Source organism: Pantoea phyllosphaerae (assembly GCF_051025595.1).
Taxonomy (GTDB): Bacteria; Pseudomonadota; Gammaproteobacteria; order Enterobacterales; family Enterobacteriaceae; genus Pantoea.
The window spans coordinates 57,116-148,708 of record NZ_JBPFDE010000012.1; the positions used below are offsets into that span (position 1 = coordinate 57,116).

Consider the following 91,593-nt stretch of genomic DNA (forward strand, 5'->3'; position numbering starts at 1 on the left):
GCGATGCGCACCGCCACGCTTAACGCCCTGAGCGGCCGTCAGAGCGTCGATGCCGCCCTGAAAGATGCCCAGGCGCGCCTGAATAAGTAATGCCTCTCCTTAAGCCGGTTCGCGCCGGCTTACCACTGGCTGTTAAGGAACACCGAATCATGTCAGGAAAACCGAAAACAGGCCGCGCGGCCCTGCTGCTGAAGCGCGTTCTCGTCGGGATCTGCTGTCTGCTGGTCGGCTACCTTCTGGTGCTGATGTATGCGCAGGGCGAATATCTCTTTGCGCTGCTGACGCTGATTGTCAGCGCGGCGGGCATCTGGATCTACGCTAACCGGCGCGCCTATGCCTGGCGCTACGTCTATCCTGGTCTCGCCGGGATGGCGCTGTTTGTGCTCTTTCCGCTCGCCTGTACCGTGGCGATCGCCTTTACCAACTACAGCAGCACCAACCAGCTGTCCCAGGCGCGCGCGCAGCAGGTGTTGCTGAGCCGTCAGTATCAGGACGGCGCAGGCATGAACTTCGCGCTTTATCCGGCGGGCGATCGCTGGCAGCTGGTGCTCTCCGCCGACAGTGAGAGCTACGTCTCGCCGCCGTTCGCGTTCGGGGGCGAACAGCAGCTCAGCCTGACCCGCGCCGCGCCGCCGTCAGGCCAGCGGGCCACGCTGAAAGTGGTCACCGGCAACCGCCAGGCGCTCGGTCAACTTCGCGCCCGGCTGCCGGACGGTCGCGAGCTGGTGATGAGCTCGCTGCGGCAGTTCTCCGGCACCCGGCCGCTCTATCAGCTCACCGCCGACCAGCGGCTGAAAAATCAGCAGAGCGGCGAGATCTACCAGGCGAACGATCGAACCGGCTTCTTCCAGCAGGTCAACGCTGACGGCAGCTGGGGCAGCGAGCAGCTCAGCCCGGGCTTTACGGTCGGCGCAGGCTGGAAGAACTTTGTGCGCGTCTTCACCGACGAAGGCATTCAGAAGCCCTTCCTGGCGATTTTCGGCTGGACGCTGATCTTCTCGCTGCTGACCGTAGTGCTGACCGTTGCTGTCGGCATGGTGCTCGCCTGTCTGGTGCAGTGGGAGGCGCTGAAGGGCAAAGCGATTTATCGCGTGATGCTGATCCTGCCCTATGCCGTGCCGGCCTTTATTTCGATACTGATTTTCAAAGGGCTGTTTAACCAGAGCTTCGGCGAGATCAACGTGCTGCTCAACGCGCTGTTCGGCCTTAAGCCCGCCTGGTTTAGCGACCCGCTGCTGGCGCGCGCCATGCTGGTTATCGTCAATACCTGGCTCGGCTATCCCTATATGATGATCCTCTGCATGGGGCTGCTGAAGGCGATTCCGGACGATCTTTATGAGGCCTCGGCGATGGATGGCGCAGGGCCGATGCAGAACTTCTTTTTGATTACCCTGCCGCTGCTGCTGAAGCCGCTGATGCCGCTGATGATCGCCAGCTTCGCCTTTAACTTTAACAACTTCGTGCTGGTGCAGCTGCTGACCAACGGCGGCCCCGATCGCCTCGGCACCACCACGCCGGCGGGCTATACCGACCTGCTGGTGAACTATACGTGGCGCATCGCCTTCGAGGGCGGCGGCGGACAGGACTTTGGTCTGGCGGCGGCAATCGCCACCCTGATCTTCCTGCTGGTGGGCGCGCTGGCGGTGATTAACCTGAAAGCCGTGCGGATGACGTTCGACTAAGGAGGCGTTATGGCTATGGTACAACCTAAATCGCAGAAGCTGCGTCTGCTGCTGACCCATCTGCTGCTGCTGGCGTTTATCGCCGCGATTCTTTTCCCGCTGCTGATGGTGGTGGCGATCTCGCTGCGCGCGGGCAACTTTGCCACCGGCAGCCTGATCCCGGAGCAGATCTCCTGGGAGCACTGGCGGCTGGCGCTGGGCTTCAGCGTGACCCATGCCGATGGCCGCGTCACGCCGCCGCCCTTCCCGGTGCTGCTGTGGCTGTGGAACTCGGTGAAGATTGCCGGCATCAGCGCGCTCGGCATAGTGGCGCTTTCCACCACCTGCGCCTATGCTTTTGCTCGCATGCGCTTCGCCGGACGCGCCAGCCTGTTGAAAGGGATGCTGATTTTTCAGATGTTCCCGGCTGTGCTTTCGCTGGTGGCGCTTTATGCTTTATTCGATCGGCTGGGGCAGTATCTGCCTTTCCTGGGGCTGAATACGCATGGCGGCGTGATTTTCGCCTACCTGGGCGGTATCGCGCTGCACGTCTGGACGATTAAAGGTTATTTCGAAACCATCGACGGCTCGCTGGAAGAGGCGGCCGCGCTGGATGGCGCGACGCCGTGGCAGGCGTTCCGACTGGTGCTCTTGCCGCTTTCGGTGCCGATCCTGGCGGTGGTGTTTATTCTGGCGTTTATCGCCGCGGTAACGGAAGTGCCGGTCGCTTCGCTGCTGCTGCGGGACGTCAACAGCTATACCCTGGCGGTGGGAATGCAGCAGTATCTCAACCCGCAGAACTATCTGTGGGGCGACTTTGCCGCCGCTGCCGTGCTCTCCGCCATCCCGATCACGCTGGTGTTCCTGCTGGCGCAGCGCTGGCTGGTCAGCGGCCTGACGGCGGGCGGCGTTAAGGGCTAATCTCTTCATCATTGCAGTGCCACTGCTTCCTCAATACTAACCATAATTGAGGGTTTTTGGCGGCCTTCGGGCCGCCGTTTTTATTGCTGATGGCGCACGCATCGGGACGTCTCATCGCCGACGCTGTGAAGTAAAGCGGCTTTAAGCATAAAAGTGAGCGGGATAGCGATGAATGCTCCGGAAAGACCCAAAAGCATCTGCCAGAATATCAGCGCGACCATCTGCATCGTCAGTGAGATATTCAACCTGCGCCCCACCAGCAAGGGTTCGAGGATGCATCCCAGCGCAACGCTGATTAGCGTAAGCAGTATGCCGAGCGTCAGCGTTTTCGCTGGGCCAAAAACGATCAGGCTGTAAATCAGCGGGGGGATGGTGGCGAGAATCGATCCAAGAACGGGGATATAATTCATGACAAAGGTTAATCCTGCCCACTCAAGCGTGTAGTTAAAGCCGCTTATTTGAAACAGTCCCCATACCAGCAGGCTATTCACAATCCCCATCAGCGTTCGAATGCCCATATAGTGCGTGACCGTATGGAGGCTGAGGACAAGAGCACGAAAGCGGTGATGAGGTTGCCTCTGCTGGCAGGTGAGCCACTTCTCCAGCGCCGGGGCGTCGCAAAGCATAAACAGCAGCACCAAAAATAACGTGACCGCGTAACTTAGCAGGCCGGAAATTTGTGATGCCAGGCGGGTGATCATCTCGACTAAACGTGGGTAGTCGATCAGCGACAGCAGATTGTCCGGATTCACCTGTATCCCACGATCCTGAAACCAGCGGCAAATCTCCTGCAGCTGATGATTGAGGAGTTGAGGGAGGTGACGACTGAGCTGCAGTGTTTCCGGCACCAGAGCAACCACCTTCATGAGCACCAACATAAACAGCCCCGTCAGCGCCGACAGGATCAGCGCCACTGCCATCACTCTGGGGAGCCCCATGCGCTGGATCAGCTTCACCAGCGGCTCCAGCATGATGGCGATAAAAAATGACAGCAGCAGCTGGGAGAGAACAGGCGCAGTGAGCCAGACAGCCACGATAAATGAGGGGATGACCAGCAGCAGGCCGGCCCAGTCTCGCCTGAAGGCCCCCTGGGCCGAATGAGGCTTAATCACAATGCTGGCCTCCGGTCGCGCGCTTGTTACTGCCCGTATGTAACGCGTCATAAAGCACGGGCAGCATCAGCAGGATAAGAAAAATGGCGCATCCCAGTCCAAACATAATCACCACCGCCATGCTCTGAAAGAATCTGTCGCGCAGCAGAGGGGCCAGGCCAAATACCGTGGTGAACGCCGTCATCACCACCGGAAAACGCGCGACCGCCGAGTCGATGATGGCCGTACGTTTATTTTTCGTTTCCCGCTGACGATTAATCTCCTCGACCAGAACAATGCCGTTTCGAATCATCATCCCGCTCAGGCTCAGCAGGCCAATCAGCGCCATAAAGCCAAAGGGGATGCCGGTTAGCAGAAAACCGAGGGTGACGCCGATAAGGGCCAGCGGGATGGTTAACCAGATAGCCAGTGCATTCCTGACGGAATTAAACATCAGCACCGTAATAATAAACATGGCCAGAAAACCCAGCGGTAAAGCCTTATAGAGCTGCGCTTTGGCCTGCGAAGCGCTCTCGTCGTCGGCGCCCCATGAAAGACGGTAGCCTTGAGGCAAAGGAATAGCCTCAATTTGGGGGCGGATCTGCCTGACGACTTCCGCGGCGGTTTTTCCGCTGGCCAGATCGGGGTCGGCCATCACGGAGAGCGTTCTGATTCGATCGCTGCGCGTAATAACGGCATCGTCCCATTCAAGCATGGTCTTATCGATAAGGTTACTCAGCGGTATATATTGCTGACGCGCCTGGCTCCAGACCAGCATATTATTCAGATGTTCAATATCGAGCCGTTCATTTTCTGGCGTACGAAGCACAACGGGAAGCGCCTGCGTCCCCTCTCGCCAGATCCCGATGGGGATGCCTGAAAAATTCATCCGCAGCGCGTTGTCCAGGTCTTGTTTATTGACGCCCAGCGCCCGCGCGCGCTGCAAATCGATATGTGGTCGAATCACTTTGCCGGGCTCCTGCCAGCTATTACGGATACCCGAGGCAACAGCGGAAGTGCGCAGGATATGCTCGGCCTGCTGGGCTAACTGGCGCAAAACAGAGGGAGAAGGCCCCTGAAAGCGAATTTCGACGGCGCTGTCGCTGGAGGGACCAAACATAATGCGTCTTACATTGACGTTAACGCCAGGATGACTGTGGCTAAGCGTTTCGCGCAGATGGCGGCTCAGTATATTAGCCTGCTCGACAGAAAAGGTGCTCACCATAATTTGAGCATAATTCGGCGATCGACGTTGCGGATTGTAAGTCAGGATAAAACGTAATCCCCCCTGGCCGGTGGTTATCAGCGTGTTATTCACGCCAGTCTGCTGCCGAATTTGCTCTTCAATATGTTTAGCAATCCGTACCGTTTTTTCTGGGTCGCTGTCATTAGGCAGCCATAGATCCACCAGAAAAACCGGCGTCGTAGAGGGGGGAAAAAAACTTTGCCTTACCCAGCTGAAGCCAACCGCTGAGGTGAGCAGTAAGACGGTCGCCACCCCGAGCGTGAGGGTTTTATGGTCCAGCATCCACTCAAGCATCCGGCGATAATATCGTAATATGCTGCCCTCGGCGGGTTTGCTCAGCGCGAGGGTCTCCAGGCTCTCTTTTTCTGATGTCAGCCATTTAATAAAGACTGGCGTCAACGTCAGCGATGTTAACCAGCTGAGCAGCAGAGAGATCAGCAGTACGAAAAACAGTGAACGGCAATACTCTCCGGTCGAGTTTTGCGACAGGCCTACTGGGGCAAAAGCAAGAATAGCGATAATCGTGGCGCCCAGCAGCGGAAGCGCTGAACGCCTGACGTTCCATAAGGTAGCCTGCATAACGGTCTTGTTCAGGCTGCGCCCCGTGCGGATACCCACCACCATTTCAATCGCATTGTCCGCCAGCACGCTGAGGACGATGATCATGGCCCCCAGGGAAACGCGCTGCAATTCCAGACCGGCTAAATTCATGATTAGCAGCGTGCCCAGTACGTTAAGGGTGAGCGAAAGCGCAATCACAATACCGTTCCGCAGCCCCATGATCATCATCAGCGTAGCGACCACAATCACGACGGCCATCAGGAAGTTGATGATGAAGCCTTTCACGGCGTGTTTGACGGCAGCGGACTGATCGTAAAACGGTGTCAGGGTCATTCCGGCAGGCGCGTGGGCCGACAGCCTGTGCATCTCGTCGTTAATCGCCTCGCCCACCTTGACGACATTGACGTCAGGCGCAAAGGCGACGCCCAGCGCGATGGCCGGATGGCCGTTTGAGAAATAGCGATTTTCCGGCTCACTGGTTTCTGCACGAGTCAGCCGGGCAATATCGCCCAGGTAAAGGCTGTGCGAGCTGCCGTGAGACGTCAGAAGAAGATGGTTAAGATCGTCCAGCGTTTGCAGGGCGCCGGTTGGCCGGACAGGCAGTCGCTCCCCCCCTGTCCTGACGCTGTCCGTATTGGTCAGGGCGTTCCGGTCACTGAACAGATTTGCCAGACGCGCCGGGGTCAGCCCGTAGGCAGAAAGCGCAGCAGAGGCGATATCGATATTGACCACTTCTGTAACGTCCCCCGCCATGACAACGTTACTGACGCCGGGGATCCGCATCAATTCTCTGCGTAAATATTCGGCGTAATCACCGAGCTCTCTGAGCGTATAGTGTTCCCCGGAAAGTGAAAAATAGTAGCCATACACATCACCAAAATCATCTCTGACAACCGGCGCTGAGGCCTCGGCAGGCAATCGCCGGGCAGTATCCTGAACGCGGTTGCGCAGCTCATCCCAGATCTGCGGTAGCTGTGAAGAGTGATATTCAGGACGCAGCGTGACGGTAATTTGAGAAAGGCCTGCGTCAGAAACCGAGCGGATTTTATCCACGCTGGGCAGCCGCTGGATAGCATCCTCCAGCGGGCGCGTAACGTTTTCTTCTACCTGCGTGGCGCTGGCACCCGGATAGGCAGTGACCACCAGCGCTGTCTTTATGGTAAAGGCGGGATCTTCCAGACGCGGAATATGCAGAAAAGCCAGCGTGCCGCCTACTGACAGCAACAGGATTACCAGCCAGACCCGAATAGCGTCACTCATGAATTTTTGCAGTATCAGCATTACAGGCCGGGCTCCCGCTGCCATAATCTTACCCGCTGATGTGGCGTCAGCGATGCCACTCCCGCCGTCACGACTTTTTCCCCGACCTGCAAACCCTGGGTAATTTCGATGCCCGCATCCGTCATCTGTCCCAGCACGACATGGCGAGGTTCAACAACGTAACCGCCATCACGCTGCTCAACGACCCAGACCTCTGCTTCATCTGAACGATTTCCTTCCGGACTAAATAACGCACTGCCCGGGATACGAATCGACACGGGGCCAGCAGTTATGCGGTAGAGGGCCGGCGGCAGTCTGACCGCGCCGCTTAGCCCCGCTGCATCTGTCCATTGAGCAGGACGCGGCAGGGTTAATGTCATCTGCCAGGTCAGGCTGCCACGATCGCTGTTGGTGGCATGTTCTTTGTACCAGGCTGGGAAGCTTTTTCCCGGTAACGCATTGAGTTCAACCTGAAAGGGCTGGTGGAGATTTTTGAGATCGAGGGCTTTAATGACGCGTTCTGGCATGCTGAAAATAACATCCAGGGAATCTGTTCGGTTCATTGTCACCACGGGCTGGCCTGCCTGAACAAGGGTGTGATTTTTCGCATGAACTTTTGCTATGACACCCTCAAAAGGCGCTTTAAGCTGCAAATCGCTTACGGCTTCCTGTGCCAGTTTTAGTGCCGCCAGCGCGGTATCCCTTTGCTGACGATGCAGATCCAGCTCAGCCTGAGAAATCAGGTGGCGGCGGGCAAGTTCCGCATAGCGCGCAAACTGACGCTGGGCGACATCGCTGGCGCTGGCGCGCTTATGCAGCAATAACCGCGCTTCCGTGTCGTTCAGAGAGGCGATAACGTCACCTTTTCTCACCCGGCTTCCCTCACGTGGCAGGATCGATTTCAATACGCCGTTTTGTTTAAAAGCGAGATCGGTGACATCGCTGGCAATGATATGTGCCGGAAAGCGTCGATTCGGCAGTAACAGATCGTTTTCAACGGTTATTGTTTTGACGACTACAGGTAAATCGGGGCCTGAACGGGTTTCACGATCGCAGCCGCTCAGGCAACACATCGCCAAAAGGAAAGGTAAATAACGGAAAATCATATTATCTCTCTGTTAATCGCCAGCGATAGCTATCGAATCTTCCTGTCCTGCATGGGTTATGTTCTCTTCCGGGAGACCGTTGCGCGTGGTCCGGGGTCATCCAATGCAATAAGACAGGGTGAGAATTTCAATATTACGTGCGCGTGCAAGGCTTTCGAAAATAGCCGTTCGCGCGGGTGGGGGGTCAGGATTAGCCGCTGCGTAGCGGTTTACCTTTCCTGACAGGGTATATTTTCTCAGTCCAAATGGATGGTAGGGTAATAAGTCGATGCCTTTAAAGCTGCTTTTATTACCGGTAATGTCAGCAATGGTTTTTATTATTTTTTCGGCTTCTTCCTGGCTGTCATTGATATGTGGAATAACCGGGATGCGTATTTTTACCGGAATACGCTGCTCCAGTAACCGGCGCAGGTTTGCCAGGATGACTTTATTACTGACGCCGGTATAGCGTTGATGCAGTCTGTCGCTGGCGAATTTGATATCGAACAATACCAGGCGACTGACCTCACAGCTATGCCATAGCAGCGGCCAGGGGACAAAACCTGAGGTTTCAACTGCGCTGTGAATGCCCTCCTCCTGCGCGCGCAACAGCAGCGCGCGGGAGAATTCAGGCTGCAAGGCCATTTCTCCTCCGCTGAGCGTCATGCCTCCTCCTGAGCTGCGATAGTAGAGCACATCGGCCAGTACCTGACGCATCACCGTATCCACGCTCATCTGGCTGCCAACATGGCGAATGGCCGCAGCCGGGCAGCGATCGCCGGCTGGCCATGATTCGCAGGCGGCTGACCAGGGCGAAGGGTCTGGCATGCGCCCCGGACAACACTGGGTACAGGCTATTGATAGTCGCTGGCAGCGCTCCCGATCAAAAAAGACCTCCGGCTGGGGGTGCCAGCTTTCTGGGTTGGCGCACCAGTCACAGGCCATATGGCAGCCCTTGAGAAACACCACGGTGCGAACGCCGGGTCCATCATGCAGTGAGAAACGCTGAATGTTGAACACTGCGCCAGTGACCGGACGGGATTCAGAATTCACGCAACTGGGTACGGCTGATAATTTCATCCTGAACCTCACGGCTGAGTTCGACAAAAAAGGCGCTGTAGCCAGCTACCCGGATCATCAGGTTGCGATGCGCATCCGGATTGGCTTGTGCATCCAGCAACGTTTGGTTGTCGATATAGCTGAACTGCATCTGTGCATTGCCCAGCAGGCTGGCACTTCTTAACAGCGTAATCAGCCCCTGCTCGCCTTCCGGCGTATCAAGCATGCCGAGCATCAGCTTAAAGTTATGCACCATGCCAATTTCCATCTCCTCGACGTTAATGCGCCCGACGGAATTAATAATGGCGGTAGGGCCGGCATAATCGGTTTGCTGAGAAGGGCTGATGCCATCCGCCAGCGGTGTGCCTGCCAGACGACCACTCGGCAGAGCGCCTGTGGTTAAACCAAACGGCGTGTTATTCGAAATAGAGAGGGTGCCATGGGTAAAAGGGCCGTAGAGCATACGGTACTGCCGGTGTTCCTTTTCAATAAAGCGAATCAGGTCGCGGGCGATGAGATCGACCTCTTCTATGTCGTTACCAAATTTCGCGACATTCAGGCAGGCGGCGCGCAGCGCTTCATGACCGACAAAATTATGCTGTAGCGCACAAGCCATCTCTTGCGGCGAAACCTGTTTCTGACCGTAGACCAGCTCACGCATCACCATCATGGCGTTGACATAATCCGCCATGCCGGTCCAGATGAGCCCCGGACCGTTATTCAGCATCGCCCCTCCCTGCATCACCTCTTTTCCGCTCTCCATGCATCCTTCAATCAGGCAAGAGATAAGAGGCTTGGGCGCCTGCTCCTTGTGCAACACTTGTAGGATCAGCGTGGCCTGAGCCGCGCGCTGGACAATATGACTGAGCTGCTGTCGGACGGCCGCTTCAAAGGCAGCATAGGTATCGAGCGTGGCGATATCGCCGGTAGCGGGCCCCATCTGAGCGCCGCTGGCGGATTTGCCGTTTCTCAGGGCCAGCTCAATAGCGGCAGTAAAGGTGGTGTAGCCTACGGAGGTCCACTGGTAGATCCGCCCGGCGCGCTGCGGCTCTACGCAGCCCATCAGGCAGTAATCGCGGGCATCTTCGTAGTCGAAGCCTTTACGCAGCATCATTTTGATATGGGCGTCATCAAAGTGGCAGGCGGGAAAGCCGATCCCGGCACGGATCACCGCCACAATCTTGCGCATGAATGCCTGTGGAGACTGATTATGAATGCGTACAGCCAGACTCGGCTGATAGAGTTTCAGCTTACGTGAGCAGTCCATTATCATCAGCGTCAGGGGCTGAGTCGCATCGCCTCCTTCGCGTTTCAGTCCGCCCACGACCACATTCACGAAAGGTTGATAACCGGCAAAATACATCGCGGTCGACGCGCTGCAAAGCCACATGCATTCGGACATTTTTATCATCCAGCAGCAGAGAAGTTCTTCCGCTTTTTCCAGAGTGAGCGCGCCTGTGCGTAAATCAGCCTCAAGTAGCGGCCAGAGATACTGGTCAGCGCGGCCAAGCGACATCCCGGTCTGATTCTCTTCCAGCATGAACAGTGAATGCGTTATCCAGATAGCCTGCAATGCTTCATGGAAAGTGGCGGGCGGATGCTCAGGGACACGACGGCAGATGGCTGCCAACTCTTCAAGCTCTGCACGGCGCTGGGGAGAGCGGGTCTGGCGCGCCAGCTCGTCGGCATAATCCGCATAGCGGTGGGCGTACTCCACTACGCCCGTGCAGGTTTCAATCGTGGCCTGATAAAAATGGCGTTTTTCGCGCTCTTCAGGATGGGCGGCAGAGAGGCCATCCAGCGCCTGCCGGGCTTCTGCCCGAATGCCCGCGAACCCTTTCTGAAGCAGAATAATGTCATAGCCGGGACAGCTGTCGCCCCCGCCGTTCTGGGTTTTTATCGACAGATCGCAAATCGCTTCATCCGTGCTCCATTCCCATAACCCTGCGTGGCGCAGCTGTGTTTCCGCCATTTCATCCAGCGAACGCCCCTGCCAGAAGGGGAAAATCTCATCCCGCAGCTCACGCTTCACCTCCTCGCTGATCTGGTAAGGATCCTGAGCACGCGTGGACACCGTATCGAGTTCGTCGGCTACCCAGCGCCAGGCGATTTCCGGCGAAATTTCCCCGCCGCGCGCGCCGCCCGCAGGATGGCTGATGATCAGTTCATCATCTTCAATGACTAATTTTGCTGTCTGACAGGCCCGGCGAAAAGCCATTGCGCGTAAGAGTATTTTAGGCATGCCGGGGTGCTGACGATATATTTCAGTTACGGCACGCGCGCGCGTTGAGGAAATAAACGGACGTGCTTTAAAATATTTTTCCCGAAGGCGTTCTATGCGTGGCGGCAGATGGTTATCTGTGATTTTTTCCATAACCTCTCTCTTTTGAGTGCCACAAAGCGCGATGCGGCAAAGGCCGGGATCATTTTTTATGTGGCGCAATTGTTCCCGATAAATAGCAATCCATAGTGAATTGTTAAAATTAAAGGCGGACTGGTTTTATGCATTGCCTGTTGACGAGGAATACTGTTTCCTGATGACCACGTTGTATATCAGTGCGCTTTCCCTGTCATATAACCAGGGTCACCGTCGGTTACATATTATAAATAATAAAGAGTAAATAGTTATTAAACGCTGACTACCCGTGTCAGCACCTGCTATATTAATTAACACCTCGATTTTACACCTCTCCAAAAAAAGCAGGTGCTATAGCAAGTTGGCCAATATTTTTTAATTTATTTAGTGAGAATGAGCGTTGCGTCTGAGCATGACGCTTTTCTTCTTTCTAACTGAAAATACTCAAACCTGTTGCATGGAGGTCATATCCGCATCAGAAATGCCCTCATCAGACACAGATATAATCTGCTGAAAGCCATCGGGCTTTATAATTATATGGAAGTCCAACGATCCTGTACCTGACGTCATAGCTGATTATCAGGTCCTCATTGATTCAGTGTGGGTCATGCGCGAAGGGCGATACGGAAACCTGTCGATCGGTTAACCGGCCCATCGTAACTTCATATAATAAGACTTATACAAACTCAGCGACATCCCCTCCTAAACCCGCTATCATGCGGATCCGGCCCGGATCCTGAGCGAAAGCGCTGTTTACCCTTCGCCTTCTTATCCAAAACGATACCCGGACATAAAAAACGGTACCCTGCGCTACCTTAAAATGACAACGCTACGCAAAATCTGCAGCAGTTCACCCCTGCTTTCTTCTCAGAATTCACGTAGCGCGATCTCAAGCTGAATTGCGGTTAAATTGAACAGATATGGATGGATTAATCACCTCACACGCCCTGCTGCCGCTTTCTCAGTCAGATGACGACCTGGCGCAACGCCTGCGCGAGTTCGTTCAGGATAAAGATGCGTTTGCGCCCAATACCTGGCGCCAGCTGATGAGCGTGATGCGCGTCTGCCACCGCTGGGCATCGGCCAACAATCGCGTGCTGCTGCCGATGTCGCCTGAAGATCTGCGTGACTACCTGAGCTATTTGCAATCCATCGGGCGCGCCTCCTCGACCATCGGCACGCATCAGTCGCTGATTACGATGTTACACCGTAACGCTGGTTTGGTGCCGCCATCGACCTCACCGCTGGTATCGCGTGCGGTTAAAAAGATTAACCGCGTGGCGGTGGTCTCCGGCGAGCGAACCGGTCAGGCGGTGCCGTTCAGGTTAAGCGATTTGCAAAAGGTTGAGGCGGCCTGGGCAGATAACCAGAACCTGCGGAATCTGCGCGATCTCGCCTTTCTGCATGTGGCTTACAGCACACTGATGCGTATCAGCGAGGTGGCGCGCTTTCGCGTGGGTGATGTGATGCGCGCAGAAGATGGGCGCATTATTCTCGAAGGCTCCTGGACCAAAACCATTCTCGATACCGGCAGCCTGGTGAAAGCGTTGGGAGCGAAGTCGTCAGCGGTGCTGACAAAGTGGATTGTGGCATCGGGACTGGTAAACGAACCGGATGCTTTTCTCTTTGCGCCGGTGCATCGCTCAGGGAAAGTGATGGTCGTGACCGACGCCCCCATGAGCACGCCCGCGCTGAAAACTATTTTCACCCGCGCGTGGGAAGCTGCCGGTCATACCAACACCATGAAGCCGAATAAAAATCGCTATCGCCGCTGGAGCGGTCACAGTGCGCGCGTGGGCGCCGCGCAGGATCTGGCGCGCAAAGGCTATTCTGTGCCGCAAATCATGCAGGAAGGGACCTGGAAAAAACCGGAAACCCTGATGCGCTATATCCGCTATGTGGAAGCGCACAAGGGCGCAATGGTGGATCTGATGGAAAACAGTGAAGAGTAAGCCGCTAAGTTATCCACAGAAAAAGTGGACAGCCTGTGTGAAACTCCGGGAAAAGATGCGGCGAACTGCGCAGTATTGCCGGGGACAGGAGAATTTTAGCGCTGAATTAACGCGCAAATACATCAGGTTATCCACCTTTTGATTAGCCATGCGTTAATTTCATAACTGCAGGTGTGCGCTTAAACCACTTTGACCGTTTTTTTTCAAAATGGTTCAGGTGAATTCGCTTGAAATCGCTGATACAAGCTTTTTCTCAATTTCAGGCTTCTCTGTAGCGCAGCGCATTAATCACTTCAGTCAGCGCCGGCATCATTTGACGGCGGCTGGCGTAGTAGAGATGGTATCCCGGAAAAAGCGGCCACCACGCCTGCAGAACCGGCACTAATTCCCCCCTTTCAATATGCAGCTGCGCGCGATCCAGCGGAACGTAAGCGAGTCCCAGCCCATCCAGCGCCGCCTGCAGCATCAGCCCGGTGGTGTTAAAAACGGTTTGTCCCTGCACCCGCACCGATAACGCTTTGCCCGCTTTTTCGAAGTCCCAGGCGTAAATCCCGCCGTGCGTCGGGAGCCGCAGATTGATGCACTGATGCATCGTTAGCTCAGCTGGCGTTTCCGGCGCCGTTTTATCCTGCAGATAATCCGGCGAGGCGACCACCGCCATATAGAAGTCAGGGCCGATCCTGACGGCGATCATATCCTTATCGACCACGTTGCCGACGCGCACCCCGGCATCAAACTGCTGCGCCACGATATCGGTCAGCGCATAGTCCACGCTTAATTCGATCTGAATCTCAGGATAGCGCTTGAGCAGCGGCCGCAGGCGCGGCCAGAGCACGGTTTCGATGGCGTGATCGTGCGCGGTTATGCGCACGGTGCCTGCCGGTTTATCACCCAGCGCGCGCAGCGAGGCGAGTTCGCTGTCGAGCTCGCGCAGCATTGGCAGCAGCCTGTTGTAGAGTTGCGCGCCGGCTTCGGTAAGGGAGACGCTGCGCGTGGTGCGCGTCAGCAGTCTGACCCCGAGGCGCGCCTCCAGCGCCGTAATCGCATGGCTCAATCCAGAGCGCGACATGCCGAGCTGCGCGGCCGCCCGGGTAAAGTTTTTCTCACGCGCCACAAGATGAAAGGCGCGCAGGTCGTTGAGGTTTTCAGGCATCATTGTTGAATATGCTGCACATACGTATTCACATTTGACCATCTTATCAAACAATCCTCCTGATCCTACACTGAACTCACTCACCCTCAGCGGGGCCAGCATCTGACGCTGCCTCCTGTACCGCGAACCGGAGCCGTATGAAGAGCATTGCCTGTGCTGCGATGTTCCTCGCGCTGGCCTGTTCAGCTGCTGACTTAAAGGAGAAAAGCGCTGTGATTACCATCATGCAAAGTGGAGAAAAACCCTCGGTACCGGGATCTCCTGACTATTTTACCGGAACGGTGCGCATTGATTCGCCATTCCAGGGAAGCGTTCCGGCACGCGTGGGCGGCGCGACCGTGACCTTTGAGCCTGCCGCCCGCACGGCGTGGCATACCCATCCCCTCGGCCAGACGCTCATCGTCACCGCAGGGCGCGGCCTTATTCAGGAATGGGGCGGCCCGGCGCGCGAGATCAGGCCTGGCGATATCGTCTGGATCCCGGCAGGCGTGAAGCACTGGCATGGCGCTGCGCCGCAGAACAGCATGTCGCATATCGCCATTGCCGAGGCGCAGGAAGACAAGGTGGTTGACTGGATGGAGCATGTCAGCGACGAGCAGTATGCGTCCCGTGATAAATCGTGACGGCATAACGGCCAGGCGGCACATGACCAGCCTGCTGGCGCTCTGCGCCGCGCTGGCTTGCTTCAGCAGCGCCGCTGAAGATGCCTCTACTTTTACTTCGATAAGGAACAGAACTATGCTGACTCAGCAGCAACATCCTCTTACCGCTTCACAGAAGCAGACGGCTGCGATTGCCGCCAGCGCTGCGACGGGCGACATCCCTGCACTGAACGCTGCGCTGCAGCAGGGGCTGGATGCCGGTCTCACCCTCAGCGACTGTCGTGAGATCCTGGTCCAGCTTTACGCCTATGCCGGGTTTCCCCGCAGCCTGAATGCGCTGACTGAGCTGATGAAAGTGGTTGAGGCGCGTCGCGAGCAGGGCATAAAGGATGCGGAAGGTCACCCGCCAGGGCCGTTGCCGAAGCCAGAAGAGATGATGAGGGTCGGCACGCAGAACCAGACCACGCTTGCTGGCGGCCCGGTCAAAGGCGCGCTTTTCGATTTCGCACCGGCTATTGATCGCTATCTGAAAGTCCATCTTTTCGGCGATGTTTTCAGTCGTGATAACCTCGACTGGAAAAGCCGCGAGCTGGCGACCGTCGGCGCGCTGGCAGCTATGACCGGTGTCGAGTCCCAGCTAAAAGCGCACCTGAACATCAGCCGGAACGTAGGGCTGACGGATGCGCAGCTGGCCGAACTGGTGCCGCTGTTTGAGAGCCGAGGCGAGCCAGACACGGCGCAACGGCTGCAGCGTGCGCTGGCGTCAGGAAGCGCGCGTTAACGGAATGCACCTGCGCTTCGGCGCAGGTGTTCACGGCGGGTCTATCCTGAACAGCTGGCGCATGGCTCTGGCGCCTTCAGTCGTCACATTCACTTCACGGTAGCCGGGTACGCGAACCAGCCAGCCTTTCTGCAAAAATCGCGTCATCAGCGCATGGCCGGCGTCGCCTCCCAGATGAAAACGCCTTTCGCTCCAGTCGAGACAGGCACAGCAGGCTTTGCGCCTGGACTCAGGATGCAGAATCGCGCCAAGGGCATCAAACTGCGCTTTTCCCACGGCGGTCAGAGATGAACCCTCAGGCTCCAGCCACTTTTCCTGCAGCATAAACCCGTAAATCTTCACCGCCAGCTCGCCCGCCAGGTGATCGTAACAGGTGCGCGCATAGCGCAGATGGCCAGGGGTACGCGACGGCGATACAGCGCGGGGCCGCATGGAGACGCCCATCAGGTTCTCCAGCAGGCCGGCAATGTGATGCCCGGCCAGGCTGTAGTAGCGGTGACGTCCCTGCGTCAGGCAGACGATCAGCCCGCTGCTGAGAAGGCGCGCAAGATGTCCGCTGGTCGTCGAAGCGGCAACCGAGGCAACCGCACCCAGCTCCGTGGCCGTCCAGGCCCGGCCATCCATCAGCGCGCAGAGGATGGCGACCCGCGAAGGATCGGACATGGCAGAGGCAACAAGCGACATCGATTTTTCGAGGCTATGCTCCGTCTGCTGGTTCTCTTCAGTCAGCAACTGACGCATGCGACACGATTTCCCATTTTTTGGTCACTTCCGCCGCCCGCTGATTATCATCCGTCAGGAGGATTAGCCGGTTGCGGTGATCGCTGTATTGCACCTGAATATTGATGCCGCTGCGACCCAGAGCATCCGCGATTTCGCCGAGCTCGCCGGGGCGCGCCTGAGGCAGCTTTCTTATCAAAGGTCGAGAGACCGCTTTGACGTGATATCCCGCGGCCATCAGCACCTGCCGCGCCTTTTCGCCATCTTCGACGAAGAAATGCGCATGGCCGACCTCCGACGAGGTAAAAACGCCGCCTCCTTCCAGTCCAACGCCGCTATGCCCCAGCGTTTTACTCAGTAAGCCAAGGACGCCCGGCCTGTTTTCCAGAACGATGTAGATATCATACATGCGAATGGGTTTCCTTATCTGAAGCGTAATCGCGCAGCACGCGCGCGACGCGTATTCTGTAAAAGGCAAAAACGGATTCCCTGCCCTCTTTTTGCGCGGCCTGATGCATCAGGTTCCGCTTCCAGCCTGCTACGGCCTCTTCATCTTCCCACCAGGAAAGCGAAAGAATTTTGCCTGCGGTACTCAGGCTCTGAAAACGCTCAATAGAAATAAACCCTGGCGCGTCGGCTAACAAAGGCTTGAGCTGCGCGGCAAGTTGCAGGTAGCGATCCTGCGCGGCAGGCAGGGCATCGGCTTCAAAAATAACGGCGATCATATGCTGGCTCCGAGGTTGAATACGTCGCTCAGCTTAAGCTCGCCAGAAACCGGATACTTCGGCGCCCGCCGAAATATGCCTGATTAACGCGCCATCGTTAAAAGTAAATGCTTCCTTGCGGGCGATGCATGCGCGGGCGGGTTCAGGTCGTAAACCAGCCGTCGGGATATTGCTCGCAGATGAATGCCACAAAGGCGCCCACTTTAGGGCTTTGCAGGCGGCGAGAGGTGTGCAGCACCCATAGCTCTGTGGTACTGCCCGCCTCTCCCCAGGCGATCAGCGCGCCTGTGTCCAGCAGGCCGCTGACAATCGACTGCGGCAGCATCGCTGCGCCAGCGCCCGCCATAACGGCGTCGCGCACGGCCAGCAGGGAGGAGAACTGCGCCACCGGCTGCGGGATAAAGCAGCGCTGCCCGTTTTCCAGCGACCAGATCTCGCCCTCCCGGTGTGTGGGCATCACTACCGCAGCGACAGGAAGCGGGCGGCTGCAGTCCCCCGGCGGCATCTCAAACCCGGGCGCGGCAACCAGCATCAGCTTGTCCCTGGCAAAGCACCTGCCTACCAGCGTGCTGTCCGGGGGCGGATTAATGCGGATGGCCACGTCGAAGTGCTCCTCAACCAGATTGCTGAGCCTGTCCTCTGCGACGGACTCAATCCGGACGTCGGGATAACGCGCGCGGAATCGGGCCGCGAGCTGGCCCAGCGCCACCTGTGAAAACAGCAGCGGCGCGGCGATACGCAGGCATCCTCTGGGTTGGATCGCGCCCTCCTGCGCCATAACGACAGCTTCGCTGATTTCGCGCATCGCCCCGGCTGTTCTGGCCAGCAGAAGTTTGCCTGCCTCGGTAATCTCAAGCCGACGGTTGCCGCGCTCCATAAGGCGGACGCCAAGCGCCTCTTCAAGATCGGCCAGCCGTCGCGACAGCGTCGCCTTCGGCCGCCCGCTGGCGCGACTGGCGGCGCCTAATCCGCCCGAGGCGGCAATAAGGTGAAAATCTGCTAGGGCGTTAAGGTCCATATCATGTCTCATTTATGGAACAAATGGTCTCGAGAATAGCGTCTTACGCCATTAAACAAAACAGCTTAGTCTCTGTTTACACCCATCTGACATCACGGAGTAAACATCATGACTATTCTCGTTACCGGCGCCACCGGCCGTGTCGTCGCCCAGCTTATCAGCCGCGGAGCCGCTGTTCGCGTACTGACGCGCCACCCTGAGGCTGCCGGCTTTGGGCCAGCCGTCGAGGTGGTTAAAGGCGAGCTGCTCGATCTTGACGCCCTGCGCGCCGCCTTCTCTGGCGTTAGCACGCTTTTTCTGCTGAACGCCGTAACGGCCGATGAGTTTACTCAGGCCATCATTACCCTGAACGTCGCCCGCGAATGCGGTGTTGATCGGGTCGTCTACCTTTCAGTGTTCGAGGCGGATAAAGCGGTGAACGTTCCGCACTTCGCCGTGAAGTTTGGCGCGGAGCAGATGCTCGCGGCGATGGATTTTAGCGCCACTATCCTGCGGCCGACCTATTACATCGATAACGACGCGATGGTCAAAGAGGTCATCTTCCACCACGGCGTTTACCCGATGCCGATCGGCCACGTCGGGCTGGCGATGGTGGATGTGCGCGATATTGCCGAGGTGGCCGCGATCGAACTGATACGACGCGACCGGGCGCCCGGCAAACTGCCCGTCGACACCATCAATATCGTCGGGCCCGATACCCTTACCGGACCTCAGGCCGCTGCGGTATGGGCCGAAACGCTCGGGCGACCGGTTAACTATGGCGGCGACGATCCCGCCGCTTTTGAAGCGAACATGGGGGGATTTATGCCGAAATGGATGGCCTATGAAATGCGTCTGATGGCCGAGCGCTACGTCAGCGACGGCATGATCCCGCAGGCTGGCGATCGCGAGCGGCTGGTGGCGCTGCTGGGCCGTCCGCTGCATGCCTACCGCGACTTTGCCGCGGCGCTGGCAGGCTAAAGGTCAGAGGCCGTCGGGCGGAGAGGGCTCGCCCGATGCTTCCTGCTCAGCGTCGTGAATCAGCCTGAGCAGGTGCGATACCGTTCTGGCCGTGCTGCTGCGTCGCCAGGCAAAGGCGATATCCGTGTAAAGCGTGTTGTTCTCGATCTCGCAAAACACAATCTGCGGATTATTGACGCAGCACACAGAGGCCGGCACCAGCGCGATGCCGCAGTTCGCGCCCACCATGCCGAGAGAGGCGGCAATCTGCGGCGCCTGCTGAAAACGCGCCGAGGAAAAGCCCGCGCGCAGGCAGGTGCTGACGATAAGCTCATACAGGCTTGGGGAGACGTCGCGCGGGAAGATAATCAGCGTTTCGTCTGCCAGCTGCGACAGCGCCACGCTTCGCTGATGGCCAAGTGCGTGGCCAGCGGGCAAGGCAACGAGCATTCTCTCGGTGGCAATCACCTTCAGATTGAAGGCCTTGCTGCTTTCGCAGGGCAGGCGAATAAAGGCCGCGTCGAGCAGTCCTTCCTGTAAATCCTGCATCAGCAGCGCCATGTTCTCCTCCCGCGTGCTCAGGGTAATGGCGGGGTAGCGCGCCTTGAAGCGGCGGATCAGATCGAATACCGGCTGGCCAAACGCCACCGAGCTGGCGAAGCCCAGCGACATCTGTCCGCTGATCCCCCGCGCCACGCCGCGCGCCTTCTCCAGCGCATTGTCGGCCTGCTGCACAATCTGTATCGCATCCGGCAGAAACGCACTGCCCGCCTCCGTCAGCTCAACCCCTCGCGTTAAACGCTTCAGCAACGGTGTGCCGATCTCATGTTCCAGACGCTGGATTTGCTGACTCAGCGGCGGCTGAGAAATGCCCAGCATTTCCGCTGCGCGGGTAAAGTGCAGCGTTTCGGCCACAGCAACGAAATAACGTAGATGCCGAAGTTCCATATCAAAAACGTCTCAAAGTTAACAGGTTTTGCTATTGGATTCTGCAAGCCAACTGGCCCACCATGATATTAACAAAGCTTAACTATAGGTTTGTGAGGCACGCTATGTATAATATTGTATCTGATTGTTCATGTGAGGATCAGCTCAAGGATACCCTTGGCAAACTTGCGGAAAAATCACCAGAAAAATTTATCTATCAGACGTCGTTAATGAGCGCGCTGCTCAATGGCGTTTATGACGGTTCGACCACGGTTTCCGCGCTGTTGCGCAAAGGCGATTTTGGTCTGGGCACCTTTAATCAGCTCGACGGCGAGCTGATCGCGTTTGACAGCCAGGTGTATCAGCTTCGTTCCGACGGCAGCGCCCGCCCGGCCCGGCCCGAGCAGAAGACGCCCTTTGCGGTAATGACCTTTTTCAAACCTGAATACCAGCACCGCTTCGCTGAAGCCGCCACGCGTGACGACGTGCACGGCGTGATCGACAGCAAAATCACCTCAGATAATCAGTTCTGCGCGCTGCGCATCAGCGGCCGCTTTCGTGCTGTACAGACGCGCACCGTGCCCTGTCAGTGCCGCCCCTATCGCACTATGCCTGAAGTGTTAGGCAATCAGCCCACCTTCGACTTTCGCGAGGCGGAGGGCGAGCTGATCGGCTTCCGCACCCCGCAGTATATGCAGGGCATTAACGTCGCAGGCTACCACGAGCATTTTATTACCGGCGATCGCCAGGGCGGCGGACACATCCTCGATTACGTGCTGGAGAGCGGTCAGCTGACGTTCGGCGCCATCAGTCAGCTGGTGATCGACCTGCCGCAGGACCGCGATTTTCTGCAGGCGGATCTGAACCCGCAGGATCTGGATGAGGCCATTCGGGCTGTCGAAAGCTAACAACAGAGGTGATGATGAAAACGCTAACAAGCAACGTGCTCTGGAACAGCGGCGCCGATCTCGTGGTGGCGCAGCTTGAAGCGCAGGGCGTCAACCATGTGTTCGGCATTCCCGGCGCCAAAATCGACAAGGTGTTCGATTCGCTGGTGGATTCGCCGATTCAGCTGATCCCGGTGCGGCATGAGGCGAATGCCGCCTTTATGGCGGCCGCGGTCGGCAGGCTGACCGGCAATGCCGGCGTGGCGCTGGTCACCTCGGGGCCGGGCTGCTCGAACCTCGTGACTGGCATGGCCACCGCTACCAGCGAAGGGGATCCGGTGGTGGCGATTGGCGGCGCGGTAAAGCGTTCTGACAGCGCCAAGCAGGTTCACCAGAGCATGGACACCGTGTCGATGTTTCGTCCGGTGACGAAATTCGCCGTTGAGGTCACCGACGCCTCTGCGCTGGCTGAATGCGTCTCCAACGCCTTTCGCCACGCTGAGAACGGCCGCGGCGGCGGCGCCTTTATCAGCCTGCCGCAGGATATCGTCGATCAGCCGGTATCGGGCACGCCACTGCAGCACAAGGGACGCGTCACGCTGGGCGCCGCGCCCGATTCACTGGTAGAGGCGGTCAGCCGCGAAATCGCGCGGGCCAAAAATCCGGTGATCCTGCTGGGCCTGATGGCGAGCCAGCCAGAGAACAGCGAGGCGATCCATGCGCTGCTGACCAAAAGCCGCATTCCTGTCACCAGCACTTACCAGGCCGCCGGTGCGGTGCGCCAGGAGCACTTTTCGCGCTTCGCGGGACGTATCGGCCTCTTTAACAACCAGGCGGGCGATCGCCTGCTGCAGCAGGCCGATTTGATTATCACCATCGGCTACAGCCCGGTTGAGTATGAGCCCGCGATGTGGAACAGCGGAAAAGCGATGCTGGTGCATATCGATGTGCTGCCGGCGGAGGCTGACAATCGCTACCTGCCTGATGCCGAGCTGGTAGGCGATATTGCGCAGACCGTACGTAAAATCGCCGCGCGTATCGACTCGCCGCTGCAGCTCAGCGAGGCCGCTGCCGCCATTCTGAAGGATCGTCGCCAGCAGCGGCAGCTGCTGGCGATGCAGGGCGCCAGCCTGGATCAGTTTGCGCTGCATCCGCTGCGCATCGTGCGCGCGATGCAGGACATCATCAAGGGGTCAGTTTGGATATCGAAAATTATTGTACGTTAAGGAGATTTTTTGTACCTCTGAGCTATGGCAAAGCTTGACCACTTTGACAGGCAGCTTTAAGCGAGGAGCGGACATATTGGTTTTCTTCGCACAAAGGATAAGAGGTGGCATTTACCCAAAATGTTTAGATGATTTAGCAAATATTAAGAATTAGAGGTGGGCGGATAATGATTAATTTCTCCGCTTATCCACCTATATTCCGTTAACAATTCAAAAACAGGGATAAAGATTCAACCAATTGCATAGATGGTTTAATGCGCTGCGGTTTTCGATAAAAGATTTAGAATTAAAACGCCGCAGATAATCAAGAACATTCCCAATAAAGCCCAAATATCCAATTTTTGTCCGAATACGAGCCAGCCCAGTATAGATACAGTAACGATACCAAGTCCAGACCAGACTGCATAGGCAATACCAAGTGGTATGGACTTTAAAGTAATCGATAAACAATAAAATGCAATGGCATATCCGACAACCACCACGACAGAAGGCACCAGTTTAGTAAATCCTTCACTAAGTTTCAGGCTTGTTGTTGCTACAACCTCACCTATAACAGCGATTAATAGAATAATCCACGTATTCATAATATACCTCAACTATTAAAATAAGGATTTTGATAATAAACTAAATTAATAAAATGTGTAGTCTTGTATTTTGTATTTATTGGTGAGCAGCCCTAAGCCATTTTTAATGGCAAAAAATATGATGCTGCCGATGATAATCAAGATGTTATCTTTATTAATGTTATCCAGAGACAGGACAATGTCCGCTCTTGGCACACAGCGGACTTTACTTACATAGATGATGCGTCAGGCTGCTAGTCACAGGCTAACTATTACGCTATGACTGCAAATAAACATTGTTATTTCAGCTTTTCAGTTTTATGAAGCGCTTGTATCCGGCAAACCTGTGAAGCACTGTAGCCCGTAGCATCAGCCGTTTCCTGGATACTCAGTTTCTTTACCTGTCTATAGTACAGGACTTTCTGATGTCGCTCTCGATCGGCCTGTTTACCCCGGTATCTCCCCAGCGTATGTGCCCGTTCAATCCCCTGCTTTTGTCGTTGGCGGCGACTGAGCCAGTCCTTATGCGACATTGCTGCCATCAGGTCGATGAGCATATTATTGATGGCGGTTATCACGGCGCGGGTGATTGGGTCAGCCAGTGAAGGGTCCTTATCTGACAGTGCCTGCCATGAGGTGGGCACATCCAGGCTGACAATCCGCAGCTCGTGTTGCTCGATCTGCTTTTTCAGCGTCATCCAGTCGCTGTTACTCAAACGGGTCAGGCGGTCTATCTGCTCGACCAGCAAAATATCATTGCGGTGACTGTCCATCAGTAAGCGCCCCAGTTCCGGGCGGTCGAGTTTTGTCCCGCTGATGTTCTCCCGGTAGTAACTGGCTATTTTATGTCCCCGCTCTTCAACAAACTGCTCCAGCATCTCTTTTGCCCGATCGGCGAACTGATCTTCCGTCGATGCCCTTAAATAAGCTCTGATGAACATTTTTTCACCGCATTATCGCATTTAAGTTATTGCATTTATTCTATCGCATATAGGTTATGTCATTCATCGTATGCCGTCACGTTTTGGTCGTGGCATTAGGGTGTAGCCTTATGCGATATGCATTTTTGTTAAAAATACCGCACCGAATAATTTATGAGGGAAACGATATGGCAAGGAGGCAGATTCTTTCTCTGTCGGAAAGAGAATCATTACTGGCATTACCGGACGATGAGTTAACGCTGACACGAATGGCGTATTTTAGTGAGCATGATCTGGCGCTTATCAGTGCTCACCGTAAACCCGCCAGCCGTTTTGGTTTTGCCGTCCTTCTTTGCTATCTGAAAAATGTCGGCTTTGCACCGGACAAAAAAATCCCACCCTCTGATGCGCTGCTGAAGCATATCGCCAGCAGGCTAAAACTTCCCGGGGATCTCTGGCCTGCTTACCTTTCCGGCAGGAAAACCACGCGACGCGAACATTTAACCGAACTGTACCGCTATCTTGGCGTAAAAGCGTTCACCGGCAAAATACAGCAGGACTGTATTACACACCTGCTGCCGATGGCGACGCGCACTGATAAAGGTGTTCTCCTGGCCGAAGAACTGCTGCTCTGGATCCGGAAGAACAACGTGATAATCCCCGCGATTGATGTCGTGGAGCGTACCTGTGCGCAGGCCATGGCTGGCGGCGACAAAATCGTATTTCAGACCCTGAATGCCCCGTTAACTCCGGAGCACAGGGATGCCCTGGATCGTTTACTTGAGTCCTCAGATAATCAGTCCTCCAGACTGACATGGCTTCTGCAACCGCCGGGTAAAATCAATGGTAAGAACGTGCTGCAACACCTTGATCGGCTCAGTAGCATTGAATCGCTGGCATTACCGGAAGGTATAGATCGTACCATTCACCAGAACCGGTTGCTGAAGCTGGCGCGGGAAGGCCGAAAGATGAGTAGCCGGGATTTGACACGATTTTCAGCAGCCCGGCGTCATGCAATCCTGGTGTGCGTGCTGGAAGAAGCCAGAGCCACACTGACAGATGAAGTGATTGAGCTGCATGAACGCATGCTGAACAGCCTGTTCAGCAAAGCCAAAAGAACCCAGGCTGAGCGTCTTCAACAGACCGGAAAGCTGATCCAGTCAAAACTGAGGCAGTACATCGATGTCGGCCAGGCACTGTCTGATGCCCGTGATTCAGGTGGCGATCCATGGCTCGCAATAGAAAACATACTGCCATGGCCTCAATTTGTCGCAAGTCTGGAGGAAACTCGCCATCTCGCCAGGAAAAATAATTTTGATCCGCTACATATTATTACTGAGAAATACAGCACATTACGGAAATATGCCCCGCGCATGTTGTCCTCTTTACAGTTAGTCGCCACCCCGGCAGCACAACCTCTGGCTGATGCGCTGGTTGTGATCAAGGATATGTACCGAAAGCAGTCACGTAAAGTTCCGGCGACAGCGCCGCTTAAGTTTGTCCCTGTAAGCTGGCGCAAAGTGGTGATTACACCTGCGGGTATTGACCGGCATTACTATGAATTTTGTGCGCTCAGCGAGCTTAAGGGTGCATTGCGCTCCGGGGACATCTGGGTTAAAGGCTCACGCCGCTACAAAAACTTTGATGATTACCTCATTCCCGAAAAGGACTTTGACAAACTCACTCCGGCGCTGCCCCTGCCCGTATCTGCTGATTATCATGAGTACATTACCAGCCGTATGACCCTGCTTCAGTCCAGACTTGAAGAGGTCAATGCCATGGCTGCCCTTGGTGAGCTGCCCGATGTGGAAATATCTGACAGGGGAGTAAAAGTCTCTCCGCTGGATAACTGCGTACCGGTGCAGATTTCACCGCTGGCAGAGCTGGTTTACAGCATGCTACCGCGCCCTAAAATCACGGAAATTCTCGATGAGGTAAACAGCTGGACGACGTTTACCCGACATTTTTCGCATATAAAAAATGACATCACCCGTCCCGATACCCGCCTGCTCCTCACCACCATTCTTGCGGATGGCATCAATCTTGGTCTGACCAAAATGGCAGAAGCCTGCCCAGGTAGCACCAAATCATCACTCGAAGATATTCAGGCATGGTACATCCGCGACGAAACCTATTCAGCCGCTCTTGCTGAGCTGGTTAATGCACAGGGGAAAAGACCACTGGCGTCATTCTGGGGAGACGGGACAACGTCATCATCAGATGGACAGAATTTCAGAACAGGCAGTTCAGGCCGCTACGCAGGGCAGGTTAACCCGAAATATGGGCAGGAGCCTGGGCGTCAGTTTTATACCCATATTTCGGATCAATACAGCCCGTTTTACACCTGCATAATCAGTCGGGTCAGGGATTCAACCCATGTCCTCGATGGCTTGCTGTATCACGAAAGCGACCTGGAAATCAGGGAGCATTACACCGATACCGCGGGTTTCACCGATCATGTCTTTGCCCTGATGCATCTGCTGGGATTTGCGTTCTGTCCGCGAATCAGGGATCTCCACGACAAGAAGCTGTTTATCAAAGGGAAAGCGGACCAGTACCCGGCGCTTCAGTCACTGATATCAACGACCAGTCTGAATCTGAAAGATATTGAACTTCACTGGCGTGAAGTGCTGCGTCTGGCAACCTCGATAAAGCAGGGAACCGTGACGGCATCCCTGATGCTGAAAAAACTGGCCAGCTATCCCAAACAAAATGGCCTGGCAAAGGCGCTGAGAGAAATTGGCCGCATTGAGCGGACGCTGTTTATGCTCGACTGGTTCCGCGATCCGGTACTTCGTCGGCGGGTCCAGGCGGGACTGAATAAAGGAGAAGCCCGTAACGCGCTGGCACGCGCGGTATTCCTGCACCGTCTGGGTGAAATCAGGGATCGTAAACCGGAAAATCAGAGCTACCGCGCCAGTGGACTGACGCTGCTGACAGCGGCTATCTCGCTGTGGAATACCGTCTATATGGAAAGAGCGGTCGATGCCCTGAAGCGTAAAGGGGTGAAGATCAACGAGCAACTGCTGTCACATTTGTCGCCGTTAGGCTGGGAGCATATCAATCTGACAGGCGATTACATCTGGAAAAGCAACAGAATACCGGCCTCCGGTAAGTTTCGTCGGCTGAGGTCTGCTAAAGTTGAAAGGTCAAAAAACAACCTTAACGTACAATAATTTTCGATATCCAAACTGACCCCATCAACAGCGACGTCAGCCTGACCGTGGACATGGGCAGTTTTCACATCTGGATCGCCCGTTATCTTTACAGCTTCCGGGCGCGTCAAATCATGATTTCCAACGGGCAGCAGACGATGGGCGTGGCGCTGCCGTGGGCCATCGGCGCCTGGCTGGTGGATCCGTCGCGCAAGGTGGTGTCGGTCTCCGGCGACGGCGGGTTTTTACAGTCGAGCATGGAGCTGGAAACCGCCGTCAGGCTGAAGGCCAACATTCTGCACATTATCTGGGTCGACAACGCCTACAACATGGTCGCCATCCAGGAGGAGAAAAAGTACCAGCGCCTCTCCGGCGTCAACTTCGGCCCGGTTGATTTCAAAGCCTATGCCGAAGCCTTCGGCGCGGCCGGGTTTGCGGTGAACAGCGCGGCAGAGCTGGAGCCGACGCTGCGCAAAGCGATGGATGTGAACGGGCCGGCTGTGGTTGCCCTTCCCGTCGACTACCGCGACAACCCGCTGCTGATGGGGCAGCTTCATCTCAGCCAGCTGCTCTGAGTTAACCTTAAAAGGATAGCGTTATGAAAAATAAAGTGGCTTTTGTTACCGGGGCCGGTCAGGGCATCGGCGCGGCGATTGCGTTACGCCTGGCGAAAGATGGCTTTGCCGTGGCGGTCGCCGATTATAATGTTGACACCGCGCAGCAGGTTGCGGAGGCAATTACCCGCACCGGCGGCAAGGCGGTTGCGTTACAGGTCGACGTCGCCCAGCGCGACCGCGTCTTTGAGGTGGTCGAGGAGGCGAGACGCGCGCTGGGCGGCTTCGACGTGATAGTGAATAATGCTGGCGTCGCGCCTTCGACGCCAGTTGCCGATATCACCGAAGAGGTGGTCGATAAGGTGTATAACGTCAACGTGAAGGGCGTCATCTGGGGCATGCAGGCGGCAATCCAGGCGTTCGCTGCAGAGGGCCACGGCGGGAAGATTATCAACGCCTGCTCTCAGGCGGGTCACGTCGGCAACCCCGAGCTGGCCGTATACAGCTCCAGCAAGTTCGCGGTGCGCGGGCTGACGCAAACGGCGGCTAAAGATCTGGCGGCGTCGGGCATTACGGTTAACGCCTTCTGTCCCGGCATTGTAAAAACGCCAATGTGGGAAGCGATCGACAAGCAGATATCGGATGCGGCGGGCGAGCCGGCGGGGTATGGCACGCGAGAATTTGCCAAACGCATTACGCTGGGGAGGTTGTCCGAGCCGGAAGATGTCGCCGCCTGCGTCTCTTTTCTGGCGGGCCCCGACTCTGACTATATGACCGGGCAGTCTCTGTTAATCGACGGCGGTATGGTGTTTAACTAACCCCGAAGTCGCCTGCCTTCTGCCAGTGCTGAATGAGAGCAAATCACTTTGCTCTCGATTCAGCACCTGTCAGCAGGGTTATTTAGGCAGTGCGTAAACCACGACCTGGTCGCCGACCTGGTCTTTCAGTATGGTGTTGCCGCCAGCGACAAAGGCGACGTACTGGCGTCCTTTGTATTCATACACCGAGGGGTTTGCCACGGCTGGCGCTTCAACCTGATCGGACCAAAGCTCCTCTCCGCTCGCCAGCGAATAAGCGCGGACTTTCGCGTCCATCGAGGCGCCGATAAAGATGACGCCGCCAGCGGTGACCGCCGGGCCGCCGATCGTCGGCGAACCCCAGCTTTCCGGCATAAAGAAGCCGTACTGCTGAGAGGCGCCAACCGGACGTCGCCATTTCACGTCGCCGGTGTGCATATCCAGCGCGACGATCTCGCCAAACGGCGGCTGCCAGCACGGCATGCCGAGCCAGTTGTTCGCCACGTTCAGACGCATCCCGTAAGGGGCGCCCTCCTGCGGAGCGAATCCGCTCTCATTGCCCGCGTCTTTATCTGCCTTATTGTAATCCTCACGGCTGTAGAGCTTGACGTACTGCACGATGTGCGAGGTATTTACCACCGCAATCTGATTCTGCGGATCGAAGGCGACGCCGCCCCACTGCACGCCACCGGCGCTGTCAGGATAGGTTAACGCCCCCTCGCCTTTGGTGGTTGGCGGCGTATACATGCCCTCGTAGGTGAGCTTATCCCAGAGACGCGAGCACTGTCCGGCGCCCACGATATCGGCCAGCTTCCAGATTTCCGGTTTTTTTGACTGATCGAGCAAGGGTGCTGGTTTGGTCGGGAACGGCTGCGTCGGTGAAAGTTTCTCGCCCTGTACAGAGCCGTCGCCCTGCGGAACCGGACGCTCCTCAATCGGCCAGACATCCTCGCCGGTCAGACGGTTTACGACGAACAGGAAACCCTGTTTGGTCGCCTGGATAAGCGCCGGGATCGGTTTGCCGTTGACCGTGATGTCCATCAGCGTCGGCGCGGAGTTAATGTCGTAATCCCAGACGTCGTGATGCACCCACTGGCGCGACCAGACCACTTTGCCGGTGTTGACATCGAGCGCCGTGGTGGAGGTGCCGAGCGGAATGGCGTCGACGCGGTTGCCGCCCCAGTAGTTAGGCGAAGGCGAAGAAACGGGCAGATAGACCAACCCGTGCGCCTCGTCGGCGGACATATGGGTCCAGACGTTGGCGGTGCCGGTGCGCTTTCTGATGTCGGCAGGAATGGCGTCAAAAGTCCACTCGCGCTGACCGGTTTCGGCATTGATGGAGAAGACGGTGCCCGGAGGCGCTTCGGCGTAGGCCCAGTCTTTACCGGCCCAGCCGACAATCAGATGGTTGCCGACCACGGTGGGCGGCTGCAGCAGCGACAGCGGGAATTTCGCATTCAGGGTGTTCCACTGATTGACGTTCAGCACTCCCTTATCGGCAAACTTTTCGCACGGTTTGCCGGAGTCCGCATCCAGCGCATAGAGTTTGCCGTCAACGGTGCCCATATAAACGATCTTCTGGCAGGCCTGCCCGGCGACCGGGTTTTTCGCCTGCCAGTAAGAGACGCCGCGGTTCTTTAGCACCGGCTGGGTCAGCGCTTCGCGCGGGGCCTTGGTGTCGTAATGCCACTTCTCTTTGCCGGTGCCGGGATCGAGCGCAATCAGCCGATCGAAAGGCGTGCCGATGTAAATCGTATCGTTGGCGAACACCGGCGTGGCAGACCAGACGGTGGCGGGCGTTTTGCCTTTGCCGTCGGAGACGTCGCCGGTGTGAAACTCCCACACTTTTTCCAGCTTGCTGACGTTATCGGCCGTGATCTGCTTGAGAGGGCTGTACTTCTGGGCGTTAAGCTGGCCGTGGAAGCTATCCCAGGTCGCTTTTTCCGGCACCAGCGGCGACGCCGTATTAGCCGCGGACGCGACCTTGTTGCCATCCTGTGCAGTAGAGGCTTCTTTGGTGGTATTCGTGGTGCCAGGCGACTGCTGATCGGCGGCATCCACATTAAGCTTCTCCTGCGTTCCCTGAGAAGCTTCGGCGGCCTTATCCTCGGCCTGTAATGTGAGTGGCGTCATCAACAGCGCGAGCGCCGTCATGCTGACTTTCATCAGCTGCTTTTGTTTATCGTTATGCACGGGCAATTCCTCAGGCTCTGGCGGGTGTGGTGTGACGGGCGGGACGGCGGCCGAGCAGGATCAGGCCAGCCAGCCCGAGTACCATGGCGGCGGTAATGATCCCCTGATGGAGCAGCAAGGCGGCAAAGCCAATCCCTGCCAGCACAATCAGCGTCACGATGCCCCAGAAAATGCGCGCGCCGCGGCCTGACGAGGCGCGCAGGATCAGCGTCAGCAAAGCCAGCACCACACTGGCGATGGCCACGCCGAGCGCGCCGATGGTGCCGGTGACGCCAGTTAAAGGCGTCAGCCAGGCGTAGAGCGCCAGCGCGAAGCCGATTGCGGCCGCCAGCAGGAGCAGCAGCGTGCCGGCGCGTGAGGGTTGAGAATGCAACATAGCGGCAAATCCCCTGTAAGAATAAAATGATAAAAGTCAGTCGCTTCGTTGTGTCTGAATGCGCTGCCACGCGAGCGGCGAACCTGAACGCGGCTGAACTTTCCGGTAAACGCGGTGAAGTATAGATGAGAATGATTTATTCGCTTTTTGTCAGAGGGTGAATCCAGCGGCGGGCGTAAACAATGCACGTGGCTAACCATTCTGACCTGAACATAATTAATGTATTATGCGTGACTGACCTTTGCCGCTGGCGCTGATATCCCTCTTAACTATGCGAAAAACTCAATCAGGCGCTTCCGGCGTCGCCCTGTTAAAAACCTCCCTCGGCAAAAGCATGGCCGTGTTTTTGCTGCTCACCAGCCTCTTCGTTGTCGCCATTAACGCCTGGTCGTTATGGAATTCCTGGCAGCAGACGGTGGGCGAAAAAAACGACGACGCCCGCAACCTGTCAGTTTCGCTGGCGAAGCAGGCGGAAGACGCCTTTTTGCAGGTGGATATCACCCTGGCGGATGCGGTCCGGCAGCTTCGGCAGCGAGGAAATGAGTACGCCGCGACGCCAGCTTTCCTGCACCAGCTTAAAGAGCAGCAGGCTAAGCTTCCGCAGCTGCACGGACTGTTCATCTACGATACCGAGGGGCACTGGATCGCCTCATCCGGCAATTTCGTGCCGACCAACGCCAGCAATGCCGATCGCGACTATTTCATCTGGCATCGCACCCATAACGATACAAATTTGCTTATCAGTCGGGTCATACGCAGCCGCTCAACCGGCGATCTGGTGATCCCTGTTTCCGTTCGCCTGAACGACAGCCAGGGTAATTTTGCTGGCGTCGCGCTGGCCACCGTACGGGTTGACTATTTCCGTCAGTATTACAGCTATTTCGCTCTGGGTAATAAAGACACCCTGGGGCTGATCCTGGCGGATTCCTCTGTCTTATATATTCGCCCCTTCCCTGACGCCTTTATCGGCCGGACGCTGGCATCCAGCCCGCTGTTCAAAACCGAGCTTAAGGCCGCCTCGAGCGGCAACGCCATCTGGCGCTCTACGCTGGACGGCGTGGTGCGTGTGTTTGGCTACACCCGGCTGGAGCGCTATCCGCTGATCGTGACGGCGGGCTACGACCGCGACAGCATTCGTCGGGAGTGGCTGGCGGGCAACCTGGTGAATCTGCTGCTTAATCTGGCGCTGCTTTGCGCTATTACCGGCATGGGGATCATGCTGCTTCGCCAGGTCGGTACCAACGTCAGAAATCAGATTGAATTAACCTATGTGCGCGATGAGCTGACCAACATCAATCATACGCTGCAGTCGCTGGCGCTGGTCGACGGCTTAACTGGCCTGGCCAACCGGAGACAGTTTGATGCGCTGCTCGAGCAGGGGTTGCTGAAGTCGCTGAAAACCGGCGACCCGATCGCGCTGATTATGATCGACATCGACTGCTTTAAAGGCTTTAACGATACGTACGGACATGTGGCGGGCGACGAGTGTCTGCAGGATGTCGCCCATGCGCTTAAGAGCAGCGTCCATTTTCACGGCGACGTGGTGGCGCGCTACGGCGGTGAAGAGTTTGCGATTATCATGCCGAACACCAACGCATCCGAGGCGAAAATCGTGGCTGAGCGGGCAGTGAAGCGCGTGCTGGAGATGGGTATCGCGCATGAAAGTACGGAGGTTTCGCTGGGTATCGTGACCATCAGCGCTGGCTACAGTTCGCTGGTTTCTGAGGGCAAGTCGGCAGAGGCGGAACAGCTGAAAAAAGAGGCCGACCGCGCGCTTTATCAAGCCAAGCGCAGCGGCCGGAATCAGGCGAGCGGTCAGAACTGACCGCCCGGCGGCGCCCCCGCGAGAGGGGGCGCGACTTAAAGCATGCCGTAGATCAGCGCCGACACCGTGAGCAGACCGCCGACGACGACGATGGCCGACATGCCACCTCGCAGCATCTGCAGCTCTTTTCGGGTGTAGACCAGCCAGGCGGGAATGACGAACAGGAAGATCGCGATCAGTGGCCCGCAGACGGTTTCAATCAGCGCAATCACGTCCGGATTCCAGTAGGCCACCGCAAATGACACCGCAAACATCAGCGTAAAGGCGACCGCTTTGGCCTTCTTACGCATGGATTCCTCTTTCAGCCCGGCAGCGTCGCCGATCAGCGTAGCGAAAGTTTCGGCGACCGGCAGGCATACCCCCAGAAACGATTTGGTCATCGCTACCATCGCAATAAAGGGCGCAACGATGAACAACAGGCCTGCGCCACCGTTGCCTTCCATCACCGAGAGCACGTTCAGGTTCTGCGTCTTGGCTGCAAAAAATACCTCGCGCGGCATGCTCAGCACACAGCTCAGCACAAAAAAGATAATGCTGAAGAAGATGGCGCAGTATGCCAGACGGACCACGCGTACGGCTTTTTGCTCGCCGCCCTTCCCCTTTTCCTGATAGTAAGAGGAGAGCGGCGACATCATCGGCGCGGAACAGAACGAGAAGGTGATAAGCGGGAGCGCCAGCCAGAGCGCCTTCAGCGACTCACCAGCCGGCGCGACTGTGGTGTCGCGCAGCGCCTGCGTCAGGTTTGACAGATGCCAGGACGGGATCTGCATCATGGCAATCAACAGCAAAGAGAGGGCAAAGGGGATCGCCAGCGTGCTCATGGTGCTGACCACGCGGTCGCGGCCTTTGCTTAACACCAGATAGATCAACGACACCGCGATAAAGGCCAGCGCCGCGCGGTTCAGCGCGGCAAAATGCAGGCGCGTGGTGACATAGTTATCTAACGCGTTGACCAGCGAGACGACGTAGACCAGCGTGACGGGAAAATGAGCCACGCAGAAAAAGATCTTGATGCCCTGACGCCCTTTTGGGCCGAAGAATTTACCAAACAGCGGAAGTTCAGCGTTCTCCGCCTGACGATCGCGCATAAAGATGCGACAGATCAGCACGTGTGGTATCAGCGACAGCGGCAGGCCCAGCAGCAGCATCATAAAAAATACCAGCGGTCCGCGCGTTCCTACCTCGACCGGAAGAAATAATGTGCCGGCGCCCACCGTGGTGCCGTATACCCCCATCATCCAGATGGTATCTTTCAGCGACCAGGATGGTCTGCTTGCTACTGCGTTTTCCGTACTTGCTTGAATAGTCATTTTCACACTTAAGGTTGCTGGTGGTTTGAAGGCCGGACATCCGCGCCAGACCAGACACATGATAAGGCGGCAGATTGTCTGGTAAAAAGAGGAACAGGCCAAATGATTTCGGTCAAAAAAGAAGGGATGTTTACGTCTGGCTCGACAAACGCGAGGGGAGGCAAATCCCGTCAGCCTTGCATCGCGTATTCAAGCTGCCCGCGTACAAATGAGGTTTTTACCTCATTTGTGCGATAACGTTGATGCTGAAACCCTCTTTATAGTGCTCTCAGATTGATCTGTAAGGAGCACGGTTCTGATGAATGCACATATTCGGTTAGGTATCAGCCCTCTGAGCTGGACCAATGATGTACTGCTCGATCTGGGCGACGCTATTCCCCTTGAAACCTGTCTGAAGCAGGCCGCGTCTGCTGGCTATCAGGGTATTGAACTGGGCAGGAAATTCCCCCGTACTGTCGACACATTGGCCCCTCTGCTGCAGGAGGCCGGTCTTCAGCTCGCTTCTGGCTGGCACAGCGGTTTTCTGGCCGATCGCAGCGTTGCAGAGGAGGTTGCGGCCGTACAGTCTCATGCGGAGTTGCTTAACGCACTGGGTGCACAGGTGATGGTCTACGGCGAGTGCGGCAGAATGCCAGGCGGTCATCCACTGGATGAGCGGCTTTCTCTTTCACCGGCGCTGACTTGTCTGAATGTCGATGATTATGCTGAAAAAGTAAGCGAGTTCGCTGATATTTTGCAGAGCCGATTCGGCCTGAAACTGGCTTACCATCATCATCTGATGATGCTGGTTGAACAGCATCATGAACTGGAAGCGTTTTTGACAAAAACCGCCGACAGCGTCGGCCTGGTGCTGGATTCCGGGCACGCTTTCGCCGCTGGCGTTGACCTGGCACAAATCATCGGCAAGTTTGGCCACCGCGTGGTGCATATCCATCTGAAAGATGTCCGCGCAGATATCCTGCATCGGGTGCAGAGAGAGGACCTCAGTTTTAATGAAGCGGTACGTGCCGGACTCTTTACGGTGCCTGGCGAAGGCTGCATCGATTATTCCCCGCTGATTACTTTCATTACAAATTCAGGCTATCGGGGCTGGCTGATTGTGGAAGCCGAACAGGATCCGCAAAAAGAAGAGCCGTTTGCTGCGGTCTCCCGGGCGTTTCGCTGGACACAAAACACCTTTCCACTCTTCTCCTCATCAGAGGAAGTTGCACAATGAAAGATACACTCAATATTGGATTAATCGGCTCGGGCTTCATGGGGCAGGCGCATGCTGATGCTTACCGTCGTGCAGCAATGATCTACCCCGGCCTGCCAAAACGCCCCTGTCTGTATGCACTGGCCGATCAAAATCAGGCTCTGGCTGACGCGAATGCGAGGCGTTTCGGCGCAGAAAAAGCGTACGGGAACTGGCGTGATTTGATCAACGATCCGCACGTTGACGTGGTGGATATTACCTCGCCCAATCACCTGCATTATGAAATGGCGCTCGCCGCGATCGCGGCCGGTAAGCACGTGTATTGTGAAAAGCCGCTGGCCGTCAGCACTGAAGAGGCGCGGCAGATGACCCTTGCAGCAGAAAAAGCAGGCGTTAAAACGATGGTGGCCTTTAACAACATCAAAACGCCCTCGGCACTGCTTGCGAAACAGATTATCGACCGCGGCGATATCGGTACGCCGATCCGCTTCCGGGGAACCTTCGATCAGGGCTTTTATAATGACCCGGCGCTGCCCTGGTCCTGGCGCTGTTCTAAAACGCTGGGCGGTAGCGGTTCTCTGGGCGATCTGGGGGCCCATACGCTTTCCGTTGCGCAGTTTTTAATGGGCGGGATTAGCGAAGTGACTGCCAGCGCGCAGACTTACCTGCGTCAGCGTCCGGTTCCTGAGGTGGACGCCGGTTATGCCAGTCGTATCAATGAGCAGGCAGAATGGCGCGACGTTGAGAATGATGACCAGGTTCAGTGCCTGATCAGTTTTGAAAGCGGTGCCAGTGGTGTTATCGAGGCATCACGCCTTGCCGCTGGCCGCATCTTTGGTGTGTTCTGGGAAGTCTCTGGTACCGAAGGCACCCTCTATATGGATGGTGAACGTTTCAATGAACTGCAGGTTTATCGCTTCAGGGATGACAAGCACGATCGTGGCTTTAAAACTCTGTATGCCGGCAGCCAGATCCCGGCCTATGCCGGCTTTTTTGGCTTCGATTTTGGCGGCGGCGGGCTCGGCTATTTTGATGTGAAAGTCATTGAGGTCCATGACCTCGTGCAGGGTATCTGCGGCGACGGCGATTGTTATCCGAACTTTGCTTTTGGCCTGCAAAATCAGCAGATCCTGACAGCCATTGAGGACTCCATTGTATCCCGTCAGTGGGTTGCTGTAGCCGGTCATAGCTAGTCAGCGCGGCAAGCAACCACGCTGTTTCCGCCCTCTTACCGCTCGCGACGGCCTTCTGAAAAGTCGATACCTGTAGGGCGCTGAAGCACTGGCTGGCCGCTGGACGATTCCGGCGGCCGTCAGCAACATTGACGGAATGCTGGCAATCAGGGCGCTGAATCTGTGCTGCATCAGGAACCCCAATGAAAACCACCACTCTTGAAAAGCTAGCAGAACAGGCTGGCGTGAGTCTGGCCACGATCGACCGCGTACTGAATGAACGAGGCGGGGTTTCTCCCCGTACTACACAAAAAGTGCTTAAGGCCGCGCGTGAAGCCGGGCTGAAGCGCATTCTGCCTGAAGAGCACCGGCAGGCCTGGCAGATAGAGGTCTTGTTAAGCGGCAACGACGCCTTTTTTTTCAGGCAGCTTGCCAGCGATTTTTCCGCCATAGCAACGGCCCTGGGGTATCGCCGCATTGTGCTGCACCGCACTTTTGTTCCAGAATCCTGCCCGGACAGGTTGGCTGTACTTATTGAAGAGCGCAGCAAAACGCGTGATGCACTCATTGTTTTTGCGCATGAACATCCGGCTGTCTACCAGGCACTGCAATGCTGTAAACAGCGTGGCGTCCCGGTGGTGACCCTCGTGACGGATCTGCCCGGCGCACAAAGGCTGTGTCACGTTGGCATAAACCAGCTTCAGGCAGGCCGTACCGCAGGGCTGATGATGGGGAGCCTCATTAAACAGCGTGGAGAAGTCATCGTGGTAAGTGGCCGGATTGAGTATCGGGCGCATCAGCAGCGGGTTCAGGGGTTTCGCGACGTTCTGGAGGAGCGCTTCCCCGAGGTTAAATTACGCGAAGTGCTGGTCGGGCAGGAAAGCCGTATTACCATTAGTAAGCTGCTGGAAAAGCAACTCATGCAAGCGACTCAGGTGGCAGGACTCTATAATACCGGACTGGGTAATACGGAAATCAGCGAGGCGTTAGCCCGCCATCGACTCACGCACACCTGCACTCTGATTACGCATGAACTCTATTCCACCACAAAAGCGCTGTTTGCCAAAAAAGCGCTGGCGCTGACTGTGGATCAGAACACGGCGCGTCATGCGCAGCTCTCGGTCGATATCCTGCTGAATTACCTGGAGCAGGGGAAAACACCAGAGGAGTATCACAGCGGCAATGTGACATTCATGCTCTATACGCAGGAAAACGCCCTTTGAGGAATGAGAGACTCAATGCCGCCCCACCTTCCGCCTCCGCGTAAATTTCACTCTCACCTGCCAGACATGTTTTTAATTATGGCCTGTCAGGCGCGCGAAAGCTTAACGGTCGAAGACGAAAGCACGCCACCGCGGCGGCAATAGTTTAGTTACATCACTCTATAATCAGGTTTCACTACTTCGACCCTTCGGGTCGAGCGGCGGCGGCTTGCCAGGAGGGGCAACCGGGAATCAGGTACGGCTCAGAAAGCAGGTTTTTTCTCAAAGAGCGCACATAATAACCGTGGCGCTCGGTTACCCTGCTGCCAATCTGATACAGGTATGATGTAACTAATTGAGAACCCTGCCCCGTTGGTTTCATTCACTGTATTCGCCGATGACCCCGGCTTCTTATACATAAGACTATACTCTGCCCGGTTATAAAAGATCCTTTGTCTTCACCCATCAGAAGTGGAAGTTCATTCTGCTAACGAGCGCTCTATTAGTCAGCGTGCAATGCTTCACTTTCTGGTTTCAGCTTTTCCACGCTGTGCATGAGACTGGCGCGCTGCTGCGATACAGTATCTTGTCGAGACAGGAACAGGCTATTTCGCCCTGATACTGAAACAGGACAGGCGGCGACTGACTGATTTAATCCAGTTTTTTCCGGCGTTTTTCTGAATACATCACGCTGTCGCTCTCTTTAATCATCTCCATTAATGAGCTGTATTTGTCAGCGCTACCGTTGATCACGCCATAGGAGTAGTTGATGTTATAAGGCTTACCTGATTGCTGATTCCAGGCATTCAGGTTTTCGCGCAGTTGGTTCTGGAAGCTTGCAGGCTCTCTACCGCTGGCAAGCAGCACAGCGAACTCGTCGCCGCCCAGCCGTCCGATAACATCCCTTGGTCCCATGAGCTGACGCAGCTGCGCCGAAAAAACGCTGAGCACCTCATCGCCTTCGGCATGACCCCACATATCGTTGATGGGTTTGAACTTATCCAGATCGAAATAGAGAATACTGAACGCGCTGCCGCTGCGCTGATACTCCTGGAACCGTTTCTCGCCACTGTGGTAAAAGCCGCGCCGGTTAGGAATATCGGTAAGGCTGTCGGTCATCGCCATGTTAATTACCTGAAATTCATCTTCCACGATGAATGCGAGATCTTTAAGCGAGGCAATATCTTCATCGGGAAAATCACGCGGTTCGCTGTTAATCAGGCATATTGTCCCGACGACTGCGCCGTCAGGCAAATGGACCGGGTAACCTGCATAAAAACGGATATAGGGCTCACCTGTCACCAGGGGATTATCATGGAAGCGTTCATCAACCCGGGCATCCCTGATAATCAGCGGTTCTTCCTGCAGGATCGCGTGAGCGCAAAAAGAGATATTTCGTCTCATTTCCCCTCCGCTAAGCCCCTGAGAGGCCAGCGTCCACTGGCGATCGCGATCAATGAGGTTAATCATCGCTACTGGCACCTGGAATAGCCTCTGGCCAATCCGCGTCAGTCGTTCAAAGCGCTCATCATCTCTGGTATCGAGCAGATCAATCATATAAAGCGACCTCAGTCGCTCTTCTTCCTTTTCCGGAATACCAGGAAATTTCATTTTGACTCCAACATCATTATTAATATGCGTATCATTTTTTCAGCCAGCGCTATGCTGGCAAACAATGCATGCTATTAAACGCATGAACAGAGAAATTAAAGCGCCCTTTTCCTTTTCTGTACTTCTACCTGGGTCCAAAAATCTGGGCCATTTCTTTAAACATGCCAGCTATCCGCGCTTGTCGACCAGATCCTTGGTTCATTCTCACAATACAGATTCACGTAAACATCTGAGCGAGCCTTTTAAAGACCATCCTCTCATTTTTCATTTATAAACTAAACGCCATGCCAGGCCGATCTTTCAGAAGCGTATCAATCATCTGTACGATGCGCCTGATACGCCACGGAACAGAACGCGCATCGGGAAAGACCGCATATAAAAAACGATCCGGCAGACGCCACCCTGGCAGCTCCCGGGCCAGCTTACCAGACTGCAGGGCCTTTAACGCCAGCGGCAGCTGCATATGCACTTTGTCACGCCACTGCTGTTCTCTGGGCCGCAGCTGGCTTTCGACTTCCTGCATAAGCGCTGGCGCTACGCCCTGGTGTGGTAGGCAATGCAGCGCCTGACAATGCGATGAATCTGGCGCTGAGTATTGCCCTCTGTGCCTCACTATGCACAGCCGAAGGATTACACCCTGGTTTCCCTGGCTCGGCGAGAATCTGGAGCAGAATTGTTGAGCATACCGATGCGGCGCTGTTGGCAGAGGCGACGCTGCGGGCTGCCACGTCGCCCGCTGCCAGCAATCAGGCTTATACCGTTACCAATAGCGATACCTGGCGCTGGAGTGAACTCTGGCCGCTGATTGCGTGCTGGTTTGAACTGAGATACGCGCTGCCGGTAAGCCACTCTTTCCAGCAGTTGGTCACAGGCTATCGCATCGCCCGACGCTCGATGGCTGAACAACATAAGCTGCGGGAAGCAGATATTCTGCGGCTTAATGATGGGCTGTTCGCAGATTTCGTTTTCAGTTGGAACGACATATTCGGCGATGGCAGTAAACTGCGCCGGGCTGGTTTTACACGATATTTCGCAACTGGCGAAATGTTTTGCAGCTTATTCTCTCAGCTCAGAGCCAGCCGCATTATTCTCTGATGATTCGTTGCGGTTATCCTTGCAGTGCCAGCGCTGATAGAGCGCTGGTCTCTTCTCTGCGTCTTTTACCATTTGTATTGCGCGGCAATTCCTTTGCACGCCCTGTTAATCGCAATGCTGAACCTGCTGCTCTGAACCTGTGGGCTGTACACTCTATAGTTTTTTGTTCCGAGAGTTGTTGTGACCAGAGACCTCTGAAGTCAACGGGAATTTCAACTTGAAATAATTAACAAATATACTTATTTTTCAGATGCTTAATTATGAAAAAATTATGGGTAACCTGGCGAGTTTCCACTCTTTTTTCTTTTCTTTCTGCATCGCTTTTTAGCCTGACCAACATTCAGCTTGTCATTTAGTAAGGTGAATGAACGAAATATTATGCTCTGTACAATATTTTACTGAAATCATAAAAATCTTGCACATAGCAGGACACTCTGTACACTGTGCTGAAATATTGCCAACGGAGCGGAGTGATGAAGAGTAATTACGGTGGAGTAGACGAAACGGCGCGCAGGGCAAACGCCATGTTGCGTAGTATGAGTGATGACATAATCGACAAGCGTCACGAATTTGGCCTCGATCAGTATTACCAGACCTTCACCCGCAATTCAGTGGCTAACCTGCCCAAGCTCAGCCGCCGGGCCGTTGAGCAGGCGATTGACGAAATGGAATCCAAAGGTCACGTGTTCGGCAAAAAGGATGCCGGTAATACAAAGCACTATGCGCTCACGGTTCAGGATGTCGTCGATATTTATGCGCATCGAAAAGTGCCTAAGTATCGCGATATCCATAAAGGGGAAGGGCCGTTCGTCATTTTTGTGGTTAACCTTAAGGGTGGCGTCTCCAAGACCGTCAGCACCGTCACCCTGGCACACGGTCTGCGCGTTCATCCGGACCTGCTGCAGTACGATCTGCGTAATCTGGTTATCGACCTCGATCCCCAGGCCTCCAGCACCATGTTTCTGAACCATGCCAACAGCATCGGTTCGATTATGGAAACCGCTGCGCAGGCGATGCTTAACGATCTGGATGCCGAACAGCTTCAGAAAGCGATTATCCAGCCAACAATTATTCCAGGCGTGGATATCATACCGGCCTCAATTGACGATGGCTTCGTCGCCAGCCAGTGGAACGATCTGGTTCGCGAACATCTGCCGGGCGTACTGCCGTCAGAGGTGTTACGTCGTAACATCATCGACCGCGTCGGCGATGACTATGACTTTATCTTTATCGATACCGGCCCGCATCTTGATGCCTTTATGCTCAACGCCATCGCCGCCAGCGATTTGCTGCTGACGCCAACGCCGCCGGCACAGGTAGATTTTCATTCCACGCTAAAATACCTGACTCGTCTTCCAGAAATGCTGGAACAGCTGGAAGAAGAGGGCATCAATCCGCGTATTAAGGGCAATATCGGGTTTATGTCGAAAATGACCTCTAAGCGCGACCATGAGATGACACATGGCTTAGCGCGTGACGTATTTACCTCTTACATTCTCGATGCTGCTTTACCGCGGCTGGATGGCTTTGAGCGCTGCGGAGAGACGTTCGACACTATCGTCAGCGCCGACCCCCAGTCTTACCCGGGCAGCACAGAAGCGCTTAAAAATGCCAAGCGCGAGGCTGAGCGCTTTACGCAGGCCGTGTTTAAACGGATTGAATTTGTCAGGAGCTCGCAGTCATGAAAGAAATGAAAAAAATGGGCCGCACGCTGGGTAATTCCAGTTTTTCGCGCATGCTGAGCGAAACGGAGAGCACCCGCGTCTTTATCCTCAAGTCGGGTGCCGAAGCGCGTTTCGCCCTGACAAAAATCCTGCACGATGATATTGAAGCGCAGACCTATGTCGATGCCGCCGTAAACGGTCGCGACCAGGCTTTTCTGACGCCAGAGTCGGTCAGCGATATTTCCCGTACCATCAAGCTTCAGCAGTTCTTTCCTGCCATCGGCCGCGAGGTGAATGGTCGTATTGAAGTCCTTGATGGTTCGCGCCGCCGCGCCGCCTGTCTCTACAACGGCACACCATTTGAAGTACTCGTCACAAAAGATGATCTTTCTCTGTCTGACGCGCGCCAGCTCGCTGTCGATATTCAGACCGCAAAAGAGCATACGTTGCGTGAACTGGGTAAACGTCTGACGCTGATGTACCCGGAGAACATGAATCAGTCAGAGATCGCCCGCGCAGAAGGGTTGTCGACCGCGAAAATCAGCCGTGCCTTTCAGGCTGCATCAGTGCCTGACGCACTGATTAGCCTGTTTCCTTCCGTGAGCGATCTTTCTATCAGTGATTATCAGATTCTGCTGGATGTTGCTGAGAAAGTCGCAGCAAGACGGGGCAGCCTTAATGAGCTGGTAGAGACGGTACGGGCGCGCATAGAAGGTGACGCCTCGCTTGACCCGCACGATCCTTCGTCCAAATCCAGAATCATCGCGTTTATCCGCTCAGCAAACAGCAGTGTAAAAAGCGCGAAAGCTGATAAAAAAGTCGTGACGGAAAAGATGGCGGAGTTTACAGATAAAAAACAGTTCGCCCGCAAGAAAACAGATGCTGAAAAACGTCTGGTCACCTATGAATTTTCCCGGATTCCCGCGCACTATCAGACTGAACTGGATGCTGCGGTTAGGGCGGTACTGGAAAAAATGCAGGCGGACAGTAAAGCCTGATTATCAACAGCTGGAAGGCCCTGAATCTGAGCGATGTTCTACCAGGGCCTCACCTTCAGCTATTCCAGCTGTCCCTTCCTCCTGCGTACCCATCAAAAACCCCTTCTAACTGGCTGTTTTGTATAACAACACCTCGAATATTTCAAAGTGAAATTCCCGCTATCACAGGCCATCAAGCAATATTCTGACATGTAAACTGAAACAGATAGCGAAGAGATGCGTATAAAAAATCAGGTCTGGTTTGACATAAACCAGGAGCAGCTTATTTAAACAGCCGTGAAAGCGCGTCATCTGAGACAAACACAGCAAAACTATCCTGCATCGCCGGGAAACAGGCGAACTCTAATAAGGTCATTATCGCTGCTTGTCATATCTGATATGACTCATACTGCCGGGCAATTATCGCGGGCAGGCAACAGGCAGCGATGGCACATCAGCTGTAGTCAGTAATTACTTAAATCACCTACTCCAGTTTATCTGCTGCATTCCATACGGGGTCATCCTGAAAACAGGCTCTTGCATGTCTATATCCTGTAAGCGCCTGAAAATTTTAACATCTCCCACATAAACTTGATGCCGGGACATTATCCTATAGTCAGTATGAAAAGGCAGGTATATAAACTGTAATGAGTAAGTTACTCACTATAGCTTATCTTACTCACTACAGCTTATAACATAAGCTGTAGTGAGTATTGGGACCTTTTAGCTGTCCACATAAGCTGTAGTAAGTAACCTGTCAGGATGCTGATTTCTTACTGCACGGATTCGCCGCAGTAACAGTACAATTCGTGATGCAAATGCGCGGTCGAGAAGAGGGCAGGTCAGTCCAGAAAAGGATGGGTTCAGTCTGATTTGATGCCGTTGGATAAAGCATGGAGAAGATACATAAGCTGTAGTGAGTAACCTACTCACTACAGCTTATATTTGCGAGGCGCGTTCCAGATGTTGCTTTCAGGCAGGCAAAATTATGCTAATGATTTAGTTATTTATTTTACTTTTAATCAGGTTTTCGCAGTGGCAACGACACCACATCTTTCTCTGAAACACAGGAGCACTAACAGCATATACTCATCAGAGACTATATAAGCTGTAGTGAGTAAGCTGACGTGTAACGCGCGCGTATGTAAGTAGCTTGTAATCAGCAATCACTTGTTTTTGAATAACTTTTCCAGGTCATCCATTGTGATGCCCAGCTTTTCAAGCACCTCGAGCTTTTTCGTCAGTTCAGGATCCGGGCTGGTCGGTGCTGCCGCCATGGTTGGGATAATTTCTTCGCTCTCGTTTTTAGGCGCTTTCAATTTGGGTCGGCGATAATGCACGTTAAAGAAGACCGCACGGCCTCTCTGGACTTCGGTGTAGTCGAGGTAGCCAATCTCCTTTAACTGCTCCATGGCACGCCGTACGGTCTGATTTTGAGAGAATACGGGGGATTTAAGATTAAGTCTGGCACGAAGCCGCGCTAGCGAGATTGGTGCAGGGTTTTTGGGCAAGCTCTCGATAAAGGTATAAATGGCCTGTGCTGATTCGCGGCGTTTGAGCACATTGATAGCTTTAAGCTGTAAAAGTACTTTACGATCAAACTGATAGAGCTCAAACAACCGAGGGTCGGCCTGCAGGATAACGATATCTTTCGCGGTATCGTAGTAGGCAGACTGCACAAGGTGCGTCACGTATTCTTTAGTGTGCTCTTTGGTATTCGCTGTAAAGGATATCACCGTACCGGCAATACGCTTCAGCGAAGGGCTTATACGCTCTCTGAGCTTCTTAGAGGAACGATTAGACGGTATACCGCAGAGTTTGGCGAACTCAACAAAGGGGAGCTGTACCTTATCGCCAATCACCTTATGCTTGGCGAACGAATGGATAATGCCGACCCAGGTTTTAAAATCATTATCCATATCCAGCCGGGGGCCAACGATCTCCACTTTATCAAAGCCTTCTGCTTTGGCGAGCGACAATCGGGATAGCTCTTCAGTGGCGTCCGTTACGGACATGGTATTTTTTTTACTATTCTTCAACGATTTAAGCGTAGGAACAAAAACACCGAGCCGCATAAGCGCGACCGGCTGCACCGTATTGTTGGCGTTTGGCGTGAGCGTGATAAGTTCACCAGTCGATTTATCCATCTCCTGGAAAAGCGTATCAAGATCTATGCTTTCGTTATCCAAAACAGGCTCCGGATCCTAATTGAAATGACATAACTTGTTGGTGTAAATGCAAAATAAAATGTCAAATGCACAATAAACAGAGCAATATGCAAGGCATTTTCAGACCCGCTGTATCTGTGGATCACGTGTGAATCATCCGGACAAAACAAGCCAGACCGTGAGTAGCAGCATGAAATTAAAGATAAAAATTATCCACAGTTGAGCAGAAAAAACCGTGATTAAACTCACTATAGCTTATCTTGTCTGCCAGTTACAGCTTATACTTTACGCCATATAGCTTATGCTTTACTTACTCCAGCTTATATTTTACTGACCACAGCTTATGCGATCCCCCTTTCAGGCCAGAGCTGGCAAGGCCTGCGGCGATCGGGGATCTCTTTGGATCTTCTTGGGATCATATTAGGATCATATTATTGGGATCTATCAGGTGGATAACTTTGCTCATCAAAACCCTGTCGGTAAAGGATCGGCTTCTTTTGTCTCAGACAAAACCAGCTGAAACCTTTTCCTGCAGCATTGATACGGCTTATGACGCTGTACAACCGGCTTATAGAGAGATCCACACTTACTGGCGGCATCGGAATCCATATCACACCCTGAAACCAGTAAGCCTGCTATGCGTTGTTAAGAAAGACCTCAACAGAAAGAAAATCGTCGCTTTCTCACATTCAGGCATAAGGATGAACGCTTCCCGGTATGCTATTCTCCTGTTTTTACGGCATTATTATTTGAATAAACAGCAAATTGTCCCGATAAGAATAACTGAGCAAGGCTGGAGCCAGACAGCTTTGTATGGCTAAAGAGGCAGCGAAAATTCAGTGATTGCTAAATGATTTATATTATAGATGGAAATATTGCTTATAATTCAGATGACTGCTCGCTGAGTCATCTGCCTACGCAGGAATCGCTAAGCCTTAGTATCTCTTCAGGACGGCTATTTGAGCGTTTGTTGAATTCAGAAGGTGAGGTTCTGCCACGAGAGACGTTGCTTACCGAAGTCTGGGATAAATATGGCCTGCGTGGCTCCAACAGCAATCTTAACCAGTACCTGAGCATCCTGAGACGCGCGCTGGCAGCCTATGGCTGCGAAAACCTCATTATCACTGTTCCAAAAGTGGGTATCCGCCTCAACACTGAAATACCGATAACGCGCCAGTCTATAACACAAGAAGTCGCATCTGATATGGCAGCGGCTGTAGTTGCCGAATCAGCTATTGCAGGCACTGATGCATTCCGGCTTCACAAAAAGAGGAAGAATAGTGTCTGGCGAAGCTGGTGGCCATTTCAGGCCGTAATTCTGGCAGTGCTGGCGGGATCTATTGCCTGGATCTGGCTCAAGTCAGATACCAGCAGGCAGGAGATATCACCCGTTTCGGTTAGCCTGCCAGGTGGTTGCAATGCCATATTTGTCGCCGGACTGGATACAAGCGAACGCGAGTCGATAAAAAAACAGATCCTGCAAATCCTTAGTGAGAATCATCAGTCATGCGATGCCGGCACTCGCCTCTATTTTAATAAGATCACGTCCCTTAACCCGCAAAACTACGGACGAACTGTTCTTTCATCCTGTAAGCTCAACGATAACGGTCATATTATTTCCTGCAACAATTTTTACTATCTTGACTGGAGACTGGATTGAAACGAAGTATCAGCCTTACTTTTATCCTTCTTCTGGCGGCGCTGATTGTACTGTTGATCGGCACTGACTACTTTCGCAAACGAGCCGAAGCCTTCCCCTTTCGTTGTAATACATTTACCCGATACGATCTCAGCCGCAAAGAGGGCAGTCATCTCGATTTTGCAGTCACACAGGATCTACGTTTTCAGGATCGTGACTCTGGATACCTGTTGCTTAATGGACAGGTAACCAGCGCCAGTAACACAACATTGCTTAACAGAAGGCTTATTCTTACTAAGGGCGAAAAAATAGATTTTGATACCTATCGCTATCAGATCGAAAAAGTGATCACATCGTCAACTGATAATACGCCCGACAGCACATTTAATATGCTGCTGGCTGAACTGACTCTGGATCCCTCTTATCTGCAGTTTGATGTCGTTAAGGTTGACGAAAAATCTTATCTCATTGCCGGTCCACTCTCTTATTTATTTACCTGCCAGCGTTACTGACTGAGATTATTGTCTGTTCGGAGCATGAGAATGAAGGTCTGTATAGCAACGGTAGCCTGATTGAAAATACCCTATATGGCTATAAAAACAGTGACCAGGAAGCGGGAATGGAGTGCTGTGCAGCTGAAATTTGGTATCCTGGCTGACTACGTGAATGTCGCTTCAGGAGGGAGCGTAGATGCCGCGATCTATGATTTTCAGGCAGTTGCCCATCGCAAAAAAAAGCCGCTGATTAGCGGCGAACGGTTAAAATTTCCGTAAAACAACTGAAAACAACAGCTTTTTAATTATCCTGCATCTATTACTATTTGTAAGGCGGTTAATCTATATCAATAATGACTTTTTTAAAGGCGACTCCAATTAAAATATCGTAAATGTCCTAATTTTCCGTTGCATTTAATTTAAGTAGTGACAAATGACAAAAAGAATGATTGTGAATCAATTACCGTTTTAATTAATTCACTACGCTCTATTCATCCGTCATTAATTGCCTGGTAAATATAATGAAAAGGCAGCTTCAGGGAGTAAAGCTGGAAAAAGCATCCCCTGTATTTGAAAAATATCGTCCTGCAGCTGCTGATGGCTTTCAGCAGCTGCAGAGCGTTCAGGTTGTCCTGGCGCTAACCGGAGAGAGCGATCAGGAATAAATCTGGAAGCTTTTAAGCATATCGTTAAAGCGCTTAGCCTCATCGTCAACGATCGGTGAGGCTTTAGAGAGGGAAAAAATCAGTAGATCTTCCATATTCAGAGTAAAGATCGCCTGCTGTTGATAAAGGCGCTGGCCATCGCCTCGATTGAAGTCGTAACCGATCATGACGCCGGTCGTCAGGTTCTCGCCAAGTATGGCCTGCTCATAGGGTCCCTGCTGCCAGTCCTTCATCTGCCTTTTCAGGAGAGTAAGCTGGCTCTCAATATACTCTTCTACATTATTGTGATGGCCTAACTTATCACGCGAAATCGTCATCGGCGGCAGTACCGAGCGAGCATCTGCCAGCGTATTTAGCGTGCGCTCGCAGTAACCTTCAGGCAGGGTGATCATGCCTTCGCTGAAACGGCAAATATGCTTATCCATATGTTATCTCCATTGATTTATGATCTTCTCCACGGGCGAATAGCTGGTCGGCCGTGACTTCGCTGAGCTTACCGCCGTGCAACATAACGATCTTATCCGCGCTGCGGATAGTTTCCGGGCGGTGAGCGATAATGATGCGGGTAATATTCATTTGTTTAATCGCGGTATTGATTTGCGCTTCGTTATAAATGTCCAGATGACTGGTCGCCTCATCCAGCACCAGGATCTGCGGCTCACGATAGAGGGCACGCGCCAGCAAAATACGCTGTAGCTGACCGCCCGAAAGAAAGGATCCCATATCACCGACCAGACTCTGGTAGGTCATCGGCATTTTCATAATATCGCCGTGGATTTGCGCCAGCCGCGCGACCCGGGTGATTTTGGCGTGATCGGGCTCGTTATCGAAAAAGCTAATGTTTTCGCTGATAGATCCTGAAAACAGAATGTCGTCCTGCATCACACAGCCGATGCGATTGCGGTGATGCTGGAGGCCTGTCTGGGTAATATCCATACCGCCAACGGTGATGATGCCGCCTTCCGGATGCAGCAGCCCCAAAATGATTTTTGCCAGCGTGGTTTTGCCCTGACCAGAAGGGCCGACAATCGCAATGCTTTCACCCGCCTGAATGATCAGGCTCACGCCGTCAATGATCCAGGGTTCGGTGGGCGCATAGCGAAAGCGAATATCCTTTAGCACGATGTCCTGGGCCGACTGCGCCTCATCGGTTTTATGAAGTAACGTCGGGCTCGCCTCAGCGCTCGGTTCGGGTTCTGACAGCACGATATCTGCCAGACGTTCGCCATGCATGCGTAGCATGCGAAAATCGATAATGGCATTAATCAGGCCCGCGCCGCGGCTCATAAACTGATCGGCAAAGCTGATGAATGCCGTGAGCATCCCTGCAGAGAAGTTACCGTCAAGCACCTGCAGCGCCGCCAGCCAGACCAGTACCACCCGGCCGACGGAAGTCAGCAATCCCTGCGCCGAGCCGAACAGGATGTTGAGCTTTTGCATCACAATGCCTTTGTTCGTGCTGTCCACCAAAAAGTTCATGTAGGCGGCAAGGCGCGGCATCTGCTTGTTATTGGTTTTCACGGCCTGAATGCCGCGCAGGGTTTCCAGCAGTGAAGACTGGGTGCGCGCCGAACTGATAATCTGCTCTTCATTGGCGCGGCGTACCGGGTCATACGCCATAAAACGCAGCAGGGCGTAAGCCAAAAACAGGGCGATAACCAGCCAGGCGAGTTTGGCATTGTAAATAAACAGCATCGCCACGGTAATGAGTGACATGACGCCATCCAGTACCGTACTGATAAAGCGAGTGGTGAGAGTGCTCTGTATCGTATTCAGCGAGCCGTATCGGGAGAGAATATCGCCTACGTGGCGTGACTCGAACCATTCAAGCGGCAGTTTCAGCATATGGTGGCAGACGTTAATCGTCCACTGCACGCTCAGCTGGCTGGAGAACCAGCTCATTACCCAGGAGCGCAGGGCGGTAATCATGGTTTGAAACAGCGCGATCATGATAAATCCGACGCCAAGCAGGGTCAGCAGGGAGTAGTCGGCGGAAACCAGCACCATATCCATGACCCACTGCATAAAGAACGGCGAAAGCACGCCGAACAGCTCCAGCGCGACCGACAAAATCAGTACCTGCACAAAGGCGGACTTTACGCCAGTTACGCTGCCCACCAGCTTACGCATCGAGATGCGCGCTTTCTCTTCTTTAACTTCAAAAGTGGCAGAGGGGATCAGTTCCAGCGCGACGCCGGTGAAGGCGGTAGAGACCTCCTTCAGCGTCATTATCCGGATGCCGCGCGCCGGATCGTGAAGCGTGACTTTATTGCCTTGCACTTTTTTCAACACGACAAAGTGGTTGAGCTCCCAGTGTAAAATGCAGGGGGTGCGTAATTTGGACAGCTCTTCGAGATCGATGCGCAGCGCGCGCGAACTCATATTAAGCTGCTGCGCCATCGCAATAACATCGGCCAGCGTGGCGCCCTTTAGCGAGGTGGCAAACTGGCGGCGCAGGGTGATCATATCGATCTCGTGGCCGTAATAATTGGCGATCATGCCCAGACAAGCCAGACCGCACTCGGCCGCCTGGGACTGACGGATCAGCGGCAGACGGTTAAACCATTTGAAATTGAGTTTCTCTAATAACAACACAGAACAGACCCTTTTAATCAGAGAGAGATTTTGTGACCCAGCGCGAATAACGGCTCCAGCACCCACTCGTAGAGATGACGCTGGTCAACGATAAAGTCAGCATCCAGCGCCATGCCCGGTTTGAGTGGTTCGTCCTGCGAATAGGCTTTAATTGTTTGCTTATCCAGCGCCACCAGCACCCGGTACTGCTGTTCCTGGACGTTGTTTTTGCCGGTTAAGGTCGTCACTTCCTGCGGCGAAAGGGCGGTTCGAGATACCTCAATAACGTTGCCGTATTGTTGACCGAACTTCTGATAGGGAAAGGCTTTGTAACGCAGCACCACGCGCTGGCCAGCCTGAATAAAACCAATGGACTGGGTGTTCACCATAATGCGCGCCACCAGTTCGCTGTCGCTGGGCAGGATGGCAATGGCTGACTGGCCGGCGTTAACCATCTGGCCGTTTTTGACCATAATCATGCCGACATACCCGCTCTTCGGCGCGCGCAGTTCAATAGATCGGCGCGCCTCATTTTCCGCCATCGACTGACGGTTGTCCGCCAGTTGACGTTCGATATCATTGCGTTTCTTTTCATCATCCAGCGGCTTTTCATGCAGCTGCTGCTGCGCCTGAACGATCTTCTGTGTGATATCGAGCAGCTGACGCTGATACTCCTGATAACGCGCCTGATTATCGAGCAACGTCGATTCCTGCTCCTCCAGCTGGCGATTAGACGCATATCCCTGTTTTTGCATCGCCTTCAGTTTGTCGAGCTGCAACCGCGCCAGGGCAACCTGCTTGTTGCGATGCGCCAGCTGTAGTCTTAGCTGTTCTTGCTGCAGCTTCAGGCTGCTGACCGTTGCGCGCAGGCCTTCCATCTCAACCTCGTGCAACTTGCTAAGGTTGAGCAAATCCTGCTGCAGGCGTTCGCGCTGCGCGGCGAGGTTTTCAGCGATGACCTGGCGTGTCTGTCCCAGTTGTGTGGAAACTTCTGACGACATTACCATTAGCACGTCGCCTTTCTCGACGTGCTGGCCCTCTTTGACCGGAATATCGATCACGGTGGCGCTGACCGGCGGCGGAATGATCAGCATGCCTTTTTTAGGCAGCAGCTCGCCGGTAGAGGATTCATATTTGGTGTAACTGCCAAAAATAAAGAAGAGGGCAGTGGCCGCGGTAATAACGATCACCACGGAAATGACCAACCAGCGGTAGGGCGGGCAGTAGAGCGCTACAGTGCCCAGACTGCCGCGATTGGCCGCATCAAGTGCTTCCTGACGGAAAAGTGACTGTTCCATTTATCTGTTCATCATGAGTTGGAGAATTAACGGCACTGAAAATAATTCAGCATATCGAGTGACAGGGAGCCGGTGCTTTGCGCCAGTCCGATCAGCGCGTTGAGGTAGTTGAGCCGTGCTTCCGCCTGATCTTTCAGCGCGCTGTAGTACTTCTGCTGCGCATCCATTTCATCATTAACCGTACGAAAGCCCATCTCGCGGCCATACTGGACGGAGACCACTTTTTCGCGTGCTGACGCCACCGCATTTTTTTCCGCTTCCAGCAGCGCTTTCCCATTGGTCAGGCTGAGCCAGGCGGAGCGCGTCTCCTGAACCGCTTTGCGTTGCGCTTCTACGGTTGAATATCTTGCGGCTTCATGGCGATAAGCAGCTTCAAAGGACTGTGAAATCTGACTGCCGCCGGCAAACAGTGGAACCGAGACGTTGACGCCGTACTGCAGGTTGTTGCTTTTGGCATTCGTGCCGAATATAGCGTCATACAGAATGTTGTCTTCGTTATCATTCCGGCTCCAGTTCTTGCCGTAGCTGGCGTAAAGCGAGACGACTGGCATATGTGCGCCGGTTGCCGCCAGCACATCCGCATCCGCCTGTTCGGTCTGAAACAGAGCAACCTTAATGCCGGTATTTCGCTGCTGGCTGGCGCTGATCGCGTCAGCTAAGGATGAATAAGGCGTGGACTTCAGGCACTGGAAGTGAACCGGCTCAATGGTGTCGGGATTGATGCCCGATAAACGACGCACCGCTTCGCCCGCCAGCAGTAGCTGGTTGCTGGCTTCAATTTCTTTTGCCTGCGCAATCGCGAAATTCGCTTTCGCTTCATCTACTTCAGTACGGGTATTCTGCCCGTTGCGAAGGCCGGCCTGCAGTTTTTCCATCTGTTGTTTAAAGTTATGAGTGGCCGCCTGAGCCGCCTGCAGAACCTCTTGCTGATAGAGCACCGAGAAATAGGCGCTGGCGAGCGCGCTCAGCAGTTTTTCTTCCGCCAGACGCGCTTGCGCCTCGGCGGTACTGGCGATGGCGACGCCCTTACGCCAGCCAGCATATTTACTTATATCAAATAGCGGTTGCCTGACGCTTAGGTCATAGCTGTGTGTCGTAACGCCGCTCTGATATTTTCTGTCAGGCTGTTCCTGGCGATTCCAGCTGCCTTCCAGCGTCAGGGTCGGCAGCATGCCGGCCATGCCCTGCCAGTATTTTTGCCGGTCTGCTTCGCTGGTTTTTTTACTCGACTGTAAAGCCGAATCATAAGTTAATGCAGCCTGCGCGGCCTGCTGTAAAGTTGTGGCAGACGTGCTGAATGGAGCGCAATAAAGCGCTATTAACAGATAACAGAGGTTATAATGTTTCATGTTTTTCGCTGTTTCGGGAAATAAAAGGCGCCTGGATTAAATTAATTCCTGGGCAAAGACATATTTAATTAAATCAGTATTGGAGTGCAGCTGGAGTTTTCGCATGGCGTTATATTTCTGTGTCGCGACTGTACTGACGCTTCTCTGACGAAGGTTAGCAATTTCCATCAGGTTGTAACCCATAGCAAAAAGTCTGATCACCTCGACTTCTGACGGGGATAACAGACTTTTCACCGGGCCAGAAAGATTATCCCGCGCCAGGTTTTTTAACCGTTCGGAATAATATACCCCTGCATTTTCGGCATATACCCAGTGAAAAGCCTGCACCAGCTCTTGTGGGTTGTCGCGTTTACTGACGATAGCGCCAACGGGAATTTGTAGCACTCTTTTTAAAATGGCCTGACTGTTGTGCGCGGTAAAGACAATGATTTGGAGGTCGGGCATTTGTTTGTGTATCTCTTCGATTTTTTTACGCCGTGTAAATCATTGCGTTCAAAGCTAAACATAAAGTCAGTGATTAAAATATCTGGTTTTTTCTCCTTCAGGTGAATTAATAAGTTTTCTGCCTCTACAGGATAAGTGAAGATTTTCTGATGGTTGAATTCCGCGGCCAGTATTGACTGGATTGAATAAACAATAAACGGGCTCTCATCAGATACACCAATTTTCAGTGTTCTCTTTGTTTGTGGCATATCGTCTGATAAATCCTTTAATCAGGTGGATAGGATAAGACAGGGCTCTGCAGAGCCCTGCAGGTTTACTGATAGCTGATAGTATATTGCGCTACCGCATTAGCTGTTCCCGGACTGATCGTTGACGCGGTCTGGTAATAACGTGCATAAAGCGGCACGGTAACGAGCGCGTTTGAGAGCGGGTATGAGGCGACGGCAAAGGGCGTAGCCAGGGCGATCGGTTGCTGATTGCCATTGAGGATCTGCACGCCGACGCCGCTGGCGGTTGAGGTGGAATTTAACGCCACAACGCCTGAATCCGACAGACCGCTGACCGCGTCGCCATCGAACTGCATCATCACATCGAACGTGCCGGAAAGTAATGCTTCGCAGTTCAGCTGAATAGAAAAGGGGATCGCACTGCTGGTTTGTCCTATTCCCGATCCTAATCCGCTACTTTTGCTGACGGAATAATCTCCTAACGCCACCTCCTGATTTACATTACCGGCAACTTTGCAGGTTTCATCTTTTAACGTGACAAAGGTTCTCAGGTTTCGGACCGTAAAGTTAGCATCAGATCCCGCAACCTGAGAGCCAACTCTAAACATGCTCAGGTCGGTACGCATAACCGGCGTCTGCGAAGAAGAGGTTTTCACAATCCTGAAAGGCACGGTCAGGGTAAAATTAGTATAGTTATTAAGGATTCCGCCGCCTGTTATACCGGCATAGGTTGTGATCATCTGTCCCGTGGCCACACTTCCCGCTTCGTTTGAATATTCACCACCATAACCCAGGTACATGGTTAATCCATAGCCCAGCGATCCTTCTGCATTTGCTAATCGCTTGAAATAGACTTCCGCGGACAGACCCTCAGCATATTGAAATTTAAGAAGATCAATGCCGCATTGCACATTGACCGTCATTGAACCTTCATACACAGTGGTGCCGATGGGAACGGCAGATGACAGGTGAATTCCCAGTGAAGTTAAATCCATAGCGGTATAGTTGTCTGCCCTGCAGACTAATTCTGTATCTGCTGCAGCACGAGCGCCATTGGCCATCATGACGATGATATTAATAGCCAACATAGCATGAGCGAAAATGTTGGCCGCTCTTTTTAGTGATTTAAATAAGGTCATAACGGTTCACCTGATTAACCCTGATTTTTATTGTCGGTTACGCTGTTTGAAACATAGCGAACAGGCTGACGCTGATCGCTACTGCAGGTTGTGGTAAGCCTTGCCAGTGACTTATTCTCACCAGACTGAATATCACCTGATTCAAGGTTAACCAGGCATTTATCCATCGGCGTTTCGCCCCAGGAAACATGCAGACGGCTCACATCTTTATTCAGCCTTACGTAAATCTGTCCACCTTGCGAAACGGTAGTGATCAGGTTGCCATTCTCGTCTGTAACGGATGCGCCGAAGGGCAATGCGTTACCGTTCAGCTGATTAACCCGAATGAGAAGCGGCTTGCCTTTACTGGTTTTGTAGTCCAGTCTGACCACTGCGCCCTCAACCGGAATGACACGCTGCTGTGTCGCTTCCAGCTCGACGTCGAGGGGAATACCCTTCGGATCGATTGCCAGTTCGTTTATGCGGTAAGGGTTAAGATTCGGCACTATGGCCCTTCCGCTGCCGTTAAGGATAATATTCGGATAACCCAGTACCTGCGCGCCGCCGGCATCTTCTGCGCTTACCACAGCATAGGTCGATGACTGATATGCGCTAAAGGTCAGACTGTCAGGTAAAGCCACTATAGTGCCGCTGACACCGCCTGATGCAGAATAATAATTCTCTCCTTTAGTATAAGAGGCTGTCAGCGTGCTATAGGGCGAACGATATTGTCCGCTGATCGAACCAGATTTATTGTTATCAACATCGCGTGAAACGCCAACGTTATAGTTATATTGATTGCGATCGCCAAAAATACCATTAATCGCAGTTTGTGCATTCACGCCTTCTTTCGTATGCGTAGCGCTTGCGGTTATATTATTTTTATTATCTCTGCCGAGCGGCATAGAGAAATCAAGCGTCAGCTGCGTGTCGTGCCCGCCCGTCGAGTATATTAATCGGTTCGCGGAAAATGTATAGGATAAAGGTCCAATCCTGTTATTGTAGCCGAGCTGGAACTGAGTGTTAGTACCAGTATCATTCCAGTAATTTTGAACGAAACCAGTAAGATAGAGATTCCCAAATGAATCCCCAAAATTTTGGCTGGCGGTCATGGAAAATCGCTGCTTAGGACGCGAAAGATAATGACCTCGTCCATTATTACCATTTTTTTTATAATAATTGTTAATTTGCAGGGCGTTATCAAAACTGTAATAGCCAGATGAGGAGAAACGATAAGCTGCCAGAGTAAAGTTGGTATTGGTTTGAGAAACCTTTTTACTGTAAGTCGCCCGATAACTTACACCCTGTTTTTTCTCTTCCCCATATTTAGTCTGAGCACCTGTAATATCTACTGATATAGCACCAACAGGCAGACCAAACGCGCCGCCTAACAAAACAGACGTATAATTATCAGAACCCAGAATACCGGCGTAGCCGGTCAGGCTGTTGGTAAAGCCATGTTGAATCGTACCCTGATAAAGGGATGGTGTATAAACCATATTATCGCGACGTGACACGCCGCCGGTCAGGGAGTAATAGGTCATGCCTGGCCGTTTCAGTCGCGTTATTGCTGCGTAAGGCACAGAGAAATGGGTTTCGCTGCCGTCAGCTTCTTTGATGGTTACGTCGAGATCGCCGCCGTAGCCGGTAGGATAAAGATCGGCGATATTAAAGGCGCCGGGTGAGACGGTGGTTTCGTAAATCTTGCTGCCGTTCTGGCTTACGGTGACCTGAGCATTGGTACGCGCAACGCCGCGAATTTCCGGGGCGTATCCGCGCTGGGAATCTGGCCACATCTGATCGACCGTGGAAATCTGCGCGCCACGAAAGGAGAGGCTGTCAAAAATTTCACCGCTGGTATTGCCTTCACCCAGCAGCAGGCGTGATTTCAGCTGTGGAATATCGCGCATAACGTAAGAGTTGATATTATCGTAATGATGATATTCATTGCCCTGCTGGCGTCGCCAGCTGAGCGCGCCATCATGACGGAACATCCAGCCGCCCAGGTTAAAGCCCGCCAGCGCTCGCCCATAAAACGAGTCATATTCGCGCCCGCCGCTGTAAACGGAGTGATAATAGTTAGTGTTATAATTGAGCGTAAAAGCCGTTTCACCCGTGTCCCAGAACTCAGGCGCAACATAGCCGCGCGCCGATCGCAGCAAATAGATCTGGGGAATTGAGATATCTATCTGCATATCTGCGCTGTTGATAGCCGCGTGGCTGTTCTGGATGACATCCTCGAGGGCAAGGCATTGCTTTTCTGACCGCAATTCTTCAACCTGCTGAGCGTTAAAAACGCTGTCTTTAATTGCCAGATTTTTTACGAGGTCATAAGAGAGGCATGCCTTAGCGCCTTTCCCGTCACGTATTACGCGAACATTATCACGGCCAATCTGACGACCATTAAGGAAAATATCCAGCGTATAAATACCGGGATCAATCGGATTACCATTTGCATAACGGGAAACATCGACTTTGACCCCCGGTAAATTTTTAACGAAAGATTCGTCAAACTCATAACTTTGTTCAGCCCAGGCTGAAGCAGCAGTTAGAAAAAGCGCTAAGAATGAGCGACAAAAAGGCCTGCTCGCTGATTTATTTATAGAGACTGTCCTTGCCATCATTATTACCTCTAAGCATCAGCATTAAAAGTTACTGGTTGATTTGGGCTTCTACATCTCGCGCTGCGCCAAAATCATCCAGATACTGGTAATGAAACGTCGATTTTAGTTGGTTAACGTTTGCTGTTTTGAGCGTGAAATCTTTACTCGCCCCCGGCGCCAGCATGTCGCCCTTATCACTTAATACTTTGCGCCCCGCGGTATCTTCTGCGGTAATTTGCGCCACGTTGATGTAATAAGGAGAGTTGTTGACGGCGGTCAAATGATTGCTCTTGCTGCCTTTTTTCCAGACAAGTCCTGTAGCTGCGATTTCCGCGCCTTTAGCATCCAGGGCCGTGGGCCGGTAAAAAAGCTTGATGCGACTACGTATAGCCATTTGCAGCTGATTATTATTAATCAGGCTTTTATCTTTAGGCGGGATATCCAGTACATTCAGCCAGAAGATGGACTCTTTATCTGTGGGGAGATTACTGCCGGTATAAACGATGCGCAGCGTTTGCCCCTTATTTGCTTCCATCCGAAAAACAGGCGGCAACATAACAAAAGGCACGTTTATCTTATCTAATGGTTGATTAGGATCGCCGCTGTCAATCCATGCCTGAACCAGCGCAGGTTGATTACCACGGTTATCTAATCGCACCGTGACTTCTTTCTCAGCGGCAGGGTAGATTACCCGAGTGCCGATAATCGTGACGCTGGCGTAAGCCGATGTAGAAAAAACGCATGCAAGCAACAGTGACGTTATGAGGTTAATGCTTTTTTTTTTCATGATATGACAAAACTAGTAGAGGGAAAGAAGAAGGCGGGGGCGCCAGCCCCCACCAGAATCAATTAGAGGTAATTGATTGAGTAAGTCACTGATGAGAGAACGGTACCTGCAGTTGCGGTCCCAGTAGCATAGTACTGAGCGGCATAAGACAGTGTTGCTGCACCAGCAGCCAGAGCTGTAGTAAGCGGAGAAGTTGTCTGGTCGGTGCTGCCCACGTTCAGCTCATTGTTTTTGCTATCCAGCAGCTGCAACTCGACGTTCGTTGCTGTACCGGTATTGTTCAGGCGGCCATTAGCGTTGACGTTAGCGCCCTGCTCGAAGTACGCGTAAACGTCGCCCGTCTGAGTAGAGCAGCCGCTCAGATTGATGGTGAAACGGGTATTTCCTGCGGTCTGGCTAGCCGTTTTCAGCAGGCTTGAAGAAACAGTCGGCAGAGTAACAGTTGCGCTGCTTTCGCCGCCGTTAACCTTAACGGTACAGGTCTGGCTTTCGAGCTGACCACTGAAGGAAATGGTGCCATCAGAAGCCGCCGCCGCATTAACCTGAGAAGCGGTCAGCAGCAGGCCAAGAGAAATAATAGTTACCTTTTTCATATACTTTCCTTTGTATAAATTACGTTATCAACTTCATTGAAAATGAATGGCCGCGATAATTGCGTACAATCATTTTGGTTATTCCAGCGAGAAGGCTCCTTTCCGCTGGAATTAAAACGCCAGCAGACCTAGAACAACAGCGGAAACTATACTGACAATGCCTATGCCAAAGGACTCACCACTGACTGGGTTTGCTGCAGGGATATTATCAGGGCGTATCCATTCAGTGCTTTCTGGCTGAGAAGAAGCATTTAAATTTTTAAAGAAATCCAGAATCTGCGTGGTTAAGGAACCGCCGCTGACATTTGATATTTCACTGCTTTTAAGCTCCCGCATGATTTTTCCTTATTATGCAGTAACTGGGGAAGTTCCCATATCAAACTGGCTTTCGACGACCTGGTTAAACCAGGCTGCCGTTGTATCCCAGCCGTTAATAGCACCATACATAGCGCCGTCAACCAGACCGACTACGGCACCAACAATCAGACCAACGCCAGCGGAAACAATACCAACACCTATAAGTCCACCAGTGCTACCACCGCTCATTGCCCATTTCAGACCAAATGCGGTAATGCCAGTAACGCTACCAACAACTACCGATCCGATGAAGTCAAACACGCCTGCACCTGAAACGTTTTGCATTTCAAAAGACGTTAACTCTCTCATTTAACTCTTCTCCATATTATTTTTTTATTCTCACTTCAAGCGAGCAGCGCTATTAAATGGATAAAATGTGATGAATTAAATAGTAAAAAATCCATAATTTGACTTTTCATTACACTCTTCCAGATAAGATTTGCTTTTTTTCACATGTGTTTAACTTGCTATGTCAATGCAGAAGAAAATGGCCAGGTTAATGACGTTTGTTATGCTGACCAGGAAGCGAATAATTAACGTCGCTCGCTAACAAGTGCTCTGAGGATTAGAGGGAGTTGCGTGTCTAAAATGCAATGGCGACTGCACAGGATTTAACGTCTCAGTAAAAAAACTGGCGGAGGGGAGGGTAAACTCTGACGGCCAATAATAAGCAACGACATATCCTAAGCATTCGTAAGGGTGAGCCAGCCCGGTTTTTTGGTCTTTTATTCTGAATTTTTAATAAATTTTAAAATAAAAATCTATATATGTCGATTGTGATTAATTAAATGTCTGTTTTTGGGGTGATGTGTTTTAATTTTTCCGACTGATTCGACTGCGATCGTTATTTTTCGTAACGTCGATTAACACCATATCCATAATGGGAATTATTATTACGTATGTAAATGTGTGTTTGAATATTTGTATATTTATATTCTCTGGAGAGCGCATGGTTAACATAAGACTTCAAATGATTATGAATAATCCTTTTTTTCAGAAAAAAGTTATAACACTAACAGGTCCACTCTGTTTAGGGGATTTATTGGCTAATAATTTTTGTTTCTATGGTTTTATGTATTAGCCTTTTACACAGTCTTGGTGCTTACTTCTGCATTTCGCCTGATTTATGGGATTGAGTTTTATCTGTTGGCTTTTATTATAGCAAAACAGTTAAGTTGCTTCATTTGGATGATAAAGCGGGAGGTGACGAAAAGTAAGTGAAAGCAATATGCCAGGGAAAACAGAAATCATAATAAACTGATTTTAATTTTATATTCATTTTGATCGCGTAGCGCCGCTACGTCGCATCAGTTAAATTGAGTTAATCGATATGTATAGAGTGATTGAGAACCATGAGCGAATCATCGACGCACTTGCAGGTTATACTCAAATTGCGAATCCAGATGAAATCTCGCGAGGCAAGCGCCGTTATCATTTGACTAAAGATAATGTGCGTCGGGTCATGTTCATTCTGGATGGCGACTTTTTACTCAAGCTAAGAAGTGAACACAAAGTGCTAAATATTCTCTCCGCGCCTTTTGTTGTAGGTGTGACGCCCGCGCTGGATGAACCCCCTGTTTATCTGGAGAGAATAGATTATGGCAAAGTGAGCTTTATCGACTATGAAACGTTCTGGCGATTGATTTTTGAAAAAGATCTCTTTCATGATGCGATGTCGGTTTTATCGGGCCAGTATTCTGATTTAATGAATTATGTACAACTGCCGAAAAGCAACTCCTACGATGAAGTGATCTCTTTGATAGATCGCTGGAAAAAACTCCCTCTGCACCTGAAAAGAAGATTCTCAGCGCTCTATCTGATTGAGAATAGCTCGCACCTTTCTAAAAGTTCTATTTGTCGAGTGCTTAAAGAGCTGAAAGACAAAGGAGAGCTAGAGCTGGTTAATGGTAAATTTGTCTAGCAGCAAATGTGTATCCACTGATTTGGGACGTGAAGGGAAAAATATGGATGTTAAAGTCATTTGCACGGAAGATAATTATTATTTCAGGCTTGGCATCTCCAGCATTATCAAAGAGGCCCTTTTTACTCACGCTGACATTGAATTTTTATCAGAATTTGATAATGAAAACGTGCGTAAAGCCGACTTTATCCTTGTGAATGTTTCTCAGTGGCGCCTGTTTATGTGTCAACCGGCTTATCGTTACCGTAAGCCCGGCGGTGTACTGCTGGTATTTGTCAATCAAACTGACCACCTGATTTCAGGTCAGTTGCCAGTCTGCTACCAGTCGTTGACCTGTATTCTGCGTAGCGACGCGATCAGAAAAGTCAGAGAGAAGATCACGGCCGCCTGGTTAACCGCCCATGATGAGGAGAATAAGCGGGTTTTGCCTGCTGACTGTACGAAGTGCAATTATGCACGCATATCATTAATACAGCTACAAGTGATAAGCTTTCTAAAAAAAGGACATTCAGTCAATCAAACCGCTAAAATCCTTGGCCTTTCAGCTAAGACCATTTATGCGCATAAATATAACGTCATGCGCAAGTTTGACCTGAAAGGAGATTATGCACTTTACTCTTTTTTGAATGATTTATCGCTGGTTGAATTGTACAAGGGGGTGATAAATGAAAAGTAAAAAGGTATCTGTTTCGCGGACATTACCCTGAGGTCAATAAATAAAAAATGCCTGGTTTCCTATGAAAAATATAATTTATGCGCATTAGCGCAATCAGGGTGAGCTCATTATTTATACCGTTACTGCTTGTTCGAGGCTTTTATGCACAACGAATCACAACAACAAAAAACCACCTTGTTAGTTATCCCTCTCAACGTTGTAATCGGGATCATCATCGGTCTGGTGGTTATTTTATCGCTCTATATTTTCAGCAATGACGTTGTCGCCGCACCGTTGCAACAGGCTCCTGATGCTGTCACGCCTGCTCAAAGTTTACCGGGTCAACAAACATTGCAAGCGCGAGACAGCTATGCGCACGTTATCGTCTATCGCGATAGCGCTACACTGTTCACGCCGGACAGGGTCTTAAACATTTTCATAAACAATCAATACCATACAAGCATCCTTCCGTATACACGTGCGGTAGAGTTGGTTTTATGCCCCGGTAAGAAAGAAGTCATCATTTCGCTTAGCCAGCACGACCATCACCGCTTTTCACAGCTTTCAAAAACAGACGAGATGTTGCCCACGCTGCGGGCGGGTAAAGGTTATTATTTTGAGGTTTCCCTGAATAAACAGGGTAAAATCACAGCGCGTCAGGTGCCTGAAAAGGAAGCGAAAAGCGTCCTGGCAGGTTTAAAGCCTCAAACGCGCATTTTGACACGCGTAACCAATGAATATGCCTGTCCTGAAACAATGTACACGTTTAGCTCAAACGCCTTTTTCGCTCGGCATAGCAATTCATTATTGGGTGCTGAAAGTCATCGCGCGCTGAAGATGCTGTTTAAAAATTTCCATCGCGAGTTCGAAGAGATTGACAGTGAAATACTCAAACTTATAGACATGTAGATATACATAAAAACGGTACCCGACAAACCTGCACATGCAGGTGAATAAGATAACTACATAGTTTTCAACTCCAGCATCCTGTCCTCTTTGTTCCAGCCTTAGAGGGGAGTTACTTCATTTTTTAAGTTAGCAGACCGACCCGGTTTGCCTGGATCTTAATAAAGTCTCAGGCTTTGAGGTCGACTGCATGAGAAAAAGCGCATCCTCTGCACCGATCGCGTTTTCCGCTCTTCGTTTATGAAAGACGGCCATACTGAAATGTAGATGCGTAGCGTTAAGCAATCCCTTTTTTCTCACAGCGTGATACCTGAACCGATCACGTAAGGAAGATGCTGACAAAAAAGCCAGCGTCAATGCTGGCTTCTTTCCGCTGCTTACCAGCGTTATTTGAGGATATAGATGTGATCGACGTCGATTTCGCTTCGTCCGTCGTCGCGATCGACTTCGCCGGTTATCCGCACTTTTTTGCCAATCAGATAGCGGCCGTCGTCGTCGTCATCGTCGTCGTCATCCACATCAATGCGTATGCGGCCGGTCGCGTCCTGCAGCCAGTAGTGATCGTCATCCGCGCGGCCGCTGATGGTACCGGTTATCGCCACGTGCCGGTCGTCGCGCATTTTTTTCGCCTCTGCTACCGTGACCTCCTGTCGGGCGAAAGCCGATGATGAGCAGAGCAAAGCGAGCACTATCCACAACGTTTTTTTCATTAACTACTCCTTTGGTGAAGAAAACTGCGTTTCCTTAAGTTGAACGTCAAAGCGACAGCCCGCGTTAACCTGGCGCGGGGAGCAGCGATTACCGGCATACACAAACCAGCATCATTAGCCAGCATTCCCCGGCATGATGTCTGGTCCACTGCAGGCAGTCGCGCCTGTACCCTTTGACTCAGTTAGAACTTGTTATTCATATCAGTAACGCTTCCATAAGATTTAAGCGGGAAATCAACTATTCGCTGTTGCTTTTATTTTTTGATAAAGACGCTGCGCCAGCGATTTAATATGTCATTCCTGATGTGTAGTGAATGTTCACTTGATTACGAAGCGATAATGGAAATCAGCAGGATTATGCCGGGGGTTATTCAGCCCTGTAAAGATGATGGAATTCTCTCGCAATGTTTTCATCAGGGTTGAGTGAAGTGAGGTGAAAGCCATTTTCATTAAAAATGAAGGCGATGCGGCTATTCAAAAGCGAGTGATAATGTTAATTGTTATTACATTAATTCTTTTTTTATAATGTCTATTTGGGGCGCAGCCCTGGAATAGAGAGTGCCCGGGCAGAAAGACCATTAAGCGCCGGTTTAATGGAAACCCGCTAACATAATGCGCTCGCAAAACCTTGCCACCATCGTGGCCGGGAGCGGAATGAATTATTCAGGCATTGACGTGCTTCCAGAAGGTCAGGAAAGCTATTTATCGCTGCCAGGCGCAAGGTTGAGGCAGGTGCCTGATCTCTATGCTGTATAAAACAGACTCAGGAGTTAACGTGATAAAGATCGGTAAAGCAGCCGTCACGCTGCTGGTGGCCGGGTTGCCACTCACCGCCTGCGCGCAGCGCGTCCCGGAGCCGCAGCGCCTGGGCATGCATAATCCGGCTACCGACTGGTGTCTGCATGTCGGCGGAAAACCTTCGCAGGAAAAAAGCGAGGCGGGCGTCATAGGCTTCTGCACGCTGCCTTCGGGCGAACGCATTGAGCAGTGGGCGCTTTATCATCGGGATCATCCAGAGTAGCCGAGCTTGTCGGCTCGCTTGCCGGACAGACGAAGGTAAAGAGCGGCGCGCTGGATACTTTGGGCTTCATTATTGCGGGCCGATCCCAGCCCCGCATATTTCCCTGCACGCCTGGCCATTAAACGTAAGGTTTATCTGGCGCAGAAGCGTGCATATTCAGGATGGATAACCTTGCTATACCTGGGTTAACGCCCCGCTATTTTTTTCTTGTAAAAAAGGGACGCAGAGGTAACTGCAGTACCACAGTTTTTTTTGGTTACTCAGATGTTCCATAAGTTTCTGGTTAATTGATTATTAATCAGTTTGCAAAGTCCATTTCTATTTGGATATGGTTTTATATCGTCATAAAAATCAGCCGTTTACTTTCTGTTTAACATGCAGTGAACGGTTTTTTTTGATCTTAATCAATTAATGAAATGACGTTCATTTCTGTTAATTGTTTTCGTAATGATATGGTTCTCATGGCTTCCGTTTATTTCCTTAATAAATCATAAAACCATGAGGGCAGGCTATTGAAACATTTTGGGGGCGCAGCTTTTTGCTGCACTGTTTTTATCTGCACTAAATCCTGGGCAGGTATTATGCGTCACGATATTGACGTGCAGGAATATCGCGATTTTGCAGAAAACCTGGGCAGCTACTCCGTTGGTTCAACAAATATAGCGGTATACAAAAAAGATGGATCCCTGTCGGGCTACCTCGATTTCGCCATGCCCGATTTTGGCATGGTGGCGAACTATGGCTACAGCACGCTGGTTGCGCCCTCCTATGTCGCCAGCGTGCGTCACAATACCGGTTATAAAACGGTTGGCTTCGGTAACGGTGCACAATATGGCGCGACCTATACTCTGATTAACCGTAACGAATTCCCTGAGTCAGGCGTGGATTTTCACCTGCCGCGCCTGAATAAAGTGGTGACTGACGCCGCGCCGGTGGGGACGGTAGAAAAATCGGAAATTATGAAAGGCGATAGCGCGCGCTATAGCTGGTTTACCCGCATCGGTGGCGGCACCCAGAGCCAGGTTAGCGAGGATCAGAGCGAACGTATCCAGTTAAGCGGCGCCTATAAATGGGTCAGCGGGGGAACAGTGAATGCCGCTACTGTTCGGTTTACGTCTGGGACGCTGCGGGCAATCAACTATGGGCCCGATAACCCTCTGACCTCTCCGCTTTCCATCGGGACCATGGCGGGGGATAGCGGCAGCCCGATGATGGTTTACGACGAGCAAGACCGCGCATGGAAAATTGTCGGCGTGCTTTACGGTTCGATGGCAGACCCTGGCACTGCCTATGGCAAAACAAGCGGATGGGAATATATACCAGACGGATATATTCAGACCATTACGGCGGCCAATATCTCGCCTGACGTTGTGGATAGCCCCCAGGGCGGCACGATTTACTGGAACGACAGCACCCTTGCACAGCAGGATACCCTCTGGTCATGGACCGGGCTCGATAAAGCCTATGCGAGCGCGGCACCCGCCACGGCCAGCAACGAAGAGCTGGATGCCACTAAAGATTTACGCTTTAACGGCGCTGGCGGGCTTATTCTCCTTAATGGCCCGGTTAACATGGGGGCGGGCAAGCTGCAGTTTTCAAACGATTACACCCTGAGCGCTGCTTCTGGCGTGAATGCGACCTGGGTGGGCGGCGGCGTTGAAGTCGACGCGGGCAAGAAGGTGTTGTGGCAGGTCAACGGCCTGGCGAACGATGCGCTGCATAAAATAGGGGCTGGTACGCTGCACGTTAACGCCGAAGGGATCAACGCCGGCAGCCTGAACGTGGGCGACGGTACGGTTATTCTCGATCAGCAGGCGGATGCGGCTGGAAACAAACAGGCGTTCTCCTCAGTAACGCTGGTCAGCGGGCGACCAACCGTGGTGCTGAAGGATGCGGATCAGGTGGCCACCAGCGATATCTATTTCGGCTATCGCGGCGGCAAGCTCGATCTCAACGGCAATACGCTTACCTTTAAAAAAATCAACCATACCGATAGCGGCGCCACGCTATTGAACCACAGCGCCAGCCAGCTGGCGACGCTAAACATTACCGGCTATACCGCTGACGACGTGCCTTTTAACCGCTTTAACGGCAGCAATCCCAAAGGCACACCCGGTTCGCTCTACGTTTACAACAATCCCTACACCAAAGAGACTGAATACTTTCAGCTTAATAAATCCTCTTACTGGTATTTTCCCACCGACAAGAGCTCAACCGATACCTGGACCTATCTGGGAACGGACAGCGATGCGGCGGTCAACTATCGCTTAACGCAGCTCAACCAGCAGGTTTTTCGCGGCTTTCTCGGCGAAACCGATCCGGCGGCGGTAAATGGCGGCCTGAACGTGGCACTCAAGCCTGAAAACGCAACGGCGATAACCGCGCTGACCGGCGGCATGAACCTGAACGGCACGCTGAGCGTGGAAAACGGCACGGCGATCCTCTCCGGACAGCCGGTTGCGCACGCTGGTGGCGTAGCGAGGGAGGATGACTGGTCGACATCGCTGTTTAAAGCGGATGAAATCAGCGTCGGTAAGGGGGCCGCGCTGCAGGTAGGCGAATATGCCAGCGTACAGGCGCGATTCGTTGCCGATGAGTCAGCGCGCCTTGCATTCGGCTATAACGACAGTGAACAGGCGGAGGAGAAGAGCTGGCGCTGTTATTCCCTAATCTATCAGGATGCGACCGCCTGCAGCCAGCCGGTGCGCAATGCCAGTGCGCTGGCGCTGCTGCCAGCCAGTGACGTGGCGGGCGACGTAGCGCTCGCCGATCGGGCTTCACTCTACCTGGGAAAAGTAAATTATCAGGGCGCGGTGACTTCAACCGGCAGCACGCGTATGACGCTTGATGGCAATGCCCGCTGGACGATGACCGGCAACAGTCGCGTCAGCACGCTGCAGGCGCAGCCGGGCGCGACGCTTTCCACGGTGCCGACGGGCAACTGGCAGGCGAAGACGCTTGACGTCGACGCCCTTGACGCCACCGGCCTGAACCTCATGCTGGGCGTCAAACCGGCCACGCTGGAAAGCGACAGGCTGACGATTCGCAATGTCGCCAGCGGCGGCGATAACCTGCTGGATGTCAGTCTGCTGGTGGGAGCCAGGGATCCGGTGGCGCTGAAGCAGGATCTGGTCATGATCGATGCGCCAGCGGGCACGGCGCACGATTACTTCTCTTTTGCCGACGGCTACAGCGGCTTTAGCGTTTATACGCCGAACTATCAGGTAAAAGAGGAGAACGACAGGGTGCTGTGGGTGCTGGAACGTAATCAGACGCAGCCGGATACGCCAACAGCGCCCGCGCCGCCCGAAACCGACCCGCCTGCGCCACAGAAACCTGCGCCGGATGCCGACAGCGACACGCCCGCAGAGGACAACACCCCACCGCAGCCCGATGCAGGCAAGCCCGCACAGGACAGCACCACGCCGCAGCCTGACGCAGACACACCCGCTCAGGACAACAGCGCACCGCAGCCTGACGCCGTCGCGCCCGCGCCGGGTGAAACGACGTCAGAAACGAGCACGGATAAACCCGCGCAAACCGGTAACGCTGCAGAGCAGTCGGAAAGCGACGAGAAAACTGAGGCCGCTGTGCAGCCTGAAGAGCCCGTTACTCCACCGGCGTTCAATCCGGATGAGTGGTTTACCATTCACGATAACCAGCCGCTTATTCAGAACACGCGGGCGCTGATGGCCTCGCGCCAGTACATCTTTAGCGAAGCTATCGGACAGCTCTATAAACGCAGCGACCGTCTGCGCGCGTCGCCGGACAACCATGGTGTCTGGGCTACGCTGGAGCACAGCAAAGGCGGCTTCGCTGGCCTTAACGCCACGCAGCAGACGCTGAACGTAGGCTGGGATAAGCAAAACGGCGCGCACACGCTGGGTTTTAGCGCCAGCTACGCTCAGGGCAAAATCAAAGGCAAAGGAGAGGAAAATCACCGCCTCGCCACGGCTGGTGCTTACTATTCCTGGCAGTCGGACGCAGGGTGGTTTACGGACGCTGCCAGCCGCCTCATGTATCTGAACCAGGAGATAACGCTGGATCCTGCGCTGGGGATCACCCGTAAAAAGCGCAACAGCACCCTGCTGGCAGGCAGCGTGAGAAGCGGATATCAGTTCAGCCTGGCGAACGATTCACTGCTGATCTCTCCTTTTGTTGGCCTGAGCGCTGGCGTGCTTTCAGGCTACTCGCTGCAGGGACAGGATGCGGAGGTTTCCCTGAGCTCGTCCCGTCCCTGGTACGCTACCGGCGGCGTTATGGCGCAAAAACGCGGCCTGGGTGAGGGAATGAAAAACCTTAACCTGACCGCCAGCATCGCCTGGCAATATTCGCCGGGGAAAAACGGCTCGACAACCACGCTCGCCGATCGTCAGGCAAGCCGTCAGTATCAGGCCTGGTCCGACAATCGCTATCGTGCAAGCGTCGGCGTTGAAGGGGCGATTGCTAAAAATATGTCGTTAAACGCGGGTGTTGAGAGCAGCTTCGGCGGGGTGTTCAAGACGGACTATAGCGGTACAGTCGGCCTCTCTTACCATTTCTGATCGTCAAAAGGCGTCACGTTGAAAACGTGACGCCTGTTCTTCTTCAGCTGTCACTGAAACGTCGCTTATCCCCTAGTTCACCCGCCTCCAGACCTCTGCCGGAATATCATTGAAGGTTTCATTCATGATCAGCTCAGCTTTGCGGTGATCGTAAGCCCCTTCAAAAGAGCAGAGGTCTTGTGAAGGGACTTTCTTGCGCATATAGCTGGTCACGATATCGAGGATGTCTTTAGAAGGGCAGCGTCTTAATTCACTTAAATAATCATTTTTGTTCATTCACCGTTTCCTTTTTCTTGAATGATATTGCAGAGAAAGTTAATTAACCCGGGCGGTCGGCTGCGCTTAGCCTGTACGGCATCGCCTGCGCCAGTGACGCTGTTTTTCGCTACTGTGTCGCTCTCTCACCGTACTGGCGAAAAGGGCTAATGACAGACCTCTGCTGGAATAAGGATATCTCGCCTCAATAATAATGCATTGATCATACGGATAATAACCATCAGCTTGCTGAGAGTCATGCTCTGTCTTTATGTTCAATATTCCTCCGATAACATAGACACGCGCTGAGCGATGGTCTGGCCAGACGTGATATCCCTTTGCTGCGCTGCATTTATAATTGTCAATCTTATCCGGATCAAGCCTGACAGGAACGGCAGGCTGGCGTCTATATTTCACACCCTGACGCTTTTGATATAACATTTTCACAAGGGTGACGTCAGGGATAGTAATTTACTGACTGAAATCTAATATGTTTTTTTGCGGCGTTATAAAGGCTGGCTGATACTTTCCGGAAATAAAAAAACAATACGCCAGCAGTTCGTTAACGAAGAGCATCATGGTGATAGAATAATCCCGTGTGGGTTTACTAGCGGTTAAAGTAAGACCCCTGCGCTTTCAGGCCGATGAATAACAGTGAGCCTGTCGCGCAGGCTAGCGCCGACGAATTCCTCTCGCCGCCTAGCGAAGATTTTTTCCGATCCGAACCCGCATCAGATCCCATACAAGGTTGAACAGCAGGGTATAGACCAGAAAAAACAGCACCAGCCCGAGTTCCAGCCGTACAGCCTTTATCAGCGACACCTGCAGCCACCAGGCGGCAAAAGGGATCAATATCAGCAGCAATCCCGCTTCAAACAAAAGCGCATGCAGCGTGCGTACCGCGAACCCTTTCTTAAAACCAAAGTGCTGCTGTGCTATATCGAACAGCAGGTTAAAGAGATAGTTCCACGCCATTGCCACGGCGGAAGAAACCAGCGTCAACACGGCTGACTGCGCAGGGGCTGCAGAAGCCAGTCTTGTTAAAATGGTAAACACCAGACTATTTGCGACAACCTCAAACACGACGGCGTGCATCACGCGTTCGAATGGCGTGCGGCGAGGAACAGATGAGTGGCACACAAAAAACTCTCTGACAGATAAAGAAGGCGGAGAATAATAGTATAAAAAAATATTAAATACCTGCTTTTTGCGAAGGTCAGAAAAGAGAGTTTCATTCCCGGTTAAGGTTATAAAAATAACTTCCGATCTCAGGAGGCATAAAGCGAATTTTTATTGATGTATATCAAACTTATCGCTGCGGCCAGGCGCGCTGTTGAGAAAGGATTTAGCCGTGGCCCTTTACGCTCTACTCAGGCGGCACATCTTTTATTAAGCGGGCCGACGAAATCGACCGGCCAAATAAGGTGAAGAAGATGAAAAGCAAACTGTCAGATTGTTCATGCAGCGATGCCTGGCGGCTTATCTTATTACTGAGCCTCGGCTTCTGGGGTAGCGTCACGCTTTTAGCCCTTGTGCTGTATGAAAGCAGTTTATCCTGGGCTGCAGGATAAAACCGACAGGCTGACATGTTACCGCTTGCTTTATTCTGTCAGCGCTGTGTCTGTTATCTGCACCGATATATCAGCAGAGCGTCTGACTCTTAATTATTTTACGCAAAGTTTCTGTACGAGATGCGAGATATGGCAGACATCATTGATGAGGCGATGGAGGTTATCTCCCTTACCGAAACCGCTGAGGTCGAGGCGATTCGTCGTCGACTGGCGCGTCCTGGCCGCACCACCTGTGAGAACTGCGGAGAAGAGATTCCGGCAGAGCGGCGCGAGCTGCTGCCCTCAGTCACTACCTGTGTCGGCTGTCAGGAAATCCTGGAGCTGCGCGAACGGACCGGGCAGACCGGCCATCGCCTGCCGGAAGCTGATGCGTTCTGACGTTTCGATGCCAGCCTGTCGGCCTGAGGCGACAGGCTGGCATCAACAGTAATAGCGGCTTTTCGCTCAGTCATTCTTCTCGATACGGATGACCCCTCCTGATCCCTGTGAGCCTCTGTAGCTATTCCCACCGTTGTATCGCTGGCCGCCTGTTTAAAGGGCTTTCCTGGTAAGGCGTCAGGCGCTACCGTTTTACTTTTAATAAAAATTGAAGGGCTCTTGCATCCTGCCATTCAGGCAGATCCTCCCCGCAGCGCTTTTTTTACCCGGCGGAAATGCATCAGTCCTTAATTCACTTCGCCTGCTTTGATGATCGCTGCCGAAGCAAATTCGGCTGTTCAGGTTTCGACAATTCATTCTGAATAATTACGCATCTTTAGCTACCTCATTGCGATGCATAATTATGCAGATTTCGGGGCCCTGATTGCATAATCCTGGCTTTCGTCAATTTTTTCAGATCTTTGAGAGGTGTCAAAAAGTGAATAGAATGAGGTGTACTTGTGTTGACTTTGTTACAGCCGGTAGCCAGGATGCGGTCATCCGATGCGGAAGAAACAGAGATAGTTAATAAAACGCAGCGCAACAGTTCAGCTTTTTTCTATTCCACTTATAAAAGAGAGCGCGATAACTAATATTTATTGCGCGGTTCTTCTGCGTCGTTAAATAAACGGAAAAATAAAAGGAACCGGCATGACTGAAAAAGAACCGCTTAGGCCGCCGGCTAACGCCTCCTCCTCGCCGCAGCTGGAGCGCGGGCTGAGCGAGCGACATATTCAGATGATCGCGCTGGGCGGTGCAATTGGCACCGGACTGTTTATGGGAGCGGGTAAGAACATCGCCGTGGCGGGCACCTCAATTCTCATCATTTACGCGCTGGTGGGATTTTTTGTGTATATGGTAATGCGCGCAATGGGGGAGGTGCTGTTATCAAAGCTCGACTATCGCTCCTTCGCCGACTTCGTCGCGGATTATCTGGGTCCCAAAGCGAGCTTTTATCTGGGCTGGTCCTACTGGCTGAGCTGGGTAGTCACCTGCATTGCCGACGTGGTGGTCTGCGGGGGTTATATGCAGTACTGGTTCCCTGAAATGTCCGCCTGGATACCGGCACTCATCACGCTGGGCCTGCTCTGCATGTTTAATTTGCTGTCGGTCAGGCTGTTCGGCGAAGCGGAGTTCTGGTTTGCCCTGATCAAGGTGATCGCTATCGTTGCGCTCATCTTTACCGGCCTTTGGATGGTGGCCACGGGCTGGACCTCGCCCGACGGCGTGCAGGCCTCGCTGCATCATCTCTCCGATCCGGCGGTATTTCTGCCGCACGGGGTGACGGGCTTCCTGGCGGGCTTTCAGATCGCCATCTTTTCCTATACCGGCATTGAGCTGCTTGGCACCATGACCGCCGAAACGCGGGATCCAGAAAAAATCTTGCCGAAGGCGATCAATGCAATCCCGCTGCGCATCATCATTTTTTATATGCTGTCGATGGTGGTGATTATCGCCGTCACCTCCTGGGCGGCGATCTCTCCCGACGTCAGCCCGTTCGTGAGCCTTTTTGCCAAAGCGGGCCTGCCTGCCGCCGCGGCGATTATCAACTTTGTGGCGCTCACCTCTGCCATGTCATCCGCCAACAGCGGCGTCTATTCCAGTACGCGAATGCTTTACGGCTTATCGGTGGAAAAGCATGCGCACCGGCAGTTTCGCATCCTGTCGAGAAGCACGCGCATTCCCGTGCGCAGCCTGCTTTTCTCCTGCTTCTGCATGCTGAGCGGCACGCTGCTGCTGTTTCTGGTGCCGAACGTGATGACGCTGTTTACCATCGTCTCTACGCTTGCGGCGATACTGGTGATCTACAGCTGGGCCATGATCCTGGTGGCCTATCTGGCTTACCGCAAGCAGCGCCCGGAGCTTCATGCGCAGTCGCGGTTTAAGATGCCAGCGGGCATCATCATGAGCTGGATGAGCCTGCTGTTCTTCGCCTTTTCGGTCGCCATTATGGTCTTCGATCCCGATACGCTGGCCGCGCTTTGCGCTATGCCTTTTTGGTTTGGACTGCTGTGGATGGTCTGGCGAATAAAGGCGCGCAAAGCACAGGCGCTTAAGGCCATTCGCAGTGCCTGATGCTGCCTTCGCTTTTTAGCGGTTGGGATCTGCGAGGGAAAGAGGTAGAGACAGACTGAAGGCGAATCGTAAAGTCGGCAAGAAAAAAAGCGCTCCTCTTAAGGAGCGCTGCTAATTATTAGCAATGAAACACCCTGTTTGCGAGCATAAAAGCAAGCCTGAGTGAGGTGATTAAAACATGGCGGTGCTAAATTAAATATCAACAAGCAAGACTCTTTTTGGCGTGCTCGGCTTATTTGCATAAGCCGTAAATAAAAAAGCGCCCGGTAAGGGCGCAAGCAAGGAAAGTTACATCAGTCATACGTTTCATGATTTGTGGTGCGCAGACACCACAGCGACAACTTTATTACTTTGCTGTTAAACCCCAGGTCAACATTGCCTTTTTGGTGCCCGGCTACCGTTCCTCTGACTGGTATGATATTTCAGCGATAAACAGGCGCAAGGCATATTAACCCTGTTAACCGGGCACTGTAATATTTTCATTGTCACTGGCTGGAACAATAATAAAAACCGGTCTCTTTTATCGCCACACTACTGATGCTTCGTCGCCAGCGCTTTTCCATCACCGTTTCATTATGAGAAAAGAAATAAACTTATCTGTTTCTTTTTCTCAACCTTAGCGCTTTACATAGCGTTGCCTGGATAACCCTGGTTTTTACACGGGCCGCGCGACGGGCGCGCGTGCCGTAAGTCACTCTTCAATCCTGAGAAATCTTGCGCGCGACTTTGCCGCTCACTGAGGTGCGGGTTGACCACCAGCAGAGCAGCGACCCCAGACTCACCATCGCGGCCCCTTGCCAGAATGACAACGTCAGATGTGAATTCAGCAGAAATGCCGCCAGTACCGAGGAGAAGATCGGAATAAAGTAGGAGACGGCAGCCAGCAAATTAACGTTGCCGTACAGAATGCCGGTATTCCAGGCAGCATAGCCAAATCCCATCGCCATTGCGGCCAGCGCCAGAGCCAGCACCGCCTGCGTCGAAACAGCGAAGGGCGGCTGCGGCGACAGCCAAAATTTCACCCACAGAGTTAACGCGGTCAGAATAAAAAACAGCGTAATGCCGTTGCTGCCGTTGGCCATTTTTTTTGTTACCACGCAATAAACTGCCCAAATCGCTGCGCCACCAAACGCCAGCCCATAGCTGAGCGGATTATCCATAATGTTGCTGCCCATCTCGCCAGGGGAAAAAGCCTGCTCGCCGCCCAGCACGCGGCAGATCCCTGCCACAGCCAGCAGTAGGCCTGGAATAATCAGCGGACTGGTTTTTTGTCGGTTAACCATCGCCGCCAGCACAATTGTCATGCCAGGCCAGAGATAATTTACCATACCGACCTCGATCGCCTGACGACCGCTGTGGGTAAAGCCGAGCGACAGCGACAGGCAAACTTCGTAACTGACAAATAACAGGCTGCCGACGATCAAATAGCGCCGCGGAAAGGAGCGAACGTTGGGGAAGCCGACGGTAAACAGCAGCAGTGCGGCGCTAAAGCTGTAGATCAGCGCCGCGCCGCCAACCGGCCCGAAGCCCTCGCTGACGCTTTTAATCAGACCAACAATGGCGCTCCATAGCACAATAGCCAGCAGGCCAGTGAGCGTCGCTCTCTTTTGGGATATCACGTTTTACCTCGTTTTAGCGCGATTAGCTTAGCAGGTCAGGATACGCATCTGAGTCAGCTCTGCCACCCCTTTATCTTTGTTGAGCTACCCTTACTGCTTAACCACGGAGGAGAACGCAATGACTGATGCAACCCTGATCGAAACGCTGCAGTTCGGCCCTGACGACGCGCCCGAGCAGAAATATGAAATCTACGGCGACGACGAAAAAACGCCGACCTATGCGCTGATTTATCGTCAGCACGACGGCGAATGGGAAAAACTGGACGAGAAGCTCACCTTCGCGGCCAGAGATGAGCAAAAAGAGGTGGCCGTCGCCATGGATTACGGCTCCGGCGACAGCCTGCCGGAGCTGCGAGATTTACCTGCGGAAGCGCGCGAACACTGCGAACGTCACTGGCAAAACAGCCAGCCATAACCTTGGCCGGGGAAGGTTCCCGGCTTTTCTCACTCCTCGCACGCGCCTCTTCGCCTGCGGTTACGCTCGCAATATCCGATCCTCTGAACTTAACTCAAATTGTGTTCATCGCCTGTTTGCGCCCTACGGGAGGATCTTTTGGCCAAAAACTCACACCCTGAAGCCGCGGCTGATGTGATCTCGCTGCGACGCTGGATAACTGTCGGGCGGCCCGCCGAAGAGCTATTCGCGCTCTGGCTGGCACCCGACACCTTACCGCGCATCATGAGCCATTTCGCGACCATCACGCCTGTTAACAAAAGCGACGCGCGGTGGCAGATCGACGGGCCGCTCGGCAAACACTACGCCTGGGAGAGCCGCATCGTCGAGGCGCAGCCAGGGGAGATCATCGTCTGGCAGTCGCTGGAGGGCGCGGATATCCCCAACGAGGGCGAGCTGCTGCTGCGCCCGGCGCCCGGCGAGTGGGGAACCGAACTGGCGCTGACGCTGCGCTTCACGCCGCCGGGTGGCGCGCTGGGCAAAAAGGTCACGACCTTTTTCGATCTGCTGCCTAAAGAGATGGTCAGCAAAGCGCTGCATCGCTTTAAAAGTCTGGCCGAAACCGGCGAAATTCCTACGCTTGTCGGCCAGCCTGCTGGCCGCCATGCCGACCGTCAGGATAAGGAGAAATAGATGCGCGCACTCTGCTGGAACGGCGTAAACAATCTCAGCGTGGAAACAGTGGCCGATCCCGGCCTGCTTAATCCCCATGACGCGATTATTCGCGTTCGTCTGACCACCACCTGTGGCTCCGATCTTCACGTCATCGACGGGCTGATCCCCAGCATGCGCGAGGGCGATATTCTCGGGCATGAATTTATGGGCGAGGTGGTAGAGGTCGGCAGCGCGGTGAAAAATATTCGCCGCGGCGATCGCGTCGTGGTGCCCTCGTTTATCTCCTGCGGCTCTTGCTGGTACTGTCAGCATCAGCTGCCCTCCTGCTGCGACAACACCAACCCGCAGTGGGAGAAGGGGGAAACGGTGCTGGGGCATCCGACCGGCGGCATTTACGCCTATAGCCACGCCTTTGGCGGCTACGCTGGCTCGCACGCCGAATATGTCCGCGTGCCCTTCGCCGACAACGACTGCTTTATCGTGCCGGAAGGCGTAACTGACGAGCAGGCGCTGTTTCTCTCCGACGCGGTGCCGACCGGCTATATGGGCGCAGATTTTTGCAATATTCATCCCGGCGACACCGTGGTGGTGTGGGGCTGCGGCGGCGTAGGCCTGATGGCGCAGCAAAGCGCATGGCTGATGGGCGCGCATCAGGTGATCGGCATCGACCGCTACCCGGAGCGGCTGGCGATGGCGCGCGACTATGCCGGCAGCATAGCGCTCGACTACACCCAGGTCGATATCAACGAGGCGCTACTGGAGCTGACCGGCGGCCGCGGCCCGGACAGCTGTATTGACGCTGTCGGCATGGAGGCGCGCGGCGAGGGGCTGAGCCAGGTTTACGATAAAACCAAACAGCTGCTGCATCTGGAAACCGACGTCGGCGCCGCCCTGCGTCAGGCGCTCTATGCCTGCCGCAAGGGCGGTAATATCGCGATCCTCGGCGTGTATGGCGTGATGGATAAGTTTCCGCTGGGGCTGATGATCAACAAAAGCCTGACGATCCGCACCGCGCAGCAGCACGGCCAGCGCTATATGCACCGGCTGCTGGATCACGTGGCGAAGAACGAGCTCAATCCCGCTTTTATGGCGACACACCGCTTTTCGCTGGAGGAGGCGCCGCGCGGCTATGAGATGTTCAAGCATAAAGAGGAGGGCTGCGTACGCGCGGTATTCGCGCCCTGAGCGCAGCGTCGGGATGGCGCAACGTCAGGTTTTCGTAGTAAAAACAAGGGACATAACGTAACAGAAGGGAAAACGATGATTAAGCTTAGTGGCCGGTTAATCTGTAAAAACAGCGAAGAGGCGGCGCTGGTGCGCCGTTATCTGCCCGACCATATCAGGCTGACGAAAGAAGAGTCAGGCTGCCTTAACTTCGAGGTGAAGGAGACGTCGGATCCGCTGATCTGGTCGGTAGAGGAGCTGTTTACCAGCCAACAGACTTTTGATATGCACCAGGTCAGAACCAAAGCCTCGGCCTGGGGCAGGGAGACCGCGGCGATAGCACGCGAGTACGCCATCGCCGAGATCGCCTGACGCCAGCGGAACGCACCGCCAGCAGGGAACCCGCCGCAGCGGCCGGTTCCCTTTTTATGACTAGCCTCAACCCGCTTGAGTCGCTATCGGGAGAATCAGGCAACAGATTTCCAGAAACAGACAACCCCGCTTTCGCTTAGCCGTCTAGACTTAACGGATTGCACACCACAACAGACCCCCTCATAACGTGCATAACACCCCATTTTAAAATCCGTTAAATACTGGAAACGAGCTATGTCTGAAAATCTACAACTCCAGCTGGAAATCAACGGGCAACCGCATACGATGCGGGTGGATCCCCGCGTCACCCTGCTTGACGCGCTGCGCGAGCACCTGACGCTGACCGGCACCAAAAAAGGGTGCGACCAGGGACAGTGCGGCGCCTGTACGGTGCTCATCAATGGAAAACGGGTGCTGAGCTGCCTGACGCTGGCGGCCCAGGCTAACGGCCAGTCGGTCACCACCATCGAAGGGCTGGCGCAGGCCGACGGCACCCTGCATCCGGTGCAGGCGCGCTTTATCGAACACGATGCCTTTCAGTGCGGCTACTGCACGCCAGGGCAGATTATGTCTGCCGTGGCCTGCATTGACGAAGGGCACGCCGGTTCGGCGGATGAGATACGTGAATATATGAGCGGCAATCTCTGCCGCTGCGGCGCCTATCCCAATATCGTCGAGGCGATCCAGCAGGCGGCCGCCGATCTCAGCAAGGAGGCGAGATGAACCCATTCGACTACGTCGGCGTCAGCGACGCGGATGACGCGCTGCGGCAGAAACAGCGTGCGGGCAGCCGCTTTCTGGCAGGCGGAACCACCCAAATCGATCTGATGAAATGCGACGTCGAGCAGCCCGCCGCGCTCATCGACATTAACTCGCTTGCGGAGATGCGCGAAATCGCCTTTACGGCGGATACGCTGCGCATCGGCGCACTGGCGCGTATGAGCGAGGTAGAGAATCATCCTGAATGCCGGCTAAAGGCGCCTGCGATTTATGACAGCCTGTGGCAGGCGGCATCGCCGCAGCTGCGCAACATGGCGTCGATAGGCGGCAATTTGCTACAGCGCACCCGCTGCGTCTATTTCCGCGATCCCCATACCTTTTCCGCCTGCAACAAACGCCAGCCGGGATCTGGCTGCGCCGCGCGCGACGGCGTCCACGGTAACCACGCCATTCTGGGCACCAGCGAAAGCTGCATCGCGGTCTATCCCGGTGACCTGGCGGTGGCGCTGACCGCCTTCGAGGCAGTGGTGGTCGTGCGCAACGCCGCACAGCGTGAACGCCGCATTCCCATTGATGAGTTCTACCTGCTGCCGGGCGACACGCCGCATCTGGAGCACGATCTGGCCCCGGACGAGATGATCGTCGCGGTGGAGCTGCCCTTAACGCCAGCCTTGCACCAGTCCCACTATCTGAAAGTGCGCGATCGCAGTTCGTATGAGTTTGCCGCTGCCAGCGCGGCGGTCGGCATTGAGCTGGATGGCGACCACATCCGCGATCTGCGCGTCGCCGTCGGCGGCGTGGCGACAAAACCCTGGCGGGCGCGGCACGTTGAGGGGGCGCTGCGCGGTCAGCCGTTCAGCGAGCAGACCCTGCGTCGCGCCGCCGAGCTGGTCGTGCAGGACGCCGAGCTACTGCCGCAGAACCAGCACAAGAAACTGCTGGCGCCGCGCGCCATCGCACGCGCGCTGATGAAAGCGGGCGGCATGGCTTAACAGGCCGAACTAAGAGGATTAACAATGGATACGGCAGAAAAGAGTTATCAGGCGCTGGGCGAAAAGCGCGAGCGCGGTGACGGCGTGGTCAAGGTGACCGGCGAAGCGCGCTATGCAGTTGAGCACCAGCCGGAAAACACGGCGTACGGCGTGGTGATCCAGTCCACCGTCGCCAGCGGACGCATCACCCGCATGGACACCGAAAAGGCGCGTCAGGCACCGGGCGTGCTGGCGGTTTACACCCACCTCAACAGCCTGAAAATCAATAAGCCGACCGCCATCGCCGACGGCGGCGCGGCGCAGTCCACCTATACGCCGATTCAGGACGATAAGATTATCCATAACGGCCAGAATATCGGCCTGGTGGTGGCGGAGAGCTTCGAGCAGGCGACCTGGGCTGCCACCCTGGTGGAGGTGGAGTATGAAACTGAAGCGGCGCTGATCTACCCGGACGATCCGCGCGCCGCGCGTAAAGAGAGCAGCGGCACCAATATCGATCTTGGCGATGCCCATCAGGCGATGGCGCAGGCGGAGGTTAAAATCAAAGGGCGTTACGCGACGCCGCGCGAATACAACATGCCGATGGAGCCGCACGCCTGCGTCGCCTCCTGGCAGGATGAGCGAATGACAGTCTGGGAACCGAGCCAGTGGGTGATGGGCGCGCAGACCGAGATCGCCGAATGGCTGGGCATCGGGGTTGACCAGGTGCGCATCATCTCCCCCTACGTGGGCGGCGGTTTCGGCTCTAAGCCGGTGCCTTATACCCATGTGGCGCTCGCCTGCGTCGCCTCGCGCGCGCTGGGGCGACCGGTCAAAGTCTCTTTAACCCGGCCGCAGACCTTTACCGGGCTCGGCGGCCGTCCGGCAACGATTCAGAACCTTGAGATGGGCGCCTCGCGCGACGGCAAAATTCTGGCCATTATCCATGACGGTCTCAGCGACACCTCGCTGATCGATACCTTCGCCGAGGGCACCAACAAAGTGACGGGCCGTCTCTACGCGGTACCGAACGTCTATTCACGTCACTATGTGGCGGCGATCAACACCGTCACGCCAGGCTGGATGCGCGCGCCGGGCGAGAACCCGAGCGCCTTTGGACTGGAAGTGGCGATGGACGAGATGGCCTACGCGCTGGATATCGATCCGCTTGAGTTCCGCCTGCGCAACTGGGCCGATCGTGACTATCAGCTGAACGCCCCCTGGAGCACGCGCCGGTTGAAAGAGGCCTACGCCGCCGCCGCTGAAGCCTTTGGCTGGGACCGGCGCAGCATGGCGCCGCGCTCAATGCGCGAAGGACGCGAGCTGATTGGCTGGGGCATGGCGACGGCGACCTACCCGGTCAGCCGCTCGCCCGCCGAAGCAAAGCTGATTTTCCACAGCGACGGCAGTCTGGTGGTGCAGAGCGCCGGGGCGGATATCGGCACCGGCACCTATACCATCCTGGCGCAGACCGCCGCCGAAGTGCTGCAGATCCCTTCGCGCCAGATCCGCGTTGAGCTGGGCGATACCGATTTGCCGCGCGCCGGCGTCGCGGGCGGCTCGCAGCTGGCGGGCAATCTCACCGCCGCGGTGCACAAGACGGCAAAAGCGATGCGCGAGAAACTTTTTACCCTGGCGACCGAATCGCCCGGCTCCCCGCTGTTTCAGACGGCACGCGAGCAGCTGGTACTGCGCGACGGCGCGGTACGCGTAAAGAACCAGCCTGAGCGTGCTGTTCCCTATGATAAACTGGTGAAGCTGAACGATTCGCTGACGCTTTCCGTGGTCTCCGGCACCTTCTCTGAGGAGGAGAGCGAAGAGGATCGCGATGAGGCGGTGCACTCAATGTCGAAAATGACGCGTCCTGAAGCCTTTTCCGCGCACAGCTGGGGGGCGCAGTTCGTTGAGGTGCGCGTCGACGAAGATTTCGGCACCGTGCGGGTCAAACGGCTGGTCTCCGCGTTTGACAGCGGCCGACTCTATAACCCGCAGCTGGCGCGCAGCCAGTGGATTGGCGGCATGGTGATGGGGCTAGGCCAGGCGCTGCTGGAAGGGGGCGTCATCGATCCGCGCAACGCCCGCGTCATCAATAACAATCTGGCGGACTACCTGATCGCCGTGAATGCGGACGTGCCGGAGATCGTCACCATCGATGTCGGTGAGCCGGACCACCACGCCACTCTGATGGGCGGCAAAGCGGTCGGCGAGCTGGGTATTGTGGGCATGGCGGCGGCCATCAGCAACGCCGTCTATCACGCCACCGGCAAGCGCATTCGCGATCTGCCGCTCTCCCTGGATAAACTGATCGACTAAAGCGCGACGGCGATGCCGGACAGGCATCGCCGTCTCTTTCACGCCAGATACATCCCTTCTTAATTAGCAGGCAGCTTTTCATCTTCGTGAATATACTGTTACTTATAGTGCCAGTGATAACGAGAGTCACGCTCTGCCATTCAATGCCATAAAGGATCGCATTATCTCTTTCACGGACGAACGTCTCTGAGGAGTCTGTTAATGACATCGTCCGCTGCAAAAGTAAGTGCTGGTCTTGGTCTGGCGTTTCTTATGCTGTTTAATTCCGCTTTTGCCGCGCCTCTGACGCCAGGCGGTTCTCTGACGTTTAGCGGCGCAATCGCGCAGGATCCCTGCCAGTTAACTCCAGGCGCCAGCCGTATCACCTTCGCCTGCCGGGGCAATAACGGCGTTCATACCCAGCAAATCGGCATTCAGCAGGTGGCGCAGGGCGAGGTTACGCTGCCTGGCGTGGAGAAGGTCAGCCTGACTTACCTGAACCCGCAAAAGTCAAAGGCGGTGGTGCGGATCGACTACCACTGACTGGCGCTGCAGCAGGGCCCGTCATGCCCTGCAGCAGCGCACGCTGGCCACCAGGCAGGACATTTCGCATAATCAGAGCGGCCTCGGCGCCAGTAGGTTGACATCAATTTAATTTGATTCAATATTATGACGTCATCACAGGACAACACCGTGCCGTCCTCTTTCGACTGGATAATAAACAGCAATACCATGAATGAAGAATTACCCGAAACCTGCGGCAACACTTCGCAAGGCAGCGCGCCGGTTACCGTCGATCAGTTTCTCTGTTTCGCGCTCTACTCCGCGTCGCTGGCGATGACCAAACTCTATCAGTCGCGTCTGAAGCCGCTCGGACTGACCTATCCCCAGTATCTGGTTCTGCTGGCGCTGTGGGAAACCGACAATGTCACCGTCTCTGAACTGGGGGCGCGCGTCCATCTTGATTCGGGCACGCTGAGCCAGCTGCTTAAAAGGCTGGAGCAGGCGGGCCTGATTAACAGACGGCGCGATAGCGGACATGACGAGCGTCGCGTATTGATTACGCTGACGCCAGCGGGAACCGCGCTGAAAACCGAGGCCGCTGGCGTGCCGGCGGATATGATCTCCGTGATGGATACGCCGCTTGAGGAGCTGTCCGATCTCACCAGCCGGGTTGCCGCCCTGCGGCAGAAGCTGATAAAGGCGATTCCCTGATCGTCCGAATCTAGCGATATCCCCAGGCGCAACTTTCAGGGACTAAGAGCGATAATGACCAGTATGGACAAAGGCGTTGTGAGCACCGAAAAAGCAGCAGATTCAGACGATATTCATGCAGCTATCGGAGAGATAGCGTCGCTGCTATTGAAAGCGGGAAAGCCGCTTGAGCTGGCGGAACTGAGCACGCAGCTCAAACTACAGGCTGATGAGACAGCTGATGCGCTGCTGCAGAAAAATTATCGTGATGCAGCACGCTTTGTCGCTGAAAAAATCAGGTCATAACGGCGGCTATCAGTGAAGAGTGGGCTCGCTCTCCTGCCAGTTGTCGTTATCAGAGGAGGCGCTGTTCTGGTCCGACTGGGCCATTGCGCTGTTCAGCCCGGCTATCGCGCGCTGAAATGCTTGCAGCCTGATGGGGTTGCGCTCAGACGCCGCCATCGCCTGAAGTTGCGCCACAACGTGCTCAGCAAAAACGGGCGAATCCTGCGCCAGTAACACCATTACGGCTTCGCCTGTCAAAATATCTACCAGCTTTTCGTCATCGTTTTTGCTCATATTGCCATCGCATTATTTAGTTTGATCTGGGCGCAGGCGAAAACGCGACCCTGAGCGATTGCGTCGCGGGCAGGCATGTTGCCCTGTGCAACATCACGGTTGCAGAAAAAAATCGCTTTGCGCCTGATTAGCTTATCAAGTTTATAACATTTTGCCTTTTGATTTCCATGCGGCACTTTAAATGGCTGTTTTTCACCAATAATTTATTGAAACGGGTTTTCATTATTATGACGGCGCAGGCGAACAGCGTGCCACTTCCTGGCCTTCAGTCTCCAGCCATCAGGTAATCTCCCCAGCGAAAAATCGGCCCGCTAGCGGCGCAGTTTACCGTAATCGACGTTCCATGCGTTTAGCTTGTTATAGAGCGCGGTGCGGGAAATGCCCAGCCGCTGCGCAGACTGCCGCAGGTTGCCGTTGTGCTGCTCAATCACCTGCAAGACATGCTGGCGCGCCTGATCCTGTTACGAGGCGGATGCGCCAGCAGTGGAGAGGGTGTCTGGCTGCTGCAGCGATGCCGGCAGGTCGCATACGGCGATCTCCAGACCTTCGCAGAGATTCACCATGCGTTCGACGAGGTTTTCCAGCTCGCGTACGTTGCCGGGCCAGCCCCACGCCTGCAGGCAGGCCATCGCCTCTGGCACCACGACAGGCGGAATACGCTTCAGGCGCGCGCAGAGCGTCTGAATAAAGGTATTAACCAGGTCGGGAATATCGTCGCGGCGCTCGCGCAGCGGCGGGATCTCCAGCGAAATAACGTTCAGACGGTAAAAGAGGTCGCGACGAAAGGCGCCTTTCTCTACCGCGTCCAGCAGGTGCGTATGGGTCGCGGCGATAATGCGCACGTTCACCTTTACAGGATGCGCTGCGCCGATGCGCACCACTTCGCCCTCCTGCAAAACGCGCAGCAGGCTGGTCTGCGCTTCCAGCGGCATTTCACCAATCTCATCAAGGAAAAGCGTGCCGCCGTCCGCCAGTTCGAACTTGCCCGGCGATCCGCCGCGCCGCGAGCCGGTGAAGGCGCCGTCGACATAGCCAAACAGCTCGCTCTGCACCAGATCGCGCGGCAGCGCGCCGCAGTTCAGCGCGATAAACGGCTCCTGGCTGCGCGGGCTGGCGTTATGGATCGCCTGGGCAAACAGCTCCTTGCCGGTTCCGCTCTCGCCGCTCAGCAGCACGGTACTGTCGCTGCGGCTGCTGGCCCGCGCTTTCTGAATCGCCTGCTGAAGCGGCGGCGCGTAGCCGCGGATCATCTCAAAGGTGTAGCTGGCTCTTGCTCCCATCACGCGGCGCGTAATGGCACGGATGCGCTGGTTTTCGCGTACTGACAGCACGCGTCCTCCGTCCGGCGCGGGCATCAGGGAGATAAGGCAGGACAGCGGCGGGCCATTCTGCGGCATAAACTGCACTTCGCGATCGTTGCAGAACGGCATGCTCAGCAGCGAGGCCGTTTGCGGCCGCAGCAGCGCGTCAATGGTATCCGCCCCCGCATCCAGGTCAGTGAATATCTGTCTCGCGTAGCGGTTCAGGGTTTTGATCCTGCCGTGCCGGTCGTAAACAATCACCCCCTCGTTGAGGGTTTCCAGAATCGACTGCTGCTCGGCAAGCAGGCGGCGCAGCGTCAGCTGCTGGCCGACCGCATCGGCTGCCGCCTGCACCGTGCCCAGCGTATGCGCGTTGAAATTATCGGGCGTGGCCGTCAGCGTCAGCACGCCGATCAGCTGGCCGCTGGCGTCGCGCACGGGCGCGGCGGCACATTGCCGATGGCGCTTGCGCAAATCTATTTTCCAGTTTTCCCCGCTCAGCACGTAGACCAGCCGCTGTTCAATCAGGCAGCGCGCCGTGCAGTTGGTGCCCAGTACCTCTTCGCGCAGGATGCTGCCTACCGGCGTCAGGTCGGCGCCGCAGTAGTGCAGCGTCACCCCCTGTGCGTCGGTCAGGTTAATGTGACCATCCGGGTTATAGGCCAGCAGATTTTCCATCACCTTGCGCGCCACCAGAATAAGCTCGGCATTCTGTTCCAGAATCGACGCCAGCTCCTCGTCGGGCGGCGAGCAGTAGGCGAAGGTGGCGGGATCGATAGCGCGCCGCTGCGACCGTTGCCACGACTGCAAAATGCTGCGTCGCATCCAGTGTGGCTCTTCACCGCGCAAAAAATTGTGCCAGCCCTGCCACAGCAGCGCATCCCATTCAGCGACTTCGCCTCCGTCGGGCAGGCTGAAGATGGGATCGCTCTCATCTTTAAACGGCAAACGTTCTATGACGTGCATACAAGGCTCCTGCTGAAGATCGAATGTCCATTTTATTTACATGTGAAGTTGACATGTAAATTTTGTTGCCAGATTGTGAGCGCACACCGTGTTACGGCTCACAAATTTCCCTCTTTTGTCGTTGGCACTGCTTTTGCACTCTTAAGGGCAGACAGAAGTCACTGGCAACAAAAGGGAAATAACTATTTATGCGTAAACATAATTTACGGCTGATTGTTTTTATCTGCGCCGTTGCCTCGCTCAGCGGGGTGATCCTCGGCTATGACGCATCGGTCATCTCCGGCGTGATAGAGCCGCTAACGGAACATCTTGACCTCTCCCCCTGGGAGAGCGGATGGGCTGTTTCAAACGTTATTCTCGGCTGTGTGTTTGGTGCATGGGGCGTCGGCTACCTCTCCGATCGCATTGGCCGTAAGTCGACCCTGATCGTTACCGCCATCCTGTTTATTGTTTCCGCCCTCGGTTCGGCGCTGGCGACGTCGCTGGCTGGCTTTGTGGTGTATCGCCTGATTGGCGGGCTGGCGGTGGGGATGGCCTCGGCGATTACGCCGCTCTATATTGCCGAAATTTCGCCCAAGGACTGGCGCGGCCGCATGCTTGGCCTGCAGCAGATGCTGATGGTCGGCGGTCAGGTAACGGTGTACGTGGTGAATTATCTGATTGCGCGCGGCATGCCGCACGCCTGGATTGTTAGCGAAGGCTGGCGCTGGATGCTCGCCTCTGGCGTAGTGCCATGCGCGCTGTTTTTGCTGCTGGTCCCCTTTATGCCGGAGTCGCCGCGCTGGCTGGCACTGAAGGGCCACACGGCGCGCGCGCGACAGATACTGACGCGTCTCTCCACCGCGCAGCACGCTGAAAATCTGCTGCAGGAAATTCTGGCGTCGCAGCACGCGCCCGACGCGCAGGCGGATCGACGCGGCATCCTGCGCGACGCGCGCGCCCGCTATATTCTGCTGATTGGCTGCGCCATCGCCGTCTTGCAGCAGGTCTCCGGCATCAACATCCTGCTTTACTATGCCCCCTCCTTACTGCAAAACATCGCCGGCGGCACGCAGGCCTCGCTGTTCCAGAGCATTTTCCTCGGCCTGGCGCTGATGGTAGGCGTGGCAATCTGCCTGAGCGTGGTCGACCGCGCAGGCCGTACGCTGCTGCTCCGCTGGGGCGCGCTCGGCTGCGCCTTCTGTCTCGCATTCACCTCCTGGGCCTTTATCGCGCAGGTCAACAATCTGCTGCCGGTCGCAGGGCTGGTGGGGTTTATCCTGATTTTCGGCCTCTCATGGAGCCTGGGCGCCTGGCTGCTGATATCCGAAATTTTTCCACACCGCATGCGCGCCGTGGCAATGGGGTTCGCCTTCTCCTCCATGTACGTGGCGAACTTTATCGTTACCCAGAGCTTCCCGATGATGAACCGCAGCGCGCTGCTGATGAACCATTTCCACGGCGCTTTTCCCTTAATGATCTGCGCCTGCGGCTGCCTGGTAGCGTTCTGGTTCGTACGCCGCTTTTTGCCGGAAACGCGCGGCGTTTCTCTGGAGCGAATCGAGCCGCTCATGCTGGCCAAATCTCGCCGCTTCGCCACTACGGCGCAGCGGTCTGCTGAACACCCTTCCGCGCCCGAATGGGCGAAATCGAAATAACAAGGAGCGATGATGAAGATGAAAACTCTACGCGTTGGACTGATTGGCGCTGGCCGCATGGGCAGCTTTCATGCCGAAAACCTGGCGTATCGCGTGCCGGGCGCGGTGCTGGCGGCGGTTGCCGATCCGCAGCCGGGCGCGGCACAGAAGCTGGCCGACAGGCTGGGCGTTACAAAGGCCTATAGCGATCTGCATGCGCTGCTGCAGGATCCTGACATTGACGCCGTGGCGATTGCATCACCGGCGCGCACCCATGCCGAGTGGGTGATCGCAGCCGCTCGCGCGGGCAAGCATGTGTTTTGCGAAAAGCCGATGGCGGTGACGCTGGATGAAGCCGACAGCGCGATTGCGGCGGCGAAACAGGCTGGCGTGGTGCTGCAGGTTGGCTTTAACCGCCGCTTTGATTCCGGCTTCGCCGCTGCTATCGCCGCGGTGAAAGCGGGGGAGAACGGCACCACGCAGCTGAGCCGTTCCGTCACGCGCGATCCGCGTTTGCACGATCCGGCGCCGATCCCGCAGTGGACCATTTTTCTTGAGACGCTGATCCACGATTTCGACACGCTGCTGCACTTCAATCACGGCGCCAGGCCGGTTGAGGTCTATGCCCAGGCCGATGCGCTGGTGCGTCCTGACTTTAAAGATAAAGGGTTGCTCGATACCTCAGTGGTGACGATTCGCTTCGACAATGGGGCGATGGCGATCGCCGAAGCCAGCTTCCAGGCGGTCTACGGCTATGATGTGCGCGGCGAAGTCTTTGGCAGCAAAGGGATGCTGCAGGCGGGCCATATCAACGCCAACCACTGCGTGCGCTACGGCGCCGAGGGGATCGCCGTTGAGACGTCGCGCCTCGACTCCGATTTGCTGCGCGAGGCTTACGTGGCGGAGATGAGCGAGTTTGCCCGCTCCGTTCACACCGGCGAAACGCCACGCGCCACCGGCGAAGATGCACGCAATGCGCTGGAGATTGCGCTGGCGTGTATCGATTCGGTGCAGCAAAACCAGCCTGTTAAACTCGGAGCACGCTAATGGCCAGTTATCAACTCTCGGTCTGCGCCGAAATGGTTTTTCTCGACCTGCCGTTTGAGGCGCGCGTGAAGCGCATCCATGAGCTCGGTTTTGGCGTCGAAATCTGGGGCTGGGCCGGCAAAGATATCGACGCGCTGGCGGCGACTGGCGCACGCTTTACCTCAATGACCGGCTATCTCACCGGCAACCTCACCGACGAAAGCGAAATTGAACAGCTCCTGCAGAGCGCCGAAGCGTCGCTGGCGGTCGCCGAGAGGCTGCAGTGCCCGACGCTCAATCTGCACGGCACCGGCCTGGATGAGCATGGTCTGCCCGTCAAACCGGTTGAGGCGGTCACCGGCCCGATGTGGCTCAAGGCCGCAGAGACGCTGCGAAAAGTCGCGCAGCTTGGCGAGCGCGCGGGTCGGGTTTTCACCCTGGAGAACCTGAACCTGCCAGTCGATCATCCCGGCACGCCGTTCGCGCTGGCCGCCGATACCCTGGCGCTGGTGGAAGCGGTCAACAGCCCAGCGCTGAAGATGAACCTCGATCTCTATCACGCGCAGATCGGCGAAGGGAATTTAATCGCGCTTATTCGGCGATGCGGCCCGGCGATTGGCGAGATTCAGGTCGCCGACGTGCCGGGACGCCAGCAGCCGGGCACCGGCGAGATCAATTATCGCGCTATCGCCCGCGCGCTGCATGAGATGGACTACCGCGGCACGGTCGCGCTGGAGGGCTGGGCAAGTGGCGACAGCGCCGCCGCGCTGCAGCAGTTCCGCGACCACTTTACGCTCTGAAGCCCCTGCCGCCGGGTATTTGCCTGTTGCCCGGCGGCAAAACAGACGTTGAACGACACCTCTTACACCTACAGGAAACCCTATGATGATTAAAAACCTGCTGTTATGCCTTTGCGCGCTGCTGCTGAGTTTCAGCGCAGGGGCGAAAACCTTCACCGTCGGCGTCGCGCTGGCGAACTTTGACCTTAACTTTGTCTCTATTCTGCGCACCCAGATGCAGACGGAGCTGAAGGCGAATCAGCTCAACAGCCAGTTCGTCGATGCCAAGGGCGATGTGGCGCTGCAGGTGCAGCAGGTTGACGATTTTATCAACCAGGGCGTCGACGCCATTATCCTCAATCCGGTAGACACCCAGGGCGTGGCGCCGATGATCGCCGCAGCGAAGCGCGCGAATATCCCGCTGGTCTTCGTCAACCGCAAGCCGGAGGTGAAGCTGTCAGGCGAGATGGCCTACGTCGGCTCCGATTCCGCCCTCGGCGGCGAAATGCAAATGGAAGCGCTGGCGAAGAAGATGAACTACAAGGGCAACGTAGCGATCCTGATGGGCGCGCTCTCGAATGAAGAGGCGCGCGAACGTACCCGTGCGGTAGAGGCGGTGATTGCCAAATATAAGGAAATGAAGGTGGTCGAGAAGCAAAGTGCGAAATGGCAGCGCAACGAAGCGGTCGACGTGGTGTCAGGCTGGCTGCTGAATCAGCGCCCCATCGACGCGATCGCGGCGAATAACGACGAGATGGCGATTGGCGCCATTATGGCGCTGAGCCAGGCGAAGAATGAAAAGATTCTGGTGGCGGGCATCGACGGCACGCCGGACGGGCAGCAGTTTGTGAAGAGCGGCAAGATGGCGCTGACGATTTTCCAGGATGCGAAAGGCCAGGCGACCGGGGCTGTTCAGGTCACCAAAGCGCTGCTGGAGAAGCGCAAAGTCGAGCAGTATAACTGGGTGCCGTACCGAACCATTACGCCGGAAAACTTTGCGGAGTTTGCGGCGAAATAGCCCGCATCCTCCGCGCGCAGCGTCGCCAGCGTTCGCCGGTCCGGCACTTTCGCCGGTCCGGCGGGTTTTATCACAGAAATGGCGTCGTTCAGTGGGTAAAGCCTCTCTCCGCATCCTCGTTTATTTTCTGCTGAACGCTGTGATAAAGGGTGTTTTTCAGCCACTCCGTCGAGCTTTTTTTCCCGCTGCGCTTGTGGGAGTAGATTTTCACGGTGAAGCGGGGCACGGCGAAAGGCACCGGAAAGGTTTTCACCTGAGCGAGCTGCTCCAGCCGACGCGCCACGGAAGAGGGAATGGCCATCAGCAGCTCGCTCTCGGCGACGATAAAAGGCGAACTCAGCATTGACGGGGTTTTTAGCGTGATGCGCCGCGTCAGCCCGATGCGCGCCAGGTGCGTATCCAGCAGCCCTTTCTTTTCGTTCCAGGGCGTCACCACCAGATGGCCGGCGGCGAGGTACTCCTCCAGCGTCAGGCTCGTGCGCGCGACATGGCTGAGCACCACAAATTCGTCGCTGAAAAGATCAATCTCCTCCAGGTCGGGGTGTCTCATCTCATCCGGCTCGCTGAAGCTCAGCGCCAGATCCACTTCACCCGCCAGCAGCTCATTCAGCGCCGGATTATGGGGCAAATAGCAGAGCTCGAAATTGATGCCCGGCGCTGTTTTCTGGATGCTGTTCATCAGCCCGGGAAAAACGCTGAATGCCGTATAGTCGGTAACCGCGATGCGAAACACCTCATGGCTGATGCGCGGATCGAACGGCTGCACCGGGCTAAGGTGCTGATTAAGAGCGCAGAGCGCTTCCGCGATAAAGGGCGCCAGCTGACAGGCATAAACGCTGGGACACATCTTATGCCCTTCACGATAAAAGAGCGGATCTTTCAGAAAATCGCGTAGCCGGGTCAGCGCATGGCTCAGCGCCGAGGTGCTCATGGCGAGTTCTGCCGCTGCAAGCCTGACGGATCGATGTCGGAAAACCGCATCAAAAATGGGCAACAGGTTAAGGTCGAGCCGTCGCAGCACATGATGCATGACATTCACCTTTAATTGATTTTATTGCACTTAATTCATTGAACGATACCGATTATCCTTACCCTCATCAAACTGTTTGGTTGAGGGAAAATATATGCGTGTTACGATCCGGCAGGCTAGCCTGGAAGATGCTGACGCCATTTATAATATGATCAACGGTTTATCTGTTTATCATGAGGCGCCGCAGGCGTCTGTTCCCGATATCGAAGAGGTCAGAAAGGCGCTCTTTTCGCCGGAAACCACCGCTGAAGCCTATATCTGTGAAATTGACGGCATAATTGCTGGCTATTCAGTGATTTCCATGAGCTATTCGGCGTGGCTGGGTCGCAGCAGCCTCAATATGGAAGATTTATACTTTACCCCTGATTACCGAGGGCGCGGCGCGGGCAAATCGATGCTGCAGTATATCGCTCAGCTGGCCGTCAGGCGTCAGTGCAGCCGCATTGAGTGGAACGTGCTGGAGTGGGATCAGTCTGCCAGAGAGTTTTACCACAGCATCAATGCGCTTCCGCTGAACGAATGGGTGCGCTACCGGCTTGACGGCCCCGCTCTGGAGAGGTTCGCCGCGCGCGATACGCTCTGACGCTATTCTCAGATACGGCGCGCCGCAGCGGAAGCGCAAAAGAAAAGGGGCCGCCCACAGGCGGCCCCTTTTCTCTGTTTTCAGCGCCGTTATTTGGTCAGGCGAGCGGTCATATGCACCTGG

Annotated in this window: 78 protein-coding genes and 5 pseudogenes (1 of these 83 running past the window's edge); 46 read left to right on the forward strand and 37 right to left on the reverse strand. The window is 54.3% G+C overall.

Annotated elements, in window-relative coordinates; translation table 11 throughout:
• The 3 genes in view from malE to malG are tightly spaced (at most 59 nt apart) and all read left to right on the forward strand, a layout consistent with a single transcriptional unit that may run on beyond the window.
• Positions 1-90 carry the end of a maltose/maltodextrin ABC transporter substrate-binding protein MalE gene (malE, locus tag ACR6A7_RS15880; protein WP_434125974.1) on the forward strand. 1,101 nt of this gene lie to the left of the window's left edge, so only the last 90 of its 1,191 coding nucleotides appear in the window; the start codon falls outside the window, past its left edge; its stop codon occupies positions 88-90.
• 59 nt (positions 91-149) lie between these two features.
• Positions 150-1,682 carry a maltose ABC transporter permease MalF gene (gene malF / locus ACR6A7_RS15885; protein WP_434125976.1) on the forward strand — a complete coding sequence of 511 codons (1,533 nt, stop codon included), beginning with the start codon at positions 150-152 and terminating at the stop codon, positions 1,680-1,682.
• A gap of 9 nt (positions 1,683-1,691) precedes the next feature.
• Positions 1,692-2,582, forward strand: a complete 891-nt coding sequence (gene malG, locus ACR6A7_RS15890; protein WP_033792433.1) for a maltose ABC transporter permease MalG — start codon at positions 1,692-1,694, stop codon at positions 2,580-2,582.
• An 80-nt stretch (positions 2,583-2,662) separates the two neighbouring features.
• On the opposite strand, the gene ACR6A7_RS15895 is transcribed toward malG, so the two are convergent.
• The 5 genes from ACR6A7_RS15895 to cutC form a co-directional block, all read right to left on the reverse strand.
• On the reverse strand, positions 2,663-3,745 hold the full coding sequence (locus ACR6A7_RS15895; protein WP_434125977.1) for an AI-2E family transporter: 1,083 nt from the start codon (positions 3,743-3,745) through the stop codon (positions 2,663-2,665).
• Complete coding sequence (locus ACR6A7_RS15900; RefSeq protein ID WP_434125978.1) at positions 3,687-6,761, reverse strand: efflux RND transporter permease subunit; 3,075 nt, start codon at positions 6,759-6,761, stop codon at positions 3,687-3,689. The genes ACR6A7_RS15895 and ACR6A7_RS15900 overlap by 59 nt, the downstream gene beginning before the upstream one ends.
• Positions 6,761-7,846 (reverse strand): efflux RND transporter periplasmic adaptor subunit, encoded by a 1,086-nt coding sequence (locus ACR6A7_RS15905; protein ID WP_434125980.1) that lies wholly within the window; start codon positions 7,844-7,846, stop codon positions 6,761-6,763. Before ACR6A7_RS15905 ends, ACR6A7_RS15900 begins: the two co-directional genes overlap by 1 nt.
• Positions 7,847-7,942: 96 nt before the next feature.
• On the reverse strand, positions 7,943-8,905 hold the full coding sequence (locus ACR6A7_RS15910) for a glycyl-radical enzyme activating protein (RefSeq protein WP_434125982.1): 963 nt from the start codon (positions 8,903-8,905) through the stop codon (positions 7,943-7,945).
• A complete protein-coding gene (gene cutC / locus ACR6A7_RS15915; RefSeq protein ID WP_434125983.1) occupies positions 8,868-11,258 on the reverse strand; it encodes a choline trimethylamine-lyase in 2,391 nt (796 codons plus the stop codon). The genes ACR6A7_RS15910 and cutC overlap by 38 nt, the downstream gene beginning before the upstream one ends.
• 902 nt (positions 11,259-12,160) lie before the next feature.
• Between cutC and ACR6A7_RS15920 the strand changes: the two genes are divergently transcribed.
• Complete coding sequence (locus ACR6A7_RS15920; protein WP_434125985.1) at positions 12,161-13,192, forward strand: tyrosine-type recombinase/integrase; 1,032 nt, start codon at positions 12,161-12,163, stop codon at positions 13,190-13,192.
• A 259-nt stretch (positions 13,193-13,451) separates the two neighbouring features.
• On the opposite strand, the gene ACR6A7_RS15925 is transcribed toward ACR6A7_RS15920, so the two are convergent.
• Positions 13,452-14,348, reverse strand: a complete 897-nt coding sequence (locus ACR6A7_RS15925; protein ID WP_434125986.1) for a LysR family transcriptional regulator — start codon at positions 14,346-14,348, stop codon at positions 13,452-13,454.
• A 212-nt stretch (positions 14,349-14,560) separates the two neighbouring features.
• Between ACR6A7_RS15925 and ACR6A7_RS15930 the strand changes: the two genes are divergently transcribed.
• Entirely contained in the window at positions 14,561-14,968 is a 408-nt protein-coding gene (locus tag ACR6A7_RS15930; RefSeq protein WP_434126083.1) for a (R)-mandelonitrile lyase, read from the forward strand.
• Positions 14,969-14,990: 22 nt separating this feature from the next.
• Positions 14,991-15,728: a carboxymuconolactone decarboxylase family protein gene (locus tag ACR6A7_RS15935; RefSeq protein ID WP_434125987.1), complete on the forward strand. Its 738-nt coding sequence runs from the start codon at positions 14,991-14,993 to the stop codon at positions 15,726-15,728.
• A gap of 30 nt (positions 15,729-15,758) precedes the next feature.
• Here the strand turns inward: ACR6A7_RS15935 and ACR6A7_RS15940 are convergent, their stop codons facing one another.
• The 4 genes from ACR6A7_RS15940 to ACR6A7_RS15955 all read right to left on the reverse strand — a co-directional run bounded on the left by ACR6A7_RS15940 (position 15,759) and on the right by ACR6A7_RS15955 (position 18,191).
• Positions 15,759-16,469, reverse strand: a complete 711-nt coding sequence (locus ACR6A7_RS15940; RefSeq protein ID WP_434125989.1) for an ArsR/SmtB family transcription factor — start codon at positions 16,467-16,469, stop codon at positions 15,759-15,761.
• Complete coding sequence (locus ACR6A7_RS15945; RefSeq protein WP_434125990.1) at positions 16,450-16,857, reverse strand: amino acid-binding protein; 408 nt, start codon at positions 16,855-16,857, stop codon at positions 16,450-16,452. Before ACR6A7_RS15945 ends, ACR6A7_RS15940 begins: the two co-directional genes overlap by 20 nt.
• Positions 16,850-17,173 carry an antibiotic biosynthesis monooxygenase family protein gene (locus ACR6A7_RS15950; protein WP_434125992.1) on the reverse strand — a complete coding sequence of 108 codons (324 nt, stop codon included), beginning with the start codon at positions 17,171-17,173 and terminating at the stop codon, positions 16,850-16,852. Before ACR6A7_RS15950 ends, ACR6A7_RS15945 begins: the two co-directional genes overlap by 8 nt.
• Positions 17,174-17,315: 142 nt before the next feature.
• A complete protein-coding gene (locus ACR6A7_RS15955) occupies positions 17,316-18,191 on the reverse strand; it encodes a LysR family transcriptional regulator (protein ID WP_434125994.1) in 876 nt (291 codons plus the stop codon).
• Between the two features lie 108 nt (positions 18,192-18,299).
• Here ACR6A7_RS15955 and ACR6A7_RS15960 point away from each other — a divergent pair, with 108 nt between their 5' ends.
• Positions 18,300-19,151 carry an SDR family oxidoreductase gene (locus tag ACR6A7_RS15960; protein WP_434125996.1) on the forward strand — a complete coding sequence of 284 codons (852 nt, stop codon included), beginning with the start codon at positions 18,300-18,302 and terminating at the stop codon, positions 19,149-19,151.
• Between the two features lie 3 nt (positions 19,152-19,154).
• On the opposite strand, the gene ACR6A7_RS15965 is transcribed toward ACR6A7_RS15960, so the two are convergent.
• Positions 19,155-20,078 (reverse strand): LysR family transcriptional regulator, encoded by a 924-nt coding sequence (locus ACR6A7_RS15965; RefSeq protein WP_434125997.1) that lies wholly within the window; start codon positions 20,076-20,078, stop codon positions 19,155-19,157.
• A 104-nt stretch (positions 20,079-20,182) separates the two neighbouring features.
• Here ACR6A7_RS15965 and budA point away from each other — a divergent pair, with 104 nt between their 5' ends.
• Both budA and alsS read left to right on the forward strand, forming a co-directional pair.
• Positions 20,183-20,965 carry an acetolactate decarboxylase gene (gene budA, locus ACR6A7_RS15970; RefSeq protein ID WP_434125998.1) on the forward strand — a complete coding sequence of 261 codons (783 nt, stop codon included), beginning with the start codon at positions 20,183-20,185 and terminating at the stop codon, positions 20,963-20,965.
• Between the two features lie 14 nt (positions 20,966-20,979).
• Positions 20,980-22,152, forward strand: a pseudogene (gene alsS, locus ACR6A7_RS15975) (acetolactate synthase AlsS); the annotation flags it as partial.
• 269 nt (positions 22,153-22,421) lie between these two features.
• Here the strand turns inward: alsS and ACR6A7_RS15980 are convergent.
• Positions 22,422-22,754 (reverse strand): DMT family transporter, encoded by a 333-nt coding sequence (locus ACR6A7_RS15980; RefSeq protein ID WP_161658920.1) that lies wholly within the window; start codon positions 22,752-22,754, stop codon positions 22,422-22,424.
• Between the two features lie 278 nt (positions 22,755-23,032).
• Positions 23,033-23,674, reverse strand: coding sequence for a recombinase family protein (locus ACR6A7_RS15985; RefSeq protein ID WP_434126000.1), 642 nt, complete (start codon positions 23,672-23,674; stop codon positions 23,033-23,035).
• Between the two features lie 167 nt (positions 23,675-23,841).
• Between ACR6A7_RS15985 and ACR6A7_RS15990 the strand changes: the two genes are divergently transcribed.
• The 3 genes and pseudogenes from ACR6A7_RS15990 to ACR6A7_RS16000 all read left to right on the forward strand — a co-directional run bounded on the left by ACR6A7_RS15990 (position 23,842) and on the right by ACR6A7_RS16000 (position 28,180).
• Complete coding sequence (locus tag ACR6A7_RS15990; RefSeq protein WP_434126085.1) at positions 23,842-26,829, forward strand: Tn3 family transposase; 2,988 nt, start codon at positions 23,842-23,844, stop codon at positions 26,827-26,829.
• Positions 26,830-26,846: 17 nt separating this feature from the next.
• Positions 26,847-27,383: pseudogene (locus ACR6A7_RS15995) on the forward strand (thiamine pyrophosphate-dependent enzyme); the annotation flags it as partial.
• Positions 27,384-27,406: 23 nt separating this feature from the next.
• Positions 27,407-28,180: a (S)-acetoin forming diacetyl reductase gene (locus tag ACR6A7_RS16000; RefSeq protein WP_434126001.1), complete on the forward strand. Its 774-nt coding sequence runs from the start codon at positions 27,407-27,409 to the stop codon at positions 28,178-28,180.
• Between the two features lie 78 nt (positions 28,181-28,258).
• Here ACR6A7_RS16000 and ACR6A7_RS16005 read toward each other — a convergent pair whose 3' ends face one another.
• Together ACR6A7_RS16005 and ACR6A7_RS16010 are read right to left on the reverse strand one after the other, a co-directional pair.
• Complete coding sequence (locus ACR6A7_RS16005) at positions 28,259-30,313, reverse strand: pyrroloquinoline quinone-dependent dehydrogenase (protein ID WP_434126087.1); 2,055 nt, start codon at positions 30,311-30,313, stop codon at positions 28,259-28,261.
• Positions 30,314-30,362: 49 nt separating this feature from the next.
• Positions 30,363-30,728, reverse strand: coding sequence for a hypothetical protein (locus ACR6A7_RS16010; protein WP_434126002.1), 366 nt, complete (start codon positions 30,726-30,728; stop codon positions 30,363-30,365).
• Positions 30,729-30,999: 271 nt separating this feature from the next.
• Between ACR6A7_RS16010 and ACR6A7_RS16015 the strand changes: the two genes are divergently transcribed.
• Positions 31,000-32,553: a sensor domain-containing diguanylate cyclase gene (locus ACR6A7_RS16015; protein ID WP_434126003.1), complete on the forward strand. Its 1,554-nt coding sequence runs from the start codon at positions 31,000-31,002 to the stop codon at positions 32,551-32,553.
• 35 nt (positions 32,554-32,588) lie between these two features.
• On the opposite strand, the gene ACR6A7_RS16020 is transcribed toward ACR6A7_RS16015, so the two are convergent.
• Positions 32,589-33,863 (reverse strand): amino acid permease, encoded by a 1,275-nt coding sequence (locus ACR6A7_RS16020; RefSeq protein WP_434126004.1) that lies wholly within the window; start codon positions 33,861-33,863, stop codon positions 32,589-32,591.
• A gap of 295 nt (positions 33,864-34,158) precedes the next feature.
• Here ACR6A7_RS16020 and iolE point away from each other — a divergent pair, with 295 nt between their 5' ends.
• From iolE to ACR6A7_RS16035, 3 genes are all read left to right on the forward strand, one after another.
• Positions 34,159-35,079 carry a myo-inosose-2 dehydratase gene (gene iolE, locus ACR6A7_RS16025; RefSeq protein WP_434126089.1) on the forward strand — a complete coding sequence of 307 codons (921 nt, stop codon included), beginning with the start codon at positions 34,159-34,161 and terminating at the stop codon, positions 35,077-35,079.
• Positions 35,076-36,251: a Gfo/Idh/MocA family protein gene (locus tag ACR6A7_RS16030; protein WP_434126005.1), complete on the forward strand. Its 1,176-nt coding sequence runs from the start codon at positions 35,076-35,078 to the stop codon at positions 36,249-36,251. Before iolE ends, ACR6A7_RS16030 begins: the two co-directional genes overlap by 4 nt.
• Before the next feature lie 182 nt (positions 36,252-36,433).
• A complete protein-coding gene (locus ACR6A7_RS16035; RefSeq protein ID WP_434126007.1) occupies positions 36,434-37,453 on the forward strand; it encodes a LacI family DNA-binding transcriptional regulator in 1,020 nt (339 codons plus the stop codon).
• A gap of 630 nt (positions 37,454-38,083) precedes the next feature.
• Here ACR6A7_RS16035 and ACR6A7_RS16040 read toward each other — a convergent pair.
• Positions 38,084-39,043, reverse strand: a complete 960-nt coding sequence (locus ACR6A7_RS16040; protein ID WP_434126008.1) for a GGDEF domain-containing protein — start codon at positions 39,041-39,043, stop codon at positions 38,084-38,086.
• 268 nt (positions 39,044-39,311) lie between these two features.
• Positions 39,312-39,506, reverse strand: a pseudogene (locus ACR6A7_RS16045) (LysR family transcriptional regulator); the annotation flags it as partial.
• A gap of 68 nt (positions 39,507-39,574) precedes the next feature.
• Here ACR6A7_RS16045 and ACR6A7_RS16050 point away from each other — a divergent pair.
• The 3 genes and pseudogenes from ACR6A7_RS16050 to ACR6A7_RS16060 all read left to right on the forward strand — a co-directional run.
• Positions 39,575-40,138, forward strand: a pseudogene (locus tag ACR6A7_RS16050) (Rossmann-fold NAD(P)-binding domain-containing protein); the annotation flags it as partial.
• A gap of 473 nt (positions 40,139-40,611) precedes the next feature.
• On the forward strand, positions 40,612-41,823 hold the full coding sequence (locus ACR6A7_RS16055; protein WP_434126009.1) for an AAA family ATPase: 1,212 nt from the start codon (positions 40,612-40,614) through the stop codon (positions 41,821-41,823).
• The gene (locus tag ACR6A7_RS16060) at positions 41,820-42,800 is read left to right on the forward strand and encodes a ParB family protein (RefSeq protein ID WP_434126010.1); all 981 of its coding nucleotides are present in this window, start codon (positions 41,820-41,822) and stop codon (positions 42,798-42,800) included. Before ACR6A7_RS16055 ends, ACR6A7_RS16060 begins: the two co-directional genes overlap by 4 nt.
• A gap of 1,145 nt (positions 42,801-43,945) precedes the next feature.
• On the opposite strand, the gene ACR6A7_RS16065 is transcribed toward ACR6A7_RS16060, so the two are convergent.
• Entirely contained in the window at positions 43,946-44,926 is a 981-nt protein-coding gene (locus tag ACR6A7_RS16065) for a RepB family plasmid replication initiator protein (protein WP_434126090.1), read from the reverse strand.
• 871 nt (positions 44,927-45,797) lie between these two features.
• On the opposite strand from ACR6A7_RS16065, the gene ACR6A7_RS16070 reads away from it, so the two are divergent.
• The 4 genes from ACR6A7_RS16070 to ACR6A7_RS16085 all read left to right on the forward strand — a co-directional run bounded on the left by ACR6A7_RS16070 (position 45,798) and on the right by ACR6A7_RS16085 (position 47,745).
• Positions 45,798-46,607 carry a winged helix-turn-helix domain-containing protein gene (locus tag ACR6A7_RS16070; RefSeq protein WP_434126011.1) on the forward strand — a complete coding sequence of 270 codons (810 nt, stop codon included), beginning with the start codon at positions 45,798-45,800 and terminating at the stop codon, positions 46,605-46,607.
• Complete coding sequence (locus ACR6A7_RS16075) at positions 46,604-47,098, forward strand: FidL-like protein (protein WP_434126013.1); 495 nt, start codon at positions 46,604-46,606, stop codon at positions 47,096-47,098. The genes ACR6A7_RS16070 and ACR6A7_RS16075 overlap by 4 nt, the downstream gene beginning before the upstream one ends.
• A 117-nt stretch (positions 47,099-47,215) precedes the next feature.
• Positions 47,216-47,359: a hypothetical protein gene (locus ACR6A7_RS16080; RefSeq protein ID WP_434126014.1), complete on the forward strand. Its 144-nt coding sequence runs from the start codon at positions 47,216-47,218 to the stop codon at positions 47,357-47,359.
• A 242-nt stretch (positions 47,360-47,601) separates the two neighbouring features.
• Positions 47,602-47,745 carry a hypothetical protein gene (locus ACR6A7_RS16085; protein WP_434126016.1) on the forward strand — a complete coding sequence of 48 codons (144 nt, stop codon included), beginning with the start codon at positions 47,602-47,604 and terminating at the stop codon, positions 47,743-47,745.
• Here the strand turns inward: ACR6A7_RS16085 and ACR6A7_RS16090 are convergent.
• The 11 genes from ACR6A7_RS16090 to ACR6A7_RS16140 all read right to left on the reverse strand — a co-directional run bounded on the left by ACR6A7_RS16090 (position 47,736) and on the right by ACR6A7_RS16140 (position 59,404).
• A complete protein-coding gene (locus ACR6A7_RS16090) occupies positions 47,736-48,170 on the reverse strand; it encodes a DcrB-related protein (RefSeq protein WP_434126018.1) in 435 nt (144 codons plus the stop codon). The genes ACR6A7_RS16085 and ACR6A7_RS16090 overlap by 10 nt on opposite strands.
• Entirely contained in the window at positions 48,163-50,340 is a 2,178-nt protein-coding gene (locus tag ACR6A7_RS16095) for a peptidase domain-containing ABC transporter (RefSeq protein WP_434126020.1), read from the reverse strand. The genes ACR6A7_RS16090 and ACR6A7_RS16095 overlap by 8 nt, the downstream gene beginning before the upstream one ends.
• Positions 50,341-50,357: 17 nt before the next feature.
• Positions 50,358-51,617 (reverse strand): HlyD family secretion protein, encoded by a 1,260-nt coding sequence (locus ACR6A7_RS16100; protein ID WP_434126022.1) that lies wholly within the window; start codon positions 51,615-51,617, stop codon positions 50,358-50,360.
• Positions 51,618-51,643: 26 nt separating this feature from the next.
• Complete coding sequence (locus tag ACR6A7_RS16105) at positions 51,644-52,966, reverse strand: TolC family outer membrane protein (protein ID WP_434126024.1); 1,323 nt, start codon at positions 52,964-52,966, stop codon at positions 51,644-51,646.
• Positions 52,967-53,002: 36 nt separating this feature from the next.
• Positions 53,003-53,410 carry a LuxR C-terminal-related transcriptional regulator gene (locus tag ACR6A7_RS16110; RefSeq protein ID WP_434126026.1) on the reverse strand — a complete coding sequence of 136 codons (408 nt, stop codon included), beginning with the start codon at positions 53,408-53,410 and terminating at the stop codon, positions 53,003-53,005.
• 313 nt (positions 53,411-53,723) lie between these two features.
• Positions 53,724-54,776: a fimbrial protein gene (locus ACR6A7_RS16115; protein ID WP_434126027.1), complete on the reverse strand. Its 1,053-nt coding sequence runs from the start codon at positions 54,774-54,776 to the stop codon at positions 53,724-53,726.
• A 14-nt stretch (positions 54,777-54,790) separates the two neighbouring features.
• The gene (locus ACR6A7_RS16120; protein ID WP_434126029.1) at positions 54,791-57,376 is read right to left on the reverse strand and encodes a fimbria/pilus outer membrane usher protein; all 2,586 of its coding nucleotides are present in this window, start codon (positions 57,374-57,376) and stop codon (positions 54,791-54,793) included.
• A gap of 31 nt (positions 57,377-57,407) precedes the next feature.
• On the reverse strand, positions 57,408-58,145 hold the full coding sequence (locus ACR6A7_RS16125; protein WP_434126030.1) for a fimbrial biogenesis chaperone: 738 nt from the start codon (positions 58,143-58,145) through the stop codon (positions 57,408-57,410).
• 62 nt (positions 58,146-58,207) lie between these two features.
• The gene (locus ACR6A7_RS16130) at positions 58,208-58,738 is read right to left on the reverse strand and encodes a fimbrial protein (RefSeq protein ID WP_434126032.1); all 531 of its coding nucleotides are present in this window, start codon (positions 58,736-58,738) and stop codon (positions 58,208-58,210) included.
• 111 nt (positions 58,739-58,849) lie between these two features.
• Positions 58,850-59,074, reverse strand: a complete 225-nt coding sequence (locus ACR6A7_RS16135; protein ID WP_434126034.1) for a hypothetical protein — start codon at positions 59,072-59,074, stop codon at positions 58,850-58,852.
• Between the two features lie 12 nt (positions 59,075-59,086).
• The gene (locus ACR6A7_RS16140) at positions 59,087-59,404 is read right to left on the reverse strand and encodes a hypothetical protein (protein ID WP_434126035.1); all 318 of its coding nucleotides are present in this window, start codon (positions 59,402-59,404) and stop codon (positions 59,087-59,089) included.
• Positions 59,405-60,425: 1,021 nt separating this feature from the next.
• On the opposite strand from ACR6A7_RS16140, the gene ACR6A7_RS16145 reads away from it, so the two are divergent.
• From ACR6A7_RS16145 to ACR6A7_RS16155, 3 genes are all read left to right on the forward strand, one after another.
• A complete protein-coding gene (locus ACR6A7_RS16145) occupies positions 60,426-61,016 on the forward strand; it encodes a helix-turn-helix domain-containing protein (protein WP_434126036.1) in 591 nt (196 codons plus the stop codon).
• Positions 61,017-61,059: 43 nt separating this feature from the next.
• Entirely contained in the window at positions 61,060-61,692 is a 633-nt protein-coding gene (locus ACR6A7_RS16150) for a helix-turn-helix transcriptional regulator (protein ID WP_434126038.1), read from the forward strand.
• Between the two features lie 141 nt (positions 61,693-61,833).
• Positions 61,834-62,580, forward strand: a complete 747-nt coding sequence (locus ACR6A7_RS16155) for a hypothetical protein (protein ID WP_434126040.1) — start codon at positions 61,834-61,836, stop codon at positions 62,578-62,580.
• Positions 62,581-62,963: 383 nt separating this feature from the next.
• Here the strand turns inward: ACR6A7_RS16155 and ACR6A7_RS16160 are convergent, their stop codons facing one another.
• Complete coding sequence (locus ACR6A7_RS16160; protein ID WP_434126041.1) at positions 62,964-63,287, reverse strand: NirD/YgiW/YdeI family stress tolerance protein; 324 nt, start codon at positions 63,285-63,287, stop codon at positions 62,964-62,966.
• Positions 63,288-64,062: 775 nt separating this feature from the next.
• Here ACR6A7_RS16160 and ACR6A7_RS16165 point away from each other — a divergent pair.
• On the forward strand, positions 64,063-64,308 hold the full coding sequence (locus ACR6A7_RS16165; RefSeq protein ID WP_434126043.1) for a putative hemolysin: 246 nt from the start codon (positions 64,063-64,065) through the stop codon (positions 64,306-64,308).
• A 581-nt stretch (positions 64,309-64,889) separates the two neighbouring features.
• The gene (locus ACR6A7_RS16170; RefSeq protein WP_434126044.1) at positions 64,890-68,852 is read left to right on the forward strand and encodes a S6 family peptidase; all 3,963 of its coding nucleotides are present in this window, start codon (positions 64,890-64,892) and stop codon (positions 68,850-68,852) included.
• 72 nt (positions 68,853-68,924) lie between these two features.
• On the opposite strand, the gene ACR6A7_RS16175 is transcribed toward ACR6A7_RS16170, so the two are convergent.
• Together ACR6A7_RS16175 and ACR6A7_RS16180 are read right to left on the reverse strand one after the other, a co-directional pair.
• Entirely contained in the window at positions 68,925-69,128 is a 204-nt protein-coding gene (locus ACR6A7_RS16175; protein WP_434126046.1) for an Hha/YmoA family nucleoid-associated regulatory protein, read from the reverse strand.
• Positions 69,129-69,806: 678 nt separating this feature from the next.
• The gene (locus tag ACR6A7_RS16180; protein WP_434126047.1) at positions 69,807-70,247 is read right to left on the reverse strand and encodes a PACE efflux transporter; all 441 of its coding nucleotides are present in this window, start codon (positions 70,245-70,247) and stop codon (positions 69,807-69,809) included.
• Between the two features lie 293 nt (positions 70,248-70,540).
• Here ACR6A7_RS16180 and ACR6A7_RS16185 point away from each other — a divergent pair, with 293 nt between their 5' ends.
• The 3 genes from ACR6A7_RS16185 (at position 70,541) to ACR6A7_RS16195 (ending at position 73,171) form a co-directional block, all read left to right on the forward strand.
• Positions 70,541-70,678: a hypothetical protein gene (locus tag ACR6A7_RS16185; RefSeq protein WP_434126049.1), complete on the forward strand. Its 138-nt coding sequence runs from the start codon at positions 70,541-70,543 to the stop codon at positions 70,676-70,678.
• Positions 70,679-70,807: 129 nt separating this feature from the next.
• On the forward strand, positions 70,808-71,056 hold the full coding sequence (locus ACR6A7_RS16190; RefSeq protein WP_434126050.1) for a TraR/DksA C4-type zinc finger protein: 249 nt from the start codon (positions 70,808-70,810) through the stop codon (positions 71,054-71,056).
• 690 nt (positions 71,057-71,746) lie between these two features.
• A complete protein-coding gene (locus ACR6A7_RS16195; RefSeq protein ID WP_434126052.1) occupies positions 71,747-73,171 on the forward strand; it encodes an amino acid permease in 1,425 nt (474 codons plus the stop codon).
• 698 nt (positions 73,172-73,869) lie between these two features.
• Here ACR6A7_RS16195 and yddG read toward each other — a convergent pair.
• The gene (gene yddG / locus ACR6A7_RS16200) at positions 73,870-74,787 is read right to left on the reverse strand and encodes an aromatic amino acid DMT transporter YddG (RefSeq protein WP_434126091.1); all 918 of its coding nucleotides are present in this window, start codon (positions 74,785-74,787) and stop codon (positions 73,870-73,872) included.
• Positions 74,788-74,908: 121 nt separating this feature from the next.
• On the opposite strand from yddG, the gene ACR6A7_RS16205 reads away from it, so the two are divergent.
• From ACR6A7_RS16205 to ACR6A7_RS16250, 10 genes are all read left to right on the forward strand, one after another.
• Positions 74,909-75,205, forward strand: coding sequence for a hypothetical protein (locus ACR6A7_RS16205; protein ID WP_434126053.1), 297 nt, complete (start codon positions 74,909-74,911; stop codon positions 75,203-75,205).
• Between the two features lie 138 nt (positions 75,206-75,343).
• Positions 75,344-75,877, forward strand: a complete 534-nt coding sequence (locus ACR6A7_RS16210; protein WP_434126055.1) for an SRPBCC family protein — start codon at positions 75,344-75,346, stop codon at positions 75,875-75,877.
• Positions 75,878-77,044 (forward strand): zinc-dependent alcohol dehydrogenase, encoded by a 1,167-nt coding sequence (locus ACR6A7_RS16215; protein ID WP_434126057.1) that lies wholly within the window; start codon positions 75,878-75,880, stop codon positions 77,042-77,044.
• Between the two features lie 75 nt (positions 77,045-77,119).
• A complete protein-coding gene (locus tag ACR6A7_RS16220) occupies positions 77,120-77,395 on the forward strand; it encodes a putative quinol monooxygenase (protein ID WP_434126058.1) in 276 nt (91 codons plus the stop codon).
• Positions 77,396-77,629: 234 nt separating this feature from the next.
• The gene (locus ACR6A7_RS16225) at positions 77,630-78,118 is read left to right on the forward strand and encodes a (2Fe-2S)-binding protein (protein ID WP_434126060.1); all 489 of its coding nucleotides are present in this window, start codon (positions 77,630-77,632) and stop codon (positions 78,116-78,118) included.
• Complete coding sequence (locus tag ACR6A7_RS16230; RefSeq protein WP_434126062.1) at positions 78,115-79,107, forward strand: FAD binding domain-containing protein; 993 nt, start codon at positions 78,115-78,117, stop codon at positions 79,105-79,107. Before ACR6A7_RS16225 ends, ACR6A7_RS16230 begins: the two co-directional genes overlap by 4 nt.
• A 24-nt stretch (positions 79,108-79,131) precedes the next feature.
• Positions 79,132-81,399 carry a xanthine dehydrogenase family protein molybdopterin-binding subunit gene (locus ACR6A7_RS16235; RefSeq protein ID WP_434126063.1) on the forward strand — a complete coding sequence of 756 codons (2,268 nt, stop codon included), beginning with the start codon at positions 79,132-79,134 and terminating at the stop codon, positions 81,397-81,399.
• A gap of 201 nt (positions 81,400-81,600) precedes the next feature.
• Positions 81,601-81,921 carry a YmdA family protein gene (locus ACR6A7_RS16240; RefSeq protein ID WP_434126065.1) on the forward strand — a complete coding sequence of 107 codons (321 nt, stop codon included), beginning with the start codon at positions 81,601-81,603 and terminating at the stop codon, positions 81,919-81,921.
• A 189-nt stretch (positions 81,922-82,110) separates the two neighbouring features.
• Positions 82,111-82,593, forward strand: coding sequence for a MarR family winged helix-turn-helix transcriptional regulator (locus tag ACR6A7_RS16245; RefSeq protein WP_434126093.1), 483 nt, complete (start codon positions 82,111-82,113; stop codon positions 82,591-82,593).
• Positions 82,594-82,647: 54 nt separating this feature from the next.
• Positions 82,648-82,878, forward strand: coding sequence for a hypothetical protein (locus tag ACR6A7_RS16250; RefSeq protein WP_434126067.1), 231 nt, complete (start codon positions 82,648-82,650; stop codon positions 82,876-82,878).
• 9 nt (positions 82,879-82,887) lie between these two features.
• Here the strand turns inward: ACR6A7_RS16250 and ACR6A7_RS16255 are convergent, their stop codons facing one another.
• Together ACR6A7_RS16255 and ACR6A7_RS16260 are read right to left on the reverse strand one after the other, a co-directional pair.
• On the reverse strand, positions 82,888-83,151 hold the full coding sequence (locus ACR6A7_RS16255) for a hypothetical protein (RefSeq protein WP_434126068.1): 264 nt from the start codon (positions 83,149-83,151) through the stop codon (positions 82,888-82,890).
• A gap of 311 nt (positions 83,152-83,462) precedes the next feature.
• Positions 83,463-85,418, reverse strand: a pseudogene (locus tag ACR6A7_RS16260) (sigma-54-dependent Fis family transcriptional regulator).
• 188 nt (positions 85,419-85,606) lie between these two features.
• Here ACR6A7_RS16260 and ACR6A7_RS16265 point away from each other — a divergent pair.
• From ACR6A7_RS16265 to ACR6A7_RS16280, 4 genes are all read left to right on the forward strand, one after another.
• Positions 85,607-87,055 (forward strand): sugar porter family MFS transporter, encoded by a 1,449-nt coding sequence (locus ACR6A7_RS16265; protein WP_434126069.1) that lies wholly within the window; start codon positions 85,607-85,609, stop codon positions 87,053-87,055.
• A 12-nt stretch (positions 87,056-87,067) separates the two neighbouring features.
• Positions 87,068-88,081, forward strand: a complete 1,014-nt coding sequence (locus ACR6A7_RS16270; protein ID WP_434126071.1) for a Gfo/Idh/MocA family oxidoreductase — start codon at positions 87,068-87,070, stop codon at positions 88,079-88,081.
• Positions 88,081-88,860, forward strand: a complete 780-nt coding sequence (locus ACR6A7_RS16275; RefSeq protein WP_434126072.1) for a TIM barrel protein — start codon at positions 88,081-88,083, stop codon at positions 88,858-88,860. The genes ACR6A7_RS16270 and ACR6A7_RS16275 overlap by 1 nt, the downstream gene beginning before the upstream one ends.
• Positions 88,861-88,942: 82 nt before the next feature.
• The gene (locus ACR6A7_RS16280; RefSeq protein ID WP_434126073.1) at positions 88,943-89,857 is read left to right on the forward strand and encodes a substrate-binding domain-containing protein; all 915 of its coding nucleotides are present in this window, start codon (positions 88,943-88,945) and stop codon (positions 89,855-89,857) included.
• 88 nt (positions 89,858-89,945) lie between these two features.
• Here the strand turns inward: ACR6A7_RS16280 and ACR6A7_RS16285 are convergent, their stop codons facing one another.
• Positions 89,946-90,887, reverse strand: a complete 942-nt coding sequence (locus ACR6A7_RS16285; RefSeq protein WP_434126074.1) for a LysR family transcriptional regulator — start codon at positions 90,885-90,887, stop codon at positions 89,946-89,948.
• Positions 90,888-90,981: 94 nt separating this feature from the next.
• Between ACR6A7_RS16285 and ACR6A7_RS16290 the strand changes: the two genes are divergently transcribed.
• Positions 90,982-91,470, forward strand: a complete 489-nt coding sequence (locus ACR6A7_RS16290; RefSeq protein ID WP_434126075.1) for a GNAT family N-acetyltransferase — start codon at positions 90,982-90,984, stop codon at positions 91,468-91,470.
• Positions 91,471-91,593 lie beyond the last annotated feature (123 nt).

Excerpts from the sequence above, each read along its gene's own strand:
- ACR6A7_RS16155 (WP_434126040.1), top strand. The coding sequence starts at position 61,834 with ATGCACAACGAATCACAACAACAAAAAACCACCTTGTTAGTTATCCCT.
- ACR6A7_RS16205 (WP_434126053.1), top strand. The coding sequence starts at position 74,909 with ATGACTGATGCAACCCTGATCGAAACGCTGCAGTTCGGCCCTGACGAC.
- ACR6A7_RS16010 (WP_434126002.1), bottom strand. The coding sequence starts at position 30,728 with ATGTTGCATTCTCAACCCTCACGCGCCGGCACGCTGCTGCTCCTGCTG.
- ACR6A7_RS16135 (WP_434126034.1), bottom strand. The coding sequence starts at position 59,074 with ATGCGGGAGCTTAAAAGCAGTGAAATATCAAATGTCAGCGGCGGTTCC.
- ACR6A7_RS16290 (WP_434126075.1), top strand. The coding sequence starts at position 90,982 with ATGCGTGTTACGATCCGGCAGGCTAGCCTGGAAGATGCTGACGCCATT.
- ACR6A7_RS16150 (WP_434126038.1), top strand. The coding sequence starts at position 61,060 with ATGGATGTTAAAGTCATTTGCACGGAAGATAATTATTATTTCAGGCTT.
- ACR6A7_RS16090 (WP_434126018.1), bottom strand. The coding sequence starts at position 48,170 with ATGGATAAGCATATTTGCCGTTTCAGCGAAGGCATGATCACCCTGCCT.
- ACR6A7_RS15925 (WP_434125986.1), bottom strand. The coding sequence starts at position 14,348 with ATGATGCCTGAAAACCTCAACGACCTGCGCGCCTTTCATCTTGTGGCG.
- cutC (WP_434125983.1), bottom strand. The coding sequence starts at position 11,258 with ATGGAAAAAATCACAGATAACCATCTGCCGCCACGCATAGAACGCCTT.
- ACR6A7_RS15920 (WP_434125985.1), top strand. The coding sequence starts at position 12,161 with ATGGATGGATTAATCACCTCACACGCCCTGCTGCCGCTTTCTCAGTCA.
- ACR6A7_RS15955 (WP_434125994.1), bottom strand. The coding sequence starts at position 18,191 with ATGGACCTTAACGCCCTAGCAGATTTTCACCTTATTGCCGCCTCGGGC.
- malG (WP_033792433.1), top strand. The coding sequence starts at position 1,692 with ATGGCTATGGTACAACCTAAATCGCAGAAGCTGCGTCTGCTGCTGACC.
- ACR6A7_RS16265 (WP_434126069.1), top strand. The coding sequence starts at position 85,607 with ATGCGTAAACATAATTTACGGCTGATTGTTTTTATCTGCGCCGTTGCC.
- ACR6A7_RS16055 (WP_434126009.1), top strand. The coding sequence starts at position 40,612 with ATGAAGAGTAATTACGGTGGAGTAGACGAAACGGCGCGCAGGGCAAAC.
- ACR6A7_RS16175 (WP_434126046.1), bottom strand. The coding sequence starts at position 69,128 with ATGAACAAAAATGATTATTTAAGTGAATTAAGACGCTGCCCTTCTAAA.
- malF (WP_434125976.1), top strand. The coding sequence starts at position 150 with ATGTCAGGAAAACCGAAAACAGGCCGCGCGGCCCTGCTGCTGAAGCGC.
- ACR6A7_RS16100 (WP_434126022.1), bottom strand. The coding sequence starts at position 51,617 with ATGGAACAGTCACTTTTCCGTCAGGAAGCACTTGATGCGGCCAATCGC.
- ACR6A7_RS15950 (WP_434125992.1), bottom strand. The coding sequence starts at position 17,173 with ATGATCGCCGTTATTTTTGAAGCCGATGCCCTGCCTGCCGCGCAGGAT.
- ACR6A7_RS16215 (WP_434126057.1), top strand. The coding sequence starts at position 75,878 with ATGCGCGCACTCTGCTGGAACGGCGTAAACAATCTCAGCGTGGAAACA.
- ACR6A7_RS16130 (WP_434126032.1), bottom strand. The coding sequence starts at position 58,738 with ATGAAAAAGGTAACTATTATTTCTCTTGGCCTGCTGCTGACCGCTTCT.
- ACR6A7_RS16030 (WP_434126005.1), top strand. The coding sequence starts at position 35,076 with ATGAAAGATACACTCAATATTGGATTAATCGGCTCGGGCTTCATGGGG.
- ACR6A7_RS15900 (WP_434125978.1), bottom strand. The coding sequence starts at position 6,761 with ATGCTGATACTGCAAAAATTCATGAGTGACGCTATTCGGGTCTGGCTG.
- ACR6A7_RS16060 (WP_434126010.1), top strand. The coding sequence starts at position 41,820 with ATGAAAGAAATGAAAAAAATGGGCCGCACGCTGGGTAATTCCAGTTTT.
- ACR6A7_RS15980 (WP_161658920.1), bottom strand. The coding sequence starts at position 22,754 with ATGAATACGTGGATTATTCTATTAATCGCTGTTATAGGTGAGGTTGTA.
- budA (WP_434125998.1), top strand. The coding sequence starts at position 20,183 with ATGTATAATATTGTATCTGATTGTTCATGTGAGGATCAGCTCAAGGAT.
- ACR6A7_RS15960 (WP_434125996.1), top strand. The coding sequence starts at position 18,300 with ATGACTATTCTCGTTACCGGCGCCACCGGCCGTGTCGTCGCCCAGCTT.
- ACR6A7_RS16185 (WP_434126049.1), top strand. The coding sequence starts at position 70,541 with ATGAAAAGCAAACTGTCAGATTGTTCATGCAGCGATGCCTGGCGGCTT.
- ACR6A7_RS16120 (WP_434126029.1), bottom strand. The coding sequence starts at position 57,376 with ATGGCAAGGACAGTCTCTATAAATAAATCAGCGAGCAGGCCTTTTTGT.
- ACR6A7_RS15895 (WP_434125977.1), bottom strand. The coding sequence starts at position 3,745 with ATGACGCGTTACATACGGGCAGTAACAAGCGCGCGACCGGAGGCCAGC.
- ACR6A7_RS16195 (WP_434126052.1), top strand. The coding sequence starts at position 71,747 with ATGACTGAAAAAGAACCGCTTAGGCCGCCGGCTAACGCCTCCTCCTCG.
- ACR6A7_RS16245 (WP_434126093.1), top strand. The coding sequence starts at position 82,111 with ATGAATGAAGAATTACCCGAAACCTGCGGCAACACTTCGCAAGGCAGC.
- ACR6A7_RS16085 (WP_434126016.1), top strand. The coding sequence starts at position 47,602 with ATGAAAAGGCAGCTTCAGGGAGTAAAGCTGGAAAAAGCATCCCCTGTA.
- ACR6A7_RS16105 (WP_434126024.1), bottom strand. The coding sequence starts at position 52,966 with ATGAAACATTATAACCTCTGTTATCTGTTAATAGCGCTTTATTGCGCT.
- ACR6A7_RS15910 (WP_434125982.1), bottom strand. The coding sequence starts at position 8,905 with ATGAAATTATCAGCCGTACCCAGTTGCGTGAATTCTGAATCCCGTCCG.
- ACR6A7_RS16070 (WP_434126011.1), top strand. The coding sequence starts at position 45,798 with ATGATTTATATTATAGATGGAAATATTGCTTATAATTCAGATGACTGC.
- ACR6A7_RS16000 (WP_434126001.1), top strand. The coding sequence starts at position 27,407 with ATGAAAAATAAAGTGGCTTTTGTTACCGGGGCCGGTCAGGGCATCGGC.
- ACR6A7_RS16240 (WP_434126065.1), top strand. The coding sequence starts at position 81,601 with ATGACATCGTCCGCTGCAAAAGTAAGTGCTGGTCTTGGTCTGGCGTTT.
- ACR6A7_RS15965 (WP_434125997.1), bottom strand. The coding sequence starts at position 20,078 with ATGGAACTTCGGCATCTACGTTATTTCGTTGCTGTGGCCGAAACGCTG.
- ACR6A7_RS16190 (WP_434126050.1), top strand. The coding sequence starts at position 70,808 with ATGGCAGACATCATTGATGAGGCGATGGAGGTTATCTCCCTTACCGAA.
- ACR6A7_RS16035 (WP_434126007.1), top strand. The coding sequence starts at position 36,434 with ATGAAAACCACCACTCTTGAAAAGCTAGCAGAACAGGCTGGCGTGAGT.
- ACR6A7_RS16275 (WP_434126072.1), top strand. The coding sequence starts at position 88,081 with ATGGCCAGTTATCAACTCTCGGTCTGCGCCGAAATGGTTTTTCTCGAC.
- ACR6A7_RS15990 (WP_434126085.1), top strand. The coding sequence starts at position 23,842 with ATGGCAAGGAGGCAGATTCTTTCTCTGTCGGAAAGAGAATCATTACTG.
- ACR6A7_RS16285 (WP_434126074.1), bottom strand. The coding sequence starts at position 90,887 with ATGCATCATGTGCTGCGACGGCTCGACCTTAACCTGTTGCCCATTTTT.
- ACR6A7_RS16270 (WP_434126071.1), top strand. The coding sequence starts at position 87,068 with ATGAAGATGAAAACTCTACGCGTTGGACTGATTGGCGCTGGCCGCATG.
- ACR6A7_RS16005 (WP_434126087.1), bottom strand. The coding sequence starts at position 30,313 with ATGACGGCGCTCGCGCTGTTGATGACGCCACTCACATTACAGGCCGAG.
- ACR6A7_RS16280 (WP_434126073.1), top strand. The coding sequence starts at position 88,943 with ATGATGATTAAAAACCTGCTGTTATGCCTTTGCGCGCTGCTGCTGAGT.
- ACR6A7_RS16145 (WP_434126036.1), top strand. The coding sequence starts at position 60,426 with ATGTATAGAGTGATTGAGAACCATGAGCGAATCATCGACGCACTTGCA.
- ACR6A7_RS15940 (WP_434125989.1), bottom strand. The coding sequence starts at position 16,469 with ATGCGTCAGTTGCTGACTGAAGAGAACCAGCAGACGGAGCATAGCCTC.
- ACR6A7_RS16250 (WP_434126067.1), top strand. The coding sequence starts at position 82,648 with ATGACCAGTATGGACAAAGGCGTTGTGAGCACCGAAAAAGCAGCAGAT.
- ACR6A7_RS16160 (WP_434126041.1), bottom strand. The coding sequence starts at position 63,287 with ATGAAAAAAACGTTGTGGATAGTGCTCGCTTTGCTCTGCTCATCATCG.
- ACR6A7_RS16125 (WP_434126030.1), bottom strand. The coding sequence starts at position 58,145 with ATGAAAAAAAAAAGCATTAACCTCATAACGTCACTGTTGCTTGCATGC.
- ACR6A7_RS15985 (WP_434126000.1), bottom strand. The coding sequence starts at position 23,674 with ATGTTCATCAGAGCTTATTTAAGGGCATCGACGGAAGATCAGTTCGCC.
- ACR6A7_RS16015 (WP_434126003.1), top strand. The coding sequence starts at position 31,000 with ATGCGAAAAACTCAATCAGGCGCTTCCGGCGTCGCCCTGTTAAAAACC.
- ACR6A7_RS16230 (WP_434126062.1), top strand. The coding sequence starts at position 78,115 with ATGAACCCATTCGACTACGTCGGCGTCAGCGACGCGGATGACGCGCTG.
- ACR6A7_RS16255 (WP_434126068.1), bottom strand. The coding sequence starts at position 83,151 with ATGAGCAAAAACGATGACGAAAAGCTGGTAGATATTTTGACAGGCGAA.
- ACR6A7_RS16040 (WP_434126008.1), bottom strand. The coding sequence starts at position 39,043 with ATGAAATTTCCTGGTATTCCGGAAAAGGAAGAAGAGCGACTGAGGTCG.
- ACR6A7_RS15935 (WP_434125987.1), top strand. The coding sequence starts at position 14,991 with ATGACCAGCCTGCTGGCGCTCTGCGCCGCGCTGGCTTGCTTCAGCAGC.
- ACR6A7_RS15945 (WP_434125990.1), bottom strand. The coding sequence starts at position 16,857 with ATGTATGATATCTACATCGTTCTGGAAAACAGGCCGGGCGTCCTTGGC.
- ACR6A7_RS15905 (WP_434125980.1), bottom strand. The coding sequence starts at position 7,846 with ATGATTTTCCGTTATTTACCTTTCCTTTTGGCGATGTGTTGCCTGAGC.
- ACR6A7_RS16220 (WP_434126058.1), top strand. The coding sequence starts at position 77,120 with ATGATTAAGCTTAGTGGCCGGTTAATCTGTAAAAACAGCGAAGAGGCG.
- ACR6A7_RS16065 (WP_434126090.1), bottom strand. The coding sequence starts at position 44,926 with ATGGATAAATCGACTGGTGAACTTATCACGCTCACGCCAAACGCCAAC.
- ACR6A7_RS16225 (WP_434126060.1), top strand. The coding sequence starts at position 77,630 with ATGTCTGAAAATCTACAACTCCAGCTGGAAATCAACGGGCAACCGCAT.
- ACR6A7_RS16115 (WP_434126027.1), bottom strand. The coding sequence starts at position 54,776 with ATGACCTTATTTAAATCACTAAAAAGAGCGGCCAACATTTTCGCTCAT.
- ACR6A7_RS16235 (WP_434126063.1), top strand. The coding sequence starts at position 79,132 with ATGGATACGGCAGAAAAGAGTTATCAGGCGCTGGGCGAAAAGCGCGAG.
- ACR6A7_RS16020 (WP_434126004.1), bottom strand. The coding sequence starts at position 33,863 with ATGACTATTCAAGCAAGTACGGAAAACGCAGTAGCAAGCAGACCATCC.
- ACR6A7_RS16170 (WP_434126044.1), top strand. The coding sequence starts at position 64,890 with ATGCGTCACGATATTGACGTGCAGGAATATCGCGATTTTGCAGAAAAC.
- ACR6A7_RS16110 (WP_434126026.1), bottom strand. The coding sequence starts at position 53,410 with ATGCCCGACCTCCAAATCATTGTCTTTACCGCGCACAACAGTCAGGCC.
- ACR6A7_RS16140 (WP_434126035.1), bottom strand. The coding sequence starts at position 59,404 with ATGAGAGAGTTAACGTCTTTTGAAATGCAAAACGTTTCAGGTGCAGGC.